Source organism: Stenotrophomonas sp. YAU14A_MKIMI4_1 (genome assembly GCF_003086855.1).
Classification (GTDB): domain Bacteria; phylum Pseudomonadota; class Gammaproteobacteria; order Xanthomonadales; family Xanthomonadaceae; genus Stenotrophomonas.
Genome location: NZ_CP025998.1, coordinates 627,978 through 743,320, shown reverse-complemented (window position 1 = coordinate 743,320; position 115,343 = coordinate 627,978). Strand labels below are relative to the sequence as shown.

Sequence of the window (115,343 nt, the reverse complement as noted above, 5' to 3'; positions counted from 1 at the left end):
GCTCAGGGGACGAACGAGCTGCCACGGTCATGGCAGCGTCGCAACGGTACCTGAGAAGCCCTTGGGCGGCAAATAGTTGTCCACGTCACACCGTGTTCGGGGCATGCCGCAGCCATAGCAGATGCGCTGCAGGCACCAGCAGCGGCGGCCCCAGCAGCAGGTAGCCCAGCACCTGCCAGGGGCTGCCGGTGGCCCAGGCGAAACCGATGTAGCCCACCACCCCCAGCGCCGCCAACCCGCCCAGCGCCAGCCCGATCCACGGCAGCGCGCGGGTGTGGCGCAAGGCCGCGCGGCCCTGCCGCAGGTAGCACACGCTCAGCCATAGCCAGCCGACCAGGCCCGCCAGGCCAGCGGCCGACCACAGGAACAGCACGGCGCCCTCGTCGCCGCGCATGAAGGCGCTGCGGGTGAGGAAGGTATAGACCCCGAAGCCGGCCACCAGGCCGCCGGCCAGCAGCGCGGGCAGCCCGAACAGCAGGCCATGTGCAATGTAGATGCGCCGATGCGTGCGCTCATCCATGCTCGCGGCCCTGCGCACCGGACGATGCCGGCCCCAGCCAGCGCAGCCAGAACAGCACGGTGGCGGGCACCAGCAGCGAGGGCCCGGCGAACAGACCGTTCAGTACTGTCAGGCCCAGTTCGGAGAAATAAGTCAGTGCCAGCACCAGCATCGGCAGCGTGGCCAGCATGCCCAGGGCCAGCTGCCACCACCAGCCCGACCAGGCCGCGCGCAGGCCGGCGAAGCCTTCGCGCAGCCAGAATGTACTGAGCATCACCCAGGCCAGCAGGCCCGACAGGCCGGCCAGCCCCCACAGCAGCAGGCCGCTGCCGAAGCGCAGGCTGTCTGCGTCGACGCGGATGAAGGCGAACACGCCCATCATGGCGGCGATGAAGGCGCCGACCGCGCCCAGCAGCAGGCTGGGCAGGCCGAACAACACCGCCAGGGCGATGTAGATGTGTTTGAGACGGCGCTCGTCCATGCGCGGGGTTCCTGCTGGCGGGGTAAGAGCCCTTCCCATGCGGGAAGGGATCCGACCCCGGGGTCGGCTGGTGGGGTCAGAGCCCTTTTCTTCGGAAAGGGATCCGACCCCGGCCCTTCCCTGCGGCAATCAGCCGTAGACCGGGTACTTGCGGCACTGCGCGCTGACGGCATCGCGCACGCGGGCGATGACGGCTTCATCGGCCGGGGCGTCGAGCACGTCGGCGATCCAGTTGGCCAGGTCCACGCAGTCCTGTTCGACATACCCGCGGGTGGTGACCGCCGGGGTGCCCAGGCGCAGGCCCGAGGTCACGAACGGCGAACGCGGGTCGTTCGGCACCGAGTTCTTGTTGACGGTGATGTGGGCCTTGCCCAGCGCGGCTTCCGCGTCCTTGCCGGACACGTCCTTGCCGATCATGTCCACCAGCATCAGGTGGTTCTGGGTGCCGCCGGAAACGATCTTGTAGCCACGCGCGATGAGCGTGGTGGCCATCGCCTGGGCGTTCTTCACCACCTGCTGCTGGTAGGCCTTGAAGCCCGGCTCCAGCGCTTCCTTGAAGGCCACGGCCTTGCCGGCGATGACGTGCATCAGCGGACCGCCCTGGATGCCCGGGAACACGATCGACTGCAGCTTCTTGACCAGGTCTTCGTCAGCACCCTTGGCCACGATGATGCCGCCGCGCGGGCCGCGCAGGGTCTTGTGGGTGGTGGAGGTGACCACGTGCGCGTGTTCCAGCGGGCTGGGGTACACGCCGGCGGCGACCAGGCCGGCCACGTGGGCCATGTCCACGAACAGGTAGGCACCAACCTTGTCGGCGATGGCGCGGAAGCGCGCCCAGTCGATCACCTGCGAGTAGGCCGAGAAACCGGCCACGACCATCTTCGGCTTGTGCTCCAACGCCAGGCGCTCGACTTCGTCGTAGTCGATCAGGCCCTGGTCGTTCACGCCGTACTGCACGGCATTGAACAGCTTGCCCGAGGCATTGACCTTGGCACCGTGGGTCAGGTGGCCGCCGTGGGCCAGGCTCATGCCCAGGATGGTGTCACCCGGCTGCAGCAGGGCGAAGTACACGGCCTGGTTGGCCTGCGAACCGCTGTGCGGCTGCACGTTGGCGTAGTCGGCGCCGAACAGCTGCTTCAGGCGGTCGATCGCCAGCTGCTCGGCGATATCCACGTATTCGCAGCCACCGTAGTAGCGCTTGCCCGGGTAGCCTTCGGCGTACTTGTTGGTCAGCTGGCTGCCCTGGGCTTCCATCACCGCCGGGCTGGTGTAGTTCTCGCTGGCGATCAGCTCGACGTGGTCTTCCTGGCGCTGGGTTTCGGCGGCGATGGCCTTGGCCAGTTCGGGATCGTAGGTTTCGATGCGGACGTCACGCGGGAACATCGGTCACTCCAGGCAGTAGGGGGACAGCGGGCCCGTAATTGTAAGCGCGCCGGGGGGCGGCGGCGACCGCGGCCAACGGGGCTTGGCGCGGCGTACATGGCATGATGTGCTGGCCCTGCTGCGTGCCGACGGGCGCCGGGGGCTCCGCGCGGCCCGACCACCCAATTCAAGGAAGCGTGACCGGCTTCCTTGCTATTTCATGATTTTTTGTTAAGCAACCTAAAGCCTGCCGATCTGCGGCCGATACGCCCTGTCCAAACAGGGGAAATCACGCGTGATCCATTCGTACCAGGCTTCGCCGGCAATGACGCTGGCTGTTCGTCGCACCACTGCTTCCACCCGCCGCCGTGCAGCCGGCGCCTCGCTGCTGGCGCTGGCCGTGGGTCTGGCCATGAGCGGCCAGGCGGCCGCGCAGGCCACGGTCATCACCGAGCGCGATCCTTCGGTACTGGACGGCACCTGGTTCGCGCCGGGCGGCTGGACCAACGGCACCCCGCAGCTGACCGTTGAAAACTACGCGTACATCGACAGCCCGATCCCGGTCGTGGTGGATGTACCCAACGCTGTGTCGTGGCGGATCGACGTCGGCCACGCCGGCAGCGGCGAACTGCTGATCCACGATGGCGGCATCCTGGAGAGCACGGCCATCTTCATCGCCACCCAGGCCGGCTCCACCGGCAAGGTGACCGTGACCGGTGCCGGATCGAAGTGGATCGGCAACAACAGCATTGGCGTGGGCCACTTCGGCAACGGCACGCTGGACGTGCTGGCCGGTGGTGAAGTGGACAATGCGCAGGGCACCTGGGTGGCCTCTGAACTGGGCAGCACCGGCGTACTAACCGTGGCCGATGCCGGTTCGCGCTTCGCGACCGATCTGATCCACGTGGGCGCACAGGGCGCGGGCACGGTGAACGTGCGCGCCGGCGGCAGCTTCGAGACCGGCGTGGCGCGCCTGGGCAGCTACGCCGCCGTGGCCCACGGCGAAGCACTGGTAACCGGTAGCGGTTCCAGCTGGTTGAACAACAGCGACCTGTTGATCGGCTTCACCGGCACCGGCCGCATGGTGGTTGAAGACGGCGCGACGCTGACCGTGCTGGGCAGCACCCAGCTGGCCCAGCAGCGCCACACCCCCGGCGTTTCCGATGCCGTGCTGGAACTGCGCGGCGCCGGCACGCACGCCAGCACCGGCTACATTGCCGTGGGCCAGAACGGCGTGGCCGAACTGAACGTGCTGGACGGCGCGCAGCTGACCGCCGGCGATGTGGGCGTGGGCGAAAACACGCTGGGCGACGGCACCTTCCGCCTGGCCGACGCAGGCAGTTCGGCCAGCATCGGCCGCCTGACCATTGGCAACTTCGGCACCGGCGCGGTGCAGGTGAGCGACGGTGCGGTACTGAACGTTGCCGGCGTGCTGGGCCTGGGCGGCGCCAGCGGCAGCAGCGGTTCGCTCACCGTTGGCCCGCAGGGCACGCTGAACCTTGCCGGCGGGCAGATCTACCGTGGCGGCGGCAGCGCCAGCGTGCTCATCGACGACGGCACCCTGCACTTCACCAACACCGCCTTCACCAGCAACGTGGACATGCAGTTGAACGGCATTGCCACGCTGGACACCGACCAGGTCGATGCACTGTTCAGCGGCACCCTGACCGGTGCCGGCACGCTGCGCAAGATCGGCAGCGGCACCCTGACCAGCTACGCCGACAACCGCTACAACGGCGGCACCCTGGTGGAACAGGGCACGCTGGTGCTGGCCGGCAACGGCGCGATCCGCGGTTCGGTGGACGTGGCCTCGGGCGCGACGCTGAAGCTGCAGCGCAACGGCCATACCGTGTTCGCCAATGTGCTGTCCGGCGCCGGCGATGTGGTCAAGCTGGACGCGGGCCTGCTGACCCTGCTGGGCGACAGCAGTGGCTTTACCGGCACCACCCGCGTGCAGGCCGGTGCCATGGAAGTGCGCGGCAGCATCGGTGGCCTGGTCGACATGGCCGCCGGCACCGAACTGACCGGTACCGGTGAACTGGGCAACGTGATCATCCGCAGCAATGCCAGCCTGGCCCCGGGCGTGACCGGCGCCTCGGGCAGCTACGACCTGCTGTCGATGACCGGCAACCTGCTGATGGAAAACGGCTCGCGCTACCTGCTGGATGTGGGCGCCGACGGCGGCAGTGACCGCGTACTGGTCGGTGGCACCGCCACCCTGCAGGGCGGCAACACGCTGGCCCTGGCCAGCAATGGCGAGTGGTCGCCGCGCACCCGCTACACGATCCTGAGCGCCGCACAGGGCGTGCAGGGCACGTTCTCGGGTGTCTCCACCACCCTCGCCTTCCTGAGCCCGACCCTGGACTACGACGCCAGCAACGTCTACCTGACCCTGGCCCGCAACGACATCGCGATGCCGGACATCGAACTGGCCTTCCCGGACGTTGTGGTGAATGACAACCAGAAGGCCGTGGCCGGCGCGGTGGAAGCGCTGGGCGATGGCAACGCGGTCTACGACGCGGTGGTGCGCCTGGACGTGGCCGACGTGGTGCCGGCGTTCGACAGCCTGTCCGGCGAGATCCATGCGGCCAACCGTGGCGCCCTGCTGCAGAACCGCTTCCTGCACGATGGCATTGACCGCCATCTGGATGGTGCGGCGATGGCCGGGCAGATCGCCCCGGGCGTGCGTGCGTGGGTGGCCGGCAGCAGCAGCCAGCGGCGCACCGATGCCAGCGCACAGAACGCCGGGCTGCGCAGCTCGCAGCACGGGCTGATGGCCGGTGCCGGCTGGATGTCCGGCGATGCACTGGAACTGGGCGTGGCCGCAGGCCAGCAGCAGCTGGTCAGCCGCCTGGCCCAGCGCGATGCACGCGCCGAGACCGACAGCACCGAGTACGGCGTGTACGGCCAGTACCGCTGGCAGGGCCTGAGCCTGCGTGCTGGCGTCAGCCGCGCCGACTACCGCACCGACAGCACCCGCACCGCGCAGGTGGGCAGCACGCTGTCCGAAGGCCTGGCCGCGCGCGAAGACGCCACCGGCACCACCGCCTTCCTGCGTGCTGGCTGGACCTTCGGTGGGCCGCGCCTGCAGCTGACCCCGGAACTGGAGCTGGCACAGGTGCGCCTGCGCAGCGACGGCAGCCAGGAACACGGCGGCCACAGCGCGCTGCAGCTGGATGGTGAAACCGCCCGCTACCGCACCGGCCTGGCTGCGCTGCGCGCGGACTGGGACATCAGCGGTGGCCAGCGTGACCGTGCGGCACTGACCGCACGCGTGGGCTGGCAGGTGGCCGGCGGTGATCGCCTGCCGCAGGTCGCGGCGCGCTTCGTGGAAGGTACGCAGGACTTCGGCATTGCCGCCGCACCGCTGGCCCGCCGCAGTGCGCTGGCCCAGCTGGGCGTGGCGGTCAGCCCGACCGACAACAGCCGCCTGTCGCTGCAGATGCAGGGGCAGCGCGGTGATGGCCAGCGCGATGTCGGCGCACAGCTGGATCTGTCGGTGGCGTTCTAAGTACTGAAAGGGGTCGGAGCCTTTTCCGCTGGAAAAGGGTCCGACCCCGTGATGGTGGGGTCTGAGCCCTTCCTTGCGGAAGGGATCCGACCCCTGGCTGGTGGGGTCGGACTCCTTCCCGCAGGGAAGGGCTCCGACCCCGTTGCTGCATCAGCGGTTGTTGATGATGTAGTCGGCGATGATGCCGGTGGCCACGGCCACCAGCAGCATGTTGCCGCGGTCGTCGCGGATCCAGTGGTGGCCGTACGGCGGGCGACGCAGGTGGTAACGCGGGTAATCGTTCACCACGTAGATCGGGCCACGGTAGTAATCGCGGTAGCGGTGCCCACGCTGCCAACCGTAGCCCGGGCCCGGGCCATAGCCGGGGCGGTAGACCACGCGCGGCGGCGGCGCCGGGTGGTAATAGCGGCGGTCGTGGTCGCGGTTCCAGTCGCGGCGGGCATCGCGGCGATCACGTTCGTAGTCGCGACGGGCCTCGCGGACGTCGCGGCGGTACTCGCGACGGTCGTCGCGGCGGTCTTCGCGCCACTCGCGGCTGTCACGGTGGTCGTTGTCGGCAAACGCCGGGGCGACCGCGCCAAGGGCCAGAACAGAGGCCACGGCTCCGGCCATGATTCGGTTGATGCGCATGAGAAACCTCTGCTCGGGTGGGTGGTGAGGCCAATCTTGCGCATTGCGTCTGAACCGATATTGGCTGGAAACGGTTCCGATTCGCAGGATGTGACGCAGTATTCAGGCAGCGGCCAGCCCCGGGGGCCAAGGGCGGCGCGGGGAACAGGCGGTTCCGGCTATAATTGGCGGTATTCCATTTCAGTCTGTGCCCGCTGTCGTCCGGGATCTTCCCGCTGACGGACGGGTGCAGGGCCGCGCCCCTACGGAGACCTCATGTCCTCGCAATACATCTACACCATGAACCGCGTGTCCAAGGTGGTCCCGCCCAAGCGGCAGATCATCAAGGACATCTCGCTGTCCTTCTTCCCGGGCGCGAAGATCGGCCTGCTGGGCCTGAACGGCGCCGGCAAGTCCACCGTGCTGAAGATCATGGCCGGCGTGGACACCGATTTCGAGGGCGAAGCCCGCCCGCAGCCGGGCATCAAGGTCGGCTACCTGGCGCAGGAACCGGAACTGGACCCGACCAAGACCGTGCGTGAAGCGGTGGAGGAAGGCGTGGGCGAAGTGCTGCAGGCCCAGGCCGCGCTGGAAGCGGTGTACGCCGCCTACGCCGAGGAAGGCGCCGACTTCGACGCATTGGCCAAGGAACAGGAGCGCCTGGAGGCGATCCTGGCCGCCGGCGACGCGCACACCCTGGAAAACCAGCTGGACGTGGCCGCCGATGCGCTGCGCCTGCCGCCGTGGGATGCCATCGTGGGCAAGCTGTCCGGTGGTGAAAAGCGCCGCGTGGCGCTGTGCCGCCTGCTGCTGCAGAAGCCGGACATGCTGCTGCTCGACGAACCGACCAACCACCTGGACGCCGAGTCGGTGGAATGGCTGGAACAGTTCCTGGCGCGCTACACCGGCACCGTGGTGGCCGTCACCCATGATCGCTACTTCCTGGACAACGCCGCCGAGTGGATCCTGGAACTGGACCGCGGCCGCGGCATTCCGTGGAAGGGCAACTACACCGACTGGCTGACCCAGAAGGATGAGCGCCTGAAGCAGGAAGACAACCAGGAAAAGGCTCGCCAGAAGGCGATCCAGAAGGAACTGGAGTGGTCGCGCCAGAATGCCAAGGGCGGCCGCACCAAGGGCAAGGCCCGTCTGGCCCGCCTGGAAGAGCTGCAGTCGGTCGATTACCAGAAGCGCAACGAGACCAATGAAATCTTCATCCCGCCGGGCGAGCGCCTGGGCAATGCGGTGATGGAGTTCAAGAACGTCTCCAAGAAGTTCGGCGACCGCCTGCTGTTCGACGACCTGAGCTTCCTGGTGCCGGCCGGCGCCATCGTCGGCATCATCGGCCCCAACGGTGCCGGTAAGTCGACCCTGTTCAAGATGATCACCGGCCAGGAAAAGCCGGATTCGGGCGAGATCGTGGTCGGCCCGACCGTGAAGCTGTCCTACGTGGACCAGAGCCGCGACGCGCTGGAAGGCAACCACAACGTCTTCCAGGAAATCGCTGGCGGCCTGGACATCCTCAACATCAACGGCATCGAGATCCAGTCGCGCGCCTACATCGGCCGCTTCAACTTCAAGGGCCAGGACCAGCAGAAGATGGTCGGTTCGCTGTCCGGTGGTGAGCGTGGCCGCCTGCACATGGCCAAGACCCTGCTGCAGGGTGGCAACGTGCTGCTGCTCGACGAACCGTCCAACGACCTGGACATCGAAACCCTGCGTGCGCTGGAAGATGCGCTGCTGGAATTCCCGGGCAACACCTTCGTCATTTCGCATGACCGCTGGTTCCTGGATCGCATCGCCACGCACATCCTGGCGTTCGAAGGCGATTCGCACGTGGAGTTCTTCCAGGGCAACTACCGCGAGTATGAAGAAGACAAGCGCCGCCGCATGGGCGACGACGCCGCGCCCAAGCGCCTGCGCTTCAAGGCGCTGAAGTAAGGCAACCGGAAAGGCCGCGCTCGCGCGGCCTTTCTGCATTCTGGTAGGTCACCACCGTTGGTGGTGACACCCAATTGTTGTGAGAACCCCCATGTCCCTGTTCGAACGCCTGTTCCAGCTGCAGCAGCACGGCACCACCGTGCGCACCGAGCTGCTGGCCGGTGTCACCACCTTCCTGACGATGTCCTACATCGTCTTCGTCAACCCGGAAATCCTGGGAACCACGGGCATGGATGCCGGCGCGGTGTTCGTTGCCACCTGCCTGGCGGCGGCGCTGGGTTCGGCAGTGATGGCGCTGGCCGCCAACTTCCCGGTGGGCATGGCGCCGGGCATGGGCCTGAACGCGTTCTTTGCCTTCACCGTGGTCGGTGCCGCCGGCCTGCCGTGGCAGCAGGCGCTGGCAGCGGTGTTCATTTCCGGGCTGGTGTTCCTGGTGTTGTCGCTGACCGGCGTGCGCGCTTGGCTGGTGGCCGGCATTCCGTCGTCGCTGCGCTCGGCCATCGTGGCCGGCATCGGTCTGTTCCTGGCGATCATCGCGCTGCAGAAATCGGGCGTGATCATTGCCAACGAAGACACCCTGGTGGCACTGGGCCCGCTGAACACCGCGCCGCCGTTGCTGGCCCTGGGCGGCTTCCTGTTGATTGCGATCCTGGAAGCACGCCGCGTGCGCGGTGCGATCCTGATCGGCATCCTGGCGGTGACCGCCGTGGCGTGGGCGCTGGGCGATGTGCAGTTCAAGGGGCTGGTGTCTTTGCCGCCCAGCCTGGCCCCCACCTTCCTGCAGCTGGATCTTCCCGGCCTGCTGCACCATGACGGCGGCGCCCCGATCGCGGTGCTGCTGCAGGTGGTGCTGGTGTTCGTGCTGGTGGAAGTGTTCGATGCCACCGGCACGCTGTACGGCGTGGTCGGGCGTGCGGGCCTGCTGAAGCTGCCGGGCGCGCAGAAGCGCTTCGGCCGCGCGTTGCTGGCCGACAGCACGGCAATCGTGGCGGGCTCGCTGCTGGGCACCAGCAGCACCACCGCCTTCGCCGAAAGCGCCTCAGGCGTGCAGGTGGGCGGCCGCACCGGCCTGACCGCGCTGGTGGTGTCGGCGCTGTTCCTGGCCGCGCTGCTGTTCTCGCCGTTGGCGGCGATGGTACCCGGCTATGCCACCGCACCCGCCCTGCTGTTCGTGGCCGGGCTGATGCTGCGCGAGCTGGTGGAAGTGGACTGGAGCGATCTGACCGAATCGGTGCCGGCGGCGTTGTGTGCGCTGGCCATGCCGTTTACCTACTCCATCGCCAATGGCCTGGCCTTTGGTTTCATTGCCTATGCCGCGCTGAAGGCCGGTACCGGGCGCTGGCGCGAGGTGCACCCGGCGGTGTGGCTGGTGGCGGTGCTGTTCGTGCTGCGCTACGCGTTGGAATGACCGTTGAATGGGGTCAGAGCCCGTTGCTGCGCAGCGGGATCCGACCCCGTCGGCTGTAGTTGGGGTCAGAGCCCGTTGCTGCGCAACGGGATCCGACCCCGTCGGTTGCGGCTGGGGTCAGATCCCTTTGCAGCGCAAAGGGCTCTGACCCCGCGTTTGAACCACTACCAACGCGGCTGCATGCGGCCGTCGGCGGCGAAGCGCCAGCGCCCTTCCATCCAGCCGCGGCCGAACAGGGTAAGCATCTGCGTGTAATAGGCAGGCTCGGCGCTGCGTTGCTGTTCCGCCGTTGGCAGGCTGGCCATCAACGCCTGCACCTGCTGCGTTTCGCCCTGCGCCTGCAGATACGGCAGCAGCGCGGCACGGAATCCGTAGTTGCCTGCGCCCTGCCCTTGCCCACTGCGGGTATCCACCTTTTCCCACATTGCGCCGCCGCTGCGCAGGCGCTGCAGCGGGCCAGACAGCGCCTGCAGCTGCGGCCGGAACAGCGGGTCGCGCGCCGCGGTCATGCCTGCCCAGGTGTAACAGCGGATGGCATCGTAGCCGCCCACCGCGCCCTTCACCGGGTCCACCACGAACGCGCCCTTGCGCCAGGCCGCCCAATCCGGCGCAAAGCCGTGCGGGCTGGTCTGCTGCAGCAAGGCCACCGTGTTGCGGGCGAGCGCCTGCCACGGGCCCTGCGTGTCCACGGCGGCGAAGCGCCGCAGCAGCGGCAACGGCAGATAGCTGGGATTGACCCGCGTGGCATCGTCTTCGATGAACCCCTGCGGGCCCGGCAGCAGCATCGGCCCCAGCCCGTCCAGTTCGACGATTTCGCGCGCACGCACCTGCGCCAGCATGCCGGCGCCGATCACCTGCAACGCCGGACGCCGCCACAGCCGCGCCCCTTCCAGCAGCGCGTAGGCCAGCCACAGATCGGAATCGGACGCGGGGTTGTCGTCCAGCACGCGCCAGCCGCCCTTGCCATCGCGCCCCCACAGCCAGGCCGGCAGGCGCGCGCCCATGTCACCGCCGGCCAGGTTGTCCTGGGTCCAGCCCAGCACCCGGTCGAACAAGGCCTGGTCGTTGTCCACCAGGGCAAAGAACAGTGCATAGGACTGCCCTTCGGACGTGGTGCGCTGGTCGTCCTGGCTGCGGTCGATCATGCGCCCGTCGCGGCTCAGGCTGCTGGCCTGCAGCACCTGCCAGGCCGGCCAGCGCGGCGCGGTCTGTGCCTGCGCGCCCACGTGGGCGAGCAGCGGCAGGGTCGCGGCCACCTGCAGCAGGCGGCGGCGCTGCGGATCAGCGGAATTCGCCATAGGGCACCAGCGGGGACACCGGCAACGGCAGGTTGCCCTGCCACGGCTCCAGCGTATAGCGCAGATAGAGCTGGAAGGTGTTCGGCGAGAAATCGCGGCTGCGCTGCAGCGTACCGGCCGCGCCCAGTACGAAGTGGTCGCCCAGGCGCCGTTCCACCGCCGCGTACAGGCGCGAGCCGGTACCGCTGCTGCGACCACTGCTGGTGTACAGGCCATCCGGGTCGAGCGTGAGCGGGCCGTACTGCGGCTCCAGCTGGGCGATCACCCGCTCGATCAGGGCCTGGTCGGGATAGCGGCTGATGGACGCGGTGCGCGCACTGGACACGCTGAAGGACGCATCTACGCGCAGCGACCAGTTGTCGCTGCGCCAGGCGAAGCTGGCGGGCAGGCTGAGCGAGGCGTAGCGCTGCGGGCTGTAGTAACCGCCCTGCCCCAGCGAATAACCGCCCAGGTCTTTCTGGTAACGCCAATACATGGCCGTGGTGCCCACGTCCAGGCGCATGTCCGGCCGCTGGATCAGCTTGTGGTACCACCCGGCCATCGCCCGCGCGCGGGTGTTGTCTTCCACGTTGCGGCCGGTCAGGCGGTGCCAGCTCCAGTTCGACCAGATGCCGTTGCGGCCACCTTCGTCGTAGCCCAGGCTGAAGGTCACGCCATTGGCGGTGACCCCGCCCCAGGCAATGCCACTGCGCGGATCCACCGCGCCGGCCTGGGACAGCAGTGAATTGGTCATCGGCCGGCGCGACACCGTGGCGCCCCAGCCCAGCCGGCCCAGGTCACCGTTCAAGGTGACTCCACCCAACCAGTTGCCCACCACGTAGTTGGACGGGGTGTGGCCCAGGTCGATGTTCCAGCGGTCGTCCAGCGTGCGCCAGCCCACCGCGAAACCGGCACCGGAATTGCGCCGCTGGTGCACGTAGCGGCTGCAACTTGGCGCGCGCAGCGCCGTGCCATCGGCCTGCAGCAGATCCAGATCGCAACTGCCGAAATCTTCGTCGAAGGTGCCATCGTCGCCAGTCTGGAACCGGCCCGCATCGAAGTGCACCTGCTCGATGCGCGCCCAACCCAGGCCACCGGCAAACGGTGCATCCAGATGGGCGATGCGGGTGTCACGCGAGAGCCGTGACAGGCCCGGCGTGCCGTCGCTGCGGCGGCCGGAATCCTGCATCACTGTCAGCGTCGGGTTCTGCTGCTGGTACAGCGTGTCCACATCGCTGCGCAGGCTGCTGCGCAGCCAATCATCGCCCTCGGTCTGGCGGCTGGCCAGGGTGAGCGCGCGGTTGTCGCGCGGCGCGGCCTGCGCCGGGGCCAGCAGGCCGTTGTCGGCCATCGCCTGGGCGTACATGTCCAGCGCCTGCTCGGGATCATCGGCGCGCACCAGCCGCGCCGCATCGCGCCAGGACTGCGCATCGGCTTCGGTCTTGCGCGCCAGCAGCCCGCGCAGGATCTGCAGCGCGCGCGCATTTTCATGCAGGTCGGTCCAGATGCCGGCCAACTGCCGCTGCTGGCCCAGTGCATCGTCGGCCACCTGCGGCGGCGCGTCGTGCATCTGCTGGCGCGCACGCGGCAGATCGCCCTGCGCGATCCACGCCTGCACCTGGCCCAACTGGGCATCCACGTTGTCCGGTTGCGCGGCCAGCACCTGCTGGTAGTAATGCAGTGCCTGTGCCGCATCGCCGCGCAGGCGCGCCCATTCGGCCAGCAGCAGGTCGTTGTCGGCGCTGGGGGGTTGCTGCTGCAGCAATGCGATGGCTTCCGGCTCGCGGCCCTGCGCGCGCAGCTCCCACAGGTGTTCCACCAGTTGCTGCCGCTGCAGGCGCTGCGACAGCGCATGCATGTCATCGTCCCAGCGCTCGCGCGGCACGCTGTCCAGCACCGCCAGCGCCTGCGGCAGGCGGTCGCTGCCGGACAGGTACAAGGCCTGCGCATAGCGCGCTTCGCTGCTGTCATTGCGCGCGGCCATGTCGGCCACCACCGCATCGGCGTCGTCGTCGCGACCGGCGCTGCGCAGTTCATTGCCCAATGCATAGGCCAGCCACGCATCGCCGGGCAGTTCCTGGCGCAACTGCTGGCCCAGGCTTATTGCAGTGACGGCATCGCCGGCGGCCAGCGCCTGTTCGCGGCGCTCGCGCAGCCGGCTGATCTGCAGTTGCCGCAGATCTTCGGCATACAGCTTCTGCTGCGCGGCCGGCAGCGAATGAATGAAGCTTTCCAGCCGCTGCGGATCGGTGCGCCCGTACAACTGCACCAGCTTGCGGATCACATTGGCATCGCGCGGGGCGCGGCGCTGCGCGGCCAGCAGCAGGCGTTCGGCGCCGGCGTCGTCGCCACGGGCCACGGCCACGTCCACCAGCCCCAGCTGTGCATTGATCTCACCGGGTTGCTGGCGGCGCGCACGCTCGTACAGCGCCTGCGCCTGGTCCACGTTGCCACTGGCCAGTGCCGCTTCGGCCTGGTCCAGCAGCAGCCAGTAACGCGTACTGGCCAGCAGGTCGGTCCACTTGTCGGTGCTGTCACCGGCCGGCGTGGCCTGCACCGCACGCTGGAAATAGCTGATAGCCTGTTCGCGGCGCCCCTGCCGCATTACCGCCATGCCCAGGCCGCCCAGGAAATCGGCTTCGCGCGGATAGCCACGCAAGGCCTGCAGGAAGGCCCGCTCGGCCTCGGCATTGCGCTCGCGATCCAGCAACTGCTGGCCGCGCAGGCCGGCACGCCAGGCCGGGTCGCTCACCCGCTTGTGCTGGTCGGCATAGCGCTCGCGCACCAGCGCGATGTCATTGAAATTCGGATTGCGGGTGATGAAGGCCTGCAGCCGGCGTACGTTGGCATCATCGGCCGGCTGGTCCTGCAGGAAGTCCCATTCGGCATCGGCGGCCAGCGTGCGCGCTTCGGGGTTGCGCCCCATGCGCTCGAGCGCGGCCAGCGCTTCGGCATCGCGGCCGGCGGCGAACAACAGCTGCGACAACGTCTGCAGCAGCGCGGTGTTGCCGGGGTAACTGCGATCCAGCGCGCTCAGCTCGCGGATCGCCAGCGCGCGGCCATCGGCCTGCGCGCCACGCAGGCGCCAGTACTCCAGGCCCAACTGCAGCCCGGGCGGATCGTCATTGAACAGGCGGCGATAGATCACCAGTGCTTCGTCGCTGCGGCCACCGGCGGCGAACAACCGCGCCTGCTGCAGGTCCTGCTGCAGATCGCCGCGGTAGGCCCGCCACAGGCGCTCGCCGGCGACCAGTTCGCGGCTGCCCGCCCCCAGCTGGCGCAGGCGCTGCAGGGTGGCATCGGCGTCGGCCATCTTCTGCTGCGACAGCTGCACTTCCAGGATCGCCAACAGCGTGCTGCGGTCATCCGGGGCCAGCATGCGCAGCCGCGCCAGTGCATCTTCGATCAGGCCCTGGCGGCCGCTGGCTTCGCCGATGCGCACCTGTTCCAACAGCCATTGCCGCTGCTCGGCCACCGTGCCGCCCGGCGTGGCCGGCAGCGCCTGCGCCTGGCACGCGCCAACCCCGGCCAGGCCCAGCAGGACCAGGCCGGAGGCGGCGACCAGCGGATGCCGCGCCCGTGCCATCAGTGGTCCGGGCCCAACCGCTTGGCAGCCACCCAGCGCAGCGTGCGCCACAGCAGGAAGGCGACCATCAGCACCACCACCGTGGCCAGCACCGCCAGCAACGCCGGGTGGTCGGCCAGGTGGTACCAGAGCAGCAACCACCACGGCAGCGAGCCGACGTAGTAGTGCTCGCCCACGAACTGGCTGTGGATGCCGGAGGTGCGCAGGATCGCCACCGAACCGGCGATGGCCTGGCGCTTGCCGGTGTCACTGAGCGCCTCGTCCAGCAGGCCGTAGTCGGCCGCGCCACTGGCCGCCAGCGAGACGATGCTGCGCTGCGCGTGGTGGGGCGACTGCAGGCCGACGATGGCGGCGAACGGTGCATCGGCGGTCACCGCCACTTCGGTCACCGCCGGGTCGCCCTGGCGGCTGCCACGGCGGGCCTGTTCCATCGCCTGCTGCGGCGACGGCGACTGGCCGTTCAACAGGCGCGTGCGCTGGGCGTCGATCAGCAGCGAAAGCTGGTCGCTGCCGCGCAGCTCATCGGGCAGTGCGCCCAGCATCAACAGGTCCGCATCCAACGTGCTGGCCTGCTTCCAATCGTTGGACAGGCGCAGCCCGTAGGCGGGGTAACCGGTCTGCACGCCCAGCCCGCCCACCAGGTTCAGCAGCAGGGTCGCCTGCGCTTCGCTGGTCTGCGCCGGCACCAGCACCACCGTTTCAGACAGATCGGCCATGCGGGTGAACGGGAAACCGCTGAGTGCGAACGCGGACAGGTCCGGCAGGCCCATGTAGTGGTGGAAGCCGGAGAAATCGATGGTCGAATCTTCTTCAATCGCCGCCTGCAGGTTCGGCGGCAGCACGGTCTGGCAATGGTCACGCTGGGCGCTGCCCATCACGCTGGCGAAGTTGAAATCGAAGCGCAGCTGGTTGCGGTCGCCCAGCTTCAACGACGGAATCAGCAGACGCCCCGCGTCGGCACCGGCGTCACCGGCCAGTACCGGCAGGCGGATTTCTTCCAGGCCCTGCTTGCCGTTGCGGCGCACCAGCGGGAAGCTGGAAATGAACTGATCGTTGATGGCCACGCCCAACCGCGATTCGTCGCTGCCGAACGGCGGCGTGTAGCGGTAGCGCAGGTTCAGCGGAATGCCCTGGTTGCGCCAGATGAACAGATCCGGCGGCAGGTTGAGGTTGACCGTGATCGGCTGCGGAGCCACGCCGTTGGCATGCAGCTGCTGCGGGTAATCCAGCAGTTCACCCAGGCGCACGGCACGGTCGGTGCGCACCCAGTTGGGCGCGTCGTACGGCTTGCGCGGGGCCAGTGGCTTGATCTGGTCGATCGCCACCCGCTTGCCGCGGAACAGCACGTTGCCCGCCGCCATCGCCGCCACGGCCTTCTGCAGATCCTCGTCGTTGCGGCCCAGCACCAGCAGCAGCTTGCGCTGCGGATCGTCCGGCAGCGCCATCAGTTCCACCACCGGCCCCTGCACCGGCGCGTGGTTGGCGATCACCGGCGGGAACTTGCCGTTCACTGCCAGCACCACGGCATGGCCCTTGTCCGGCAGCGCACCGAAGCTGACCGGGAAGCGCGCCTGCCGCCACCAGCCGGCCAGGCTGCCGAAGTAGGACGCCATGATGGCGCCGGCACGCTGCTGCGCCAGGGTCGGCGCGGTGCCGTAGACCACCGGCAGTTCCAGCCGCGCGGTGTCGCGCGGGTCGAAGAACGGCAGCGGGAAGTTGGCCAGGTCGTCCTGCATGGCCAGCGGCTGGCCGCCCAGGCGCAGCGTGCTGTTGCTCGATACATTCACCCACAGCGAGCTGTGCGTGGGCTCTTCGCAGATATCGGTGTAGTGGCCGACGAACTCCAGCCGCACCTGGTTGAAATCGGCGATCAGCCGCGCGTCCAGCGGCAGCTTGGCCTGCACCGGGCGCCCCAGCTGGTCGTTGCTGATCGGCACCACGCCCATCATCGCGTCATTCAGATACACCCGCAGGTGCGACAGCGTCGGCAGCAGCGACGGCGACGGGGTGAAGCTCAGGTCCAGCTCGGCTTCGCGTGCCAGGCGATCGCGGCGCACCTGGAATTCCAGTGTGGTGGTGTTGCGCACGCCCGACAGCAGCACATCCTGGCGGCGGCCCAGCTCGGCAAACGTGCTTTCGCGCTGCCACGGCCAGGCGCTGCCCGCCCAGGTTTCGGCCTGCGCCGGTTCCGGCCGCGGCGCGGGCACCACGGCGGCATTCACCGGAGTGGGCACGGCCACCTGCGCCGGTGCGGTGTCAGGCGTGGACCCGGTGGTCGCGGGCAGGCGGGCCGGCGCGGGGGCACTGTTGCCCGAAGCAACCGGCAGGGCCAGCAGCGGCAGCAGCAGCCAGCGCAGAGGAGAGGAAATGCTCATGGACGAAGCCCTGGGTCAGCGGCTGGGTCAGCCGGGTGGGAGGGAAGCGGACGTTGCGGAGCGAAGCTGGCCATCCAGCGCAGCAGGCGCCGGCTCCAGTGGACGGGCCGGTCGAGGTCGAACGGGGCGAAATCGCCCATCCGCCGGTAACCGCGCCAGCCCAGCACCAGCACGCTCCACAGGCTGCGCGGCAGGCTCTTGGGCTGGTAGCCGGCATGCCAGTCAAGCCAGGCATCGGCACGGGCGAAGGTGCATTGGGCGAATTCCACGCGCTGGCGTTCGCTGTCGAACTGCAGCAGCAGGCCCAGGCGGTGGCCCATGGTGCGCTGCACGCGTGCGGGGAACGCAAACTCGCGGCGGCCACGGCCCAGCAGCACGTGTACCCGCGCGCCTTCGGCCAGGCCGGGGTCGTTGCCCAGCTCCACGCCCACGCCGTCGTTGGAATAGTCCTGCAGCACGCCGCGCAGGCGGCGCCCATCGGGTACCTGTAGGGCCATCGGCAGGTGCGTGGTGACGCGGTGGGTGCGCCGCACCTGCTGCACTTCGGCGGCCACCGCCAGCGCACCGCCGATGATCAGCAGGTTGTACAGCACCCACAGCGAACTGACGATCACCGTGCCGCGCTCATCGGCCGGGCCGTGCATGAAGCGCCAGACCGCGAAGCACAGGCCGGCCACGTTCAGCAGCGCCAGCACCAGGTACGGCCGTGCCACGCGCCAGTCGAAGCGGTCACCATCCTGGGTGCCGCCCTTGTCGGTCACGTTGAACTTGCCGCGGCCGGGGCTGAACAAGGCCACCGTGGTGGGCCGCGCGATGTACCAGGCCAGCACGGTCTCGTACACCTCGCCCCAGAACGGGCGGCGGTATTTGCCCTGGATGCGCGCGTTGGTCAGGCTGGCATGGGCCATGTGCGGCACCACGAACAGCAGGATGGCCAGTGCCGGCGCATAGATGATGTAGACGTGCAGCAGCAGGAACGCCAGCGGCGCGGTCAGGAACACCAGGCGCGGAATGCCGGCCAGGAAGTGCAGCATGGCGTTGGCATAGCAGAACCGCTGGAACAGGCTCAGGCCCTTGCCGATCAGCGGATTGTCGATGCGGAAGATCTGCACCATGCCGCGTGCCCAGCGGATGCGCTGGTTCACGTGCGCGCCCAGGCTGTCGGTGGCCAGGCCCGCCGCCTGCGGAATGCGCAGGTAGGCCGAGTTCCAGCCATTGCGGTGCAGCCGCAGCGCGGTGTGCGCATCTTCGGTGACGGTTTCGGTGGCGAAGCCGCCAATGGCATCGATCGCCTCGCGGCGGATGACCGCGCACGAGCCGCAGAAGAAGGCGGCGTTCCACAGGTCGTTGCCGTCCTGCACCAGGCCGTAGAACAGCTCGCCTTCGTTGGGATCGCTGCGGAACACCTGCAGGTTGCGTTCGAACGGGTCGGCCGAGAAGAAGTGGTGCGGGGTCTGCACCAGCGCCAGTTTCGGGTCGCGACCGAACCAGCCGCAGGTGACCTGCAGGAACGAACGCACCGGCAGGTGGTCGCAGTCGAAGATGGCCACCAGCTCACCGTCGATCAGGGTCAGCGCATGGTTCAGGTTGCCGGCCTTGGCGTGGCGATTGTCGGTGCGGGTGATGTAGTTCACCCCGGTCTGTTCGGCAAATGCGCGGAATTCCTCGCGCTTGCCGTCGTCCAGGATATGGATGCGCAGCTTGTCGGCCGGCCAGTCCAGGCCCATGGCGGCGTAGACCGTATGCCGCACCAGCGACAGGTCTTCGTTGTAGGTGGGAATGAGCACATCGACGGTGGGCCACTGCCGCACGTCGGCCGGCAGCGGCGCCGGGCGCCGTCGCAGGGGCCAGGCCACCTGCACGTAGCCCAGCATCAGCACCAGCCAGGAATAGGTTTCGGCGGCCAGCAGGATCAGGCCACAGACCAGGTCGAAGGTGCTGTTCCAGTTCAACGTGGCGGTGTAGCGCCACCACAGGTAACGGCAGGACACGGTGATCGACAGCACCACCAGCACCAGGGTGGCGTAGCGCCCCTGCATGCGCCGCACCAGCAAGGCGATGGCCCACAGCAGCAGCACGAACACGAACTGCGCCAGGTAGCTGAAGGGCTGGGTGACGCACAGCAGCGCCAGGCCCAGGGTGGCAACACCGATGGCGGCCGTCGCCCAGCGCCGCGCGCGCGGCGACAGGGCGCGCACGCGCTCGCCGGCCCAGGCCATGAACCGGCTGTTCCACACATCCTTGGGGGCATCGCGCATGGTGCGCAGGTAGCGCACATGGCCGCGACCGGCCGCGCCGCGCAGTTCGGCGATGCGCTGCTGGCGTGCGCGCGCCAGCCGCTGCCGGCGCAGCGATCGGCGCGGCACCAGGCGCACCACCGACAGCCACAGCGCCTGCACCAGCAGACGGATCGGATCGCCCGGGCGCCAGCGGCGGTCACCCTGCAGCTGCGGGAACGCGGCACGCAGCCGCGGTGCCAGGCCCTGCCAGGCGGGTCCTTCCAGGCGCAGCAGCGCCCAGCCCAGGGCCTGCAGCAGCCACAGCACCGCGCGGGTCGGCCAGGCCGCATGCACGCGGTGGCGCAGCCGCCCCCAGTCCAGGTAATAGACCCGCTGGCTCATCATCGCCGGCCAGCCTCCGCCCGTTGCAGGCGCGCCGCTTCCGCCAGGCACCACAGGGCCAGCCCCTGCACATCGGCGGCGGCCAGCGAATCGGCTGCGTGCTGGCCCAACGGCTGCTTGCTGGCCAGCGCCGCCGGCACCTGCGCATCCTCGTGCAGCGGCTGCGGCAGCAGGCCGGCGCCATAGCTGTGCAGCCACAGCTGCATCAGGTCGCGCTGCACCTGCACGGCCGGGTCGTAGCGGTTCACCAGCAGGCGCCGGTCATCCTCGCGCTGGCGGTGCAGCTGCACGTGGCTGGCCGGGTCCACGCAGGCCAGCCGCAACGGCAGGCGGCACCCACCGTGGGAATTGATGGCCGCCACATGCGCGGGCAGGCGCTGCGGCAGATCAAACAGCACGCAGTCGAACTGTGCCGACAGTGTGGGCAGGCGCTCGGCCCAGGTCTGCGGCGCTGCCGCCAACGCGTGCTCCAGCTGCAGGGCTTCGCTGGCATCGACCTGGCCATAGGGCAGCACGGCCAGCCCGGGCGCGCAGGCAAATGCCGCCGCGCGCCAGTCGGCGCCGTCCAGCTGGGCGCGGGCCCAGCCGACGCGCTCGCCGGCGGCCAGGCCCAGGTGCAGGCCCAGCATCTGGTCCGGGCTCATTTCCACCAGCAGTACACGCTGGCCCTGCGCATGCAGGGCCTGGCCCAGTGCCGCCAGCACCGTGGTCACCCCGGTGCCGCCGCGCACGCCCTGCAGTGACAGGGTCAACGTCATGGCAGGCGCTCCAGCTCGGCCAGCAGCGGCCAGCGCGCCAGTGCCTGGGCGCGTTCGTTGTTCGCGGAAAAATCCACGTACCGCATGTCCGGCATCGCCAGGCTGCGGCGCAGCAGGTCGATGTCGTCCTCTTCCACCGACAGGGTGGCAGGCACCGCCAGGATGTCGGCCATCAGCGCTTGTCCTCCGGGTAGGGGCTCCAGGTCTGGCTGCCCTGCAGCTGCAGCCACGGCTTGCCGTCGTAATCGATGACCTTGGCGCCTTCGTTTTCCGAAACCGACGGGGTCTGCGGCAGGCCCTGCAGCAGGCTGTTCCAATCCCGATCGGCCGGCGGCGACTGCGCATTCAACGCGTACACGCGCGACACCAGTTCGGAAATGGCGAGGAAGCTGCTGGGTTCGGGCACGTGGCGCGGACCACCGGCGGCCGGCGCGCCCATGCCGACCAGCTTCACCCCCACCGGCACATGGGTGATGGACGGGCTGGGAATCTCGCGCATGCCCGGAATCTGCATGCGATCGCCGTGCAGGGCTGCGCCGTGCTCGGGCACGACCACGATCATCGCGCGGCGCCCGCTCTTTTCCACCGCATCGACGAAACCGGCCATGTCGCCCAGCACCATGTTCGCGCGCGCCTTGTAATCGGCGGCGGCGGCACGGCCATCGGCGCCGACGATGCGGTTGCCGTCGTGCAGCGAGATGGTGTTGTAGAACAGGGCCACCTGCGGGCTGGATTCGGCCTGGCGCTGTTTCAGCCAGCCCATCAGCACGTCGCCGTCGCGGCGCAGCGGCGACTTGTCGAACGCCACCAGCGCGCGCGGGAAGCCGCTGATATCCATCGGCTTGGCCTGCAGGCCACCGTAGCGCGACAGTTCACCGATGAAATCATCGAAGTGGCCGTCGTGGTTCATCGCCAGTTCGCTCTGGAAGCCCAGCCGCTGCAGGTTGGAGAACAACTGGCATTCGGCCGGCACCGGGTCGAACAGCGCGGTATGCGAGGTCTGGCCGCAGCTGGCGCGCAGCAGGCGGATCGCCGCCGGGCCGCTGTAGGCGGTGGCCGAATTGAAATCGTCGAACACCACGTCCATGTGGTCCAGCAGGTTGTTCTGGCGCAGGCCAACTTCATCCAGATCGCTCCAGGCCAGCGAGCAGATGTTGAGGATGATGACGTCGAACGGTGCACCGCTGGCCGGCGCCGGGAACGTGGTCTTCAGCGTGGCCTGCTGCTGGTAGAAGCTGGCCAGCCAGGCGTTGAGCGTATCGTTGCTGGCCGGTGCCAGCGCGCGCGTGGCTGCGCCGCCGGTGCCGGTGGCCGCCACGGCCTGCCCCTGCCCCCAACCCCAGCCCGCCGGCAATGGCAGGGCCAGCACGGCCATGCCGAGCATGCCCAGCACGCTCAGCGTGGTCACCCGCAGCCATGGTTTCAGCAGCACGTAGCCCACCACCAGCAGCGACAGCACCGCCACCATCTGCCAGTTGATGAAACGCTGCGCCAGTTCCAGCCAGTAGTCAGCGGAAAAATCGAGCACGCCCGGCTGCGCCAGCAGGCGCTGGAACGGCGGCCACCAGGTGTCCTGGTAATACAGGGCCACGCCCACCGGCACCGCCACCACCGTGCGCGCGATGCGCGCCCAGCGCCAGCGCAGCGGCACCAGCAGCGCGGCCAGGAACAGCAGGTTGGGCAGCAGCTTCAGGTTGAGTGCGCCCATCCAAGCCAGCGCCACCTTGGACAGGAAATACAGGTTCCAACCGCGCAGGTCGGCCCAGGCGAAGGGCGAAGCGGGCAACGGCTGTGGGCTCATGCAGGCCTCCGCGGTGCACGCTGGCGCACGCCCACACGGCGCAGCTGGCGCGGCGGCAGCAGGCGCTGCACGCCGCGGCGTGCCATGCGCCAGAGCGCGCCCAGCATGGCGCCAAAGGGAATCATCAGTACCGCGCAGGCAACGATCAACGTCCACAGCTGCTGGTCGGTGGTCATGCATCCTCTCCCAGCCGCAGTGGCTTCGGTTCAGCAAACGTCGCCACCTGCACCGGCGCCGCCTCGGGCGTGGTGTCAGGGGGCGGCAACGGTTCGGTCTCGGGGTCGCTGCCGGTGGCATTCATCGAGGCCAGGTCGTACTCGGCCAGGCGCTGGTAGCCGTCGAACAGTTCGCGCCACGGCAGTCGGAACAGATTGGACAGCGCCTGCTCGATGGCATCGCGGCGACAGCCGAACAGGAACAGGCGCACCTGGCCGCGGTACACGCAGACCACGTCGCCCTGGCGACGGATGCGCAGCTGCTGCAGGGTCTGTTCGGCGCGCAGGCCGGCCACCGGCTGCAGCGCCAGCACCGCACTTTCCACGGCGCTGCCATCCAGATCGATGCGCTCGCCGGCAATCTGGCGGAAGCGGGCAACGCTGACCAGGCCACTGATCGGCGGCGGCCGGTGCGAGCGGATCAGCGGTTCCGGGTCATCGGCCAGTTGCCCCTGCCAGCGCTGGCGCTGCACGGCATCGAGCAGGGTCAGCAGGCGCGGCAGCGGCGTGTGCGCCGGCACCACCAGGCTGCCGCCACACTGCAGCAGCAGGCGTTCGTCGGCATAGCGCAGGCAGGGCTGCAGCTCGCGCACCACCAGCTTCAGCGCATCGCCGCGCTCGCGGCGCAGGCGGTGCAGCAGACGCGCCAGTGCATCCACCTGCGCGTTTTCATTGATGGCCAGCACCACGGTGGCTTCGTTGGCGCGCAGCGCGGCCGGCATCAACCCCGCCCAGCCGTCGTACAGCTTCCACGCCGACGACAACGGCGGTGCGCCTTCCAGCACATCGGCCTGGGCCAGGAACAGATCACAGTCGCTGCCGCCATCGCCGGCCACGCTGAGCGCGTCGGTCTGGTCATCGGCGATCCGCTGCAACTGGTTGCCCACCGCTTCCACCGCGAATGCCCGCTGGGCCACCACGCCATGGCTGTTGGCCCAGTAGTGCAGCAGCAGCTGCAGTGCGCCCCGGTGCGGGTGCAACTGGGCCACGCCCGCGCAGCTGCGGTTCAACGGCAGCAGGCGCGGCGCCAGGGTGGCCACTTCGCCGTGGCACAACAGCAGCAGCACCTGGCCGGCGCGCTGCGCCCACTGCTGCAGTTGCTGGCACCAGCGCGCCAGGCGCGCATCGTCCCAGCCATCCAGCGCCGCCACCGGGAACTGCACGATGCTGAGCGCGGTAGCCGCCGACGAGGCGCGCGGCAGATCGCCTGGCAGGCTGCGCAGGGCCTGCTGCATGCCCGGATGTGAGCGTTGGAACAGGCGCACGCGTGTCGGCCCCTGATCGGGCTGCAACAAGGCCAGCAGGGGTTCGACGGTGCGCCCCAGAGTCACCAGCAGCGCCTCGTCCAGGTCGGTCGCGGCCGCCAGCGTGCCCGCCCCGAGCAGATCGGCCGGCGCACTGCCGGCGGCCACGGCCCAGTACACGCCGCCCGGGCGCATCTCCACGAACTCGGCCGCGACGTCCGCAACGGCGAGCCGCGGCGGCGTCATGCCGGCATCCTTTCGACAACGATCTGTAGGTTCATGGGCGAACAGGCAGGAAAGAACTGCAGCGGAAACGGTGCAATTGATGACGCACGTCACAATTGCGTGGCAAGGACGGCATGATACCGTCGATCTTCACGCTTGCGGCATCAACACACAGTCAACACATCAACCTGACGCGCGCACCCGAAGGCACGCGCTGTTGCCTTACGCCGGTTCTGCGGGGGGAAGCTCGAACACCTGGCGCAGGTAAGCCAGGTAGCCAGGGTCGTCGCACATGCTCTTGCCCGGCGAATCGCTGAGCTTGGCCACCGGCTGGCCGTTGCAGCGGACCATCTTGATGACGATGTTGAGCGGGGTCGGGCCCAGATCGTTGGTCAGGTGCGTACCCACGCCGAAGGCCACCTGGCAGCGGCCACGGAAGTAGTCGTACAGGCGCATGACCTTGGTGATGTCCAGGCCATCGCTGAACACCAGTACCTTGCTGCGGGCATCCACGCGGCGCTGCTGGAAGTGCGCCAGCATGCGGTCGCCCCAGTCGAACGGGTCGCCCGAATCATGGCGCACGCCGTCGAACAGCTTGCAGAAGTACATGTCGAAGTCGCGCAGGAAGGCATCCAGCCCGACCACGTCGGACAGTGCAATGCCCAGGTCGCCGCGGTACTCGCGCGCCCACGACTCCAGCGCCGCCACCTGCGAATCGCGCAGGCGCGGCCCCAGTGCCTGGAAGGCCTGCAGGTATTCGTGGGCCATGGTGCCGTGCGGGGTCATGCCGTACAGGCGGGCGAAATGCACGTTGCTGGTGCCCACCAGCTGCGGGCCCAGCGCATCGCGCAGCAGCGGCAGCAGGCGTGCATGCCAGTCGCGCGAATAACGCCGGCGGCTGCCATAGTCGGCAATGCGGCACTGTTCGAAACCGGGGGTATCGCGCAGCAGCGCGGCCTTGGCCTGCAGGCGGCGCTCGCCCTCGGCGAAATCGGCGGTGGTGGTGTTGCGGAACCAGACTTCGTTGATGATCGCCAGCAGCGGCACTTCAAACAGGATGGTGTGCAGCCACGGCCCGGTGATGTCCAGGTCGATCTCGCCGGGCACGGTCTGCGACGGACGCAGGCGGATGTATTTGCGGTCCAGGTGGAACAGGCCGAGGAAATCGGCGAAGTCCGGCTTCACGAAGCGCAGGCCACGCATGTAGTCCAGCTCGGCATCGGTGAAGCGCAGGCTGCACAGATGGTCGATTTCCTCATCGATCTGTTCGATGTAGCGCGCCAGGTCGATACCGGGGTTGCGGCACTTGAACCGGTACTGCACCTGGGCGCTGGGGTACTGGTGCAGCACCGCCTGCATCATGGTGAATTTGTACAGGTCGGTGTCGAGCAGGGACTGGATGATGGCCATGGCGCCATTATGCGCCCGATCAGGTGAATCGCGTTCCCGCAATCGGGCCAATACCCGGCCCTCCCCGGCGGTCAGAGCGCCTTGCGCAGCAATCGGGGGACCAGAAGCAGCGCATGCGCCCAGATCGCGCCCCACACCAGCCCCCGCACCGGCCACGAGCGCTGCTTCGCCTCGAACTTGCTGAAGTAGCGCCACAGGCCGCGATGCTTGTGCCATTCCACGAAGAACGGCCGCGAGCGGCTGGAGACCCCACGCACGTGGGTGACCTGCAGATCGTTGGCGATGGCCACCACCCCGCCGGCGTCGCGCACGCGGCGGCACAGGTCCAGGTCTTCGGCATGCAGCCGGTACCCCGCATCCCAGCCGCCGATGCGGTCGAACAAGGCGCGCGGCATCAGCAGCAGCGCGCCGGACAGGGCCGGCACCACCTGCAGCGTCTGCTGCGGATCACGCGGGATGGCCAGCCGGCCGCCACGGCCCGGCGAGCGCAGCATGGCCAGGAAATCCGGATCGCGGCGGCGCACGGCATCGTCGGCCTGGCCCTGCTCGTCCACCTGTTCCACCCCCAGCAGCGCATCCCCCAGGCCTTCGGCGTGCGCGCGCAGCGCGGCCAGGGTATCGGGCTCGACCATCAGGTCCGGATTGATGAAGGCCAGCCAGGGGCTGTGCGAATCGGCCACGCCCTGGTTGTTGGCCGCAGCGAAGCCGGGGTTGTCCGGATTGCCGATGAAGCGCACGCGCGCATCGTGGCTGGCATGGCGCTGGATGATGTCCAGCGTGTCGTCCAGCGAGCCGTTGTCGATGACGCGGATTTCGGCCACATCCTGCGACTGGCGCAGCCGCGACAGGCAGGCATCGATGGTGCTGCCGCTCTGGTAGGTCACAACGATGGCGGCGATGGCGGACTTCAAGCGGGCGACTCCGGCGGCGATGGCTGCGCGAACAGGTCGCCCTGCCCGCGCGGCATTATCGCCTGCTGCAGCTGCTGTTGCAGATCCTGGCGCAACCCGTGCAGCGGGTCGTGCATCAGGAAATCGGCCAGCCGCGGCATCCAGCCGGGCCAGCGCGCGGCCAGCGCTTCCAGGTCGCCTTCGCGGCTGGGGGCTTCGCCGGCGCGGCTGACGAAGGCGTTCTCGCACAGCACGTTGCGCCAGCCCAGACCGGCCATGCGCAGGCTCAGGTCGACCAGCGCGGCGTTCCAGCCCAGGTAACTGTCCACGTCCAGGCCACCCGCGCGGCGGCGCGCGTTACCGCGCACCAGCACCGCATGGGTCACCGCCGAGGGCAGTTCGGGGTGCAGGCTGGGCAAGGCGGCGCAGGTATGGGCCAGCAGGGCCGGGTCAGCAGGCTCCGGATTGATCTCGCCCAGCCGCGGCCAGGCGGCGGTTTCGCCGGCGTTGCACCAGGGTGTGGCGGTGGCAATGGCGGCATCGCGGGCGAAGCAGGCCTGCAGCTGTTGCAGCCAACCGGGCGCTGGCACGCAGTCGGGTGCGAGCACGGCCACATCCAGCCCTTCGCAGGCACGCAGCATTTCATCCAGGTGGGCCACTTCGCCCAGCGGTCGCGCGCGGCGGGTGTATTCGGCCTGCAGCGGTGTATGCGCCAGCCAGTGTTCAACCACGGCCTGCGCACGCGGCCCGGCCTGTGCATCGTCGGCCAACCAGACGGCGGTACCGGGTGCGGTACCGGCATCCAGCGCGGCCAGGCAGCGGTCCAGTACGGCATCGTCCACGCCCAGCGGCAACAACACGATCGCCCCCATCCCGCCTCCGTGGTTGTCGTTGGGCGAAGGGTAGCACTGGCCGGGTTGCACCCGGCACCCGCAGAAGCAAGAGCCGGAGCAACAGCAACAGCGGGCGATCCGTGGGTTGGCGGGGTGGGTCCGGTTGCGGGGGACGCCGCAAGTACGTCCCTGTAGGCTTGGCCGCGGCATCCATGCCGCGGACACCCCCGCAACCGGACCCACCCCGCCTTCGACAGTTTCCAGCGATCTGTTGGAACAGCTCGGGGTCGGATCCCGTTGCTGCGCAACGGGCTCTGACCCAGATGGTTTTGGATATCTGACAGATGTGTCGACCCAGGTCGACACCTACCAACCGCTGATGGTTTTGGATATCTGACAGATGTGTCGACCAAGGTCGACACCTACCAACAGCAGAGGAGAACTGTCAGAGGTGGGGCGGTGTCGGAGGGCGGGGTGTCAGCCGCATGGATGCGGCTGCCAAGCCTACAAGGACGTACTTGCGGCGTCCCCGCACTCCGACACCGGCCCGCCCCCCACGGAATGCCCGCTTTTGCCGTTGCCGTGGCCTTGAGGCAGGTGCAGGGCTGCAAGCCCTGCCGGCCTTACTTCTTGCGGGCGCCGGGGGCGATCGGCTCCATGGCGCGGAAGCGGCTGCTGTATTCGTCGGTCAGCGCGCGCGCTTCCTGGCCGTTGCGCACGATCGTCGGGGTCAGCAGCACGATCACTTCCGAACGGCGGCTGTTGCGCGTCTTGCTGCCAAACAGCGCACCCACCACCGGAATGCGGCTCAGGCCGGGAATACCGTTGTGCTCATCAGTGCCCGAATCGGTGATCAGGCCGGCCAGCATGATGGTGTCGCCACTCTGGATGGCCGCTTCGGTGGACAGCTTGCGGGTGGAAATGCGCGGGTTGCACTGGGTGCGGGTCGGGTCGCAGTTGGCCGCCACGTCGCCGGCGCTGCTCACTTCCTGCACGATGTCCATGAACACCGTGCCATCGCGGGTCACCCGCGGGCGCACCTTCAGGATCACGCCGGTGTCGATGTACTGCACCTGGCTGTAGGTGTTGTCGGTGCCCACGCCGGTGTTCACCGACACCGTGCTGATCGGCACCTTGTCGCCCACGTTCAAGGTGGCTTCGGCATTGTTGCGCACGAAGATCGACGGGGTCTGCAGCAGGCGCAGGTCGGTGACCTTGTCCAGTGCGCTGACCACCGCGGCGGCGTTCTTGCCCAGGAAGGTCCAGCCCAGCCCTTCGCTGCCGGTGATCGCGCCGGCGAAGGTGCCCCACACGTTGCGGCCCAGGGCGCTGGGCAGGGTGGCATCGCCGGTGGCGCCGGGGAAGGTCTGGCCCTGCACGGCATTCTCGAAGTACCAGTTCACGCCGTAGCTCAGTTCGCCCTGCAGCGAGACTTCGGCCACCTGCGCTTCGATATGCACCTGCAACGGCATGACGTCCAGCTTCTCGATCACTTCGCGGATCGACCGCCAGGCCTGCGGGGTGGCGCGTACCAGCAGCGCATTGGTTTCTTCCACCGCCGACACGCCAACGGTGTCGCCTTCCACGTCCAGGCTGACGCTGATGTTGCCTTCTTGGCGCTGCGGCAGGTTCATGGTGCTGGCCATGCCGCTGCTGCTGGAAACCGTGCTGCCCAGCGTGCTGCTGTCGGTGCGGGTGTCGGTCTGGCCGGTGCTGTCCAGCTGCATCGGCTGCGCGCCCGGGGCCAGCGTGGTGGCACTGCCGCGGTTGTTGCGGCTGTTGCTGCTGGCAAACGCTTCGGACAGGCGCTGGGCCAGGTCACGCGCCTTGATGTAGCGCAGTTCGTAGGAGAACAGGCGGGCGCTGCCACCGGCGGTGTCGATGCGGTCCAGCCACTGCTGGATCTGGTCCAGGTAGCGCGCCTGCGGGGTGATGACCAGCACGGCGTTGGCGTTTTCCAGCGGCAGGAAACGCAACATGCCGGCGCTGGGGGTCTTGCTGTCTTCGCCGAAGACTTTTTCCAGATCGGCAGCGACCTGTTCGGCCTTGCCCGACTGGATCGGGAACACGCCCACCGACATGCCCGACAGCCAGTCCACGTCGAAGATCTCGACGGTGTGCAGGTAGTTTTCCAGTTCGGCACGGGTGCCGCCCAGGGTGATCACGTTGCGCCCGGTATCGACATTGACGATGGCGTTGGGCCGCGCGTACGGCTCCAGCACCTTCTTCATTTCGCTGGCGGAGATGAACTGCAGCGGCACCACGCGCACCTCGAAGCCACGGGCGCTGGAGGCCGGTGCGGTACTGGGCGCGACGGTGCCGGCCAGGGCCTGGTCGGCGGCGACGATGTTGTAACGGCCGCCGCTGTAGACCATGCGCGCGTTGTTCCAGCCCAGCACCATCTCCAGCAGGTTCAGTGCCTGTGCCGGCGACACCGGCTTGGGCGTGGCCAGGGTGACCGTGCCCTGCACGCCCGGTGCGATCACGTAGTTCTGGCCCAGCATGTCGCCGAGGATGGCCTTGACCACCGCGTGTACCGATTCGCCCTCGAAATTGAAGGTGGCACTGCCGCTGCTGGCGGTATTCAGCGCCGGCGACGGTGCGCGCGCGGCCTCGCGGTTGATCATGGTGCCGCTCCCACGACGGATGACCGCCTGCGGCGCGCCGCTCTGGCCATCACCTTCGGCCACCTGCGCATCGGCGGCGGCCTGGCCGGCCGGCGGCGTGGGTTGCGGGTTGCCGTTGCGCTGCACGTGCGGGCCGGACACCGTGGTGCAGCCGACCAGCAGCGCAAGGAGGAACGAGGAAGAAAGGAAACGCAGGTTCATGCATTCACTCTATCGGTTGGTGCCATCGCCCGTGGGCGGCGACGGTTGTTGCTGCTGCTGTTGTTGCTGCTGCAGCTGACGGCGACGGGCCTGGATGCGTTCGCGGATGGCCTGCATCTGCGCTTCGCTGGGACCGTTGGCATTGGTGTTGGGGGCAGGCGTGCTCTGCGCCGCCGGACCGGCAGTCGCAGAGGCCGCAAGGTCGACCGGGCGCTGGGCGCTGCTGTTGCTGCCGCTGGCCGGGCTGGGTGGCGGTGGCGGCACCACCACGCCTGCCGGCGGCACCGCGCCATTGGCCCCGCGCAGCACGGTCGGCGGTTCGCCGCCCTGCCCGTTGAAGGTGGCCAGTTCCAGCACCTGGTTGCCCGACGGGCCGATGACCGTGGCCTGGCGCGGTTCCAGCGCGACCAGCTGCCAGCCGTCCACGGCCTCGCCGTTCAGGCGCAGGCGCAGTGAGCGGTTCTGTTCGGTGGTGAAGGTGGCCATGCTGAAACTGTCGGTCAGCAGCACGCCGGTCAGGCGCAGGGCCGCGCTGGCGGCCGGTTCGCTGCCGCCCAGCAGATACGGGCGCGGGCGCCGGTCTTCGGCGAACAACGGGCGTTCGCTGATGGCGCTGTAACTGTCGGCCGCAGCCATGCGTTCGGGCGCCAGTGGCGGCAGCGAGGGCAATGCTGCGGCACGGTCGGCATCGTCCGGGCCTGCTGGCAGGCGGCTGCCCAGGCCGAAGCCGGTGGCCAGCCACAGCGCGCCTGCCCAGCCGGCCACGGCCAGCAGCAGCCCCATGCGCAGCGGAAGCGCATCGAGTTTCATTCGGCGCCCTCCCCTGCATCGGAATCGGCGGCGGCATCGGCCGCGGCATCCGCAGCCGGCTCAGCCGGAGCGGCCGCTTCCGGTGCAACGCCCGCAGCGTTGGCAACCGCCGGTGCCGCGCTGTCGGCCGCCGCGCCGGGCAACAGGTAACCGGCCAGCTCGAAGGACACATCCAGGCCCAGGCCGGATTCATTGGCCGACTGCTGGAAGCGCTGCGCGATCAGGTTCAGGTTGTCCACGAACAGACGCGGGCTGCCGGTTTCCAGGCTGTGCAGCACGGTGGCCAGCTCGGCCACGCCACAGCGCAGCCGCACCTGCATGGCCACGCGCACGAATTCGGCATCGCGTCGGTTGTCGGTCAGCGGCGTGCGGTTGCTGATCGTGCAGCTGCGATTGCCGGGGCTGGCCATGGCCACCGCATCCTGCAGCCGTGCGCCCAGCGCGGCGGCAGCCGCTTCGGCGGTGGCTTCGCGCAGGAAGCCGGGGCGCTGTTCCAGCACCTGGCGGGTTTCCTTCAAGCGTTGTTCGATCTGCGGCTGCTGCTGCAGCTGCGCCTGCACGCGTTGCTGGCGTTCGCGCAGCGCGGCCACGTCTTCGTTGATGGCCAGCAGCGGCTGGGTGAACCAGGGGTGCACCAGCAGCAGGTAGGCCACGCCCAGCACGGCCAGCAGCAGGGCCAGCGCCAGCCAGCGGTCACGGCGTGGGTTGGGCATCGGCATCGGCCGCCTCCTTGCGTGCAGCGGGGGCGGCGGCGGCGGCCGGCAACGGCTGCAGTTCGGCGGTCAGGGTGAAGCGGTCGCGGCCACTGCTGGCGCCGTCGGCCTGCAGCACGCCGGTCAGGTTCACCTTGCGCCACTGCGGCGCATCCTGCAGCAGCGCGACCAGTTGCGATGCCTGCCCACTGAGCCCGATCAACTGCAGGCTGTTGTTCTCGATCGCCAGTTTTTCCAGATAGGTGCCGTCGGGCAGGCGCCGGGTCAGCTCGGTCCACAGTTCCACCGTGGTGGCACGCTGGCTGCGCTGCTTTTCCAGGAAGGCGGCGCCGTCGATCAGCGCCTGCAGCTGGCTGCGTTCACTGGCCACGCCGCGGGCACTGCGGGCGCTGCGCTCGACCTGTTCGCGCAGGGCGTCGGCGGCGTCGCGCCGGTTGTCCAGCAACTGCAGTGCAGCCAGCACCAGCATCAGCAGCGCCGCGGCCGCCAACACCAGGTTCCAGCGCCGGCTGGGATCCACGCGGCGCTGGCGTTGCGCCGGCGGCAGCAGGTTCACCTGCAGCGTGTGGCCGTGTTCGTCGATGGCATCCACGCCGGCCAGGGCATCGGCCCAGTCACCGGCCTGGCTGCGCCAGGTGTCCAGCTGGCGCAGCGGCCAGGCGACCAGCTCGACCTGCAGCAGGCCATCGCCGGCCGTGCCCAGGGCGCGCACGTCGTAGCTGACCTGGCTGGCCTCGAAGGGTGTCTGCCGGTCGATTTCATAGCCCACCACGGCGTGCAGGCGATCGGCGGCGGCGCTGGGCAGGCGCAGGCTGCGGCGCAGGACCTGTGCCACCGGCAGCAGCCAGACGCGCGGCAGGCGCCGCAGGCGCGGTTCCAGCACGCGGTCCAGATCGGCCGGCGCCAGCGGCCACGGCAGGCGCACCACGCGTTCGGGGCCGGCGCTGCCATCACGCCAGACCTGCACCTGGTCGCCGTCGCGCTGCAGCAGCAGACGCGCCTGCGACCAGCCCAGCGCCCACTGCCAGCGTGCCGGCACCCAGGCCAGCAACGATTGCCGCCACCAGCGCAGGAAATGGCCGACGCCAGGGCCGATCCGGCCCTGCACCTGCCGCACGCTGTCCTGCCATGCTGTCATCTTGCTGCCATTCCCTGCTCCCAGCGAAGCACTGTGTAGGTCTGGCCGGGCACTCCGCCCGAGCCGTTGCGTACCACCGCCTTCAGAACCGACTGGCGTCCACTGCCGTCGATGGCGCGGCACTCGATACTATAGGTGCCGCTGCCGCTGGCAAGGGTTGACGTGCCCGCACCTGAATCTTCGTCACGCTCCTGCTGGGCCCGTTGCGCCAATACCTGCTCGGCGTCCAGCCCCAGCGCCGCCAGCACCGGGGCGGTGGCGAAGCGCGGATCGGGCCGCGCCATGCGGCTGTACAGGGTGATGTGCGGCAGCATGGCCTGGTACAGCGCCGCGCGCATGCCCAGCACCCGCTGCAGCTCGCCCAGGGTTTCAAAGCGCTTGTTGCGCGGGCCATACGGCAGGCCGGCCGCTGCGTAGTCGGGCGCTTCGGCGCCACCGCCGGGCTGCTGCAGGCTGTCCTCGTCGCGCCAGTCGATGATGGCCCCGGCCAGCCGCTGCGCCTCGTCGGGACTTTCGCCCAATGCCTTCAGGAAGGCGGTGAGCAGCGCAGCGTCGGCGACATTCAGATTGATCTTGCCGTTCTCGTCCACCACGCGGATATCCACGCGGGCATCGTCGAACTGCCACCGGTAGGTGCGGCCGTCGGCCTGCCAGGCCGGGCGCTGCGGATCGGCGCGCAGTCGCATCAGCGCATATTCCAGGCCGGCACGCGCACGTTCCTGGCCGCGCCCGTCGTCATCCAGCACCCGCTGCTGCAGGTGCTCGACCCGGGCGGTCAGCGCGAATGCGCCCACCAGCGCGGTCATCAGTGCGATCAGCCACAGCACCAGCACCAGCGCGGCCCCGCGCCTGGTCCTCATCGGATGCCTCCGGCGGCACCACCGGCACGCAGGGCAACCACCAGCGGCGGCCAGGCCGGGCCGCGCGCGGGTCGCACCTGCACTTCCACCAGCAACGGCAGGCGGCGGGTATCGTCCCAGCGTGGCAACCAGTCGGTCATCTGGCCGCTGGCGGCATCCACGCCGCGGTAGCGCAGCTGCACATCACGCAGGTGCTCAGCCAGCACTTCCGGCGCACGCGGCGGGGTTTCCGGCAGCTGTTCGCCTTCCTGCAGCAGCACCAGGCCCAGCAACAGGCGGCGCTCGCCGGCCTGGCCCTCCACCTGCAGCGCGTGCAGGTAGGGGCCGCCGCGGCCCAGGTAGCCCGGCAGATCGGCCACGAACTGCATGCCGCTTTCATCGCCACTGAAGTACATCGGCTCGCGGGTGGGGTCCGGTACTTCCATCGGACTGCGCAGCGCTGCACTCAACTGCCGCCGCAGCAGCCCCTGCACCGCGCGCATGCGCTCGCTGTCGGCGGCGATCTGTTCACCACGTTGGCTGACCGCCATGGCCGAACGCACGCTGGCAAAGGCCAGCGCCAGGCCACCTGCCAGCAGCACGGTGGCCAGCATCACTTCCACCAGGGTGAAGCCGCGCGCCTGCCGTTTCACCGTGCACGCTCCAGGTCCGGCGGCAGCAGGCGCAGACTGCGCCAACGCAATTGTTCGCGCGCGCCATCGCCCCAGCGCACCTGCAACTGCAGTTCGGCCAGCCAGGGCGCGCCGGGGGAATCGGCGACAGGTACGTTGCCCGCGCGCGGCTCCACCCAGGGCTGCACCTGCAGCTCCCACTGGAAGCGCCCCTGCTCCCACTCGCCCTGCTGGCGCCCTGGCTGCAGCGGCTCTTCAACCCCGGCGGCGGCCAGCAATGACTGCGCATGCAGCACCGCGCGGGTGCGCAGCTCGGCGTCCTTCACCTGCCGCGCACCGCCGGACAGGCTGCCCAGCAGCAAGGTCAGCGCCAGGCCCAGCAGGGCGAAGGCCACGATCACTTCCAGCAGGGTGAAGCCACGCGCGCGCCGCTTCATTGCGCCTGCCACGGGCCGGAACGTACTTCGCCGGTCAGCCAGCCCACGTCGATGCGCCATTCGGCGCTGTCGCGCTGCAGGCGGATGCGGCCACCGCTGGCGCCGCCGTCCGGATGGAACTCGATCACGCCCTGTCCCGGCCCCGTGGACAACTGAGCGGCGCCTTCGAACTGCACCTGCAGCGTTTCCGGCAGCGTGCCCTGGCGCTGGTTGGCGCCGGTCCAGCGGTGCTGCGCCGGTTCGATAACGAACCGCTGCGGTTCGCCCCGCGCGATGGCCTGGGCGCGCACCATGCGCAGCTGGTTGGCGATGTCCTTGCCGGCGCTGCGCAGCTGCATGCCGGCAAAGCCGCGCGACAGGCCCGCGGCGGTGATCAGGCCGATGGCGGCGATCAGCGCGATCACCAGCAGCATTTCCAGCAGCGACAGGCCCGCTGCACGCCTGCCGTGCAGGCGCGGGCGGGGCAACCGGCGCGGCAGGATGCGGATCATGCAGGCTTACGGCTCGTAGCGGATATCGGCATCGACGCTGCTGCCGCCCTGCTTGCCATCCTTGCCCAGGCTGATCAGATCGTAGGGCTGGCCTTCACCCGGTGCGCGGTATTCCAGCGCATGCCCCCACGGGTCGTTCAGATCGGCCGCCTTGGCGTACGGGCCCAGCCAGCCACCGGTGCCTGCCGGGGCGTTGATCAGGTCTTCCAGCGTGCCCGGCAGCTTGCCGGTATCGAGCTGGTAGTTGTCGATCTTCGATGCCACGGTCTGCACCTGCGCCTTGGCGATGTTGGCCTTGCCGCGGTCGGCGCCGCCCAGCACGCGGCTGGCGACCAGGGTCAGCACCGCGCCGATCAGCACGATGACGATGATGATTTCCAGCAGGCTCATGCCCGACTGGTGGCGGGCGCCGGTGAAGGAAAGGCGGATCGGTCGACGGGAAGCAATCATGGTCGGTCCTTTCAGGTACGGAACAGCGGGAGTGTGGGAAGGGCCATCATCAACCGATGGCATTGGTCAGGTCGTACAGCGGCACCAGCACGGCCACGATCACCGCGCCGACCACCGAGGCCAGCACCAGGGTGATGGCCGGCACCATGGCCGCCAGCAGGCGATCGATGCGACGGGCACTGTCCTGTTCGAAGGTGTCGGCCGCCTTCAGCAGCATGGTGTCCAGCGCGCCGGATTCTTCGCCCACCTGGATCATCTGCAGGGCCAGGCGCGGGAAGCGCTTGCCGCGCGACAATGCCAGCGACAGGCCGGCACCGTTCTTCACTTCGTCTGCGGCGCTGTCCACATCGGTGGCCAGCGCGCGGTTGCCCAGCACGTTGCGGGCGATGCCCAGCGCGCCCAGCAGCGGCACGCCGTTGCGCAGCAGGGTGCCCAGGGTACGCGCCAGGCGTGCGGTTTCCAGTTCGCCCAGCAGGCGGCCGATGCCACGGCGCTGCAGCAGCCAGCCATCCAGTGCCAGGCGGAACGCGGGCTGGCGCAGCTTGCGTTCCAGCAGCAGCACCAGCACCGCCGGCACCACCAGCAGCAGGATCCACCAGTCGCGCACGAACAGGCCGATCTGCAGCACGATGTTGGTGAACCATGGCAACGCCACGTCCAGGCTTTCGTACATCTGCGCGAACTGCGGCACCACGTAGCCCAGCAGGAACAGCAGCGCACCGCCCACCACCACCAGCAGGATGGCCGGGTAGACCAGGGCGTTGACCACCTTGCCCTGCAGCGCGCGGCTGCGTTCCAGGTAATCGGCCAGGCGCTGCAGCGTGTCGTGCAGGCTGCCACCGGCTTCGCCGGCACGCACCATGTTCACGTACAGGCGCGAGAACAGACCGTGCTGCCGTTCCAGTGCCGTGGACAGCGGCGCGCCGCCACGCACCACGTCGCGGATGTCGGTGATCGCCCGGCGCGAGCGCTCGTCTTCGGGCAGGCCGAGCAGGATCGACAGTGCGCGATCCAGCGGCTGCCCAGCGGCCAGCAAGGTGGCCAGCTGCTGGGTGAACTGCAGCAACGCCGCGCCCTGCAGCGGCCGCGGCCGGAACAGGCCACGCAGGCTGCTGCCGCCCACGGCGCCGCCATCGGCCAGCCGGGTTTCCATGGGCAGATGCCCCTGGTCCTGCAGGCGCGCGATCAGCTCGGCTTCGCTGGCCGCTTCCATCTGGCCATCGAAGACTTCGCCATGCGGGTTCAGCGCCTTGTAGCGGTAGTTCGGCATGTCAGCAGCAGGCTCCGGCGCGCATCAACCCTCCTCGGTCACGCGCAGCACTTCTTCGATGGTGGTCTGCCCGCTCAACGCCTTGGCCAGGCCATCTTCGTACATGGTGCGCATGCCGGCCTCGCGGGCGATGCGTTCGATCTCGCCCATGCCATCGCGGCGCATCACCGCGCGCCGCAGCGCATCGTTCATCACCAGGAATTCCATGATGGTGGTTCGCCCCAGGTAACCGGTAGGCGCCAGCGCCGACGGCTTCGGTCGGAACAGATGGATGGTGCCCTGCGGCTGCAGGCGGCGCAGTTCGAAACGTTCGATTTCCTCCGGCGAGGCCTCGTAGCGCTCGGCGTGGGTGGGCTCCAGGCGGCGCACCAGGCGCTGGGCCAGGATGCCGTTGATGGTGGACGTCAGCAGATAGTCTTCCACGCCCATGTCGAGCAGGCGGGTGATGCCACCGGCGGCGTTGTTGGTATGCAGGGTGGACAGCACCAGGTGACCGGTCAGCGCCGACTGGATCGCGATGCGCGCGGTTTCCAGATCGCGCATTTCGCCGATCATGATGATGTCCGGATCCTGGCGCACGATGCTGCGCAGCGCGTTGGCGAAATCCAGGCCGATCTGCGGCTTGGCCTGGATCTGGTTGATGCCTTCGATCTGGTATTCGACCGGGTCTTCGACGGTGATGATCTTGACGTCGGCGGTATTGAGCTGGCTGAGCGCGGTGTACAGCGTGGTGGTCTTGCCCGACCCAGTGGGACCAGTGACCAGCAGGATGCCGTGCGGTTGTTCCAGCACCTTGCGGAACTGCGGCAGGAAGGCATCGGTGAAACCGAGACGGTGGAAGTCGAACACCACGGTTTCGCGGTCGAGCAGGCGCATGACCACGCTTTCGCCGTGCGCGGTGGGAACGGTGCTGACACGCAGGTCGAGTTCCTTGCCCTGCACGCGCAGCATGATGCGGCCATCCTGCGGCAGGCGGCGCTCGGCGATGTTCAAGCGCGCCATGATCTTGATGCGGCTGATCACCGCCGCGGTCAGGTTGGCCGGCGGGCTTTCGCCCTCCACCAGCACGCCGTCCACGCGGTAACGCACCTTCAGCCGGCTTTCAAACGGTTCAACGTGGATATCGGAGGCGCGCAGTTCCACCGCCCGCTGGATGACCAGGTTGACCAGGCGGATGACCGGTGCTTCCGAGGCCAGGTCGCGCAGGTGTTCGATATCGTCCACCGCGCCGCCTTCACCATCGGCGGTTTCCACGATGGCGCCCATCGCGCTGCGGCCCTGGCCGAACCAGCGTTCAACCAGATCGTCGATTTCCGCGCGCATGCCCAGCACCGGAGTGACCGGTACGCCCAGCGCCAGCTGCACGGCCTGCTGCGGGTAGGGATCGTGCGCATCGGCCAGCCACAGGCGTACCCCGTGTTCGTCCAGCGCCAACGGGCAGACATGGAACTGCTTGAGGAACCTCTGCGACAGCGGCAGCCCTTCGGCCAGCGACTGCGGCGGGGCCTCGGGCAACTGCTTGCCTTCCAGCAGCGGCAGACCGAGCACGTCGGCGCTGGCCTGCGCCTGGTCACGTTCGGAGACCAGGCCCAGCCGCACCAGCAGCGCCAGCAGGCTGCCGCCGGCTTCGGCATGCAGTGGCCGCGCGCGCGCCAGGTCAGCATCCTTCAACCGGCCACGCGACAGCAGGGCATCCAGGATGCGGCCTTCGGCGTCGTCGTGGGCGGTAGCAGCGAGCGCGTTCACATGACTCTCCTGTCGATCGCCCTGACTTTAGCAGTTTGGCCGGGGTTTCCGCCGTCCTGCACGCGCAGGACAACAAAAGACGACGCCCGTCACCTTCCGGTAACGGGCGCCGCCAATTCACTTACGACAACATGTGCAACCGCTGGGCCGTTACTGGGTGGCCAGGATGGTCACGCCGCCGAATGCCGCCTCGCCCACCACCTTCACGTAGTAGGTGCCGGCAACCGGCTTGGCCACGCGCACGGTTTCGGTGTTGCCCGGGCGGGTCGACTTGGCATCGTTGTCGGTGGCGGTGGGCACGCGGCCCTGCGCCAGGTAGACCGACACATTGCCGGTGCCGCCATAGGTCAGCACGCTCAGCTGCTTGCCGGCTTCAGCCTGGAAGGTGTAGACGGTTTCGCTGCCAGCAGCGCCGGCCACGCCACTGACGGCGACCTTGTTGGTCAGCGGAATGCCTTCCGGTTCGCAGTTCTCGGTGCACGGTTCCTTCAGCGCGGCATCCAGTGCGGCCTTGGCATCGACGATGCCGGTGCCGATCGGGGTGGCGGCCGGAATGGTGACCGGGAAGCGACGTGCCGACTGCTTCAGCAGCGTTTCCAGCGCAGCCGGGCTGAGCGGATCCTTGCCATTGGCAGCCAGTGCGCTCTGCACCAGCGCGGCCACGGCAGCCACGTGCGGCGAGGACATGGAGGTACCGCCCTTGCCCATCAGCACCCACTCACCGGCATCGGGCGTGGTGTCGGAGCTGGAGCCGACCTGCCAGATGTAGCCGTTCGGGTTGCCGTCCACGCTGCCGCCGCCACCCGGTGCGGCCAGATCGACCACCGCGCCGTAGTTGGAGTAGTAGGTGATGCCGCCGGTGACGCGGGTGGCGCCGACCGAGACCACGTTGGCGCAGCTGGACGGACGGTAGTTGGCGGCGTTGTCGGTGTCATTGCCGGCCGCCACCACCACCAGGGTGCCGCGCGAGACGGCGCCATTGATTGCATCCTGGTAGGCCGCGTCGCACGCGCCACCGCCGCCCAGGCTCATGTTGATGATTTCAGCCGGCGTGGTGTTGGCCGGAATGCCGGCCACGGTGCCACCGGAGGCCCAGGTGATGGCGTCGCTGATGTCGGCCAGGGTGCCGCCGCACTTGCCGAGCACGCGCACCGGCAGCACCTTGGCCTTGTAGGCCAGGCCCGCCAGCGCGCTGCCGTTGTTGGTCACTTCGGCGATGGTGCCGGCCACGTGGGTGCCGTGCCAGGAGCTGCCTTCCGGCTGCGAGCCGTTGTAGCACTCGTTGGCCGTTTCCACCCAGTCACCGTAGTCGGTGGCGCCCGGGGCGCGACCGTCGGTCGGGCGGCGCGAGGATTCCTTGTCGCTGATGAAGTCGTAGCCCGGCAGCAGGTTGTCGCCGAAGTCCGGCACGCCCGGCAGGATGCCGGTGTCGAGCACAGCCACGACCACGCCTTCGCCCTGCGAGACATCCCACGCCGCCGGCGCGTTCACGCCGCTGGTGGCGTTGTAGAAGTTCCACTGGTACTGGGTGTAGTTCGGATCGTTGGGCACCAGTGCCGGCTGCGCGTTGCTGGCGCGCAGGTCCGAACGCTGCAGGCGCACGTTGGCCACGGCGTACTGCACCGACGGATCGGCGTTCAGCTCGGCCAGCACCTTCTTCATTTCCGCGCCGGCCAGGCGCGACTTCAGGCGGATCAGATCGCTACCGGTGCCGAGCTTGCGCTCGACCTGCGGCGACAGCGACAGCGCGCGGCTGCTGGTGCCGCTGCTGACAATCGCGCGCGACAGCGCCGACTGCACGACGGTGAGCTTGCTCGAACGGTCACTGGCGGCGGCGGTACCGGTGCGGTACTTGACGATGATGCCGTCCACGGCCTGCTGGTCGGCGCTGGCCACACGGGCCGGTGCGCTGGGCGTGCCCGGATTGATCGCATGGGCGGCACCGACGCCGACCGTCAGCGACAGCACGGCGGCAGCCAGTACGTTGATGCGAAGGTTCTGCTTCTTGGTCACGTTCGAAATCCTCTTCAAGGTCATGGTTGAGCTTTCCTTCTCCACCCATTGCACGGGCGGAGCTCACTACGGCCATCATTCCCTGCGACTGCCCTGGCTGGCCCACCAGGGTTGCCGTGCCTCGCCCCCTCAGGCCTTCACTGCATGACGCGCCGGTGGCACGTGGCCACCGGCACGCGCTTCCCGCTTACCAGCCGAAGCCGGCACCGACGCCGACCGAGGCGTCATCACTGCTGAACGCACCGCCCAGGGTGACCGTGGCGCGATCGCTGATCGCACGCTGGTAGCCCAGCGACATCGCCGATTCGCCGCCCTGGAAACCGATGCCGACGCCGACCCGGTTCTGGGTGCGGATGCCGGCGGCACTGGTGGCCATGTTCAGCATGGCCGCACTCATCGCGCCCTGGCGGTCGATGCGGCGATCCATGTGGCGCAGGCGTCCATCGACTTCGCCCTTGAACACGTCGAAGCTGTCGGCGACGGCCTGCACGCGGCTGTCGGTGTAGCTGTTGGCGGTGGTGATGCCGCGGTCCAGCTGGCTCTTGTTCACCGCATCGGTGGCGGCCGTACCGGCGGCCACGTTGGTGACCTGGCGTTCGTTGCCCTCGCTGCCCACCGACACGGTGTTGGCACGATCGGCGATCGAACCCTGGCCCAGGGCCACCGCGTTGGCGGCCGAGGCCGTCGCGCCCTGGCCGATGGCAGTGGACGAGGCCGCACTGGCGACTGCGCCCTCACCCACGCTGACCGCACCGACGGCGGCAGCCGGCTGTGCGGCGCTGGTGCCACCCACGCTGGGCTTGGCCGGAATGTCGGTGCGCGATGCCACCGGATCCGACTCGGCCGCGGTGGACAGTTCGGCCACCGACGCCTGCGCGGTGGTGCTGGCGCTGCGCAGGCTGGCCGTGGCGGTGCTGGCGCGGCTGGCGCGGCTGGAACCACCGGCGGTGCGCTGGTCGAGCTCGGTCACCTTGCGATCCAGCGCGCCCAGTGCGTCGCCCACGTTGCTGTAGGTGCTCCCTTGGATCACGTAGTTCGGTGCCACGAACACACCCTGCAGGCCGACGCTGGCGCCACCGCCGAGGAAGCTGGCGGCATCGCTGAGCGACTGGAACAGCTGGCCACCGGTGACCGCCTGGCGGCTGCCGGCGGCGATGCTGCCGGCGCCCACGTTGTCGATCGTGGTGCCATCCATGCCGGACAGGGTCAGGCGATCGCGGCTGGCATCGTCGTAACCGACGGCATTGGCCGTGCTGGTTTCCATGGTGGCGATGCGCGAGTCGAAATCACCCACGCGGGTTTCCACCGCCCCCACGCGCTGGTTGGTCACGTTCAACTGCGAACCGGTGACCGCATCGGTGCTGCCGGCGGCGATGCGGCCATCGGCCACGTTGACGATGCGGCGGGTGGCCGGACCGGCGGTGCCATTGCCACCACCGACCGACACCACGTTGGCTTCCACGGCGCGCGAACCGGCACCCAGGGCCACCGAGTTGTTGCCGGTGACGCCACTGTTGGCACCCAGGGCCAGTGCGGCGTTGCCGATGGCGGTGGCACCGCTGCCGACCGCATTGCTGCGGCTGCCGCTGGCCGTGGCGTTGGCGCCGATGGCCACCGCGTCGGTACCCGACGCCGTTGCCGTGCCGGTGCCGCTGGCCTGGAAGCGCTGGCCGACCGCATCGGCGGTGGCGGCAACCGCATCCAGCTGGCCCTTGTTCACTGCATCACTGGCTTCGGTACCGGCGGCGACGTTGGTGATCTGCCGCTGCGCGGTGGCCGTGCCGACCGACACCGTGTTGGCACGGGTGGCCTGCGAACCGCTGCCCAGCGCGACGCTGTTGGCTGCACTGGCGCTGGCGTTGGCACCCAGTGCGGTGGCGTCGGCTGCATCGGCCCAGGCGTTCCAGCCGATGGCGGTGGCGTAGTCGTCGGTGGCCCAGGCACCGGCGCCGAACGCGGCCGAGCCGGTACCACTGGCACGGGCCGGGATCAGGCCGAAGTAGGTGCTGCCACCGATGGCCACGCTTTCATCGCCGGTGGCCTCGCTGGCATTACCCACGGCCACCGAACCGGCACCGCTGGCGGTGGCGAACACGCCGGCCGCAGTGCTGTTGGCGCCGCTGGCCAGGGTGCCGTAGCCCAGTGCCGAGCCGAGGCGACCGCTGGCTTCACTGTAGCCACCCACGGCGGTGGTGCCATCGGCCGAGGCCGAGGCGCGGAAGCCGCTGGACAGCGACTGTGCGCCGCTGGCGATGGCTTCGGCACCATTGGCGGTGCTGTACACGCCGGTGGCCTGTGCGCCGGCACCGGTCGCGGTGCTGCTCACTTCACTGGCGACCGCGCCACTGCCCAGGGCGGCACTGTCTTCACCGCTGGCCTGAGCGTTAGTGCCGACCGCGGCCGCATTGCCGCCGGTGGCCAGGCTGTTGAAGCCGACCGCAGTAGCGTTGGCCGCAACCGCCGTGGCGCCACTGCCCAGGGCAGTGCTGCCATCGCCGATCGCGTTGGCCGCTTCACCGGCCGCCAGCGCGTTCTCGCCTTCCACGTAGGCACCGGCATCGCTGTCTTCGCTGCCGCTGGCCTGGAAGTACTTGCTGGTGGCTTCGGCGGCGGCGGCCACGGCGTCCAGCTGGTCCTTGTTCACCGCGTCGGTGCCCTCGGTACCGGCGGCCACGTTGGTGATCTGGCGCGTATTGCCCGCACCACCCACCGACACCGTGTTGTCACGGTCGGCAATGGAGTCGGCACCCAGGGCGACGCTGTTGGCGCCCTGCGATTCGGCTGCGTTGCCCAGTGCGGTGCTGTTGGTACCCGGTGCCCAGGCGCCGCCACCGACGGCGGTGGAGTAATCACCCGATGCTTCGGTAGCCAGCAGGCCGAACAACGAACCACCTACGGCCACCGCATTGGTGCCGGTGGCCAGGCTGCCCTGGCCGGTGGCGGTGCTGTAGGCACCCGAGGCTTCGGCATCGCCACCCAGGGCGACGCTGTTGGAACCGGAGGCGTTGGCGAAGTTGCCCAGTGCGGTGGCGTTGAACGCCGATGCGCTGGAATAACCGCCGATGGCCGTGCTGTAACCGCCAGTGGCTTCGGCGCCGATGCCGAACGCCGCCGAGGCGGTGCCGCTGGCCACGCTTTCGCTGCCCACCGCGGTGGATGCCTCGCCGCTGGCGGTGCTGAAGTAGCCCACGGCCACCGCTTCTTCGCCACTGGCTTCGGACAGCACGCCGCTGGCGGTGCTGCCGGCACCACTGGCCACGGCGGCCGCACCGAAGGCGGCACTCTGTTCGCCGCTGGCTTCACTTTCGGCACCGTGCGCAGTGGCGTACTCGCCGGTGGCCTGTGCATTGGCACCGACCGCGCTGGCGTTGGCGGCGGTGGCCAGGGCGTTGAAGCCGATGGCCTGCGCATTGCTGCCGATGGCGTTGGCACCGGCGCCCAGCGCGCTGGCACCGTCACCGATGGCATTGGCCGCTTCACCAGCCGCCAGCGCGTTGTCACCTTCCACATAGGCGCCGGCATCGCTGTCGTCGCTGCCACTGGCCTGGAAGTACTTGCTGGTCGCTTCACCAGCAGCGGCCACTGCATCGAGCTGCGACTTGTTCACCGCATCGGTGGCCTGGGTACCGGCGGCCACGTTGGTGACCTGGCGTTCGTTGCCGGCACTGCCCACCGACACGCTGCCATCGCGGTCAGCGACCGACCCGGCACCCAGCGCGACCGCATTGCTGCCGCTGGCCGTGCTGCCAGCCCCCAATGCGATGGCGCTTTCACCGCCGGCCACCGTGTTGGTGCCGATGGCGATGCTGTTGATGCTGTTGCCCAGTGCCTGGAAGCCCAGCGCCACGCTGTTGGCGCCGTAGCTGAAAGCACCGCGGCCGACCGCCGTGGAACTGGTGCCGTTGGCCCAGCTGTTGTAGCCGATGGCGGTGGCGCCATTGGCACTGGCCCATGCGGCCGGGCCGAATGCCGAGGCGTTGCTGCCGGTAGCCCAGGCGCCGGAACCGAACGCCGTGGCGCCGGCTTCGCTGGCGGTGCTGTAGCCACCCACGGCGGTGCTGTCATCGGCCTTGGCAAACGCGCTGTCGCCGATGGCGACGGCATAGCTGCCGGTGGCGCGCGACTTGCTGCCCGCCGCGAAGCTGTTGTCACCGGTGGCCTGCGCGCCACTGCCGAAGGCGTTGCTGGTCAGCCCAGTGGCCTGCGCCGCGTTGCCCACTGCAGTGGAGCCGGCCGACGCGGTGGTACCCACCTGCACCGGGTTGCCTTCGTCGTCCAGCAGCGGCTGGTTGTACTCGTCGTAGGCCTGGCCCAGGCCACCCACGGCCACCGCGCCATCGCCGTCGGCGAAGGTGTTGCGGCCCAATGCCACGGCATCGGCGCCCAGCGCGCCGGCACCGGCACCCTGCGCCAGTGCACCGGCACCGATGGCATTGCTGGCCGAACCGGCCGCGACCGCACCTGCGCCCTCGGCATAGGCACCGGCATCGGTGCCCTCTTCGGCCTGCGCCTGGAAGAAGTGCGCGGTGGTATCGGCGGTGTCGGCCACCGCGTCGAGCTGCGCCTTGTTCACCGCATCGGTGGCTTCGGTACCGGCGGCCACGCTGGTGATCTGCCGTTCGTTGCCGCTGCTGCCCACGGCCACGCTGTTGTCGCGCACCGCTTCGGAGTTCGCGCCCAGGGCCACGCTGTTGGCGCCACGCGCAGTGGCGTAGAAGCCGACCGCCGTGCTCTGCGCGCCACTGGCCCAGGTCTGTGCGCCCAGCGCGCTGGACTGCTCGCCCGGTGCGTAGGCGAAGTAGCCCACCGCCGTCGCCTCGGCACCCGACGCTTCGGTGAGCGTGCCGTTGGCCGTGGCGTAGTCGCCGCTGGCAATGGCACCGGCGCCGACCGCCGTGGCGGCTTCGCCGCTGGCCTGGGTCTGCACGAAGAAGCCCAGGCCGGGAATCAGGTCGGCCGGGCCACCGATGGCCACGCTGCTGGTGCCGGTGGCCACGCTGCTGGTGCCCAGCGCGGTGGAGTAGTCGCCAATGGCGTTGGACACGGCGCCGAACGCCGCCGACTGCGCACCGCCGGCATAGGCACCCACGCCGTAGGCGCTGGAGGCGAAGCCACCGGCTTCGGCGCTGGCACCGACGGCGGTGCCGCCCACGCCGGCGCTGGTCGCACCGGTATCCACCGGCACGCCGCCGTTGGTGATCAACGGGTTGCCCTGCTCATCCACGGCGGCACCACCGACGGCCACGCTGCCCGGGCCGACGGCCTGCGCGTTGTTGCCGAAGGCGGCACTGTTCTGGCCGCTGGCCAATGCGTTGAAGCCGACCGCGGTGGCGTTGCTGTTGACCGCGGTGGCGCCGCTGCCGAGTGCAGTGGTGCCATTGCCCAGGGCATTGGCGGCCTCACCGGCGGCGGTGGCATTGCTGCCATCGGCGAACGCACCGGCGCTGCTGTCATCGCTGCCGGTGGCCTTGAAGTAGGTGCTGGTGTTTTCGGCCACGCTGGCCACTGCATCCAGCTGGCCCTTGTTCACCGCATCGGTGGCTTCGGTACCGTCGGCCACGTGGGTGATCTGGCGTTCGTTGCCGTCGGCGCCGACGGCCACCGTGTTGTCACGGTCGGCCTGCGAGGCCGCACCGATGGCCACGCTGTTGCTGCCATTGGCGGTGGCGCTGGCGCCCAGTGCGGTGGACTGCGCACCATCGGCCCAGGCGTTCCAGCCGATGGCCGTTGCATAGTCTTCCGTGGCCCAGGCGCCGGCACCGTAGGCCGCCGCACCGTAGCCGCTGGCGCGCGCCGGAATCAGGCCGAAATAGGTGCTGCCGCCGATCGCCACGCTCTCATCGCCGCTGGCTTCGCTGGCCTCACCCACGGCCACCGAACCGGCGCCCGTGGCGGTGGCAAACACGCCGGCCGCGGTGCTGTTGGCGCCGCTGGCCACGGTGCCGTAGCCCAGCGCCGACCCGAGGCGACCGCTGGCTTCGCTGTAACCACCTACCGCGGTGGTGCCATCGGCCGAAGCCGAGGCGCGGAAGCCGCTGGACAGCGACTGCGCGCCACTGGCGATGGCTTCGGCACCGTTGGCGGTGCTGTACACGCCGGTGGCCTGCGCGCCGGTACCGGTCGCGGTGCTGCTCACTTCGCTGGCCACCGCGCCGCTGCCAAGGGCGGCACTGTCGCTGCCGCTGGCCTGCGCGTTGCTGCCCACGGCCGCAGCATTTTCACCGGTGGCCGAGCTGTTGTAGCCCACGGCGGTCGCGTTGGCCGCAATGGCCAGTGCGCCGCCGCCCAGTGCGGTGGTGCCATCGCCGATGGCGTTGGCTGCTTCACCGGCAGCCAGTGCGCTGTCGCCCTCGGCCAGTGCGCCGGCGTCGCTGTCGTCGCTGCCGCTGGCCTGGAAATACTTGCTGGTTGCTTCGGCGGCGGCGGCCACTTCGTCCAGCTGGTTCTTGTTCACCGCATCGGTGCCTTCAGTGCCGGCGGCCACGTTGGTGATCTGGCGCGTGTTGCCTGCGCCACCCACCGACACGGTGTTGTCACGGTCGGCGATGGAATCGGCACCCAGGGCGACGCTGTTGTCGCCCTGCGCTTCGGCGGCATTGCCCAGTGCCGTGCTGTTGGTACCCGGTGCCCACGCGCCGCCACCGACGGCGGTGGAGTAATCGCCCGATGCTTCGGTTGCGAGCAGGCCGAACAGAGCACCACCGACGGCCACGCTGTTGGTGCCGCTGGCAATGCTCGCCTGGCCGGTGGCGGTGCTGTTGGCACCGCTGGCCTGTGCATCACCGCCGACCGCGACGCTGCTGGAGCCGGTGGCGTTGGCGGCATTGCCGACCGCCGTGGCGTTGAATGCAGATGCGTTGGACAGGCCGCCCAGCGCAGTGCTGTAACCGCCCGTGGCTTCGGCGCCGACGCCGAAGCTGGCCGCTGCGGTGCCACTGGCGATGCTGCCGGCACCGATGCTGGTGCTGCCGCTGCCGCTGGCCTGGGCCTGCGCACCGACGGCCGTCGCGCTGTCGGCGCTGGCCTGCGCGGCGCTGCCCAGCGCAGTGGTGTCGTCGCCGCTGGCACTGGCATCGGCGCCGGCGGCCAATGCGCCCTCGCCGTCGATCTGCGCCGCGTCGCTGTCATCGCCAGCACCGTCGGCCTTGAAGTAGCGGCTGCCTTCGGCGGCGGCCGCGGCCAGTGCGGCCTGGGTGGCCTGCGCCTGTGCCTGTGCCTGCGCATCCAGCTGCGCGCGATTCACTGCATCGGTGGCCGCCGTGCCCGCGGCCACGTTGGTGATCTGCCGTTCGTTGCCGCTGGCGCCGACCGACACCGTGTTGGCGCGGTTGGCCGTCGAGCCGGCGCCCAGCGCCACGCTGTTGGCCGCGCTGGCGGTGCTGCCGGTGCCGACCGCAACCGCGTTGCGGCCACTGGCGTTGGCGCTGCCATCAACCACGCACTGGTCGATCACGCTGCTGCTGATCGTTACGCAATTGGCGTTGCCGCCCACTTCCACCGACTGCGCCTGCGCCAGGCTTGTCCAGCCCAGGGCCATCAGCAGGCCCGCGGCAAGCACCGTTGGCGCGCTGCCGCCCTGCTTCTGCCGCTTGTCGACAACCGTACCGGCCTGGTCCGAGGTTGCCAGTTCCGAGGCAACGACCAACTGACCCAATGCTTTGTTCCAGACCTTGCGATAAATCCGATTCATCGATACGGCTCCTGAGTGGACTGGTTTTTAGGCAAAGCAACGCCATCGCTGGGCCATCCGGCCCAACGTCCCCTGGGGGCGTCTATTCGCGTGATTTACGACGGTGTTCGCGCAGAACGCGCAGAGAGGCAAGAGCGCCTTCCGTTGCGCAATGCGTTACTACGAAATGAATGAATTCAAAACGGACTGGCAGTGTTAACGTGAAGATTATCTTCCGTCAAGAGTTTGACGGAACAAAACCTACTGTCGTGAACCAGTTCACCGTTTTATGCGTTTATGCGGTTATTTCGTTAGAACCACGTGAACATGCCATAGAACGTGTAACGCGCTGTAACTCGTGGACAGCACACGATATTCACGCAATACAAACAAAAACCCGCCGGGGTTGCCGGCGGGTTTCCATACGTCATCGAATTGGCGCGTGCGCGGGGCGGACGATCAGCCGCACCAGACGCGTGCGTTGCGGAACATGCGCATCCACGGCGAATCACCCTGCCATTCAGCCGGGGCCCAGCTCAGGTTGAGTGCGCGCGGGGTGCGTTCCGGATGCGGCATCATGATGGTGACGCGGCCATCGGTGCTGGTCAGGCCGGTGATACCGTCCGGCGAACCGTTGGGGTTCAGCGGGTACTGGCTGGCCACGTTGCCGTTGCCATCGATGTAGCGCAGCGACACGCGCGCGGCCGCCTGGTCCACCGCATTGGCGAACACCGCACGGCCTTCGCCGTGGGCCACGGCCACCGGCAGGCGCGAGCCGGCCATGCCACGCAGCAGGATCGACGGCGATTCCACCACCTCCAGCAGCGCGGTGCGGGCTTCGAACTGCTCGCTGGCGTTGCGGCGGAACTGCGGCCAGTGCTCGGCACCGGGAATGATGTCCTTCAGCTGGCTCATCATCTGGCAGCCGTTGCACACGCCCAGCGCGAAGCTGTCTTCGCGGGCGAAGAACGCGGCGAAGGCATCGCGCAGCGCGCTGCGTTCCAGCACCGAGGTGGCCCAGCCACGGCCCGCACCCAGCACGTCGCCGTAGCTGAAGCCGCCGCAGGCGACCAGGCCGGTGAAGTCCTGCAGGGCCACGCGACCTTCGATCAGATCGCTCATGTGCACGTCGAATGCGCTGAAGCCGGCACGTTCGAAGGCGTTGGCCATTTCAATCTGGCCATTCACGCCCTGCTCGCGCAGCACCGCCACGCGCGGGCGCGCACCGGTATTGATGAAGGGAGCAGCCACGTCCTCGGCGAGGTCGAAGCTGAGCTTCGGCTTCAGGCCCGGGGCGTTGAAGGCACGGGCGATCTCGCGCTCGGCGTCGGCGTTTTCCGGGTTGTCGCGGCGCTTCTGCATGGCGTGGGTGACCGACCACCAGGCGTCGAACAGCGCTTCCCAGCGCCACTCGGCCAGGTTTTCGCCGCCCAGCGACACGCGCACCACCGGTGCGGTGGTCGGCTTGGCGATGCGCTGTGCGCACTCGATCAACGCATGGCGCTCGACCAGATCGGCGAACGCGGCGCGGTCTTCGCGGGCGATCTGCACCACCGCACCCAGTTCTTCGTTGAACAGGCTGCGGAACGGATCATCGCCCCAGGCATCGAGGGTGATGTCCAGGCCCAGGCGCGAGGTGAAGGCCATTTCGCACAGCGCGGCGAAGGCACCGCCATCGCTGCGGTCGTGGTACGCACGCAGCAGGCCGGCCTGGCGCGCATCGCGGATCAGTTCGAAGAAGCCACGCAGGCGCTGCGGGTCGTCCAGGTCCGGGGCGGCGCCGGCGAAGGCCGGCAGGTCGCCGTGGTCGGCATGCACCTGGGCCAGGATCGAACCGCCCAGGCGCTGCTTGCCGGCACCGAGGCCGATCAGCCACAACTCGCTGTCCACCTCGCGGTCGAGCAGCGGGGTCAGCTGCTGGCGCACATCGGCCACCGGCGCGAACGCGGAGATGACCAGCGACACCGGCGACACGCTCTTGTGCGCTTCGCCCTGGTCGTGCCACTGCGCCTGCATCGACAGCGAGTCCTTGCCCACCGGAATGCTGATGTCCAGCTGCGGGCACAGTTCCATGCCCACCGCCTTCACCGCGTCGTACAGCAGCGCGTCTTCGCCCGGGTGGCCGGCGGCGGCCATCCAGTTCGCCGACAGCTTGATCTCATCCAGCGCGTCGACCGGGGCCGCGCACAGGTTGGTCAGCGCTTCGCCCACGGCCATGCGCGCCGAAGCGGCGGCATCGAGCAGGGCCAGCGGCGTGCGCTCGCCCAGCGACATCGCTTCGCCGGCCACGCCGTCGAAGTCGGCCAGGGTGATGGCCACGTCGGCCACCGGCAGCTGCCACGGGCCGACCATCTGTTCGCGCGCGGTCAGGCCGCCTACGCTGCGGTCACCAATGGTGACCAGGAAGTTCTTCGACGCCACGGTGGGGTGCGCCAACACGCGCAGACCGGCTTCCTGCAGATCCAGCCCGCCGGTCTTCAGCGCCGGCCAGCGCGGGGCCGGCGGGTGCGCGGTGTCGCGGTGCATCTTCGGCGGCTTGCCGAACAGCACGTCCATCGGCAGATCGATCGGCGCATCGGCCGGGGTGTGGCCCGGCACGGCGCCATAGGCCACCACCAGGTGCTCTTCGGCGGTGGCCACGCCCACCGCAGCGAACGGGCAGCGCTCGCGCGCGCACAGCGCGGCGAACTCGGCCAGGCGCTCCTGGGCCACGCCCAGCACGTAGCGTTCCTGCGATTCGTTGCACCACAGCTGCATCGGCGACAGCGACGGGTCATCGGTGGGCACCTTGCCCAGGTCGATCACGCCGCCCACGTTCGAATCGTGCAGCAGCTCGGGGATGGCGTTGGACAGGCCACCGGCGCCGACGTCGTGGAAGAACTTGATCGGGTTGTTGGCGCCCATCGCTACGCAGCGGTCGATGACCTCCTGGCAGCGGCGTTCCATTTCCGGGTTGTCGCGCTGCACGCTGGCGAAGTCCAGGTCTTCGGCGCTTTCGCCGGAAGCCACCGAACTGGCGGCACCGCCGCCCAGGCCGATCAGCATGGCCGGGCCACCCAGCACGATGACGGCATCACCGGCCTGCAGCTTGATCTTGTCGACCTGGATGCGATCGATCGCGCCCAGGCCACCGGCCAGCATGATCGGCTTGTCGTAGGCGCGGACCAGATCGGCGCCTTCGGGCAGCTCGAAGCTGCGGAAGTAACCAAGCAGGTTCGGGCGGCCGAACTCGTTGTTGAACGCGGCGCCGCCAAGCGGGCCATCGGTCATGATTTCCAGTGCCGGTGCCATGCGCGGGTTCAGCGCGCGCGGCGCTTCCCACGGCTGCGGCAGCTCGGGAATGCGCAGGTGCGAGACCGAGAAGCCGGACAGGCCGGCCTTCGGCTTGCCGCCACGGCCGGTAGCGCCTTCATCGCGGATCTCGCCGCCGTTGCCGGTCGAGGCACCCGGGAACGGCGCGATCGCGGTCGGGTGGTTATGCGTTTCCACCTTGATCTGGAACGCGCTGGGCACCTGCGGCTCGCGGCGGTATTCGCCGGTGGCCGGATCAGGGCGGTAGCGCGAGGCCGGATGGCCTTCGATCACCGCGGCATTGTCGCTGTACGCGCTGAGCGTGTGCTGCGGGGTCTGCTGGTGGGTGTTCTTGATCATGCGGAACAGCGAACGGTCCTGTTCCTGGCCGTCGATGGTCCAGCTGGCGTTGAAGATCTTGTGCCGGCAGTGCTCGGAATTGGCCTGCGCGAACATCATCAGTTCCACGTCCGAGGGCGAGCGGCCCAGCGCGGTGAAGCGTTCGCGCAGGTAGTCGATCTCGTCCTGGGCCATGGCCAGGCCGAGGCGCTGGTTGGCGGCCTCCAGCTGGTCCACCGGCACGCGTTCCAGTTCGCCGCGCGTCGGGCTGCTGAACAGCGCCTGGCCCTGCTCGGCCGATTCCAGCACCGACTGCGTCATCGGGTCATGCAGGGCCTTCACCAGCGCCTGCTGGGCGGCGGCATCGGCCGGCCAGCCCAGCACGTCGATGCGCAGGCCGCGTTCCACCCGGCTGACCGGCTGGCCGGCACCGCGCACCAGTTCGGTGGCCTTGCTGGACCACGGCGACAGCGTGCCCAGGCGGGGCACCACGACGCGGCTTACCGCACCGTCGGCCACGGCCTGCGCCTGCGGCTGGGCTTCCAGGATGCGGCACAGGGTGGCCACGTCGGGCGCGGCCGCGCCTTCGGGCTGCACGAAGTAGACGTGCCAGGCACCACTGATGCGCAGGGAGGGAGCGATGGACTGCAGGCGGGATTCAAGACGTTCGCGGCGGAACGGCGACAGGGCGGGCGCGCCCTCGAGGACCATCATGTCCGGGGAACCGTAGTTGGGAAACGGGCCCGACATTGTACCGGAACCAGGGGGTGGGCTTCGGCCGGGCGGCGCCCGGCACCCGCCGAACCCAGGGCGACAGCCAGAGCCGAAGCAAGAGCCAGAGCAACAGCCGGTTATCCGAGGGTTGGGTGGGGCGGTGTGGGCTTGCAGGACACGCCGTAAATCCATCCATGGAGGCTCGTAGGCGCCATCCATGGCGCCTGCGGTCCTGCAAGCCCACACCGCCCCACCCCTGACAGGTTCCTGCGATCTGCCGGAACTGCACGGGGTCGGATCCCGTTGCTTCGCAACGGGCTCTGACCCCGGATGTGTTGCGATATCTGATCGATCCATCCACGCATGGCGTGGATCTACTGGTCCCGAGAACTTGTCTTTCGTGGCTGGCACGCGCAGGAACCTGTCCAGGGCCGGGCGGGTGGGGTCAGGCGGGGTATCCGCGGCATGGATGCCGCGGCTAAGCCCCCATGGACGGGTTTACGGCGTCCCCGCCTGACCCCACCCGCCCGGCCCTCCCCCAGAAATCCGCTGTTCGCGGCAATCCCCAGCCACGAGGAGGCCCCGCCGATGGCAGCCAACCGCGCGCCAGCGCCGCTCTTCGCGGGAATCCCGGAACCCCGGAATCGCGGAACCATGCGCTGGCTCACGGATTGCCCGGGCAATTGATGACAACGTTGTCCCTACCCGGCCAGCCGGACTCTCTCCCCGGCCCGGCCAGGTACCCCGTCCGCTCCCACCGTCGCCTTCCCCGGCGACGCCCGGACCTGCGTTACGCGCGGTGCCATCGGGGCCCGCGCGCCTCTTGGTCGATCGGAGAAACACCATGTACGACACGTTTGTGCAGAGTGCCGATGTACGCAGTGCCGAACATTCCCGCCGCCGCTGTCGCCCGCGCCGCCTGGCCTGGCTGCTGGCCCTGGCCGCCGGGGCCGCCGCCCTGCCCGGCCTGGCCCAGGCCGCCAGCTGTGCCGGCGTGGCCGAATGGGACCAGGCCAAGATCTACCGGGCCGGCGACACCCTGCAGAAGGCCGGCGTGCTCTACCGGGCCAACCAGGACATCTGGAACGCCCCACCGGACCACCCGGCCGGGGCGCCCTACTACACCAACCTGGGCGCCTGTGATGGCAGCGGCGCCAACCAGCCGCCGGTCGTCAGCCTGACCTCCCCGACCAATGGCGCCAGCTTCAGCGCGGGCAGCACGATCACGGTCAGCGCTACCGCCAGCGACGCCGACGGCAGTGTCAGCAAGGTCGAGTTCTTCCGCGATGGCAGCTCGATCGGTGTGGATACCAGCGCGCCGTACAGCGCCAGCTGGGCCAACGCCAGCGCCGGCAGCCATACCCTGCGCGCGGTCGCCACCGACAACAACAACGCCACCACCAGCACCCCCACCATCACCATCACGGTGAACGCGGCCAGCGGCGATACCACTGCGCCCAGCGTGCCCGGCGGCCTGGCGGTGGGAACGCGCACGTCCAGCAGCATCGCGCTCAGCTGGAGCCCGTCCACCGACAACACCGGCGGCAGCGGTGTGGCCGGCTACGACGTGTACCGCAACGGCAGCCTGGTCGGCTCGCCGTCCAGCGCCAGCTATGTCGACGGCGGCCTGACGGCCTCCACCACCTACAGCTACCGCGTGCGCGCCCGCGACAACGCCGGCAATGCCTCGGCGCAGGGCACCGCGACCAGCGCCACCACCCTGGCCGACAGCGGCGGCGGTACCGGCAAGCGGGTCATCGGCTACTTCACCCAGTGGGGCATCTATGGCCGCAACTACCGGGTGAAGAACATCGACAGCAGCGGCTCGGCCGCCCGTCTCACCCACATCAACTACGCCTTCGGCAACGTGCGCAACAACCGCTGCGAAGTGGGCGTCACCCAGGCCTCCGATCCGAACACCGGCGTGGGCGGCGATGCCTTCGCCGACTACACCAAGGCCTTCGGTGCCGGCGAAAGCGTGAGCGGCAGCGCCGATACCTGGGACCAGCCGCTGCGCGGCAACTGGAACCAGTTGAAGCAGCTGAAGGCGAAGTACCCCAACGTGAAGGTGCTGATCTCACTGGGCGGCTGGACGTGGTCGCGTGGGTTCTCCAGCGCCGCACAGCCGGCCAACCGGCAGGCGTTCGTGGCCTCGTGCATCGATGCCTACATCAAGGGCAACCTGCCGGTGACCGACGGCGCCGGCGGCACCGGTGCGGCGCTGGGCGTGTTCGACGGCATCGACATCGACTGGGAATACCCGGTGGCCTGTGGCCTGGCCTGCGGCACGCCGGAGGACAACGCCAACTTCACCGCGCTGCTGGCCGAGTTCCGCCGCCAGCTGGATGCGGTGCGCCCCGGGCTGCTGTTGACCGTGGCGGTGGGTGCCGGCATCGACAAGGTGCGGGTGACCGACCCGGCCGCGTACCACCCGTACCTGGACTACATCAACGTGATGACCTACGACTTCCACGGCGCGTGGGATGCGAAGACCAACCACCACTCGGCGCTGTTCGATTCGCCCAATGATCCGTCCACCGGTGATACCGCGCTGTACAACAGCAACGATGCGATCGAGGCGTTCATCAGCCGCGGCGTGCCGGCAGCCAAGTTGAACCTGGGCATCGGCTACTACGGGCGTGGCTGGACCGGCGTGGCCAATGCCAACAACGGGCTGTACCAGACCGCCAGCGGTGCGGCACCGGGCACCTACGAGGCCGGCATCGAAGACTGGAAGGTGCTGAAGAACCTGGCGTGGTCCAGTTACACCGACAACACCGCCGGTGCCACCTGGATCTACAACGGCAGCACGCTGTGGAGCTTCGACACCCCGGCCAACATCACCCGCAAGATGGGGTACGTGAAGACCCAGGGCCTGGGCGGCGCGTTCGTCTGGGAATTCAGCGGCGACGATGCGCAGGGCACGCTGACCAAGGCGGTCAGTGATGGCTTGAAATAAGGAAAACGTGTGACATCCGCCGGGCATTGCCCGGCGCTACCAACGCGATCCACGGTAGCGCCGGGTCACGCCCGGCGGCTTTGCAATCAACGCTTGGCCGACAGCTTTTCCAGCGCGGCGCGCAGCTGTGCCGGCGGCAGGTAGCCGCCCAGCTGGGTGCCGTCGGGCGCGAAGATGGCCGGCGTGCCATTCACGCCCAGCTGCTGGCCCAGTGCGTACTGCATGGCCACCGGGTTGGTGCAGTTCTTGGCCGGCACACTGCCGCCGCGCTTGGCATTGGTCAGCGCCTGGCGGCGATCAGCCGCGCACCAGACCGAGATCATGTCGGTGTAGTCCTTGCTGCCCAGCCCCATGCGCGGGAACGCCAGGTATTCGACGGTGATGCCGTTGCGGTTGAGCTCGGCGATGTCCTGGTGCAGCTTGCGGCAGTACCCGCACTCAATGTCGGTGAACACGCTGATGGTGTACTTGGCATTCGGCGCGGCGAACACGATGCGGTCGCCATGGTTGGCCTTGGCCAGCAGGCCACGCCGGTAATCCAGCAGCCCCGCGCTGTTGGCCGGCCCGCGCGCCTGGGTGTCATACGGCTGCGACTGGAACAGATAGCGGCCATCGTCGGAGACGTACAGCAGCTGGCCCGACACCAGCACTTCGCGGAAGCCGGGGAACGGCGCGGCGCCGATGTAGTCGATGGTGAAGCCCGGGTTCAGCGCCGACAGCGCGGTACGCACTGCCTGTTCGGCGGCAGGGTTGGCCGCCGCCGGCCGGGGGGCCGCAGCAGCTGGTGCCTTGGCGGCAGGCGGCGCCGGCTGTGCACAGGCGGTCAGGCTGAGCGCGCCGAACACAGCGGCAATGGCGAATCGGAGCATGGAGCAACCTGCTGGGAAGATGACTTGCGATTCTGACACAGGCCCGGCAGCGGCACCGCGAACGCGAGCACACACCCGCGCGCGGGTTCAGCCGCCCGCTCAGCCGCGTGGGTGGTGGCGGGCGTGCAGCTGCTGCAGGTGCTCGCGCGCCACCAGCGTGTAGATCTGGGTGGTGGACAGCGAGCTGTGGCCCAGCAGCATCTGCAGCGCGCGCAGGTCTGCACCGCGGTTCAGCAGGTGGGTGGCGAAGCTGTGGCGCAGGCCATGCGGGCTGATCCGCGCCGGATCGATGCCGGCCACCTGCGCGTGCCGCTTGACCAGGTGCCAGAACGCCTGCCGGGTGAGTGCGTGCAGGCTGGGTTCGATGAACAACGGCGTCTGCCCATCGGCAAGCGCCTGCACTCTGCCCTTGCCCACCATCAGCGGGCGCGCGTCGTGCAGGTAACGTTCCAGCCAGTGCTGCGACTCTTCGCCCAGCGGCACCAAGCGTTCCTTGCTGCCCTTGCCGGTCACCCGCAGCACGCCCTGGCGCAGGTTCACGGCCGTGGCCGGCAGCAGCACCAGTTCGCTCACGCGCAGGCCCGCGGCGTACATCAGTTCCAGCATGGCGCGGTCGCGCAGGCCCAGTGGGCTGTCGATATCCGGTGCCGCCAGCAGCGCATCGATCTGGCTCTCGGCCAGGGCCTTGGGCAGCAGGCGCGGCAGCTTCGGCGGATCCAGCAGCGCACTGGGGTCCTCGCTGCGCTCGCCGCGGCGCACCGCATCGGCGAAGAAGGCGCGCAGCGCCGACAGCAGACGGGCGTTGCTGCGCGGCGACCAGCCATGACGCGTGCGCCAGGCCAGGTAATCGAACAGGCCCGGGCGCTCTACCCCGGCCAAGCCGCCATCGCGACCGTCCAGCCAGCGCGCCAGGCCTTCCAGATCGCGCCGGTAGCTGTCCAGGGTGGCGCGGGCCAGGCCGTTCTCGGCCCAGGCCGCGTCCAGGAAACGCTGGATGCGCGCACTGTCTTCGCCGCGCGGCTCGGGCAGTTGCTGGACCAGTTGGCGACGCTCGGCGGGGGTGGAAACAACGGCCATGCACGCAGGATACGTGGGCCGCTGCGGGCAGGGCCAGCTTTGCGTATGCTCGGCGCATGTCCAGCCCCGCCAGTGAAACGGCCCCCGTGGCCGCGCCCGGTTCCGATCGCCCACGCACATTGCTGCTGTGGCGCCTGCTGGCCCTGTTCTACGACCTGTGGCCGGTGCTGGCGCTGTGGATGCTGGCCGGCACGGTGTTCACCGTGGCCTATACGGTCAGCGGCCACGCGCAGCGCGACAACATCGCACCGTTCAGCGCCTGGCAGTGGCTGCTGTGGGCGGTGTGCTGGGTCATCACCGGTGCCTATGCCACGGCCAGCTGGCGGCGCGGCGGGCAGACGCTGGGCATGCGTCCGTGGCGGCTGAAGCTGGAAACGCGCGATGGCACGGCGCTGCGGCGCGGCCAGTTGTGGCGGCGTTTCGCCATGGGCACGCTGTCGCTGCTGCTGGGCGGGCTGGGGTTCTGGTGGGCGTGGCTGGATCGCGAACGCCTGACCTGGCACGACCGCGCCAGTGGCACCCGCATGGTGCGGGTGCCCAAGCGCTGAAGGAATCCGCCGGGCATGGCCCGGCGCTACCACCGCACGCGGGTCAGGCGTCGGGCAGGATCACCGCCGGCTGTGCCCACAGCTCGAAGAACTGCGACGAGAACGCGGTGGCCTTGACGTCATCGGGCACCGGAATCTTGCCGTTGAGCTTGCCCTGGGCCTTGGCGAATTCCTGCCACAGCTTCAGGCTGGCCTTCTTCAGGCGCTTCTGCTCACCGGCATCGCTGGCGGCCAGGTACTGCGCGTACAGATCGCGCATCGGCTTGCCCTGTTCCTCGAACGCGGCCGGCAGCTCGGGCAGGCTGGTTTCGGTGAACTCAACGGTTGCCTGCGGCGGCTGGTAGCCCGCGGGCCCGAAGGCGGCCCGCAGATCGTCCTCGGCGTCCAGGTATTCGAAGAAACCGGGCACGTTGAAGAGCTTGGTGCGGTAGTCCGACGACGTGTCCGGGCTGTTGGAGACCACCGTGGTCGGCAGTTCACCCAACAGGCCCACATCCCAGCTGCGCGGAATGAACAGGCCGGTCGCCTTCACGTACGGGCCGTCGATCACCACGTCATTGAGCTCGACCTTCGACGCCAGCCCGCCGGAATCGGTCTTGCGGGTGACGTACTGCTCGGTGACGATCACGTACTCGCCCAGCGTCGGGTTGATCAGGCCACCGATGCCATCGGCATAGACCACCATGCGCACCGTGCCGATCTTCTCGCTCTGCAGCCGGTGCTGGCCGGGCTCCAGGCTGACCGGTACCGTGGTGTGCGCCGGAATGACGTGCGGCTGCGCGTCGATGGTCAGGGTGACCGGCGTGTCGGTGGGGTTGTCGATCTCGAAATCGACCGGACCAGAACAGCCCACCAGCAACAGCAGGGCGGCAAGCGAGGGAAACAGACGTGCGCGGATCATGTTCATCCTTGAAGTGAAGCGAGATGCGCAACGCGCGCGCTCGCGGTGAAGGCAGGGCCCGCGCGGAAAGGCGCGGACCTGCCGGGTCCATTGAAACGGGGTGAGGGCGGCCTGCGGCCGCGCCGACGCTACCGGCGCCTGAACAGCCAGCCGGACACGGCCAGCATGACGATGGGCGGCAATGCGTAGGCAATGCGGTAATCGAACTTCAACGCACCGGCCATGCGGCCGAAGAACAACTGCAGCAGCCAGAAGCCCAGCGCGAACAGGATGCCCAGGAACAGGCGCTTGCCCATGCCGCCGCTGCGCAGCGAACCGAAGGCGAACGGCACGGCGGCCAGGCACAGCGCCAGCACGTTCACCGGGTAGAACCAGCGGCTCCAGTACACATCCTCGAAATCACGCGCATCCAGGCCGTTGCGTTCGCGGTAGGCAATGCTGGTGCTCAGCTCGGACACGCTCAGGTTGCGCGGCTTGGCGATGCCGGTGGCCAGCGCGCCGGCATCCAGCTTCGAATTCCAGGGTTCGCGGGCCACTTCCTGGCGGGTGGCCGAGCGTTCGCCGAAGGTATCGCGGCGCACGCCGGTCAGCACCCAGCCGTCCTTGTCGTGCTCGGCAGTGGCGGCATGGGTGAGCGTGGCGATGCGGCCGTCGTCGGCAATCTGGTACAGGCGTACATCGCGCAGGATCAGCCGCGTGCCCTTCTCGCCCACCAGCTGCTCTTCGCCGCTGGCCGCGTTCAGGAAGGTGTCGCCCTCGCGCGCCCACATGCCCGAATAGCGGGCCACGGCGATGTCGGTGCCCCACTTGGCACTCATCTTCAGCGCATCGGCACGGTTCTGGCCCCACGGGCCCAGGGTCTCGGCGCTGATCACCATCAGCCCGGTCAGCAGCGACAGGGCGATGGCCACCGACACGCTCAGGCGCTTGCGCGACAGCCCCAGCGCGCGCAGCGCGGTCAGCTCGGAGGTGGCCGCCAGCTGGCCCAGGCCCATCAGGGCACCGATTACCGCGGCGGTGGGGAAGAAGGTGTAGGCGCGGCGGGGCACGGTGTACAGCACCCATGCCGCGGCGTGGCCCAGCGAATAGCCGTTCTTGCCGATGTCCTTGAACTCACCGGAGAAGGCCATCACCACGTCCAGGCCGGTCAGCACCGCCCAGGTGAGCAGCACGGTGGTGAACACCGCACGGCCCAGGTAGAAATCGAAACGCATCGGGCGCAGCTTCATGCGCGGCCTCCCTTCGGGCGGGCCAGGCGGCCATCGCGCGCGTACATCCAGATGGCGAACGCCAGCAGCGGCAGGGTCAGCCACCACAGGCCCAGCGCGCCGGGAATCCTGCCGTCGGCGATCCAGCCGGCGCCGATGAAGGTCAGGTTGGTGCCCACCATGTAGGCCAGCAGGGCCAGCATCATGCGCCCGTAGCGCTGCTGGCGCGGCGAGCTGCGCCCCAGCGGCACGGTCAGCAGGGCGAAGGCCAGCGCGATCAGCGGCGGTGCCAGGCGGCGGTGCAGCTGGGCCTGGGCCTCGGGGCGGTCATCGCCAATCAACTTCGTGGTCGCCATCAGCTCCGGATCATCGTCCTTGCGCGCCTCGGTACCGTCGGGCAAGGCCACGTCATTGCGGGCGAAGGTGGCCAGCCGGTAATCCAGCGCGCCGGCCAGCGGGCCCTCCAGCTGGTGGCCGTCGTCCAGTTCCAGGAAGCGCTGGCGCGCCCCTTCGAAGTACATGCGGCCGCTGGCGGCGGACACCACTTCCAGGCGGTCGTCCTTCTGCCGCTGCAGGAACACCTTGCCCAGCTGGGTGCCATCGGGCGAGATCGAGGACAGGTAGACCACCCCGCCATTGGGCAGCGGGGTGAACCGCCCGGGCTCCAGGCCGGCCATCAGCACGCTGCGGTTGGCGTCCTGGATCATCTGTTCGGCGGTGCGCCCGGCCCAGGGGCCCAGCCACAGCGAACAGGCGCCCACCACCAGCACCACCGGCACCACCAGCATCAGCAGAGGGCGCAGCAGGCGCTTGGGGCCCACGCCAATGGCGGTGATCACCGCCATTTCCGAATCGCGGTAGAGCCGGGCGATGGCCAGCAGCAGGCCCAGCATCAGCGCCAGCGGCAGGATCAGCGGCATGTAGGCGATGAACTGCAGGCCCAGCTGTGAGAACAGCAGCTTGGCCGGCAGGCGTCCGTCGGCGATGTTGCCGAGGATGTCCACCAGCACGCCGCCCACGCTGACCACCAGCAGGACGATCAGGGTAGCCAGGAAACTCTGGACGAAATCGCCCAGCAGGTATCGGTCGAGCTTCAGCATGGGGCGGTGGTTTAAACTCTGGGGTTCGTTCGCGGTGCCGCCCAGTCTACTGTCTGGGCGTAAACGGCCTGCGATTGTACGGACTCGCCAATGGAATCTGCTCAATGGCCCTCGAATTCACCCTGAACCACCTCGCTCCGGCTGCCGCCACCGTTGACTGCCTGGTGGTCGGCGCCTATGCCGACCACAGCCTGACCCCGGCCGCGCAGGCGCTGGACGCCGCCAGTGGCGGCCGCCTGGCCGCCCTGGCCCAGCGCGGCGACCTGTCCGGCAAGACCGGCGCCACCACCCTGCTGCACGACCTGCCGGGCGTGACCGCCCCCCGCGTACTGGTGGTCGGCCTGGGCGATGCCGCCCGTTTCGGCGTGCCGCAGTACCTGAAGGCCATTGGCGACGCCGTGCGCGCGCTGAAGGCCGGCGCCGCCCGCAGCGCGCTGTTCACCCTGTCCGAAGTGGCCATCAAGGACCGCGACGCGGCCTGGGCGATCCGCCAGGCGGTCATTGCTGCCGATCACGCCGCCTACCGCTACACCGCCACCCTGGGCAAGAAGAAGGCCGATGACGCCGGTCTGGCCCAGCTGGCCATCGCCGGTGATGACGCCCAGGCCCTGGCCCAGGGCCAGGCCATCGCCGCCGGCGTGGAGTTCGCCCGCGAGCTGGGCAACCTGCCGCCGAACTACTGCACTCCGGCCTACCTGGCTGAAGTGGGCGTGAAGTTCGCCGGTGAGCACGAGGGTGCCGAAGCCGACATCCTCGACGAGACCCAGATGGAAGCGCTGGGCATGGGCTCGCTGCTGGCCGTGGCCCGTGGCTCGGCCAACCGCCCGCGCCTGGTCGTGCTCAAGTGGTCCGGCGGCGGTGACGCCAAGCCGTACGTGCTGGTCGGCAAGGGCATCACCTTCGATACCGGTGGCGTGAACCTGAAGACCCAGGGCGGCATCGAGGAAATGAAGTACGACATGTGCGGTGGCGCCAACGTCATCGGCACCTTCGTCGCGGCCGTGAAGGCCAAGCTGCCGCTGAACCTGGTGGTGGTGGTGCCGGCCGTGGAAAACGCCATTGACGGCAATGCCTACCGCCCGTCCGACGTGATCACCTCGATGTCGGGCAAGACCATCGAAGTCGGTAACACCGACGCCGAAGGCCGCCTGATCCTGTGCGATGCGCTGACCTACGCACAGCGCTTCGAACCGCAGGCCCTGGTGGACGTGGCCACCCTGACCGGCGCCTGCATGGTCGCCCTGGGCCACCAGACCGCCGGCCTGATGAGCAAGCACGACGACCTGGCCAACGAACTGCTGGCCGCTGGCGAGCATGTGTTCGACCGCGCCTGGCGCCTGCCGCTGTGGGACGAGTACCAGCCGATGCTGGATTCGACCTTCGCCGACGTCTACAACATCGGCGGCCGCTGGGCCGGCGCCATCACCGCCGGCTGCTTCCTGTCGCGCTTTGCCGAAGGGCAGCGCTGGGCGCACCTGGACATCGCCGGCGTGGCCAGCGATGAAGGCAAGCGTGGCATGGCCACCGGCCGCCCGGTGGGCCTGCTCAGCCAGTGGCTGCTGGACCAGGTCGCCCGCGCCTGATGCCGTACCTGCCCCTGGCCGGCGCCCGCCGGCCGGGGCATCCTCCGGCCTGCCCCCGCCCGGCACGCCGGGCCCCTGCCCGACCCGGACCCTGCCATGCCCCGCGCTGATTTCTACCTGATCGCCAAGCCCCGTTTCCTGACCGAGCCGCTGCGCCTGGTCTGCGAACTGGCGCGCAAGGCCAACGACGCCGGGCTGCCCGCCCTGGTGCTGGCCCGCGACCAGGCCCAGGCCGAAGAACTGGACGAACTGCTCTGGTCCTTCGACGAGGACGCCTATATCCCGCACCAGATCGTGGGCGAGGACGTGGACGAGGAAGAGGCCGTGGTGCTCATTTCCATCCCCGGCGACGAAGCGCCGATGCGCCCGCTGGTGATCAACCTGCGCGACGAGCCCTGGCTGGGTCAGTGCGAGCGCGTGCTGGAAGTGGTACCGGCCGACCCGGAAGCGCGCGAACCGCTGCGCGAGCGCTGGCGCCAGTACAAGACCGCCGGCTACGACCTGAACAAGCACGACATGTAAGGCCGCGCCGGCCCCCTTGATGGGCCGCTGCCGCGCCCTGATCCTTCAACGATTACCTCCTGGTTCCCCCGCATGACCCAACTCGCCTCCAGCTACGACCCGACGTCCTTCGAGACCGACCTCTACAAGGCCTGGGAAGACGCCGGCCACTTCAAGCCGTCCGGCCAGGGTGAGCCCTACACCATCCTGCTGCCGCCGCCGAACGTGACCGGCACCCTGCACATGGGCCATGCTTTCCAGCAGACCCTGATGGATGCGCTGGTGCGCTACCACCGCATGCGCGGCTACGACACGCTGTGGCAGGTCGGTACCGACCACGCCGGCATCGCCACCGAAATGGTGGTCAGCCGCAACCTGGCGCTGGAAGGCAAGGGCGAGACCCGCGATTCGCTGGGCCGCGAAGGCTTCATCGGCAAGGTGTGGGAGTGGAAGCAGCAGTCCGGTGACACCATCGAGCGGCAGATGCGCCGGCTGGGCACCTCGGCCGACTGGTCGCGCAGCACCTTCACCATGGACCCGCAGCCGTCTGCAGCGGTGGTCGAGGCCTTTGTGCGCTGGCACGAACAGGGCCTGATCTACCGCGGCCAGCGTCTGGTGAACTGGGACCCGGTGCTGAAGACCGCCATTTCCGACCTGGAAGTGGAGAGCGCCGAGGAAGACGGCTTCCTGTGGTCGATCGCCTACACGCTGGACGAGGGCCTGAGCTACGAGCACGTCGAGCGCGATGCCGACGGCGCGGAAACGCTGCGCGAAACCCGCGATTACCTGGTCGTGGCCACCACCCGCCCGGAAACCCTGCTGGGCGACACCGCGGTGATGGTGCACCCGGAAGACGAGCGCTATGCGCACCTGATCGGCAAGCAGGTGGTGCTGCCGCTGACCGGCCGCCGTGTGCCGGTGATCGCCGATGACTACGTGGACCGCGCGTTCGGTACCGGCGTGGTCAAGGTCACCCCGGCGCACGATTTCAACGATTACCAGGTGGGCGTGCGCCACAGCCTGCCGATGATCAACCTGTTCACCCCGGTGGCGGCGCTGAATGAAAACGCGCCCGAACGCTTCCAGGGCCTGGACCGCTACGAAGCGCGCAAGGCCGTGCTGGCCGAACTGGAAGACCTTGGCATCCTGGTGGAAACCAAGGCGCACAAGCTGCAGGTGCCGCGCGGCGACCGCACCGGCCAGGTGATCGAGCCCTACCTGACCGACCAGTGGTTCGTGAAGATGGACGAACTGGCGCGTCGTGGCCTGGAACTGGTCGAGAACGGCAGCATCGCGTTCGTGCCGCCGAACTGGATCAACACCTACCGCCACTGGATGACCAACATCCAGGATTGGTGCATCAGCCGCCAGCTGTGGTGGGGCCACCGCATTCCGGCCTGGTTCGATGCCGCCACCGGCAGCTGCTACGTGGGCCGCAGCGAAGACGAAGTGCGCGCGAAGAACAATCTCGGCAGCGACGTGCTGCTGAGCCAGGAAAGCGACGTGCTGGAAACCTGGTTCTCCTCGCAGATCTGGCCGTTCTCGACCCTGGGCTGGCCGAACGAGCAGGCCATGGCCGAGCGTGGTTTCGACCGCTACCTGCCGTCGTCGGTGCTGGTCACCGGCTTCGACATCATCTTCTTCTGGGTGGCGCGCATGATCATGGCCACCGACAACCTGACCGGGAAGATCCCGTTCAAGGACGTCTACTTCACCGGCCTGATCCGCGACGGCCAGGGCCAGAAGATGTCCAAGAGCAAGGGCAACGTGCTCGACCCGCTGGACATCATCGACGGCATCAGCATCGACGACCTGGTGGCCAAGCGCACCGGCGGCCTGATGCAGCCGAAGATGGTGGAGAAGATCGAGAAGGCCACCCGCAAGGAGTTCCCGGACGGCATTGCCGCCCACGGTGCCGACGCGCTGCGCTTCACCATCGCCGCGCTGGCCACCCACGGCCGCGACATCAAGTTCGACATGAACCGCGCCGAGGGCTACAAGAACTTCTGCAACAAGCTGTGGAACGCCAGCCGCTTCACCCTGATGAACACCGAGGGTGCTGCGTTCACCGGCGTGCCGACCCCGCGCACCGATGCCGAGCGCTGGATCCTGGCGCGCCTGGCCGCGGTGTCGGCCGAGGCGCAGGGCCATTACGCCAATTACCGCTTCGACCTGCTGGCGCAGTGCCTGTATGAGTTCGCCTGGAACGAGTTCTGCGACTGGTTCCTGGAACTGAGCAAGCCGGCGCTGAACGGTGCCGACGCCGCCGATGCCGACAGCACCCGCCACACCCTGCTGTACGTGCTGGAAGCGCTGCTGCGCCTGCTGCACCCGCTCACCCCGTTCATTACCGAACAGCTGTGGCAGCAGCTGGCCCCGCGCCTGGGCCTGGCCGAAACCACGCTGTCGCTGCGCCCGTACCCCACCGCCGACGAATTCGCCGGAGACTTCGCCCAGGCCGAGGCCGACGTGGAATGGCTGAAGGCGGTGATCAGCGCGGTGCGCCGTGTGCGCAGCGAACTGAACGTGGCCCCGTCCAAGCTGGTGCCGCTGCGCCTGCAGGCCGGCCTCGAACAGGATCGCGTGCGCATCGAACGCTTCAGTGCCTCGCTGTCGTTCCTGCTGAAGCTGGACAGCATCCAGTGGCTGGCCGAAGGCGAAAGCGCACCGCCGGCCGCCGCCGCGATTGTGGGCGAGCTGAAGCTGCTGGTGCCGCTGGAAGGCCTGGTCGACCTGGATGCCGAGCGTGCGCGCCTGGACAAGGAGATCAAGCGCGTGGAAGGCGAGAAGGAAAAGAGCGAGACCAAGCTGGCCAAGTTCACCGACAAGGTGCCGGCGGCCGTGGTCGAGCAGGAGCGCGTGCGCCTGGTCGACTGGAACACCCAGTTGGCGGGCCTGCAGGAACAGCGCGCGAAGCTGTAACGCTGCACGGGTGGGATGTGCCAACCAAGGTTGGCACCTACCTCACCGGGTTCTGGTAGGTGCGGACCTTGGTCCGCACTGAGCGACGTGCCAACCAAGGTTGGCACCTACCCTACCATCGCTGATGTGCCAACCAAGGTTGGCACCTACCCTCCTCTGCTGAGGTTGGCACCCGCCATCACATGGCATCATCGGGTGATGCCACCTTCCATCTTCCTGCTGGTGCTGGCCGCTGCTGCGCTGCATGCCAGCTGGAACGCAATCGTCAAACGCGGGCCGGACAAATTCCTCGGCACGGTGCTGGTCACCGGCAGCGCCGCGTTGCTGTCAGCGGTCGCCCTGCCCTTGCTGCCGTTTCCCGCAGCCGACAGCTGGCCCTGGCTGGCGGCCTCGGTGGTACTGCAGGTGATCTACTACGCGCGGGTGGCGCGCTGCTACCAGCAGGTGGACATGAGCCTGGCCTACCCGCTGATGCGCGGTTGCGCGCCGATCCTGGTCGCACTGGCCGGCAGTCTGCTCGGCCAGTCGCTGCCGCCTGCCGCCTGGCTGGGCGTGGTGCTGGTCAGCACCGGCATCCTGTGCATGGCGCTGGGCGCACGCGGCGGCCAGCTCGGCCTGCCCCTGCTGACCGCGCTGATGATCGCCACCTATACGCTGGTCGATGCACATGGCGCGCGGCAGTCAGGCAATGCGTTGGCCTACACCCTCTGGCTGTTCCTGCTGTCGGGCATCCCGCTGCCGGCGTGGGCGCTGTACACCCGCCGCCGCGCCGTGCTGGCCTACGCGCGCCAGCATTGGCCGCTGGGTCTGGCCGGTGGCATCGGCACCACCGCCTCCTACGCGATGGCGCTGTGGGCGATGACCCAGGTGCCGGTGGCGATGGTGTCCGCGCTGCGCGAATCGTCCATCGTCTTCGCGCTGCTGATCTCCGTGTTCCTGCTGCGCGAACGCGTGCCGCGCGCACGCTGGCTGGCGGCCGGGTTGATCGTGGGCGGGGTGCTGGCACTGCGGTTGGCGTGACGGTAGCGCCGGGCCACGCCCGGCGAGCGCAGCGGCTATTACAGCGGCGGCATCACCTGCACGTCGTCAGCGACCAGCTCGATGGCCATCACCAGCGCATCTTCGCGGCCCTGTGCGGCCGGGTAGTAACGCGGGCGCCGGCCAATCTCGTTGAAGCCTTCGCTATGGTACAGCCGCAGCGCCGGCGTGTTCGACGGCCGCACTTCCAGGAACACGCGCTGCGCGCCACGGTTGCGGGCCATCTCGACCAGCGCGCGCAGCAGCTGCCGGCCCAGGCCGCGCGACTGCACCAGCGGATCGATGCAGATGTTGAGCACGTGCGCTTCGTCAGCGGCCAGGCTCAACACGCCATAGCCGATCAGCAGGCCGTCCTGTTCCATCGCCAGCCCGGGGTACCCCGCGCGCAGGCAGTCCAGGAAAATGCCACGGGTCCAGGGGTACGGGTAGCCACGCACCTCGATGGCCATGACCGCGTTGAGATCATTCTCGCGCAGCGCGCGCAGGCTGACCGGCCCCGGCTGGGCGACCGCGCTCATGGCGTACCCCGCTTGCGCAGCGCGCGCAGCTGCGGCCACAGCGCACGCTTGGCGGCCGGGTCACGGCGCAACGTTTCCAGCGGCCAGCTGTCCATCAATGCCTGCGTGGCCGGGTCATTCGGATTGCAGCCCGATGCGCGCAGCAGGGCGATCTGCAGACGGTCGGGCAGTCGCACCGCCGGCTGCCGCGCATTGCCCGAAGGCAGCGGCCGCGTCGCCGCCGGCGCGGTGTCCGGTGCCGCCACCGGTGGCGGCCGCCGCGGCGCAGTTGCGCGCTCGGCACGCGGCTCGAACGGAACATCGGCGCTGTCGGCAGGCGCCATGTGCGGTGCGGATCGCGGCGGTTCCGGGGCAGGCGTCGACGCCGCCTCGGCTTCGGCCACGCTCAACTGCAGCGCCGCGTCCAGCTCGGCGGCCAGCTGGCCGTCGTGGAACACGGTGTAGCCCATGGCCTGCAGCCAGGCCTGCTGGGCCGGTGACCACAACACGGGCAGGTCCTGGCTCACGCGACCTCGGGCTTCTTGCGCAGGCGTTGCAGCGCCCACATCACCGGGCCGGACAAGGCGTACAACACGCCCACGGCCAACAGCACGCGCGGCAGGTCAATGACCGCAATGGCGATGGCGATCGGGACCAGGGCCAGCACCAGGAACGGCACGCGGTCAGAGCGGGTGCCCTTGGCTGCGCCGCCCTTGAAGCTCCAGAAGCGCACCCGGCTGACCATCAACAGGGCCGCCACCACGGTGACTGCCAGCGCCACGTAGCGCAGCTGGTCACCGCTCCAGCCCAGGGTGCCATCGGCGAAGGCCCAGACGAAGGACATCATCAAGCCGGCCGCGGCCGGGCTGGCCAGGCCGACAAACCAGCGCTTGTCGACCACCGCCACCTGGGTGTTGAAGCGGGCCAGGCGCAGCGCCGCGCAGGCGGCGTACAGGAAGGCGACGGCCCAGCCGAGGCGGCCAGCCAGTTCACCGTCCAGCTTCAGCTCGGACAGCGACCAGTGGTACATCACCAGCGCCGGGGCCATGCCGAAGCTGACCAGGTCGGCCAGCGAGTCGTACTGCACGCCGAATTCGCTGCTGGTACCGGTCAGGCGCGCCACGCGCCCGTCCAGGCCATCCATCACCGCCGCCACGAACACGGCGATGGCCGCATTGACGAACTGGTCGTTGGCCGCGGCGATGATCGCGTAGAAGCCGGAGAACAGACCGGCAGTGGTGAACAGGTTGGGCAGCAGGTAAATCGTGCGCGAACGCGGCGGCGGTGTGATCGGGTCCATGGAATCCAGTTTAATCGACTTGCCAGCGGTCGGCGGCAATGCTGCAATCGGCGTTCTACGCCCATTCTGTGGAGTTTGCCATGCGTGCCCTGCCCTGCCTTGGTTTCCTGCTGCTGTTGGCCACGGCCACGGCCCAGGCCGGCCCGGTCTACAAGTGGAAGGACGCCAAGGGCGTGACCCAGTATTCGGAAACGCCGCCAGCCAGTGCGAAATACGAAACCCGCGAGCAGGCACGCAGCCCGCAGGCGCCGGCGGCGCCCGCTGCGGAAGCGGCCCCGGTGCCGGAACAGTGCAGCACGGCGCGTGCCAACGTGACCCTGCTGGAGGGCAGCGGTCCGGTGATGCAGGACACCGATGGCGATGGCAAGGCCGACACGGCCCTGACCCCGGAACAGCGCAGCGCGCAGAAGGGTCTGGCCGAAGCCGCCATCAAAGCCTACTGCCCCCCGGCCAGCTAATGGGGGGTTCGGCAGGGCTGCGCCCTGCACCCGCTTAAGGCCGGAGCAACGGCAACGGCAACGTCAAAGGCGGGCATTCAGTGGGATGGCGGGGCGGTGTCGGACTGCGGGGACGCCGCAAGTACGTCCCTGTAGGCTTGGCAGCCGCATCCATGCGGCTGACACCCCGCATTCCGACACCGCCCCGCCTCTGACAGTTGGCCGGCGTCTGTTGGTAGGTGTCGACCTTGGTCGACACATCTGTCAGAAATCGAATGAATTCAGCCGTGTCGACCAAGGTCGACACCTACCAGAGCGGGATGCCGTTCTGGCAGATCGCGGAAGTCTGTCGAAGGCGGGGTGGGTCCGGTTGCGGGGGTGTCCGCGGCATGGATGCCGCGGCCAAGCCTCCATGGACGGATTTACGGCGTCCCCCGCAACCGGACCCACCCCGCCATCCCACGAGTAGCCCGCTTTTGACGTTGACGTTGACGTTGCCGTCGCTCCAAGCGGGTGCAGGGCTGCAAGCCCTGCCAGTACCCCACCCCCCGGCCGGGCTGGCAGAATAGGCGTCTCTGCCGTTATCCCGAAGCCGACGATGCGCCTTTCCCAGTTCCACCTGCACACCACCAAGGAAACCCCCAGCGACGCCGAGCTGACCAGCCACCGGCTGATGCTGCGCGCCGGCATGATCCGCAAGCTCGCCTCGGGCCTGTACACCTGGTCGCCGCTGGGCCTGCGCGTGCTGCGCAAGGTGGAACGCATCGTGCGTGAGGAAATGGACCGCGCCGGCGCCGTGGAATTCCAGATTCCCACCATCCAGCCCAAGGAACTGTGGGAACAGACCGGGCGCTGGGAAAAGTTCGGCCCACAGCTGCTGAAGATCAAGGACCGCAAGGAACAGACCTTCTGCTACAGCCCCACCGCCGAAGAAGCGGCGTGCGATTTCGCCCGTAGCGAACTGTCCAGCTACAAGCAGTTGCCGGTGAATTTCTACCAGATCCAGACCAAATTCCGCGACGAGATCCGCCCGCGTTTCGGCGTGATGCGTGCGCGCGAATTCCTGATGAAGGATGCGTACTCGTTCCACCTGCACGATGAAGACCTGGTGCGCGAATACGAAAACATGAAGGCGGCCTACAGCCGCATCTTCACCCGCCTGGGCCTGGATTTCCGCATGGTGCAGGCCGACTCCGGCGCCATCGGCGGCGATGCGTCGCAGGAATTCCACGTGATCGCCGATTCCGGCGAAGACGCGCTGGTATTCTCCACCGGCTCCGATTATGCGGCCAACATGGAAGCGGCCGTTGCCGCCGATCCGGCGCCGCGCGCGGCCGCCGCTGAAACCCTGCGCAAGGTGGACACGCCCACCCAGAAGACCTGCGAAGACGTGGCCGCCCTGCTCGGCATCGACCTGCAGCGCACGGTGAAGTCGGTGGCGCTGATGACCGAAGCCGGCTTCGTGCTGGCGCTGGTGCGCGGCGACCACGAAGTAAATGAGATCAAGCTGGCCAAGGTGGCTGGTCTGGAAGACCAGCGTTTTGCCAGCGAAGCGGAAATCGCCGAACACCTGGGCAGCGTGCCCGGCTTCCTGGGCCCGGTCGGCCCGGCCAAGGCGATCCGCGTGCTGGCCGACCGCGAAGTGGCGGCCATGGCCGATTTTGTCGTCGGTGCCAACGAGGCCGGTTTCCACTTGGCTGGGGTGAACTGGGGCCGCGACCTGCCGGAACCGGAAGTGGTGGATATCCGCAACGTGCGTGCCGGTGACCGCGCCCGCGACGGCGGCGAACTGAAGATCGCCCGCGGCATCGAGGTCGGCCACGTGTTCCAGCTCGGCCGCAAGTACGCCGAAGCGCTGCAGGCCACCGTGCTGGACGAGAACGGCAAGGCCGCGGTGATGACCATGGGCTGCTACGGCATCGGCATCTCGCGCGTGGTGGCTGCCGCCATCGAACAGAACCACGACGACGCCGGCATCATCTGGCCCGAGGCGATGGCGCCCTGGCAGGTGGTGGTCTGCGTGATCAACCCGAAGGGCGATGCGGGCGTGGCCGAGGCCGCCGCTGCACTGCTGCAGGAACTGCGCGACGCCGGCCTGGATGCAGCGCTGGACGACCGCGGCCTGCGCCCGGGCGCCATGTTCGCCGACATGGAGCTGATCGGTGTGCCGCACCGCGTGGTGGTGAGCGAGCGCGGCCTGGCCGCCGGTACGTACGAGTACCGCTCGCGCAAGGCCAGCGAGGCCGAGAGCCTGGACAAGGCCACCCTGCTGCAGCGACTGCAAGGCTGATGGAAAGACCGGGGTCCGCCCCGGTCTTTTTTTTTGCGTCCACCGGTGGCATCAGCGTCTGAATATGTCGGCAGTCGCAATTCGTAATATCAGTAACCAATAAATGTTTGTGCTGGCAGTAAATCGACATTACCCTGTCCAGCGACCGCCATGGACCGGCTCGTCCCTGTCCATCACCGTATTTCCCGGAGTATTTGCATGAGCATCGACCTGAGCGGCCTGTCGGCACGTGAGCTGGGCGCCCTGATCCGTACCGCCAAGAAGCAGCAGACCATCGTCGCCAAGCGCCGCCCGATCACCAAGGTGCGCGCCCAGCTGACCAAGCTGGCCAAGACCGAGGGTTACACCATCGACGAACTGTTCGGTGGCGCTGCTGCCCCGGCACCGCGTGCACGCAAGGCGGCCAAGGCTCCGGCCAAGACCGCCGGCCGCAAGCTGGGCAAGGTGGCACCGAAGTACCGCAACCCGGCCAACCCGAAGGAAACCTGGACCGGCCGCGGCAAGCAGCCGCGCTGGATGGCCGAGCTGACCGCCAAGGGCAACAAGAAGCCGGAAGATTTCCTGATCAAGAAGGCCTGAGTCCTGCCCGGGCTTGAATGAGAAAACGCCGGCGAAAGCCGGCGTTTTTTTTGTGGGTAGCGCCGGGCCATGCCCGGCGAGCGCAGCGGTGGCGTTCCGATCCGCCGGGCACGGCCCGGCGCTACCGATCACAGCGTCTTGCGCGCCGGCATCAGCAGGTTGCCGAACAGCAGACCGGCCACCAGCGCCATCACCACGTTCAGCACGGTCAGGAACACGCTCTGGCCAGCGCCCACATCCTGCTGCTGCACCAGGGTCAGTACGCCGCGCAGGCTGGTGCTGCCAGGCACCATCATGATGATGCCGGGCAGGCGGATGATCGCGCCCGGGCGACCCACCAGTCGGCCAAACAGATTGCCGCCGGCGGTCAGCAGCATGGCTGACAGGAAAATGCCCGCCGGTGCGCCCCAGGCGTGGCCGCCGAATTTGGAAATGGCATAGCCGGCCACCGACGCGGCAATCACCCACGGGTAATCGCGCCGGTTGGCCTTGAACAACATGGCAAACGCGAATGCCGCGGTCAGCAGCGAGCCCCATTCCACCCACGGTCCCTGCGGGCGCGAGGCACGGATCACCGGGTCCAGGCCCAGCACATCGGCCAGGGTGACCGCGATCATCGCGCCCACGCTCAGTTTCATGATGGTGGTGAGCGCACCGGCAAAACGCGCCGTGCCCGAAACCCAGTGCTGGCTGGCCAGCTCGTTCACCGCATTGGTCAACGACATGCCCGGCAGCAGCACCACCAGCGAGGCAATGATGACGGTGTTGAGATTCAGCGCGCCCACGAACGCCGCTACCAGGGTGGCGACCATGCCGGCCAGCAGCGCGGCCAGCGCTTCGCCGGCTTCGCGGGTGGCCGGGCGACGATCGGTCAGCATGCCCAGCAGGCCGATCATCAAGCCGATTACGCCGGCCGTGGCGATGTCCAGCCAGGGCAGCTTCCACATGCCGGCCACGCCGGCCGCGCCCAGGCTGAAGGACAGGATCGTGCGCAGCTTGCCGCGGCGGCCCGGATCCTTGTCCAGTTGGCGCAGCGCGGTATGGCCCTGGGCAAGGCTCATGCGGCCGTTGGCCACTTCTTCGGCAATGCGGTCGGCCACGCTCAGCTTGTGCAGGTCGTTCTCGCCCGGCGCCAGGCGGATCACCCGGGTAATGTCACTGGAACCGATGGCGCGCGCGGGATCGCTGAAGCTGAGGATGATGCCGGTGGGGTTCGACCACGGCTCACAATCCAGGTCCAGTTGCCGCGCCAGCGCCACCACGGCGGCCTCCAGGCGCTGGGCCGTGGTGCCATAGCTGTGCAGGCGACCGGCGATCTCGGAAACAAAGGCCACGCGCTGCGCATAGGTGGCCTGGGGCGTGGGGATGGCGTGAGCATCGGCGGACATGCGCCGTAGTATTACCTACAGCGGGCCCGGCAGGAGAAATTCATCCCGGTTCGACGCGACGTGCAATTCAGAACGGTTATGCTGCGACCCGAATGGCCCCCATGACCCCGAACCACAGCCCCCGGCTGGAACAGGATGCCCACGATCCCGGGCTGATCCATCTGTCCGGCCACTGGACCTTGAAGACCGCACTGGCGGCGGCCGAGGTGCTGCGCGACGTTCCCGAGAAACTGACCGGCATCGACGCCACCGCCATCGAACAGCTGGATTCGGCCGGCGTGCTGCAGCTGCTGCGTGTGGCCCATCGTGCCGACCTGGGCGAACACGCCCTGCACTTCCGCCCCGACCACCAGGCACTGGTGTGCACCATCGAAGAAGTGGCCGACGACCGGCCCAAGCCCAAGCGCGACTTCGGCGTGCTGGCCGCGCTGGAGCGCTTGGGTGTCAGCGTCCACACCACCGGCCACAACATCAAGGCGCTGTGCAGTTTCCTGGGCGAGAACCTGGTCAAGGCCGCGCGCCTGTTCAAGGAGCCGCGCCGCTTCCGCCTGACCGCCACCGTGCACCAGATGGAACAGGTGGGCCTGGACGCGGTACCGCTGGTGGCGTTGCTGTCCTACCTGGTGGGCGCGGTGATCGCCTTCCTCGGCTCCACCATCCTGCGCGACTTCGGCGCGGAGATCTACGTGGTGGAACTGGTGAACATCGCCTTCCTGCGCGAATTCGCCGTGCTGCTGACCGCCATCGTGCTGGCCGGCCGCACCGCCAGCGCGTTCACCGCGCAGATCGGCGCGATGAAGGCACGCGAAGAGATCGATGCGATGCGCACCCTGGGCCTGGACCCGATCGATCTGCTGGTGCTGCCGCGCCTGCTGGCGCTGCTGGTCACCCTGCCACTGCTGACCTTCATTGCGATGGCGGCCGGTCTGGCCGGCGGCATCACCGTGGGCGCGTTCGACCTGGACATTCCGCCGCAGATGTACATCGCGCGCATGCACGAAACCATGGAAGTGCGGCACATGCTGGTGGGGCTGTCCAAGGCGCCGGTATTTGCCCTGGTGATCGGCCTGATCGGCTGCCTGGAAGGGCTGAAGGTGGAAGGCACGGCGCAGTCGGTGGGCGAACGCACCACCTCCAGCGTGGTGCAGACCATCTCGCTGGTGATCATCATCGACGCCTTCGCGGCGTTGTGGTTCATGCACATGGACTGGTGAGATGACCACACACCCACACCCCGATGACACCCCGATGCGCGATGACCAGGGCCACGACCTGGCCATCCGCGTGCGTGGGCTGACCAACCGCTTCGGCAGCCAGACCGTGCACGAAGGGCTGGACCTGGACGTGCGCCGCGGCGAGATCCTCGGCGTGGTCGGCGGGTCGGGCACCGGCAAATCGGTGCTGATGCGGTCGATTTTGGGCCTGCGCGTGCCCGACGCCGGGCAGATTGAAGTGCTGGGCCGCGATGCGCGCGCCGACGATGCGGAAAGCCGCCTGCATATCGAGCGCAACACCGGCGTGCTGTTCCAGGATGGCGCCCTGTTCTCTTCGCTCAGCGTGGGCGAGAACGTGCAGGTGCCGCTGAAGGAACACCACCGCGAACTGCCCGAACGCTGGCATTACGAACTGGCCCTGCTGAAGGTGAAGCTGGCCGGCCTGCCCGCCGATGCCATCAACAAGCTGCCGTCGCAGCTGTCCGGCGGCATGCGCAAGCGCGCCGGCCTGGCCCGTGCGCTGGCACTGGACCCGCCGCTGCTGTTCCTGGACGAGCCCACCGCCGGCCTGGACCCGATCGGCGCGGCCGCGTTCGACCGCCTGATCAAGACCCTGCAGGAAGCGCTGGGGTTGACCGTGTTCCTGATCACCCACGATCTGGACACGCTGTACGCCATCTGCGACCGGGTGGCGGTGATCGCCGACCACAAGGTGGTGGCCAACGCGCCGCTGCCGGACATCGAGAAACTGGATCATCCGTGGATCCAGGAATACTTCCACGGACCCCGCGCGCGCGCCGCGCGTGGCGAACAGATCGAGAGTGCCTGAGCCATGGAAACCAAAGCCAACTACGTGCTGATCGGCGCGTTCACCCTGATCACCGGCCTGGCCCTGCTGGCCTTCGGCCTGTGGGCGGCCAAGTACTCCTCCGACCGCACCTGGCAGGAATACCGCGTGGTGTTCCGCGAAGCGGTCACCGGCCTGTCGGTCGGCAGCCCGGTGCAGTACAACGGCATCGCGGTGGGGTCGATCACCGAACTGAACCTGGTGCCCGACGACCCGCGCCAGGTGGTCGCGCGCATCCGCTTGAATTCCAACACGCCGGTCAAGACCGATACCCGCGCCAAGCTGGCCATCACCAGCCTGACCGGCCCGTCGATCATCCAGCTCAGTGGCGGCACGCCGCAGGCGCCCACCCTGACCACGGTGAACAAGGACCCGGCGCCGATCATTCCGACCACGCCGTCGGCGCTGCAGAACATCACCGACGTGGCCAACCGCATCGTCGAACGCATGGACCAGATCCTGAGCGACCGCAACGTCGCCTCGATCAATGCCACCCTGGCCAACCTGGAAACGATCAGCGGCGGCCTGGCCGACCGTGACCAGGGCACCCAGGCCCTGCTGCTGAGCGCGCGCGACGCGGCGCGCAGCCTGGATACCACGCTGAAGACCACCAACGGCACCATCGAACGCCTGGACAAGAACCTGGTGCAGCAGCTGCCGGGCATCATCGACAAGCTCGATGCCACCCTGGGCAAGCTGGATTCGGCCGCCGGCAATGCCGATTCGATCCTGGGCGAGAACCGCGCGGCCATCAACAGCTTCGCCAACGACGGCCTGGGCCAGCTGGGCCCGACGCTGACCGAACTGCGCGGCCTGATCCGCGACCTGCGCCGGGTCAGCGACCGCCTGGAAAACAACCCCGCGCGCTACCTGCTGGGCCGCGATGCACCGAAGGAGTTCGAACCCAAATGAGCCCGATGACCCTTCCGCGCCTGCTGCTGGCCGCCTCGGCGGCTGCCCTGCTGGGTGGCTGCTCGATCCTCGGCAGCGGCGACAAGAATCCGGTCACCCTGTATTCGCCTGCGGTGCAGGTGAAGGTGGACCCGGCCTGGCCGCAGGGTGACTGGCAGCTGGTACTGGCCAAGCCCAGCGCCGCGCGCATGGTCGACAGCCCGCGCATCAACGTGCGGCCCACGCCGTCGGAACTGGAAATCTACCGCGGTGCCAGCTGGGCACAGCCGGCCACCGACATGATCGAAGACACCCTGCTGCGCGGCTTCGAAGATTCCGGCCGCCTGCCCGGCGTGGCCCGCGTGGCCGCCGGCATCCGCGCCGACTACAAGTTGACCACCGACGTGCGCCGCTTCGAGTCCGACTACCAGGGCCAGGCCACGCCGACGGTGGTGATTGAACTGAACGCCAAACTCATCCACGTGGCCGACCAGCGCGTGGTGGCCGACCGCACGTTCCGCCAGCAACAACCGGTGGGCAGCACCGACGTGCCGGCCGTGGCCGCCGCGTTCGAGCGCGGCCTGCAGCAGATCGCGCAGGACGTGGTGGGCTGGACGCTGGTGAGCGGGCAGCGCGACCGCCAGGCGTTGCCGCGCTGAGGTTGCAGGGGTCGGATCCCTTCCCGCAGGGAAAGGGCTCTGACCCCGCCCTCACCCGCGCGGGGTGATCCACCGGAATGTCAAGTTGATGCGCTCGGACACCGGCCGCGCCGTCCGTGGCAGTGCGTGCTGGTAATGCGTCTGGGTGGCGCCGCCCATCACCAACAGATCTCCATGCCCCAGCGCAACTTCAGCCTTTCGGCCATGGTCATCACGGCGGCGCAGCAGGAACCGGCGTTCGGCGCCCAGACTGAGCGAGGCGATCAACGGCGCCGGTCCCAGCTCGGGTTCGTTGTCACGGTGCCACCCCATCGCATCCTCGCCATCGCGGTAGCGGTTCAACAGCACGCTGTTGAACGTGGCCCCACAGAACTCCGCCAACCGGTCGCGCAGCGGCAGCAGGGCCGGATGCCAGGGCACCGGCACGAAGTCTGCGCCGGAATAGCGGTAGCTGGCACCGGCGTCACCCATCCAGCAGCTCAATCGCGGTGAGTCCACTTGGCGGCCGAACATGCGGATGCGGTGAACCTCCCAGGCGACATCGGCGCGCAGGGCGCTGAGCAGTACATCGGCCGCGCTGCGCTCGAGCCAGCGGCGGTGCCAGTGCACATGGGCATCGGCGAGGTGCAGGTCCATGATCGTCCAGCCAGGACCGGGCACCGAAGGCGGTGCCCGGTGATGGTTCAGGCGCGCGCGAACGCGACGCCGGTCTTTTCCTTCAGTTCGTCATCACCCACGCCCGGCGCGGCTTCCACCAGCCGCAGGCCGTCGTCGGTCACGTCGAACACGGCCAGGTCGGTGATGATGCGATCGACCACGCCCACGCCGGTCAGCGGCAGCGAGCATTCGGCCAGGATCTTGTGCTCGCCGTTCTTGGCGGTGTGCTCCATCAGCACCACCACGCGCTGCACGCCGGCCACCAGGTCCATTGCACCGCCCATGCCCTTGACCATCTTGCCCGGCACCATCCAGTTGGCCAGGTCACCCTTGTCGGTCACCTGCATGGCGCCCAGGATGGCCAGGTTCACGTGGCCACCGCGGATCATCGCGAAGCTGTCGTGGCTGCCGAAGTAGCTGGCACCAGCGCGCGCGGTCACGGTCTGCTTGCCGGCGTTGATCAGGTCGGCGTCCACTTCACTGTCGGTCGGGAACGGGCCGATGCCCAGCAGGCCGTTTTCCGACTGCAGCCACACGTCTACGCCTTCGGGAATATGGTTGGCCACCAGGGTCGGCAGGCCGATGCCCAGGTTCACGTAGGCGCCATCGGTCAGTTCACGGGCAGCGCGGGCCGCCATCTCGTCACGGGTCCACGCCATCTCAGTTGCCCTCCGCGCGGATCGTGCGCTGTTCAATGCGTTTTTCGGGATGCGGGTTGTGCACGATGCGGTGCACGTAGATGCCCGGCAGGTGCACCTGGTCCGGATCGATCGCGCCCACCGGCACCACCTCCTCCACTTCCACGATGCACACCTTGCCGGCCATCGCGCAGGCCGGGTTGAAGTTGCGCGCGGTCTTGCGGAACACCAGGTTGCCGGCCTCGTCGGCCTTCCACGCCTTCACCAGGGCCACGTCGGCACGCAGCGCGGTTTCCATCACGTAGTGCTTGCCATCGAATTCACGGGTTTCCTTGCCCTCGGCCACCACGGTGCCGTAGCCGGTGGCGGTGAAGAACGCCGGAATGCCCGCACCGCCGGCGCGCAGGCGCTCGGCCAGGGTGCCCTGCGGGTTGAATTCCAGTTCCAGCTCGCCGGCCAGGAACTGGCGTTCGAATTCCTTGTTCTCGCCCACGTAGGACGAGATCATCTTCTTGATCTGCCGCGTTTCCAGCAGCTGGCCCAGGCCGAAGCCATCCACGCCCGCATTGTTGGAAATGACCGTCAGGCCCTTGGCGCCACTGTCGCGCAGCGCCGCGATCAGCGCTTCGGGAATGCCACACAGGCCGAAGCCACCCACGGCCAGGATCTGGCCATCGGCGACCACGCCCTGCAGCGCCTGCGCCGCCGAGGCGAAGCGCTTGCTGCGCTTGCTGCTGGAAGTCGATTGCTGCATTGCTGTACTGCCCTGCACGGTAAGAATGAGGGCATTCTAGCCGCAGGCCCGCCCGGGCCCTGGATGCGCCGCAGCATTGTCGGGGCGTTGCAGGGGCTTTGGGTAGAATGCCGCACCCTCCACGCAGCGTGGTTCGCCCCACGCCGCCGCCCCCGCAGGTAGCGATGGCCCTGACCTATACCGACGAAGATCTTCTGCGCTGGATCGACGAACGCACGCTGCAGAAGACCGCGCACTACCTGTCCAGCGTGCGCAACCTGCAGTTGCAGGGCGACACGCTGAGTGCCGACGTCCAGGGCAGCGCGCGCCAGCCCTACCACGTGGAAATCGACCTGGCCGCCAGCACGCGCACCGCGCGCAGCCGCCTGCACAGCCACTGCACCTGCCCGGTGGGGCAGAACTGCAAGCACGTGGCCACGGTGCTGGTCATCCAGCTGCTGGAACCCGAGCTGGCGCAGGACCCGGCCCCCCTGAGCGCGCAGGACCTGGCCATGCCGCCGCGTGCCGAACTGCTGGACGAACTGTCGCGCTGGCAGGCCGCGCGAAGCACGCCGGCGCGCGCGCACCCCCGTGGCATTGCCTTCGACGTGGGCACCTTCCAGAACCGGCCCGCGATCCTGCCGCGCCGCACCCACCAGCCCGCCGGCGGGCCACTCTCCTTCGAAAAGCTGCTCGACATCACCCCTGAACTGCTGCTGGAGCCGCCCGGCTACCTCAGCCAGGACGACGTGGCCGTGCTGGCGCAGCTGTGGGCGCTGCGCCAGGGCCGCATGAAGGGTCGTCAGTTCGATATCAATGCGACCCTGCAGCTGATCGTGGCCAGCGGCCATGGCTGGATCCATGGCGACGGCCCGGGCCAGCGCGTGCCCGCGCGCAGCGGTGCACCGCGCCGTGGCACCCTGGGCTGGCGCGCCCTGCCGCAGCAGGGCACGACCCTGCCCACCCCCTGGCTGGAGGTGGAAGGCGGTGCGCAGGGCATGGTGCTGGGCCAGTCGGCCTGCTACCTGGACCCGGCCACCGGCGAGGTCGGGCCGCTGCTGCTGGACGTGGCCGTGGCCGACGCCGATGAGTTCCTGGAGCTGCCACCGCTGCTGCCCAACGAAGAACCCATCGTGGCCCAGCTGCTGATGCAGATCGACCCGGCCCTGCCGCGCCCCGGCGGTAACGCCGCGCTTGCGACGCTGAAGGTGCAGGCCATGACCCCGGTGCTGCGCCTGCATACGGTCGAGTTCCGGCCCGCTTGGCTGGGTTACCGCGCGCCGTCGCAGTGGGCCGACGTGGCCACCGTGGCGTTCGAGTACGACGAACACGTGCGCTTCCTGGATGACCCCACCCTGTTCGCGCACGATGCCGAGGGCCGCCTGGCCCTGCTGCCACGCGACCTGGCCGAAGAAGCCCGGCGCGAAAAAGAACTGCGCAGCGCGCAGCTGTACCGCGACCAGAACCCGCGCGCGGTGCTGGACGGCGCCGGCCCGCAGTTCGACCTGCGCACCCACGACTGGACCCATTTCCTGCTGGACGAAGTGCCGCGGCTGGAAGCACTGGGCTGGAAGATCGAGCCGGCCGACGATTTCCGCCACCGCATCACCCGGGTGGACGATATCCAGCTGGACATCCAGGCCGACCCGAAGGACGAAGGCTGGTTCACGCTGGCGCTGGACATCCAGGTCGACGACCGCAGCGTGGCCCTGGCGCCGCTGCTGCAGCAGGTGCTGCAGACCGATCCGCGCTGGCTGCGCGGGCAGATCGACAGCATTGGCGATGACGAAAACATCCTGCTGTCGGCCGGCGACAACACGCGCATTGCGCTGCGCGCCGGCCGGCTGAAGCCGGTCATCGCCCTGCTGGCCGACCTGTTCACCCAGCGCGGCGGCGCCCTGCGCCTGTCCGCGCGCGACCGTGGCCGCCTGCGTGCATTGCAGGACGATGCCCGCCTGCAGTTCAAGAGCCGCAAGGACACCCGCGCGCTGGTGCAGCGGCTGATGCAGGCGCCGGCACTGGGCGAGGTGGAACCGCCCGCCGGCCTGGCCGCGACCCTGCGCCCGTACCAGCGCGAGGGCCTGGCCTGGCTGCAGTACCTGCGCCAACAGGACCTGGGCGGCGTGCTGGCCGACGACATGGGCCTGGGCAAGACCCTGCAGACGCTGGCGCACATCCTGCTGGAAAAAGAGGCCGGGCGCCTGCAGCAGCCGGCCCTGGTGGTGGTGCCCACCTCGCTGCTGCACAACTGGCAGAGCGAAGCCGCGCGCTTCACCCCCGACCTGCGCGTGCTGGTCCTGCACGGCAACGACCGCACCGATGACTTCGCCCGCATCGGCGAACACGACCTGGTGCTGACCACCTACCCGCTGTTGTGGCGCGATGAAGCGGCGCTGCAGGCCCACGATTACCACCTGTTGATCCTGGACGAGGCGCAGCAGGTGAAGAACCCGAAGTCGCGCGCGGCGGTCACCCTGCGCACGTTGCATGCACGGCACCGGCTGTGCCTGACCGGCACGCCGCTGGAAAACCATCTGGGCGAACTCTGGACCCAGTTCGATTTCCTGCTGCCCGGCCTGCTGGGCAGCGAGAAGCTGTTCAACCAGCACTGGCGGCACCCGATCGAGCGCGGCACCGACCCGCAGCGCGCGCACCTGCTGGCGCAGCGGCTGCGTCCGTTCATGCTGCGCCGGCGCAAGGACCAGGTGGCCACCGAACTGCCGGCCAAGACCCTGATCACCCGCAACGTGGCGCTGGAAGGCGCGCAGCGCGATCTGTACGAAACCGTGCGCGCGTCGATGGAAGCCAAGGTGCGCGAAGCGGTGGCCAGCCAGGGGCTGGGCCGCAGCCACATCGTGGTGCTCGATGCGCTGCTGAAGCTGCGCCAGGTCTGTTGCGACCCGCGCCTGCTGCCCGGTGAAGCGCCGGCCCGGCAGGCGCCATCGGCGAAACTGGAGCTGCTGCGCGACATGCTGCCGGAGATGGTGGAAGAAGGCCGCCGCATCCTGCTGTTCTCGCAGTTCACCAGCATGCTGGCGCTGATCGGCCAGACCCTGGACGAGCTGGGGCTGGGCTACGTGCAGCTGACCGGCGACACCCAGGACCGGGCCACCCCGGTGCAGCGTTTCATGCAGGGCGAGGTGCCGATTTTCCTGATCAGCCTGAAGGCCGGCGGCGTCGGCCTGAACCTGACCGCGGCCGACACGGTCATCCATTTCGACCCTTGGTGGAACCCCGCAGCGGAAAACCAGGCCACCGACCGTGCGCACCGCATCGGCCAGCAGCAACCGGTATTCGTGTACCGGCTGATTGCCGCTGGCAGCATCGAAGAACGCATTGCCGAGCTGCAGCAGCGCAAGGCCGCACTGGCCGATACCCTGCTGGAAGGCGCCGATTCGGCCGCACCGCGCTTCAACGACGAGGATCTGGAGGCGCTGCTGGCCCCGCTGCCGGGGGTGGCACCGAAGGCGCGGCGGCGGCGTAAGGCCAGCACCACCTGAGACATGCGCCGGTCAGCTGTCATTGGGGCAATGGAAACGATTCCCACACAGGGCTGCGATTACACTAGCCAGCTGATCTCACCAAGGACTCGCTCGATGCCCCTGCCCGCCTTCAAGGCCTATGACATCCGCGGCCGCGTGCCGGAAGAACTGAACGAAGACCTGGCCCGCCGTATCGGCGTGGCCCTGGCCGCGCAGCTCGCCCCCGGACCGGTGGTGCTGGGCCACGACGTGCGCCTGACCAGCCCGGCCCTGCAGGATGCGCTGGCCGCGGGCCTGCGCGGGGTGGGCCGCGAAGTGATCGACATCGGTCTGTGCGGCACCGAGGAAGTCTATTTCCAGACCGACCACCTGGGTGCGGCCGGCGGCGTGATGGTGACCGCCAGCCACAACCCGATGGACTACAACGGCATGAAGCTGGTGAAGGAAAACGCGCGGCCGATCAGTTCCGATACCGGCCTGTTCGCCATTTCCGATGCCGTGGCCGCCGATACCGGCAGCGAACAGCCGCCGAGTGCCGCGCAGACCGCGCAGCACGACAAGAGCGCCTACATCCAGCACCTGCTGAGCTACGTGGATGCCAGCAAGCTGAAGCCGCTGAAGCTGGTGGTCAACGCCGGCAACGGTGGCGCCGGCGCCATCGTCGACCTGCTGGCACCGCACCTGCCGTTCGAGTTCATCCGCATCTGCCATGAACCCGATGGCAACTTCCCCAATGGCATTCCCAACCCGCTGCTGCCGGAAAACCGCGCGGCAACGGCCGAGGCCGTGCGCGAACACGGCGCCGATTTCGGCATTGCCTGGGATGGTGACTTCGACCGCTGCTTCTTCTTCGACCACAGCGGCCGTTTCATCGAGGGCTACTACCTGGTCGGCCTGCTGGCCAAGGCAATCCTGGCGCGCAACCCGGGTGGCAAGATCGTGCATGATCCCCGCCTGGTCTGGAACACCACCGACATGGTGGAACAGGCCGGCGGCGTGCCGGTGCTGTGCAAGAGTGGCCATGCCTTCATCAAGGAAAAGATGCGCGCCGAAGATGCCGTGTATGGCGGCGAGATGAGCGCGCACCATTACTTCCGCGAATTCGCCTATGCCGACTCGGGCATGATTCCGTGGCTGCTGATCGCGCAGCTGGTCTCTGAAAGTGGGCGTTCGCTGGCCGATTGGGTGGAAGACCGCATGGCGGCCTACCCGTGCAGCGGCGAAATCAACTTCAAGGTGGCCGATGCCAAGGCCGCCGTGGCCCGGGTGATGGCGCACTTCGCGGACCAGGCACCGGCGCTGGACCATACCGATGGCATCAGCGCCGATTTCGGCCAGTGGCGCTTCAACCTGCGCAGTTCCAATACCGAGCCGCTGCTGCGCCTGAACGTGGAAGCCCGTGGCGATGCAGCGCTGATGCAGGCGCGCACCGATGAAATTGCAGCCTTGCTGAAGGCCTGAGCGGAATCCTGCCGATGAGCATCGTTCAACCCGTCATCCTGTCCGGTGGTTCCGGCACGCGCCTGTGGCCGTTGTCGCGCGAAGCCTATCCGAAGCAGTTCCTGCCCCTGGCCGGCGACAGCACCATGCTGCAGGCCACCTGGCAGCGCGTGGCGCCGATCGCCAGCGGCGGCCCGCTGGTGATCGCCAACGAAGAACACCGCTTCGTGGCGGCCGAACAACTGCAGCAGGTCGGTGCCGAACCGGCCGCGATCATTCTGGAACCGATGGGCCGCAACACTGCCCCGGCCATCGCCGTGGCCGCGCTGGAAGCCACCCGTGACGGCGCCGATGCGCTGCTGCTGGTGCTGCCCTCGGACCACGTGATCACCAACGAAGCCGCGTTCCGCAGCGCCGTGCAGGCAGCGGCGGGTGCGGCAGAGGCCGGCAAGCTGGTCACCTTCGGCATCGTGCCGACCGGCCCGGAAACCGGCTATGGCTACATCAAGGCCGCCGACGGACAGGGCGTGCGTGCAGTTGAGCGCTTCGTCGAAAAGCCCGACCTGGAAACCGCCAGCGGCTACGTGGCCAGCGGCCAGTACTACTGGAACAGCGGCATGTTCCTGTTCAAGGCCTCGCGCTACCTGCAGGAACTGGAGCGCTTCCAGCCGCAGATGCTGGCCGGCAGCCGCAGCGCCTGGCAGCAGGCCCGCCGCGATGCCGACTTCACCCGCCTGGACAAGGATGCCTTCGCCGCTGTGCCGTCGGATTCGATCGACTACGCGGTGATGGAAAAGACCGCCGATGCCGTGGTCGTGCCGCTGGATGCCGGCTGGAACGATGTGGGATCGTGGACGGCGCTGCGCGATGTGTCGCAGCAGGATGGCAACGGCAACGCCCACCAGGGCGATGTGATCGCCATCGACTGCCGCAACACCTACGCCTACGGCCAGCGCCTGGTGGCCATGGTCGGCCTGGATGATGTGATCGTGGTCGAGACCGACGACGCGGTGCTGGTCGGCAAGGCCGACCGCATGCAGGAGGTCAAGACCGTGGTGGCGCAGTTGAAGGCCGACGGCCGCAGCGAAGCCACCTGGCACCGCAAGGTCTACCGCCCGTGGGGCGCCTACGATTCCATCGACAACGGCGAGCGGTTCCAGGTCAAGCGCATCACCGTCAAGCCCGGCGGCACGCTCAGCCTGCAGATGCACCACCACCGTGCCGAGCACTGGATCGTGGTAAGCGGCACGGCCGAGGTCACCCGTGGCGATGAAGTGATCCTGCTGAGCGAGAACCAGAGCACCTACATCCCGCTGGGCGTGACCCACCGCCTGCGCAATCCGGGCAAGCTGCCGCTGGAACTGATCGAAGTGCAGTCGGGCAGCTACCTGGGCGAAGACGATATCGTGCGCTTCGAAGACACCTACGGGCGCAGCTGAGATGGATCGCTGGGGTCGGATCCCGTTGACCCCTTCTCTGACCAGTAGATCCACGCCATGCGTGGATGCTTTTCGATTCCGTACAGCCCCATCCACGCATGGCGTGGATCTACCAAGGCAGAGAAGCGCGTATGCCGCGACCGCATCGTGCGCTTCGAGGACACCTACGGGCGCAGCTGAGATGGACCGCTGGGGTCGGATCCCGTTGCTGCGCAACGGGCTCTGACCCCTCCCTGACCAGTAGATCCACGCCATGCGTGGATGCTTCTCGATTCCGTCTGGCCCCATCCACGCATGGCGTGGATCTACAAGCGACGCGGCGCGTATGCCGCGACCGCATCGTGCGCTTCGAGGATACCTACGGGCGCAGCTGAGATGGACCGCTGGGGTCGGATCCCGCTGCTGCGCAACGGGCTCTGCCCCCTTCTCTGACCAGTAGATCCACGCCATGCGTGGATGCTTTTCGATTCCGTCTGGCCCCATCCACGCATGGCGTGGATCTACCAAGGCAGGGAAGCGCGTATGCCGCGACCGCATCGTGCGCTGCGAGGACACCTGCGGACGCAGCTGAGCTGGGCCGCTGGGGTCGGATCCTGTTGCTGCGCAACGGGCTCTGACCCCCTCTCTGACCAGTAGATCCACGCCATGCGTGGACGCTTTTCGATTCCGTCTGGCCCCATCCACGCATGGCGTGGATCCACCAAGGCAGAGAAGCGCGTATGCCGCGACCGCATCGTGCGCTTCGAGGACACCTACGGGCGCAGCTGAGCTGGGCCGCTGGGGTCGGATCCTGTTGCTGCGCAACGGGCTCTGACCCCTTCTCTGACCAGTAGATCCACGCCATGCGTGGATCCACAAGCGGAGCCGCGCATATGCCGCGACCGCCCGCAGTCGAGCAAGCTCGACTCTACGAGGTGGCAATCTCCGCCATCACCCGCTTCAGGCCGTCCTGCCATGCCGGCAGTTCGATGCCGAAGTCCTGCTGCAGCTTGCGGTTGTCCAGCACCGACCAGGCCGGACGCTTGGCCGGGGTCGGGTACTCGGAACTGGCAATGGCTTCCACCGCCGGCACTCTCGCCAGCACGCCACTCGCCCGTGCCTGCGCAAAGATCGCCACGGCAAAGCCATACCAGCTGGTCTGGCCACTGGCAGTCAGGTGCCAGGTGCCCGACAGCTGCCCCGGATGCTGCAGTGCCTGCGCGGTCACGTCGGCAATCAGCGCGGCCGGGGTCGGCGTGCCGATCTGGTCAGCCACCACCCGCAGCTGGTCACGCTCGGCGCCCACGCGCAGCATGGTGCGCAGGAAGTTCGCGCCATGCGAGGCATACACCCACGCGGTGCGGAAGATCAGGTGGCGCCCACCTGCGGCACGCACGGCATCCTCGCCGTCGCGCTTGCTGGTGCCGTACACGCCCAGCGGTGCAGTCGGCTCGTCTTCGCGATACGGCGCGCTGCCCTGGCCATCGAACACGTAGTCGGTCGAGTAATGCACGAACGGCACGCCATGGGCCGCGCACCAGCGCGCGATCACGCCCGGCGCCTGCGCGTTGGCCGCGAAGGCGGCCTCCGCGTCCTGTTCAGCACGATCCACCGCCGTGTAGGCGGCGGCATTCACCACCACCGACGGCTGCAGGCGGTCCAGCAGCGTCGGCAGGCTGTCAGGCTGGCCGAAGTCGGCCACTTCACAGGCACGGCCATCGGGCAACTGGCCACTGCGCGTGGTCGCCACCACCGGCCCCAGCGGGGCCAGTGCGCGCAGCAGCTCCTGTCCGACCTGGCCGTTGCCGCCAAACACCAGCACGGTCATGCGGTGTAGACCGGCAGGCGGTCCTCGGCAATGTCCTTCAGGAAGGGCGCGGCCTCATCCTTGGCCGACAGCGTCGGCGCACTGATCGGCCAGTCCACGGCGATATCGGCATCGTTCCAGCGCACGCCGGCATCGAAGTCCTTCAGGTAGACCTCGGTGCACAGGTAGCTGAAGACTGCGCGTTCGGACAGCACCGCAAAGCCATGGGCGAAGCCTTCTGGAATCCAGAACTGCTTCTTGTTCTCCGCGCTGAGTACCACCGCTTCCCACTGGCCAAAGGTGGGCGAGCCGCGACGGATGTCGACGGCCACGTCGTACACCTCGCCTTCCAGCACGCTGACCAGCTTGCCCTGCGGGCGCGGCCACTGGTAATGCAGGCCGCGCAGCACGCCCTGCGCCGAAGTCGAGACGTTGCTCTGCACGAACCGGTCCGGCAGGCCCAGCGCAGCGAAGCGCTCGGCATTCCAGGTTTCGAAGAAATAGCCGCGGGCATCGCCGAACACGGCCGGTTCGATCACCACGCAGCCGGGCAACTTGGTTTCAATCACTTTCACGGAACAACTCCACGCAGTGCGAGCTTGTGCAGGTACTGGCCGTAGCCATTCTTGATCAGCGGTGCAGCCAGTGCTTCCAGCTGCTCGGCGCTGATCCAGCCCTTGCCGAAGGCGATTTCCTCGGGGCAGCAGACCTGCAGGCCCTGGCGGGTCTGGATGGTCTCGATGAAGTTGGACGCTTCCAGCAGCGACTGGTGGGTGCCGGTATCGAGCCAGGCGTAGCCACGGCCCAGCGCTTCCAGGTGCAGGTTGCCCTCGCGCAGGTAGCGCTGGTTCAGATCGGTGATCTCCAGCTCGCCGCGCGGCGAAGGCTTCAGCTCGGCGGCGTAGTCGCTGGCGTTGCCATCGTAGAAGTACAGGCCGGTCACCGCATAGTTGGAGCGCGGTTTCTCGGGCTTTTCCACCAGATCGATGACCTTGCCGTTCTTGTCGAACTCGGCCACGCCATAGCGTTCCGGGTCATTCACCCAGTAGCCGAACACGGTGGCGCCCTGGTCGCGCTGGTCGGCGTTGCGCAACACTTCGCGCAGGCCGTGGCCGTGGAAGATGTTGTCGCCCAGCACCAGGCAGCTCGGCTTGCCGCCCACGAAGTCCTTGCCGATCAGGTAGGCCTGGGCCAGGCCATCGGGGCTGGGCTGCACGGCGTACTGGATATCCATGCCCCACTGCGAACCATCACCCAGCAGATGCTGGAACAGGGCCTGTTCGTGGGGGGTGTTGATGATCAGCACTTCACGGATGCCCGCCAGCATCAGCACGCTCAGCGGGTAGTAGATCATCGGCTTGTCGTACACCGGCAGCAGCTGCTTGCTGACGCCCTTGGTGATCGGATACAGCCGCGTGCCGGAACCACCGGCCAGGATGATGCCTCTGCGTTGGGTCATGTCGTCTCCCGGGTTCAGGCCGAAGTGCCGATGCGCTGCAGGCGGTAGCTGCCATCCAGCACGCCGTTCACCCATTCCTGGTTGTCCAGGTACCAGTCAACGGTGAAGGCGATGCCCTGTTCGAAGGTGTACGCCGGCTCCCAGCCCAGATCGTTCTTCAGCTTGGACGCATCGATCGCGTAGCGGCGGTCATGGCCGGGGCGGTCGGTCACGTAGGTGATCTGGCTGCTGCGCGGCTGGCCATCGTCGCGCGGGCGGCGTGCATCGAGCAGCGCGCAGATCGCGTGCACCACTTCAATGTTCTGCTTTTCCGAATTGCCGCCCACGTTGTAGGTCTCGCCCACCTGGCCCTTGGCCAGCACGGTGCGGATCGCTTCGCAGTGGTCGGTCACGAACAGCCAGTCGCGCACCTGCTTGCCGTCGCCGTACACCGGCAGCGGCTCGCCGGCCAGCGCCTTGGCGATCACCAGCGGAATGAGCTTTTCCGGGAAGTGGTACGGGCCGTAGTTGTTCGAGCAGTTGGTGGTCAGCACCGGCAGCCCGTAGGTGTGGTGGAACGCGCGCACCAAGTGGTCCGACGCCGCCTTGGACGCCGAGTACGGCGAATTGGGCGCATACGGGGTGGTTTCGCTGAACTTGCCGGTCTCACCCAGGGTGCCGTACACCTCGTCGGTGGACACGTGCAGGAAGCGGAAGGCCGCGCCCTTGTCGGCCGGCAGGCCCTTCCAGTGGTCGCGCACCGCTTCCAGCAGGCCCAGGGTGCCGACCACGTTGGTCTGGATGAAGGCGCCCGGGCCGTCGATGGAACGGTCCACGTGGCTTTCGGCGGCGAAGTTCAGCACCGCATCGGGCTGGTGTTCGGCCAGCAGGCGCGCCACCAGGGCACGATCGCCAATGTCGCCCTGCACGAACACGTGGTTCGGGTTGCCGTCCAGGCTGGACAGGGTCTTCAGGTTGCCGGCGTAGGTAAGCGCATCCAGGTTCACGACCTTGATGCCGCGGGCAACGGCTTCGAGAACGAAGTTACCGCCAATGAAGCCGGCGCCGCCGGTGACAAGCCAAGTGGGCACTACCTGTTCTCCTGTTAGTGAATTCATCCTGGGAGCACCCGCAGGTGCTCCGACACAGCGCCACAGCATACAGCGCGGCGTTCTTCACGACTGCTTGCACGAGGTGAACGCCGCAGGCGGATTCAGTGTTTTTTGACGCAACGCAACAAAACCATACGCATTCGCATGGTCACGCAAGGCCAGTTAGAATCCAGATCCCACCCCCGAACCGGTTGCTGTGCGAGGACCGGACGTTTCCCGTTACTGTGAGCCGGCCAACGGCCGGCACTACAAGGATCGAGTACCAGATGAAAATCCTCGTCGCGTACAAGCGCGTGGTGGACTACAACGTCCGCATTCAGGTCAAGCCGGACGGTTCCGGCGTGGTCACCGACGGCGTCAAGCTGTCCCCCAATCCCTTCGATGAAATCGCGCTGGAAGAAGCGCTGCGTCTGCGCGACAAGGGCATCGCCACGGAAGTGGTGGTCGCCACCATCGCCCCGGCCGACGCCCAGGCGCACCTGCGCAACGGCCTGGCCATGGGCGCCAACCGCGCCATCCACGTGGTGACCGACCAGGCCATCCAGCCGCTGACCGCCTCGCGCACCCTGCTCAAGCTGATCGAAAAGGAACAGCCGGACCTGGTGATTCTGGGCAAGCAGGCCATCGACGACGATGCCAACCAGACCGGTCAGATGCTGGCCACGCTGTGGGGCCGCCCGCAGGCGACCTTCGCCAGCAAGCTGGACATTGCCGACGGCAAGGCCACGGTCACCCGCGAAGTCGACGCCGGCCTGGAAACGCTGGAAGTGGACCTGCCGGCCGTGGTCACCACCGACCTGCGCCTGAACGAACCGCGCTTCATCAAGCTGCCGGACATCATGAAGGCCAAGGCCAAGCCGCTGGAAACCCTGCAGCTGGCCGATCTGGGCGTTGAAGCCGCCGACACGTTCAAGACCACCCAGTACGCCGCGCCTTCCAAGCGCAGCAAGGGTGTGATGGTCAAGGACGCGGCCGAACTGGTTGCCGCACTCAAGCAGAAGGGGCTGCTGTAATGAGCAAGATTCTCGTCATCGCCGAGCACCACGACGGCAAGCTCAACGCCGCCACCGCCAAGACCGTCAGCGCCGCCGCCGCCATCAGCGGTGCCAGCATCGACGTGCTGGTGCTGGCTGCCGACCCGGCCGCCGTTGCTGCGGAAGCGGCGAAGATCGCCGGTGTGGCCAAGGTCCTGACCGTGGCCAACGCCGCCAATGCGCAGGCCATTGCCCAGGTGCTGGCCCCGCAGATCGCGCAGCTGGCCAAGGGCTACAGCCACGTGTTCGGCCCGTCCACCACCTTCGGCAAGGACCTGATGCCCTGCGTGGCCGCCCTGCTGGGCGTCAACCAGGTGTCCGACCTGATGAGCGTGGAAGGCAGCCACACCTTCAAGCGCCCGATCTACGCCGGCAACGCCATCATCACCGTGGAAGCCCCGGCCGACCAGATCGTGGTCGCCACCGTGCGCGCCGCCTCCTGGCCGGAAGCGGCCCAGGGCGGCAATGCCACCGTTGAAGCAGCCACCGTGGACGCGGCCCTGCCGACCCACACCCGCTTCGTCGGCCTGGCCGCCGGCGCCAGCGACCGCCCGGACCTGCAGGCCGCCAAGCGCGTGGTCTCCGGTGGCCGCGGCGTCGGTTCGGAAGAGAACTTCAAGGTCATCTTCCAGCTGGCCGACAAGCTCGGTGCCGCCGTCGGCGCCTCGCGTGCCGCGGTCGACGCCGGCTACGTGCCCAGCGATCTGCAGGTGGGCCAGACCGGCAAGATCATCGCGCCGGAACTGTACGTGGCCGTGGGCATCAGCGGCGCCATCCAGCACCTGACCGGCATCAAGGATGCCGGCACGATCGTGGCGATCAACAAGGACGGCGATGCGCCGATCTTCGAGATTGCCGACATCGGCCTGGTGGGGGATCTGTTTGCGATCCTGCCGGAGCTGGAAAAGGCATTGGGCTGAGTTGCTGATGCCGGGACCGGACCATGGCGCCGCTGCGCTTGGTCCGGCTCCCCTGCTGGTCTATTCTGCTTTTCATTGAGAGGGGACCGGCCTGGTCTCTATTGCAGGGATGTAGCGTGGTCATGACTATGAAGAGTTTGTCGCCCTCCTTCGCGGACATCGCTGCATGATCCTGGGTAGCGGCTTGATCGCGCGTGCCTTCCATGGCTTTGCCGATGATCCAGACACCCTTGTCTTTGCGTCTGGCGTGTCCAACTCCGGCGAGCGCGACGCGGCTGTTTTTCTACGTGAACGCACCCTGCTGGAGACCGCGCTTGACCAGTCAAGCAAGCGCCTGGTGTATTTCGGCAGCTGCAATGTCGTCAATCCCGAACAGAATTCCCCCTACTTCCAGCACAAGCGTGACATGGAAAAGCGGGTTCTCGACTCGGGCAAGGGCGTGGTGTTCCGGCTACCCCAGGTAGTGGGCCGCACCCGCAACCCCAATACACTCACCAATTATCTGCGCGACTGCATCGTGCAGGCTCGGCCATTGACGTTGTGGACGCGCGCCCAGCGCAACCTGATCGACATCGATGACGTGGCCGCCATCGCCACACGTCTGCTCGCTTCAAGCGACGCCCCTGCGCTGGCCTCCATCGCCTCGCCATGGTCGCTGGCCATGCCGCACCTGGTGGAGCTGTTTGAACAGGTACTGGAAAAGAAGGCGATCGTGCAGCTGGTCGAACGTGGTGAGCACATGCATGTGGACAGCTCGCTGGCCGAGGCCGTTGCGCGCGACATTGGACTGGATCTTGGTCCAGACTATCCCCTTCGCGTGATCCAGAAGTACTACGGCACCCCTCATGAATCCTGAAATTTCCGTTGTCATTCCTGTCTATGGCAGTGCTTCGATCCTGCCCTCGCTTGTGCAGAAGCTCGAGCAATCGCTAAGTGCCGTCGCCGGCCCTGGCGGATTTGAGGCGGTGCTGGTACATGATCACGGCCCCGACAATTCATGGGAGGTACTGAAGGCACTCGCCGCCGACCGCCCTTGGCTGAAGGGAATCAACCTGCGCCGCAACGCCGGCCAGCACAATGCCGTGATGGCAGGGTTTGCCCATGCACGGGGGCGCTACATCATCACCATGGATGATGACCTGCAGCACGATCCGAACGACATTCCGCGGATCGTCGAAGCGCTGGAAGCCGGCGCGGATCTTGTCTATGTGCGCTTCGAAGCGCGCCAGCATGCATTGTGGAAGCGCCTGGGCAGCCGCTTCAACGACTGGGTCGCCAGCCGTCTGCTGAACAAACCCACCGGGCTGTACCTGTCGCCTTTCCGTGGCATTCGCCGCGAGGTTTGCCAGACCGCGCTGGGTTACAGAGGCCCGTTCGTGTACGTGGATGGATTGCTGCTGCAGTCTACCAGCAACTTCAGCTCAATCACCGCGCGTCACCACCTCAGGCAAGACGGCAAGTCCGGCTACAGCCTGCGCAAGTCGATTGCGCTGTGGATGCAGATGGCTACCAGCTTCTCGATCGTGCCACTGCGCTTCGTGTCGCTGGCCGGCATCGCCGCCTCAGGCGCCGCCTTCCTGTTCGCCCTGATCGTTGTGGCCCGCAAGCTGATGAATCCGGACCTGGCCGTGGGCTGGTCTTCCTTGATCGTCGCCATCCTTTTCATGGGCGGCCTGCAGTTGCTGGCCCTGGGGGCGATCGGCGAATACACCGGCCGGATCCTGCTCAACGTCAACAACCGCCCGCAATTCGTGGTGGGTGAGCGTTGCAACCTGGACGCCGACCCCACCATCGATAGCTGAGTTACATGCGCCGCCGCAGCCACATGTAGGCAAGGCGGCGAGCCCATGCCATCACGCGCGCTTTGAGGTTGCCACGCCGCAACTGTGCCGACGTAGCCAGGCCAGGATGTTCGCGCGCAAAGGACTCATGGAAAGCGATAGCCTGCTCGGACTGCTGGCGCATCAAGCGCACGCTCCATTGGCTGGCACTGATCCGGAAGCTGGCCAGCACTTCCGGTAGCGCGACCATGTCCCCCTGGATCATCACGTTGCTGTAGCTGGCCTGGTCGATCAAGTACGGGAAACGCGCATCCCACCAACCGGCCTGCTCCAACGCGTCCCGGCGCAGCATCACACAGCAGGGTTCGCCGAAGATGTTGGTGCCAGCCAGAATGGACGCCAATGCGGCCTCTCGCCCGGGAATGCAACCGGATAGGCCCGCCAGCCCGCGCGCCTTGAGTAGTTGCTTGCCCCCTGCATCGACCAGATCACGACGGGAAGCAACGAACACCGCGCTCGGGTTCGCATCGAAGGCCGCCACCTGCATGCGCAACGCATGCGGCGCCAGCAGATCGTCACCGCACACCAGCTTGATCAACTCGCCACGTGCATGCTGGCTGACCCGATTCCAGTTGGCCTGCGCCCCACCTCCGGCCGGGGTAGGCTCCAGAACCCGCACGCGCGGGTCGTCCGCGAACGAGGCGATGACTGCAGCGGTATCGTCGGCCGAAGAATGATCAGCAATGACCAGCTCGAAATCGAGGTAATCCTGGGCCAGGATCGAGCGCACGGTCGCGGCGATATCACGCCCGTTGTTGTAGGCCGGGATAACCACCGACACGCGCGGCACCCGCCCCAGTTCAGCCTGCATGATCACGTCCTTCTGAAAGAAAAATACTTGTGGCCGACGTAGTTGAACACCACAACCACGACGGTAATACAGATCTGCGTCGGAATGGCTAGCAGACCAGCCCCTTCCACCAGCAGCGTCAGAGCCCCTGCGTTGAACAGGAAACTGAGCGTATTGACCCCGACAAATCGCAGAAAGTCACGCAGCACATGGCCACTGACCCGGAACACCAGGTGCCGGTATACGTTGAACACCAACACCAGGGACACGACCCAAGCGATGAACAGGCTGACCGCCGAGGGCACGCTGGGCCCCAGCAACCAGCTCAGCGCTGCAAACAGCGCAGTACTGAAGGCGGTATTGGCACCGCCGACCAGCAGGAACAGCACGCGCTGATCCCTGATCAACCGCTGCAGCGGGCCAGCCTCCCCACTGAACAACGGCGCATCAGGCTTCTTCGGGCTGGCCATGTTCAGGGCACCGCGCAGCGCACCGAGAAGCCGGTCAGCAGCGCGCCCAGTTCCGGCTCGTCTGCAGTACCGGCCTCGGCAGGGGTGTGGTCCGGCGCAGGTGCGGCGTGAAGCACAACCCTTGCCTCGGTACCGGCCTTGCCCAGTTCAACACTGCTGGTCTGTCCGGGCAGCAGTATCGACACGCTCTGCATCTGGCCGGCGCGACGAACTTCGACGCGGCGCGCGTGGAAGACCATGGGCACGTAGAAATCGGCTACAACTTCGCATGCACATGACTTCGGCAGCGTAAGCTCGCCATCGGTCTTCAACCAGCGCCCCTGCGTTTCCGGTTTGCGCCAGCCCTGCGCAAACGCAACATCGGCACCGGAACAACGCAGTTCCGGATGACCTTCGAAGATCGACAACTGTCGCTCGCGCATGATTTCCACGCCCTGCCTCGCATGCGACAACGGAGACTGCAAGAGCGCTGCGGCATTGTCATCAGGCACGGAATTCAACAACGCCCGGTTCATGTCTGCGAAGGCCAGCGCCCGATAGGGAGCAGCGCGCCATTCGTAGTAATAGGTACCCAGATGCATCACGCCAATCGCAGCCAGCATGCCCCAGACCAGCACTGCTGCATTCCGCGTGCTTCCCAGCGCGCGCAGTTCACGCACGATGATCCAGACCACACCGATCAGCCCCAACACCAGATCCATGTAGTACCGCGATGCCATCACCCCCCCTGGACCGTCGGCACCGCGCGCGAGGGTGACCGAGAAGGCCACCAGCGCGCCGTAAGCGATCAGGTAGATCGGCAGGCGCGAGCCAGGCGCACCGCGGCGCAACCAGGCCAGCACGGCAATGAGTCCGGTCAGCAGAATGCCCGCGCCGGCGACCGCAATCACCCAGACCGGCAACCGCTGCGTGATGGCCGCAGGATTGCCAATGGTGGAGCCCAGCGCATACAGGGTGATCAAGGGTGTATCGCCACTGATCGCCAAGGTGTTGGCTTGCACGGCGGCGTCAGTCACCGTGCCCGACGCCAGGTACAGCGCGAACGCTGCCAGCATCGACACGCAGGGAAGCAGGCCGTACCAGCGCCCCGGCGCGCGCCATGCCGGCAGCATGGACAGCACCTGCAAGGCCAGCACCGCGCCGATGAAGGCATAGTTCCAGCCCATGCCGACCACCAGCACCACCACCACCGCCAGCACGGCCAGCAACGCGCTCAACAGGTGTGGATGCCGCGAGGCCCCTGACAGCAGGCGCGCATGCAGGCTGAAGAATCCGACGAAACACAGATTCTTTACCCACAGAGGCAAGCCAAGGTCCAGCGTGAAGAGCTCGAAGCCGGCCCAGCTGTGACACAGCCCTGCGATGGTGATCGACACCGCCATGACCACCAGCGCATCGGAACGCGTACGAAGCGCCGCACTGCTGTCCCGGCACCACGCAAGCACCAGTATCAAGGCTACGGTGGCGGTAACCAGACCCGTGATCCGATTGATCAACAGCACGTCAAGGTGGAACAGATTGACATTGATCAGCAGGAACAGCTGGTTGACAAACCCGCGATGGGACGAACCCTGGCCCCAGAAGTCAAGCGTCGACAGGGTGCCGGCTTCCCACTGGTCCAGCTGGAACAGCAGCCGCAGCGAGTCCATGTACAGCGCGTCCGGGTGCGCCCTGCCTAGATAGACCTGGTGGACAATGGCAAAGAACAGCACGGCCATCGCGCCGACAATTATCTGAACGCGGGGCCGCACCCAATAGTCGGACAGATGCATGGTCATCGATGACTTTTCCAAGGTGCAGCTCCATGGCAGCGCGGGCGCGTACCGTCTGAACGCGCGGGCCCCTATGGTAGATAATAGAGCCGCCCGCAGCCAGCCGCCGCGTGTACGGACGCCCATGCGCAAAGACCCGGGAAAATTCACCGGAAGGCCCACCTTGCAATTGCGCCATCTCTTTCCACACGCGTAGTGCTGTTGATGTTTTCGGTTCCAGCATAGAGTCCAAATGACGGACCCGCTTGGTGCACCAAGACAATAATCCAAGGCTGCAATGTATCCCCTGCGCCGCCTCACTTCATCAGTGACTGCAGGAAATTATGCAGGTGCGGTGCTCCCGGTCGAATCGACCACAAGTTCCCCCAGGGAATGGCGTGGCGCGGGCGGAACTGGACTTCGCCCCCCCCATTCGCCCGATCCCCAAACTCTGCAAGCAGCGTGAGGGGCTGGTCCTACACCAGAATTCAGGTCGCGGCCTGGGGCTCTGCAGCTGCGCCAGAGGCAGCCCAAGGCCAATGCAATACCCGCCGGGAACGCGAGGTTCAGGGCATTAGAGGCAGGACGCCCAAACCAAGCACATGGGCGATCATCGCGGGCGGTTACTCCGCAGACACCCTTAGTTGGCTTTGCTGACATGCACCTGAAGTCGCTCGATATGAAGCCGGAGGTACAAGTAGTGAGTATTGCGACTCGTCACCGGCAACACTGGGGCATGACGTGCAACCGGGTCGACCTACGATCCGCGCCGAATAGACATTCTTATGATTGGCAAAGAAATCAGGATTAAGACGGCTCTACCATGCAGGACGGTGCGCTGAGCACCGCCGACCCCAGCTCGCCACCACCGGCATCTTCAAACCAAAGCTTCAGATTTTCCGTCGCCCATGGCCCCGTCGTAGACTCGCCCCCCGGACCACTGGCGCTCCAGAGCTGGCGCACGCCCCCTTCCTGCTCGATCAGGACACGCATGCCGCTGTCACCGGCAACCGGCGTACGCGACCACTGGACGCGCACCACACCCTGCTGCATGCCCTGCGCCGTGCACTGGCCGGATACCGCAGTGGCTGAGACCGAGGCCATGCCCTGCCCCTCCAGCACCACCTTCAAAGGCCCAGTAACAGTGGCTGGCATCGCCCTGGCCGCGCTCGGGGCTGGGCGCACTTGCATGTCACCCAATACGTTGACCACCTTGCCGCCGCAGATCACCTGGACTGGCTGGCTTCCTGCCTGGTTGATCACGCTGGGCGCCGGCCACAAGCCCGCCAGGATGTCGCCGGAACCCACCACCGGGGTGGTCACCGCGCCAATGCGCAGCTGCGGGCTGCCCTGGATACGCGCCACCTTCATCCAGGTCGCGCTCAGGCCACTTTCCTTCTGCTTGTTGAACGGCGCCCCGGCGACGGCATCCTTCGGGCCCCAATCACTGACCTCCAGCAGGCATTCACCGCTGCCGAACTGCATCGGCGTAGCCATGTTCAACCATGCCCCACCCAACGCATTGAAGTTCGCGCGCGACTCGGCGAGCAGCACATTGCGCAACGCCCGCTTGCGATCATAGAGCTGCACCGCCTCGGCGCAGGCCGTGCCCTTGGCCGGTGCCTCGCGGCACAGCTGCCATTGGCCGTTGTCGCGGGTCAGGACGTTACCCAGGAAGCGGGTACTGTCATGGGCCCGCTGGCTCACCATGTCGTCGGTCAGATAGGGCAGCCGCCCCGGAACCACACCCAGCGCACGGGTGATGGCCACCGGAAGGAATTCCAAGGGCATGGTGCCGACATCCACCGCGCCCTTGCGGCCGTCGATGAAAAGCAGAGGCGTACGCGACATGGCCACCAGCGTGTCGGCACCGTCGAAGGGCCGGCTGCTGGTATTGATGCCGGACATTGCATACGGCGCCTGGTCCGGCGGCATGGCCGGGGCGTGGTCGCCAAATGCCACGATCAGCGCATCAGGATCGTCCGCGCGCACCGCCTCGACCCAATCCATGAAGGCCTTGCTTGAGTAGGCCAGTGCATCGGCGTAGTTCTGCACCACGGCATTGGCCGGCGTGACCTGTACCAGAGGCGGCCGCCGCTCGTGGTTGAGCTGATAGGGATAGTGAGAACTGATGGTGACCAGATAGTTGAAATGGGGGGTGGAGCGATCCGTCCGCGCCAGCACTTCGCGGTTCTGCCTGAAGAAGCTGGCATCGTTCAGGAACACGCCGTCCAGATCGTCGCGCACGAACGCCTGATAGGCATTGAACTGTGCAAAGCCCATGTACTTATAGGCGGTATCACGGCCCCAGGAATCCTGGTGGTTGGTATGCGAGGCCAAGGTCTCATAGCCCAGCTCGCGCAGCAGGCGCGGCAGGCATGGCAACACATCCTTCATGCGGCTCTGGAAGACCGCATCCTCGGTGGCCGGCAGCCCACACAGCGCTTCAAATTCGGCATTGGCGGTAAGGTGGCCGAAGTGCGGCGTCATCACCGCCGAATTGCCCCCCTGCTCCAGCATCGCGCGGAACCGAGGATCGAAGGGATCCCGGTCGAACTGGAAGGCCTTCAATGCCATGGGGTCCCAGAAGGTTTCCAGCAGCACAAGGTGCACATTCCGTCGCGCTGCCAACTGCGGGCGCTCATCCAGGCGCAGCCCTGCCAGCACGTTGCGGCCCTTGAGCGCGAGCTCATATTTGCGCGCCCGCTGGTCCAACAGGAACTGCATGCCACCACGTCGTTGCAGATGGGTGACGTAGTCGCTGGCCGGCGCCGGCAGCACGGCATCGACGATGCGCGCTTCCCAGGGGGCACCGAAGTACAGCGCTAAAGGCAGCAGCAATGCGGCGATCGACCATGGCAAGCGGCGCAGGCGGGTCGGCCACACGCCGTACAGCAGCACGCCGGCCAACAGCAGCACCGTCACGGCAGCGAGCACGACTTGCCACGTCTTGAGCACGCTGGCGAGCACGCCCAAGGTAAAGATGTCGCTGAAGAAGACCGGCGAGCCCAGTGCGGACAACTTGAGGATGTGCGCCATCTGGAAAAGCAGCAGCCAGATTGCCACCGCCGCCACTGCCTGCGCACGACTGGCCCCAGCGCCACGCACCAGCAACACGAACAACCCCGCAAACACTGCATCCAGCAGGATGCCCGCAGGCCCCGGAGCGCCGTCTATCACCAGCCAGCGCAGCGCGCCGATGAGCAACGTTCCGAAAACTGCCAGGCCGAGTGCGAACGAGACCGTACAACGTGGCGCGGATGAGGGATCCTGCTTGACTGCGTGATTCAACTTTTCACATTCCGGTCACAAAATTTTCACGCCGGATGATAGCAGACCGCCTCTCGGCGCCGCTGTGCGCTATTCATCGAATCAGAATGTCAACGGCGACCACGATGACACGGTCGGAGCAGGATCCCTCAGGAATAGGCGCGCGCGCTTTCCCTGCCTAGGATATGCATCAGTTCCCCGGTCTGCGGGGAAACCAGGATGTCCACGTTCTCCGGTTCAGGTGTCCAGATGCGATCACCCATGGAAATTGCCGTGCGTGCCGATGGCCCCGGCATTTCCACGATGAATGCCCAGCTCTTCCCAGGCAACGGGTGGACCTGGAAGCCGACAGGTTCAAAGATCCGGCGCGCGGCGGTTACCGACCAGCATGTGACATGGCCACGGAAGTACGGGTCCAGATAGCCGGGGTCCTCGTTGCGCACATAGTCGGTGAGGCCCGTATTGAACAGGAACAACGACCCAGGCCCGGAGACGTTGGCCATCGCCGCAGCCACGCCCCTGGCCATCGCCGGGGTGAGATGCTCCAGGACTTCCACGCAGATTCCGCATTGGAACGTCATCTGGACATCAGCGAGGTCGGCACAGAGATAATTGGCATTGCCGGTGCGATACTGCTGCGCCGGCGGGTACTTTTCCACCCCATAGAAACGCTGTGCGGAGTGCGGAAGATAATGGGAAACCGCATCCAGGAGATATCCGGGACCAGTACCGATATCGATGAATCGCTCAACCGGAACAGTGCAGTAGAGCAGCGCCTCTGCCAGCCGGGCCATGGATGATCCATATGAGCGCTGGCGTGCCGATGCCAGTTCAGCTGCCCAGTACTGGGCATCGTATTCGCGGGCGGCCAAGCCCTGGTCGATGCGGCCGAGCAGTACTGGATCAGCAAAAATGAAATCGCAGGTCGCGCAGGCGTGATACGCCACCGCATCGATCGTTGTGTATAACGGTGCAGCCTCTTGGCAGAGCGGACAAGGCGCCTGAATCAACGGCGGATCCGGCTCCCTGTCTTCTTGGAGATCGTCATCTGCCTGCGATGCGTGATGCGCGCTTGGCGCCCCCTCCGTGCCAGCGATGTCAGCGGCTTCACCGCTGCTGTCCGCTGGCGAAAGCTCCCCCGCCTCCGCAGACGGATTGAGGGTATGCCCTGGCTCGGGCACGTCTTGGCGATCCTGGTTCATGCTGCGTCTCCCTGGTGATACCGCGACACCGAGTCCCACACTGCACACTTCGCCACACTAGCATCATCAAGCGCCCAGCAGGACCTCGCGCGCCTGGCTGAGATCGCGTACATAAGCCACCCCGGGCAGACGCGCATCCAATGGATCATCAATTTGGATGCAGCGCCCCACACCGGCGGCCAGCGCCGCCTGCATGTCCGACGCTTTATCGCCCATCATCACCGAGCCGGCCAGATCGATGCCCAGATCCCGTGCGGCGGCCAGGATCATCCCCGGCGCTGGCTTGCGGCACGCACACTGCGCCCGGTAAATGCCCTGGCCGGCGGTGGGATGGTGCGGACAATAGTACACACGCAGGATATCGATGCCTCGCGCGGACAACTGCCGCAACATCCACGCGGTGTAGTCAGCAAACTGCGATTCGGTGTAGAGCCCACGCCCGATCCCCGCCTGGTTCGTCACCACCACCAGGCCGAAGCCGGCACTCTGGGCTGCCACACACAAGGCATCAATGCCCTCCACCCATTCAGTGGTTTCAGGCGTATGCACGTAGCCGAAGTTGACGTTGATCACGCCGTCGCGGTCAAGCAGCAAGGCGCGCCGCGAAGGAGGCAGACCGCCGGCACTACACGGGTTGAGGATCGGCGTCGGCATCGCGGCGTTCATCGCTGTACGCGAGCGAAGAGATGCTGCGCCCGGGCAAAATCTTCGGGCACCCCGATATCGATGAACCCGGAGGTCTCAGCCATCATCCCCACACACCCCCGCACCACCCACGGTTCAAGCACATCCTGCTCGAAAGAGTAGCGATCCTGCACAGGCAATGCTTCCAGCCCTTGGCGGGTAAGGAAGTAGCTGCCCGCATTGATCAGGCCCGGACCGCCACCGCCTTTCTCACGGAACCTGCGCACCCGACCGTCTTCGACATCAACTGCGCCATAGCGCGCTACGTCGGGAACCGATGCCAGTGCAATGGCAATCGGAAGGCCTGCGGCGGCGCTCTCCAGCGCAGCCGGCTCGTACTCCAGATAGGTATCACCGTTGCACACATGCAGGCCATTGCCCGATGAGAGCCGCGCGGCCTGGGCGATCGCACCGCCTGTACCCAGCGGTTCCGACTCACGCGAGTACACGACATCCATGGCTCCCCACCGGGCGCCCACCGCCTGCTCCACGTGCTGCCCGAGATAGCCGATGGCGAGGATTACCCGCCGCATGCCTGCCGCCTCGTAGCGGTCCAGCAGATAGGCCAGGAAAGGCCGACCGGCCACGGGTGCCAATGGCTTCGGCAGATCGGGCACCGCCGCCCGCAGGCGCGTGCCCAATCCTCCGGCCAGAATCAGTACTTCGTCAGCGGCCATGTCAGCGCGGGAACATTTCGCTTTCGATCAACGCACACAGCAGATGGCCGATGAACTCGTGCCCCTCCTGGATGCGCGGCGTCTCGTTGGAAGGCACCCGGAAACAGATATCGCAGCGGTCCTTCATATCGCCACCGTGCTCACCCGTGAATCCAATAACGCGCACGCCCTTGGCTTCACAGGCTTCGAGCGCGCGCATGATGTTCTTCGAACGGCCCGAGGTCGAGATCGCGACGAACACATCCCCTTCCTGGCCAAGTGCTTCGATCTGGCGGGCGAACGTGTAGTCGTAGCCGTAGTCGTTACCGATGGCGGTGAGGATGGACGTGTCGGTGGTCAGGGCGATGGCCGGCAGACCCGGGCGATCGTAGTAGAAACGACTGACCAGCTCGCCCGCCCAGTGCTGGGCATCGGCAGCGCTGCCGCCGTTACCCGCGAACAGGATCTTCCGACCGTTCTTGAGCGCATGCACACACAGCGCCACCGCCTGCTCGATCTGCGCGGCCAGCGCGCTATCGGCGGACATGCGCTGGAAGTTTTCAAGCGTCTTGCCGAATTCAGCCTTGATGAAGTCGTTCATCCGATTTTCCATGCCGTTGCCCCTTGGTGGGTGAAGTGAGTATCGAATACGGTGCCGCCGGCACCCGCCAGTGCACGCACCAGGTCGACCCGGTGTGCCGGGTCGCAGAGGAACATCATGAAGCCACCACCACCAGCACCAGAGACCTTGGTCGCGCGCGCGCCGTGGCGCATTGCCAGCGCTTCGATCTCATCGATCATCGGGTTGGAAATACTGCTGGCACTGAGCTTCTTGGCCTCCCAGCCAGACTGCATCACCTGCGCCAGCCGCTCGAAATCACCGCGCAGCAGCGCCTCCTTCATCTGGCTGGCCTCGACCTTCAGCCGATGCATCGCATCGAGCGAGCTGGCCTTGCCTTCCTTGATGTTGCGGGACTGCTCATCGATGATCTTGGCCGATGCACGCGAGACACCCGTGAAGTAAAGCACCAGGCCTGCTTCAAGTTCGGACCAGATCCAGTCCTTGATGCGAAGCGGGTTCACGATGACCCGGTCGGCGTCGTAGAACTCCATGAAGTTGAAGCCACCGAATGCCGCGGCGTACTGATCCTGCTTGCCGCCGGACAGTTGCAGGTCGACGCGCTCGATGCGGTACGCCAACTGCGCAATTTCGTATTCGCCGAGCGGCAACGCGAAGTACTCGGCGAAGGCGGTAACCAAGGCAACGACCATCGTCGAGGACGAGCCCAGGCCTGAACCGGGCGGCGCATCGGAATGGGCACGGATGCGGATGGCAGGACGTTCGCCCTGCAGGAAGTCATTGCAGACACGCAGGTAGACGCCCTTCATCAACTGCAGTGGCCCCGGACCGGCATCGACCGCCTGCGGGTCGACGCGTTCGCAGACGCCTGCATCCTGTGCGTGGAATTCCACCAGGCCGTCAGGCGAGACATCAAGGGTCGCGTAGGCAAACTTGTCGATGGTCACGTTCATGACGAAGCCACCAAACTGGTCGCAGAACGGCGAGACGTCGGTGCCGCCTCCTGCCAATCCCAAGCGCAGCGGGGCGCGTGAACGAACGATCATGCTTTCTTCTCCATGGCAAATGCGGATTCCAATGCGCGTCCAAGCGCATCACGCGAGAACTGCTGACGACAGTAGCTGGCCGCATCGCGCGAACGCTGCAGCCACAGGGCGTCATCTTCCAGCAAGGACAGCACACCCGCGGCAAGGTGGTCGGCCCCGTCCGCTACCGTGGCCACCGCGTCAAGGCCAATGAGGCCCTGCGCGCCCACGCCGGTGGTGACCAGCGGCAGGCCATGCTGCATCGCTTCGACAACCTTGCCCTTGACACCGGCGCCGAACCGCAGCGGCACGATGGCCACGCGCGCGGCGCCGTAGCGCTGGGCCAGTTCCTCGTCACTGACGAAACCGGTCACCTCGACATGGTCGCCAGCCAGCGCACGAACGGCGTCGGTCGGATTGGAACCGACCAGCGACAGCTTCACGCCAGGATGGCGCGCCCAGACCTGCGGCATCACCGACTCGACCAACCATTTGGCGGCATCGACGTTCGGGCCGTGGGCGAAACCGGCAACGAACAGGATGCCGGCACGTTGCGTCGGCACGGCGGTGTCGTTGAAGTGGTCAAAGGCGTACGGCAGGATCGCGCGTGCATCGACAGACGGCTCCAGCATGCAAACGTCCTGCGCCTCTTCGGCCGATGGATAGAGCACGCGGTCGACGGCCTTCCAGATGCGCCGTTCCAGCATCTCCATGGAACGCGCATCACCATCGCTGCCACCGTTACGCTGCGCTTCCATGTCCATGCGGCGGAAATGCAGGTCGTGGCCGTAGTAGACGGTACGCACACCCGGATGCTTCTGCAGAGCATCAATGTAGTGCTCGGCAATATGCGGGCGCGACAGCATCACCGTGCGCACGTGCGGATTTTCCTGCAGGTACCGGGCAAAGCCCCCAACCCACTGGCCGCCGTACATCACTTCCACGCCACGGGCCTGCAGCGGCGGAGTGTAGATCGGATCGAAGTACAGGTTGTCGGCCCAGAACTTGACCACACAGCCACGGGCCAGCAGCGCATCGATGAAGGCGACCATGGTCCGAGAGCCGGCATCGCGATCGGGCTGCGGCACGTAGTGATCGACGATCAGCACCGTTTCCTTCTGCCAGGCACGGTCCCGCGCCAGCACCACGTGCTCGCCGTTGGGTTCGTGCCGTGCCAGTTCATCCTGCCAGCGTTCGCGCAGCTTCTTCTGGTTGGCAACCTGGTAGGCCTTGATGCCGCTGCCGGTATCGGTGCCGTGGGAGATGCCCTCGTAGTGCACGACTTCCGAGGTCGGGCAGTAATAGAGCTGGTAACCCGCCTTGCGCACGCGGAAGGCAAGATCGGAATCCTCGCAGTAGGCCGGCACGAACTCGGGATCGAAGCCACCCAGCTCACGCAGCAGCGCAGTTGGAATCAGGAGGCTGGCGCCGCTGCAGTAGTCCACCGGGCGCAGGTAGTTGTACTGGCTGCTGGCCGGGTTATCCAGGCGCCCATAGTTCCAGGCCGAGCCGTCGCGCCAGATGATGCCACCGGCTTCCTGCAGTCGTCCGTCGGGGTAAACCAGCTTGGAACCGACCATGCCGCAGTCGGGCATGCGCTGGAACACGTCCAGCATCTGGTCCATCCAGCCCGCACGCACTTCGGTGTCGTTGTTGAGGAAGTAGGTGTAGCGACCGCGAACCAGTTCCAGTGCCTGGTTGCAGGACAGCAGGAAACCAAGGTTCTGCGGATTGTGATGGAAGCGCAGGCCCGGGACCGGCACCAGCTTCTCGATTTCCGGGTCGCCAGACGCATCCTCCAGCACCAGCACCTCATAGGTCGCCGCCGGCGGGTGAGCCGCGATCGAGGCCAGGCAGGCCAGCGTATGCGGCAGGTTGCCGTACGTGGGAATGACAATGCTGACTTCCGGTGCGTCGTGCACCGGGAAAGACAGGGTCTTCAGGACTTCGTCGGGATCTTCCACGACCGACTGCAGTTCCAGCCCCGCGGGGGGGGCGATCTGCCCCTTGTCGTGGCGCAGCAGCCACGCACGCACGGGCCGCGCCAACGGTGCCAGCAGCGGGTGCCGGGCCAGGCCGCTGGCACGCAGCGATGCAATGATGGCCGGCACGTCACCACGCGCCAGACGCGAGGCGAAACGCATCGGGCGGGTGATACGCCAGGACTTGGAGGCCAGCACCTTGGCAAATGCTTCGTTGAGGCTTGCCAGCTGCTCGTCGTACTCGCGGATGACCCGCTGCACCGCAAGCTCGGATGTGTCTTCCTGACCGGGCAGGACCGCAAGACCGGAGCGCCGTTGCAGTTCACGGCTGACCTCGGAACGGCCGGCAACGGCCTCCTGCGCCGTCTGCAGCAAGCGACGCAACTCGGCCGCTTCGTGTTCCGCAGCTTCCCGGTGGCGCTGCAAGTCAGCTTCAACACCCGCCTTGTCGCTCTGCGAGCGCTCCAGCTGGTCCTGCGACTGTTTCAGCTGAGTCTGCGATTGTTCCAGCTGCACCTGCGAGTGTTTCAGCTGAGTCTGCGACTGTTCCAGCTGCGCCTGCAACGCGTCGTGGCGTGCTCGCAGCTCGGCAGCGCCGTTGTTGCCGCCACGGCCCTGGACGACCTGGTCCAGCTCCAGCGCCCAGCGCGTGCGCTCCTCGAACTCGCCTTCCAGGCGCTGGTAATCGGCGCGGGATTTCTCCAACTCAGACTCCAGCGAACGCGCCCATCGAACGGTAACCTCGCGCTCGGTGTCCAACCCCTGCGCCCACCGGGCGATGTCATGGTGCTGCGCGTACAGATCCTCATCCTCAGCGTAGAGCACTGAAGCGGGTGTATCAGGTAGCAGAGACGCGTCTGCTGCGGCAACAACCACGAAGTACACCGCATCGGGGACGCTGGCGACACGCGCTTCGACACCCGAGCCGGTATCTGTCAGCGCCTGATAGCTGTCCTTGCGTTCCACCTGCGACAGCGGCGTGATCGTCGAGCACACGGCCATGCGGTGACCGCACAGACGCACGGCCGGAAAATGCTGCCCGACCAGTTCCAGCAACTCATTCTGGTAGAGCTCTTTCACGTGGAAGTCGTTGTGATAACCGGCCCGATCAGAGTAGACCTCCTTATTGGGCGAGGACATGACCAGCACGCCATCTGGCCGCAACACACGACGAATTTCGGCCATCATCTCCTTCTGCTCCATCAGATGCTCGATGGTCTCGAAGGACACAACAACGTCAACACAATCGTCAGGCAAGGGGATGGCGGCAGCCGAGCCCTGCACGTACCCCAGATTGGACAGTGCAGCATAGCGCTCGGTCGCGTGATCCACCGCCTCCGGGGAGATATCTACGCCGCGCACGGAGCGGGCGCGGGAAGCGAGCATCGCGCTACCATAGCCTTCACCACTGGCGACATCCAGAACGTCCTTGCCTTCCACGATCGGCAGACACCACGCGTAACGATGCAGGTGCTCCTGCCGGATCACGCCATGTTCGGTCGGCACGAAACGCTCACCGGTGAATTCGATCATTGCAACTCCTTGGAAACTTGGATCGACAGCATCGGCAGGCCAACCAAGCCAAAGCGCATTGTTTCATCCATGGCGCGGAACTCCAGTGCGTCGTGGATCCAGTGCTGCTGTGTATGGTCATGCTGGTCACCGGAAGCGACCGCCGCATCGACCATGTAGGAACCGGAAGGCATGATCGGCATGCGGAACACGAAGGTACCGACAACCTGTTCGCCTGCCTTGCCGGAAACGGGCGTGTCGCGGCAAGCGAAGTAGCTGTTGTCGCCAAACAGACGCTGCCCCAACCGATCCTTCACGTAGAACCCGACGATCAGGTTGTCCAACGCTTGCTGCAGCTCAACACGCACCTGCAGGCGGACCAGTTCGCCCCCCTCAAGCACGCCAACACGCTGCCCTTGGCTGTCGGTCATGCTGACGTCAATGATGCGTGCGCCGCGGGCACCAAACTCCTGCCCCACGTTGTCCGGGTCGAACTGGAACAGCGCGATGCGATTGGAAACACCTGCTTCCAGCAACGCTTCATGACGGAAATCCGGTGCATCGGAAGCGAGCCTGCGCTGCTTTTTCTCCACGACGATCTCGGCATCGCCCACCTCCCGCCGCCCCACCACATGCTGTTCGGTCATGTAGGCCTCGACCACCTCCTGCGAGGTTCCGGACAGGCGCATGCGACCGTTCTGCAGCCACACGGCGTTCTCGCACAGGTTGGTCACGGCGGCGGCATCGTGGCTGACGAACAGCAGCGTGCCATTCTTCTGGAATTCACGCAGGAAGCGCATGCACTTCTGCGAGAAGAACGCATCGCCCACGGCAAGCGCTTCATCGATGATCAGGATATCGGCGTCGACATGGGCGATGACGGCGAAGGCCAAGCGCACCGACATACCGCTGGAATAGCTGCGCACCGGCTGATCGATGAACTCACCGATGTCCGCGAACGCCAGGATGCTGTCCAGGCGCTGGTCGATCTGCGCCCGGCTCAACCCGAGAATGGTGGCATTGAGATAGACGTTCTCGCGCCCGGTGAACTCCGGATTGAAACCGCTGCCCAGCTCCAGCAGCGCGGCTACGCGCCCCTTCACCTTGATGCTGCCTTCGGTAGGGTTCAAGGTGCCGGCAATCATCTGCAGCAGGGTCGACTTGCCCGAACCGTTACGACCGACGATGCCTACGGTCTGACCGCGGCGGATGGAGAAGCTCACGTCACGCAGCGCCCAGAAATCCTTGTAGAAGGACTTGCGCTTTCCGGCAAGCGCCTGCCACAGGCGGTGCGAGGGACGTTCGTACATGTGGTAGGACTTGCCGACCCCGGTGACCTCGATGACGGTCTCGGCCATGGCGACTTCAGAGGACATCGGCGAACCCCACGCGCAGCTTGTTGAACATGCGATGGCCAATGAAGGCCACGACACAGGCGATGGCGGTATACAGGCCCAGGCCAGCCCAGTCAGGCAACCGGCCCCAGATCACCACTTCGCGCACCTGGTTGATGATGAACGTCAACGGGTTGAGCTCGAACACGATGCGATAGCTGGCCGGTACCGATTCAACCGGGATGATGGCCGAGGACAGGAACAGCATGGCCGCTGCGATGACGCCGGCGATCTGGCCGATGTCGCGCAGGTAGACGCCCAGCGCCGAGGTGATCCAACCGATGCCGACCGTCAGGATGACCAGCGGCAAAACCACCACAGGCAACAACACGGCCGTGGGGTGGATGCTGCCCTTTACGCACAGGTACAGCAGCAGCAGCACGACCATGTTCATCAACAGATGGAACAACGCCGACAGCGTCATGCTCCACACCAGGATATCCAGCGGAAACACAACGCGCTTGACGTAGCTGGTGTTGCTCACAATCAACTGCGGCGCACGGGTGAAGCACTCAGCGAAGAAGCCATGTACCGTGAGCCCCGCGAACAGGATCAGGGCGAAATCGGTGGTGGACCCGGTCGATCCTGGCCAGCGCCCTTTCATGATGAAACCGAAGGCCATGGTGTAGACCAGCAACATCAGGAACGGACTGATCAGCGACCAGAGCAGGCCGAAGCTGGCGCCGCGATAGCGCCCCAGAACTTCTCGCTGGGTCAGTTCGAAGGTGAGCGAACGATGTTTACCGAAGACCGACAGAATGCTCATGCTCAGCTGTTCTCGCCCAATGCGCGCTCCAGATCCACCTGCAGATCCCCCAACTCCTCCACGCCCACGCTCAGCCGCACCAGCGCATCGCTGATCCCCAGCTGCTCGCGGCGCGCCACCGGAATCGAGGCATGGGTCATCACCGCCGGGTGGTTCACCAGGCTTTCTACGCCACCCAGCGATTCGGCCAGGGTGAACAGCTCGGTCTTTTCGCAGAAGCGCTTGGCCGCCTCGAAACCGCCCTTCAGCACGATCGAGACAATGCCGCCGAAGCCGGCCATCTGCTTGCCCGCCAGCTCGTGCTGCGGGTGCGAAGGCAGGCCCGGGTAGATCACTTTTTCCACCGCCGGGTGCTTTTCCAGCCACTGCGCCAGCGCGAGTGCATTGGCGCAATGCGCCTTCATGCGCAGCGGCAGGGTCTTCAGGCCGCGCAGGGCCAGGAAGCTGTCGAACGGGCCCTGCACGCCACCAATGGAGTTCTGCAGGAAGGCCATCTGCTCGGCCAGCTCGGCATCGTCACCGACCACCACCAAGCCGCCGACCATGTCCGAATGGCCGTTGAGGTACTTGGTGGCCGAATGCAGCACCAGGTCGGCGCCCAGTTCCAGCGGCCGCTGCAGCATCGGCGAGGCGAAGGTGTTGTCCACCACCACGATCAGGCCATGGCGCTTGGCGATGGCAGCCACCGCGGCGATGTCCACGATCTTCAGCATCGGGTTGGTCGGGGTTTCAATCCAGACCATCTTCGTCTGCGGGGTGATCGCCGCTTCGAAGGCGGCCAGATCGGTCAGGTCGACGAAGCTGAAATCCAGGCCGGCGGTGCGGCGGCGCACGCGCTCGAACAGGCGGAAGGTGCCGCCGTAGATGTCATCCATCGCCACCACGTGGCTGCCGGCGTCCAGCAGTTCCATCACGGTGCTGCTGGCGGCCATGCCCGAAGCGAAGGCAAAGCCACGGGTGCCGCCTTCCAGCGAGGCCACGCAGCGCTCGTAGGCGAAGCGGGTCGGGTTGTGCGTACGCGAGTACTCAAAGCCCTGGTGCTCGCCCGGGCTGGACTGTGCGTAGGTGGAGGTGGCGTAGATGGGCGGCATCACCGCGCCGGTGCTCGGATCGGGCGACTGGCCGCCGTGGATGGCCAGCGTGGCCAGGGCCAGCGCGCGATCGGGCTTGGAAGCGTTGGACATTTCGTTTCCTGAATGGCGCCGGTGTTCGGCGCCGTCGAAGGAGCGGGAGTCTATCAGCGCGCCCTTAACGAGCTTTGACGCGGATAAACCGGGATTCAGCAGCGAACGCGCGTGATCGTGCGCTTACTGCACGCGGCGGCGCAGGAAGTTCAGCAGGTCGATGCGGGTGATCAGGCCCAGGAAGGCGTTGCCGTCCATGACGATGGCCACCTGGCCGCGGTCGAACACCGGCAGCAGGGCCTCGATGGGCGACTTCACGTCCAGCCGGTCCAGCTTGCTGACCATGGCCGTGCCCACCGGGTCGCGGAAGCGTGCTTCGTCGCCATAGACGTGCAGCAGCACGTCACTTTCATCGACGATGCCGACCAGCTGGTCGCCGTCCATCACCGGCAGCTGCGACACGTCGTACAGCTTCATGCGCTGGTAGGCGGTGGTCAGCAGATCGTTCGGGCCGATTACCACGGTGTCGCGCTGGCCGTACGGGCGCAGGATCAGGTCGCGCAGGTCGCCGTGCTGCGGGCGCTGCAGGAAGCCGTTGTCCAGCATCCAATAGTCGTTGTACATCTTCGACAGGTACTTGTTGCCGGTGTCGGGCACCAGCACCAGCACCTTCTTCGGCGTGGTCTGTTCCTGGCAGTACTTCAGGCCGGCGGCCAGCAGCGTGCCGGTGGACGAACCGCCCAGAATGCCTTCCTTGCCCAGCAGCTCGCGCGCGGTGTGGAAGCTTTCCGCGTCGGTGATCGGGTAGGCCTTGGTGACGCGGCTGAAATCGGAGATCGAGGGCAGGAAGTCCTCGCCGATGCCTTCCACCAGCCAGCTGCCCGACTTGTCGTTCAGGTTGCCGTCGTTGATGTACTCGGCAAGGATGGACCCTACCGGGTCAGCCAGCACCAGTTCGGTCTTCGGCGACAGCTTGGCGAAGGCGCGCGACAGGCCGGTCATGGTGCCCGAGCTGCCGCAACCGAACACGATCGCGTCTAGGTCGCCGCCCATCTGCTCCAGGATTTCCGGGCCGGTGCCGAATTCGTGCGCGGCCGGGTTGTCCGGATTGCCGAACTGGTTGATGAAGTAGGCGCCGGGGGTCTGCTCGGCGATGGTCTGGGCCAGGTCCTGGTAGTACTCGGGGTGGCCCTTGGCCACGTCCGAACGGGTCAGGCGCACTTCGGCGCCCATGGCCTTCAGGTTGAAGATCTTTTCCCGGCTCATCTTGTCGGGAACCACCAGGATGAGCTTGTAGCCCTTCTGCTGCGCGACCAGGGCCAGGCCCAGGCCGGTGTTGCCTGCGGTGCCTTCCACCAGGGTGGCGCCGGGCTTCAGATCGCCGCGCTTTTCAGCGGCCTCGATCATCGACAGGCCGATGCGGTCCTTGATCGATCCGCCCGGGTTGGCGCTTTCGAGCTTCAGGTAGAGCTCGCAGACACCGGTATCCAGGCGCTGGGCCTTGACGATCGGGGTCTTGCCGATGAGTTCGAGGACGGAAGAATGGATGGGCATTCGGGGACTTTCGTTTCGCGCCGCGCAGGGCCGGACCATGGATTATCCGACGGATGGCGCCGAAAGTCAGGCACCGCGATGCGCATGCGTTTGTGGCGGCCAGGGCGGGCCAACCAAGGTTGGCCCCTACCAAAGCAGGGTCAGGCGGACCAGGAAAGGAGGATGCGGACGGCCCCGGATCGACGAGGAGACCGGTACCGCCCGCATCGGTGGACTCAGGCTGATGGGATGTCCGCAGGCCGGGGCCTGCGGGCCAAGGCACCACCGCCTGTGGTGCCTTGGCGCGGCCGCCGTTGCCGGCGATACCGCGGGGCCAGGTCACGTGCCTGGCCGGGCCTTCTTTGGCCGGATCACGCCGTTCCGGGCGTGAGCGCGTGCGTCAGTGCGTGGGGGACGTCGTGGGAAGCGGGGTTTCGTACATACGCAGAAGGCGTTGCTTGGCCAGCAGCTTCTCGCGCTTCATTCGACCCAGGGTGACATCATCGATCGGGAGGACACCCAACTCCGCGTCCATGCACTTCTTGTTCAATTTACGGTGCTGGTCATGGAGTGCCCGGAACTCCGGATCACACGCGCGACGGGCGTCGATCTCGCTCTGGGGCTGATCTTCAAACATGATGGACCTCCTTCGACAGATACACGAACGCCCCGGCCGCAAGGCACGGGGCGTTGTTCATGGAGGAGCGCCGGGAGATGGCCACATGGGTGCGCACCACGACCCGCGGCACTGGCCTGCGCACGTCGGTCTGCTGCGGTTCGCGCCCTGCTTGCATCGGCCCGGCCCTCCCATCGTCCGGTCCGCGGCATTGCGTCCCGGACGATTGACCCTACGCTTGCTGCAGGCCGGGTTCAAGCCCCTGCGACAAAAAGACCGAACCCCGCCGTGGCGGGGTTCAGGCTGAATACTCAAAGCAACGAAAAACAAACAAATTCAAGCAATTACGGTGCCACGATGACCTCGGCCGAGCGGGCCTTGGTGGACGCGGCCTTCTTGCCGGCCACCTGGATGCGGTTGCCTGCGACACCGGCCGCCACCAGCGCGTCACGCAGGGCTTCGGCACGCTTCTGGCCCACGCCAGTGGCGCTGTCATAGGCCTCGATGCGCACCCGGCCCTTCTTGCCGATGTTCAGGTACTCGGCCAGGGCCTTGGCCTGGTTCTTCGCCCCGCCGGACAGGCCGGCCGCACCGGCGGCAAAGGCGTCACCGCCCAGGGTGAAGACTTCGCCACGACCGTCAAACTTCGAGCCCGGCAGCTTCTGCCCGGACACCAGCTCGGCCTCTTCACGGGCCAGCTTGGCCGCGTTCTGCTGGGCCGCGCTCAGGCGCTGCTGCTGCTTGCCAGCCACGCTGGTCAGGGCGTTTTCGGCGTCCTGGCGGGCCAGGGTCTCGGCCTCGGCGGCCAGGCGCAGGCGCTCGGACTCCTCGGCCTGCATCTGCGCCTGCATGCGCAGCTGTTCGGCTTCCTGGCGGGCACGGGCCGCGTCGCGGCGGCTGGCTTCGATCAGCAGATCGCTGCGGGTGCGCTCCAGGCGGTCCACCTCGCGGGCGGCCAGGGCGGCGCGCACGCTGGTTTCGGCGATATCCACACGGCGCTCGGCCAGGTAGGTGGCCAGCTCCTGGTCGCGGCGCTTGGCCTTTTCCAGGGTAGCGATGGCCTGCTGGGCCTGCATGCGCTCGAAAGCGCCCAGTTCAGCGGTGTCCGGGTTGGCCTGGATCGCCATCAGGCGCTGGGTCAGCTGCCCCACCATGGGGTTGTCGGCGGCCAGGGCCAGGCCCGGCAGGGCCAGCGCGGTGGCCAGTGCAAGGGTGGAAAGCGTCTTCATCGACGGTCCTCCCCGGTCGACAGCTGGCGCTGCAGCTGGTTCACCTCGTTGCGGCGCAGCTGCAGCTGGGCGGTGGCGGTGGCCTCCTCGCTGCGGGCGCGGGCCAGGTCGGCGTCGGCGGCCGCGCGCAGGGCCAGGGCCGGGGCGTTCTTGCGCTCGCGGCGGTCGCCGGCGGCGCGCTGGGCCTGTTCCAGCCCCTGTCGGGCCAGGCCGATCAGGTCTGGCGCATATTGGTCGGCATCGGCCCGGGTGGCCTTTTCCACGGCCTGCTGGGCCTGGGCCAGTTCCAGCGCGGCTTCCTGCGCCCCAACGGGGGCAGACACCGCGAATGCCAACGCCATCACATACAGGCCCTGGCGCATTTGTGCGAAGCTAAGTCGTTTCATTGGGGAGGCCCGTGCCCGGTTGTCGGTACGTGGCCATTGTCGTCAAGCCGACGCCGTGCTTGCAACGGTCGCTGGCGGTTTCGTTGGGGAAAATTCGCGATGGATATCGGCTACTTCCTGAAGCTGATGACCGAAAAGAACGCCTCGGACATGTTCTTGACCACCGGTGCGCCGGTGTACATCAAGATCGAAGGCAAGCTGTACCCGCTGGGAAATACCGGCCTGCCGCCGGGCATGGTGAAGAAGATCGCCTACTCGCTGATGGACGAAGGCCAGGTGCCGCAGTTCGAGCGCGAGCTGGAGCTCAACATGGCCATTGCCCTGCCCGACGCCGGTCGCTTCCGCGTCAACGTGTTCAAGCAGCGCGGCGAGGTGGGCATGGTCATCCGTGCCATCCGCAGCCGCATTCCCAGCATCGAAGAGCTCAATCTTCCGCAGGTGCTGAAGGATGTGATCATGACCCCGCGAGGGCTGGTGCTGGTGGTGGGGTCCACCGGCTCGGGCAAGTCCACCTCGCTGGCGTCGATGATCGACCACCGCAACAGCACCACCACCGGGCACATCCTCACCATCGAGGACCCGATCGAATACCTGCACAAGCACAAGATGTCGATCGTGA

Annotated in this window: 87 protein-coding genes (1 of these 87 only partly in view); 24 read left to right on the top strand and 63 right to left on the bottom strand. The window is 67.5% G+C overall.

Annotated elements, in window-relative coordinates; translation table 11 throughout:
- Window positions 1-85 precede the first annotated feature (85 nt).
- The 3 genes from C1931_RS03210 to glyA form a co-directional block, all read right to left on the bottom strand.
- Window positions 86-520 (bottom strand): hypothetical protein, encoded by a 435-nt coding sequence (locus C1931_RS03210; RefSeq protein WP_108755393.1) that lies wholly within the window; start codon window positions 518-520, stop codon window positions 86-88.
- Complete coding sequence (locus tag C1931_RS03205; protein ID WP_108755392.1) at window positions 513-980, bottom strand: hypothetical protein; 468 nt, start codon at window positions 978-980, stop codon at window positions 513-515. The genes C1931_RS03210 and C1931_RS03205 overlap by 8 nt, the downstream gene beginning before the upstream one ends.
- A 129-nt stretch (window positions 981-1,109) precedes the next feature.
- Window positions 1,110-2,363, bottom strand: coding sequence for a serine hydroxymethyltransferase (glyA, locus tag C1931_RS03200; RefSeq protein WP_108748496.1), 1,254 nt, complete (start codon window positions 2,361-2,363; stop codon window positions 1,110-1,112).
- Window positions 2,364-2,667: 304 nt separating this feature from the next.
- Between glyA and C1931_RS03195 the strand changes: the two genes are divergently transcribed.
- On the top strand, window positions 2,668-5,853 hold the full coding sequence (locus tag C1931_RS03195; protein ID WP_108755391.1) for an autotransporter domain-containing protein: 3,186 nt from the start codon (window positions 2,668-2,670) through the stop codon (window positions 5,851-5,853).
- Window positions 5,854-6,003: 150 nt separating this feature from the next.
- Here C1931_RS03195 and C1931_RS03190 read toward each other — a convergent pair whose 3' ends face one another.
- On the bottom strand, window positions 6,004-6,483 hold the full coding sequence (locus tag C1931_RS03190; protein ID WP_108755390.1) for an RcnB family protein: 480 nt from the start codon (window positions 6,481-6,483) through the stop codon (window positions 6,004-6,006).
- Between the two features lie 255 nt (window positions 6,484-6,738).
- On the opposite strand from C1931_RS03190, the gene ettA reads away from it, so the two are divergent.
- On the top strand, window positions 6,739-8,403 hold the full coding sequence (gene ettA, locus C1931_RS03185) for an energy-dependent translational throttle protein EttA (RefSeq protein WP_108748493.1): 1,665 nt from the start codon (window positions 6,739-6,741) through the stop codon (window positions 8,401-8,403).
- 91 nt (window positions 8,404-8,494) lie between these two features.
- Window positions 8,495-9,811, top strand: coding sequence for an NCS2 family permease (locus C1931_RS03180; RefSeq protein ID WP_108755389.1), 1,317 nt, complete (start codon window positions 8,495-8,497; stop codon window positions 9,809-9,811).
- Between the two features lie 164 nt (window positions 9,812-9,975).
- Here C1931_RS03180 and bcsZ read toward each other — a convergent pair whose 3' ends face one another.
- The 26 genes from bcsZ to purL all read right to left on the bottom strand — a co-directional run bounded on the left by bcsZ (window position 9,976) and on the right by purL (window position 52,426).
- Window positions 9,976-11,109, bottom strand: a complete 1,134-nt coding sequence (gene bcsZ / locus C1931_RS03175; RefSeq protein ID WP_108755388.1) for a cellulose synthase complex periplasmic endoglucanase BcsZ — start codon at window positions 11,107-11,109, stop codon at window positions 9,976-9,978.
- Window positions 11,093-14,674: a cellulose synthase complex outer membrane protein BcsC gene (bcsC, locus tag C1931_RS03170; RefSeq protein WP_108755387.1), complete on the bottom strand. Its 3,582-nt coding sequence runs from the start codon at window positions 14,672-14,674 to the stop codon at window positions 11,093-11,095. The genes bcsZ and bcsC overlap by 17 nt, the downstream gene beginning before the upstream one ends.
- Window positions 14,674-17,049 carry a cellulose biosynthesis cyclic di-GMP-binding regulatory protein BcsB gene (gene bcsB / locus C1931_RS03165; RefSeq protein ID WP_108755386.1) on the bottom strand — a complete coding sequence of 792 codons (2,376 nt, stop codon included), beginning with the start codon at window positions 17,047-17,049 and terminating at the stop codon, window positions 14,674-14,676. The genes bcsC and bcsB overlap by 1 nt, the downstream gene beginning before the upstream one ends.
- A complete protein-coding gene (bcsA, locus tag C1931_RS03160; protein ID WP_108752144.1) occupies window positions 17,046-19,670 on the bottom strand; it encodes a UDP-forming cellulose synthase catalytic subunit in 2,625 nt (874 codons plus the stop codon). The genes bcsB and bcsA overlap by 4 nt, the downstream gene beginning before the upstream one ends.
- A complete protein-coding gene (bcsQ, locus tag C1931_RS03155; protein ID WP_108755385.1) occupies window positions 19,670-20,428 on the bottom strand; it encodes a cellulose biosynthesis protein BcsQ in 759 nt (252 codons plus the stop codon). The genes bcsA and bcsQ overlap by 1 nt, the downstream gene beginning before the upstream one ends.
- Window positions 20,425-20,601 carry a cellulose biosynthesis protein BcsR gene (gene bcsR, locus C1931_RS03150; protein WP_108748486.1) on the bottom strand — a complete coding sequence of 59 codons (177 nt, stop codon included), beginning with the start codon at window positions 20,599-20,601 and terminating at the stop codon, window positions 20,425-20,427. The genes bcsQ and bcsR overlap by 4 nt, the downstream gene beginning before the upstream one ends.
- Window positions 20,601-22,229, bottom strand: coding sequence for a cellulose biosynthesis protein BcsG (bcsG, locus tag C1931_RS03145; protein WP_108755384.1), 1,629 nt, complete (start codon window positions 22,227-22,229; stop codon window positions 20,601-20,603). Before bcsG ends, bcsR begins: the two co-directional genes overlap by 1 nt.
- Window positions 22,226-22,405, bottom strand: a complete 180-nt coding sequence (bcsF, locus tag C1931_RS03140; RefSeq protein ID WP_108755383.1) for a cellulose biosynthesis protein BcsF — start codon at window positions 22,403-22,405, stop codon at window positions 22,226-22,228. Before bcsF ends, bcsG begins: the two co-directional genes overlap by 4 nt.
- The gene (locus C1931_RS03135) at window positions 22,402-23,934 is read right to left on the bottom strand and encodes a BcsE family c-di-GMP-binding protein (protein WP_108755382.1); all 1,533 of its coding nucleotides are present in this window, start codon (window positions 23,932-23,934) and stop codon (window positions 22,402-22,404) included. The genes bcsF and C1931_RS03135 overlap by 4 nt, the downstream gene beginning before the upstream one ends.
- 201 nt (window positions 23,935-24,135) lie before the next feature.
- The gene (pncB, locus tag C1931_RS03130) at window positions 24,136-25,323 is read right to left on the bottom strand and encodes a nicotinate phosphoribosyltransferase (protein WP_108748482.1); all 1,188 of its coding nucleotides are present in this window, start codon (window positions 25,321-25,323) and stop codon (window positions 24,136-24,138) included.
- Window positions 25,324-25,394: 71 nt separating this feature from the next.
- Complete coding sequence (locus tag C1931_RS03125) at window positions 25,395-26,234, bottom strand: glycosyltransferase family 2 protein (protein WP_108755381.1); 840 nt, start codon at window positions 26,232-26,234, stop codon at window positions 25,395-25,397.
- The gene (locus C1931_RS03120; protein WP_108755380.1) at window positions 26,231-27,085 is read right to left on the bottom strand and encodes a glycosyltransferase; all 855 of its coding nucleotides are present in this window, start codon (window positions 27,083-27,085) and stop codon (window positions 26,231-26,233) included. Before C1931_RS03120 ends, C1931_RS03125 begins: the two co-directional genes overlap by 4 nt.
- Window positions 27,086-27,669: 584 nt before the next feature.
- The gene (gene gspD, locus C1931_RS03115; protein ID WP_108755379.1) at window positions 27,670-29,874 is read right to left on the bottom strand and encodes a type II secretion system secretin GspD; all 2,205 of its coding nucleotides are present in this window, start codon (window positions 29,872-29,874) and stop codon (window positions 27,670-27,672) included.
- 9 nt (window positions 29,875-29,883) lie between these two features.
- A complete protein-coding gene (locus C1931_RS03110; RefSeq protein ID WP_108755378.1) occupies window positions 29,884-30,684 on the bottom strand; it encodes a general secretion pathway protein GspN in 801 nt (266 codons plus the stop codon).
- The gene (gspM, locus tag C1931_RS03105; RefSeq protein ID WP_108757634.1) at window positions 30,681-31,397 is read right to left on the bottom strand and encodes a type II secretion system protein GspM; all 717 of its coding nucleotides are present in this window, start codon (window positions 31,395-31,397) and stop codon (window positions 30,681-30,683) included. Before gspM ends, C1931_RS03110 begins: the two co-directional genes overlap by 4 nt.
- The gene (locus C1931_RS03100) at window positions 31,378-32,535 is read right to left on the bottom strand and encodes a PilN domain-containing protein (protein ID WP_108755377.1); all 1,158 of its coding nucleotides are present in this window, start codon (window positions 32,533-32,535) and stop codon (window positions 31,378-31,380) included. Before C1931_RS03100 ends, gspM begins: the two co-directional genes overlap by 20 nt.
- Window positions 32,532-33,395, bottom strand: a complete 864-nt coding sequence (locus tag C1931_RS03095; protein ID WP_108755376.1) for a general secretion pathway protein GspK — start codon at window positions 33,393-33,395, stop codon at window positions 32,532-32,534. The genes C1931_RS03100 and C1931_RS03095 overlap by 4 nt, the downstream gene beginning before the upstream one ends.
- Window positions 33,392-34,027: a type II secretion system protein J gene (locus C1931_RS03090; protein WP_108755375.1), complete on the bottom strand. Its 636-nt coding sequence runs from the start codon at window positions 34,025-34,027 to the stop codon at window positions 33,392-33,394. The genes C1931_RS03095 and C1931_RS03090 overlap by 4 nt, the downstream gene beginning before the upstream one ends.
- The gene (locus C1931_RS03085; protein WP_108755374.1) at window positions 34,024-34,443 is read right to left on the bottom strand and encodes a prepilin-type N-terminal cleavage/methylation domain-containing protein; all 420 of its coding nucleotides are present in this window, start codon (window positions 34,441-34,443) and stop codon (window positions 34,024-34,026) included. The genes C1931_RS03090 and C1931_RS03085 overlap by 4 nt, the downstream gene beginning before the upstream one ends.
- Complete coding sequence (locus C1931_RS03080) at window positions 34,440-34,934, bottom strand: GspH/FimT family pseudopilin (protein WP_108755373.1); 495 nt, start codon at window positions 34,932-34,934, stop codon at window positions 34,440-34,442. The genes C1931_RS03085 and C1931_RS03080 overlap by 4 nt, the downstream gene beginning before the upstream one ends.
- A 6-nt stretch (window positions 34,935-34,940) precedes the next feature.
- Window positions 34,941-35,384 carry a type II secretion system major pseudopilin GspG gene (gene gspG / locus C1931_RS03075; protein WP_108755372.1) on the bottom strand — a complete coding sequence of 148 codons (444 nt, stop codon included), beginning with the start codon at window positions 35,382-35,384 and terminating at the stop codon, window positions 34,941-34,943.
- A gap of 49 nt (window positions 35,385-35,433) precedes the next feature.
- Window positions 35,434-36,654: a type II secretion system F family protein gene (locus C1931_RS03070; RefSeq protein ID WP_108748471.1), complete on the bottom strand. Its 1,221-nt coding sequence runs from the start codon at window positions 36,652-36,654 to the stop codon at window positions 35,434-35,436.
- Between the two features lie 24 nt (window positions 36,655-36,678).
- Window positions 36,679-38,400, bottom strand: a complete 1,722-nt coding sequence (gene gspE / locus C1931_RS03065; protein WP_108752131.1) for a type II secretion system ATPase GspE — start codon at window positions 38,398-38,400, stop codon at window positions 36,679-36,681.
- Window positions 38,401-38,550: 150 nt separating this feature from the next.
- Window positions 38,551-40,413 carry a S8 family peptidase gene (locus C1931_RS03060; RefSeq protein WP_108757633.1) on the bottom strand — a complete coding sequence of 621 codons (1,863 nt, stop codon included), beginning with the start codon at window positions 40,411-40,413 and terminating at the stop codon, window positions 38,551-38,553.
- A gap of 187 nt (window positions 40,414-40,600) precedes the next feature.
- Window positions 40,601-48,103, bottom strand: a complete 7,503-nt coding sequence (locus C1931_RS03055; RefSeq protein WP_108755371.1) for an ESPR-type extended signal peptide-containing protein — start codon at window positions 48,101-48,103, stop codon at window positions 40,601-40,603.
- A 438-nt stretch (window positions 48,104-48,541) separates the two neighbouring features.
- Window positions 48,542-52,426: a phosphoribosylformylglycinamidine synthase gene (gene purL, locus C1931_RS03050; RefSeq protein ID WP_108755370.1), complete on the bottom strand. Its 3,885-nt coding sequence runs from the start codon at window positions 52,424-52,426 to the stop codon at window positions 48,542-48,544.
- 844 nt (window positions 52,427-53,270) lie between these two features.
- Here purL and C1931_RS03045 point away from each other — a divergent pair.
- Window positions 53,271-55,385 (top strand): glycosyl hydrolase family 18 protein, encoded by a 2,115-nt coding sequence (locus C1931_RS03045; protein ID WP_108755369.1) that lies wholly within the window; start codon window positions 53,271-53,273, stop codon window positions 55,383-55,385.
- A gap of 86 nt (window positions 55,386-55,471) precedes the next feature.
- Here C1931_RS03045 and C1931_RS03040 read toward each other — a convergent pair whose 3' ends face one another.
- A complete protein-coding gene (locus C1931_RS03040) occupies window positions 55,472-56,254 on the bottom strand; it encodes a DsbC family protein (RefSeq protein ID WP_108748466.1) in 783 nt (260 codons plus the stop codon).
- Between the two features lie 99 nt (window positions 56,255-56,353).
- Window positions 56,354-57,331, bottom strand: coding sequence for a site-specific tyrosine recombinase XerD (gene xerD, locus C1931_RS03035; protein ID WP_108752128.1), 978 nt, complete (start codon window positions 57,329-57,331; stop codon window positions 56,354-56,356).
- A gap of 56 nt (window positions 57,332-57,387) precedes the next feature.
- Here xerD and C1931_RS03030 point away from each other — a divergent pair, with 56 nt between their 5' ends.
- Window positions 57,388-57,879 (top strand): RDD family protein, encoded by a 492-nt coding sequence (locus tag C1931_RS03030; RefSeq protein ID WP_108755368.1) that lies wholly within the window; start codon window positions 57,388-57,390, stop codon window positions 57,877-57,879.
- Between the two features lie 43 nt (window positions 57,880-57,922).
- Here the strand turns inward: C1931_RS03030 and C1931_RS03025 are convergent, their stop codons facing one another.
- The 3 genes from C1931_RS03025 to lptF all read right to left on the bottom strand — a co-directional run bounded on the left by C1931_RS03025 (window position 57,923) and on the right by lptF (window position 61,088).
- A complete protein-coding gene (locus C1931_RS03025) occupies window positions 57,923-58,780 on the bottom strand; it encodes a hypothetical protein (protein ID WP_108757632.1) in 858 nt (285 codons plus the stop codon).
- Between the two features lie 128 nt (window positions 58,781-58,908).
- The gene (gene lptG / locus C1931_RS03020) at window positions 58,909-60,009 is read right to left on the bottom strand and encodes an LPS export ABC transporter permease LptG (RefSeq protein ID WP_108755367.1); all 1,101 of its coding nucleotides are present in this window, start codon (window positions 60,007-60,009) and stop codon (window positions 58,909-58,911) included.
- Window positions 60,006-61,088 carry an LPS export ABC transporter permease LptF gene (gene lptF / locus C1931_RS03015; RefSeq protein WP_108755366.1) on the bottom strand — a complete coding sequence of 361 codons (1,083 nt, stop codon included), beginning with the start codon at window positions 61,086-61,088 and terminating at the stop codon, window positions 60,006-60,008. Before lptF ends, lptG begins: the two co-directional genes overlap by 4 nt.
- A gap of 104 nt (window positions 61,089-61,192) precedes the next feature.
- Between lptF and C1931_RS03010 the strand changes: the two genes are divergently transcribed.
- The 4 genes from C1931_RS03010 (at window position 61,193) to C1931_RS02995 (ending at window position 67,114) form a co-directional block, all read left to right on the top strand.
- Complete coding sequence (locus tag C1931_RS03010) at window positions 61,193-62,671, top strand: leucyl aminopeptidase (protein ID WP_108755365.1); 1,479 nt, start codon at window positions 61,193-61,195, stop codon at window positions 62,669-62,671.
- Window positions 62,672-62,767: 96 nt separating this feature from the next.
- Window positions 62,768-63,193 carry a DNA polymerase III subunit chi gene (locus C1931_RS03005; protein ID WP_108745936.1) on the top strand — a complete coding sequence of 142 codons (426 nt, stop codon included), beginning with the start codon at window positions 62,768-62,770 and terminating at the stop codon, window positions 63,191-63,193.
- A gap of 72 nt (window positions 63,194-63,265) precedes the next feature.
- On the top strand, window positions 63,266-66,094 hold the full coding sequence (locus tag C1931_RS03000) for a valine--tRNA ligase (protein ID WP_108755364.1): 2,829 nt from the start codon (window positions 63,266-63,268) through the stop codon (window positions 66,092-66,094).
- Between the two features lie 198 nt (window positions 66,095-66,292).
- Window positions 66,293-67,114: an EamA family transporter gene (locus tag C1931_RS02995; RefSeq protein ID WP_108755363.1), complete on the top strand. Its 822-nt coding sequence runs from the start codon at window positions 66,293-66,295 to the stop codon at window positions 67,112-67,114.
- A gap of 38 nt (window positions 67,115-67,152) precedes the next feature.
- Here the strand turns inward: C1931_RS02995 and rimI are convergent, their stop codons facing one another.
- Genes rimI through pssA form a run of 3 tightly spaced genes read right to left on the bottom strand, consistent with a single transcriptional unit; the run spans window position 67,153 to window position 68,929 of the window.
- On the bottom strand, window positions 67,153-67,650 hold the full coding sequence (gene rimI, locus C1931_RS02990) for a ribosomal protein S18-alanine N-acetyltransferase (protein ID WP_108752121.1): 498 nt from the start codon (window positions 67,648-67,650) through the stop codon (window positions 67,153-67,155).
- Window positions 67,647-68,099 carry a hypothetical protein gene (locus C1931_RS02985; protein ID WP_199912429.1) on the bottom strand — a complete coding sequence of 151 codons (453 nt, stop codon included), beginning with the start codon at window positions 68,097-68,099 and terminating at the stop codon, window positions 67,647-67,649. The genes rimI and C1931_RS02985 overlap by 4 nt, the downstream gene beginning before the upstream one ends.
- Before the next feature lie 53 nt (window positions 68,100-68,152).
- Entirely contained in the window at window positions 68,153-68,929 is a 777-nt protein-coding gene (pssA, locus tag C1931_RS02980) for a CDP-diacylglycerol--serine O-phosphatidyltransferase (RefSeq protein WP_108748455.1), read from the bottom strand.
- An 80-nt stretch (window positions 68,930-69,009) separates the two neighbouring features.
- Between pssA and C1931_RS02975 the strand changes: the two genes are divergently transcribed.
- The 3 genes from C1931_RS02975 to C1931_RS02955 all read left to right on the top strand — a co-directional run bounded on the left by C1931_RS02975 (window position 69,010) and on the right by C1931_RS02955 (window position 72,235).
- Window positions 69,010-69,387 carry a DUF4124 domain-containing protein gene (locus C1931_RS02975; RefSeq protein ID WP_108757631.1) on the top strand — a complete coding sequence of 126 codons (378 nt, stop codon included), beginning with the start codon at window positions 69,010-69,012 and terminating at the stop codon, window positions 69,385-69,387.
- Window positions 69,388-69,964: 577 nt separating this feature from the next.
- Window positions 69,965-71,656: a proline--tRNA ligase gene (locus C1931_RS02960; RefSeq protein WP_108752117.1), complete on the top strand. Its 1,692-nt coding sequence runs from the start codon at window positions 69,965-69,967 to the stop codon at window positions 71,654-71,656.
- A gap of 198 nt (window positions 71,657-71,854) precedes the next feature.
- Window positions 71,855-72,235 carry an H-NS histone family protein gene (locus tag C1931_RS02955; protein WP_108748452.1) on the top strand — a complete coding sequence of 127 codons (381 nt, stop codon included), beginning with the start codon at window positions 71,855-71,857 and terminating at the stop codon, window positions 72,233-72,235.
- Between the two features lie 128 nt (window positions 72,236-72,363).
- Here C1931_RS02955 and C1931_RS02950 read toward each other — a convergent pair whose 3' ends face one another.
- A complete protein-coding gene (locus C1931_RS02950) occupies window positions 72,364-73,623 on the bottom strand; it encodes a threonine/serine exporter family protein (protein ID WP_108748451.1) in 1,260 nt (419 codons plus the stop codon).
- Between the two features lie 92 nt (window positions 73,624-73,715).
- Between C1931_RS02950 and C1931_RS02945 the strand changes: the two genes are divergently transcribed.
- The 4 genes from C1931_RS02945 to C1931_RS02930 are packed head-to-tail and all read left to right on the top strand — an operon-like array spanning window position 73,716 to window position 77,234.
- On the top strand, window positions 73,716-74,837 hold the full coding sequence (locus C1931_RS02945; protein ID WP_199913905.1) for an ABC transporter permease: 1,122 nt from the start codon (window positions 73,716-73,718) through the stop codon (window positions 74,835-74,837).
- A gap of 1 nt (window position 74,838) precedes the next feature.
- A complete protein-coding gene (locus C1931_RS02940; protein WP_108755360.1) occupies window positions 74,839-75,666 on the top strand; it encodes an ABC transporter ATP-binding protein in 828 nt (275 codons plus the stop codon).
- A gap of 3 nt (window positions 75,667-75,669) precedes the next feature.
- Window positions 75,670-76,596, top strand: coding sequence for an MlaD family protein (locus tag C1931_RS02935; protein ID WP_108752114.1), 927 nt, complete (start codon window positions 75,670-75,672; stop codon window positions 76,594-76,596).
- The gene (locus tag C1931_RS02930; RefSeq protein WP_108755359.1) at window positions 76,593-77,234 is read left to right on the top strand and encodes an ABC-type transport auxiliary lipoprotein family protein; all 642 of its coding nucleotides are present in this window, start codon (window positions 76,593-76,595) and stop codon (window positions 77,232-77,234) included. The genes C1931_RS02935 and C1931_RS02930 overlap by 4 nt, the downstream gene beginning before the upstream one ends.
- 51 nt (window positions 77,235-77,285) lie before the next feature.
- Here C1931_RS02930 and C1931_RS02925 read toward each other — a convergent pair whose 3' ends face one another.
- From C1931_RS02925 to C1931_RS02915, 3 genes are read right to left on the bottom strand one after another with little or no spacing between them, the layout of a single operon-like run.
- Window positions 77,286-77,870: an alpha-ketoglutarate-dependent dioxygenase AlkB gene (locus C1931_RS02925; protein ID WP_108755358.1), complete on the bottom strand. Its 585-nt coding sequence runs from the start codon at window positions 77,868-77,870 to the stop codon at window positions 77,286-77,288.
- Between the two features lie 47 nt (window positions 77,871-77,917).
- A complete protein-coding gene (locus C1931_RS02920; protein ID WP_108755357.1) occupies window positions 77,918-78,550 on the bottom strand; it encodes a CoA transferase subunit B in 633 nt (210 codons plus the stop codon).
- Window position 78,551: 1 nt separating this feature from the next.
- Complete coding sequence (locus tag C1931_RS02915) at window positions 78,552-79,283, bottom strand: CoA transferase subunit A (protein WP_108748443.1); 732 nt, start codon at window positions 79,281-79,283, stop codon at window positions 78,552-78,554.
- A 164-nt stretch (window positions 79,284-79,447) separates the two neighbouring features.
- On the opposite strand from C1931_RS02915, the gene C1931_RS02910 reads away from it, so the two are divergent.
- The 3 genes from C1931_RS02910 (at window position 79,448) to C1931_RS02900 (ending at window position 85,623) form a co-directional block, all read left to right on the top strand.
- Entirely contained in the window at window positions 79,448-82,762 is a 3,315-nt protein-coding gene (locus C1931_RS02910; RefSeq protein ID WP_108755356.1) for a DEAD/DEAH box helicase, read from the top strand.
- Window positions 82,763-82,858: 96 nt separating this feature from the next.
- Window positions 82,859-84,205, top strand: coding sequence for a phosphomannomutase (locus C1931_RS02905; protein ID WP_108755355.1), 1,347 nt, complete (start codon window positions 82,859-82,861; stop codon window positions 84,203-84,205).
- Window positions 84,206-84,219: 14 nt separating this feature from the next.
- Window positions 84,220-85,623, top strand: coding sequence for a mannose-1-phosphate guanylyltransferase/mannose-6-phosphate isomerase (locus C1931_RS02900; protein ID WP_108755354.1), 1,404 nt, complete (start codon window positions 84,220-84,222; stop codon window positions 85,621-85,623).
- A 907-nt stretch (window positions 85,624-86,530) separates the two neighbouring features.
- Here the strand turns inward: C1931_RS02900 and rfbD are convergent.
- Genes rfbD through rfbB form a run of 4 tightly spaced genes read right to left on the bottom strand, consistent with a single transcriptional unit; the run spans window position 86,531 to window position 89,938 of the window.
- A complete protein-coding gene (gene rfbD / locus C1931_RS02895) occupies window positions 86,531-87,430 on the bottom strand; it encodes a dTDP-4-dehydrorhamnose reductase (protein ID WP_108755353.1) in 900 nt (299 codons plus the stop codon).
- Window positions 87,427-87,984 (bottom strand): dTDP-4-dehydrorhamnose 3,5-epimerase, encoded by a 558-nt coding sequence (rfbC, locus tag C1931_RS02890; protein WP_108755352.1) that lies wholly within the window; start codon window positions 87,982-87,984, stop codon window positions 87,427-87,429. The genes rfbD and rfbC overlap by 4 nt, the downstream gene beginning before the upstream one ends.
- The gene (rfbA, locus tag C1931_RS02885) at window positions 87,981-88,868 is read right to left on the bottom strand and encodes a glucose-1-phosphate thymidylyltransferase RfbA (protein ID WP_108755351.1); all 888 of its coding nucleotides are present in this window, start codon (window positions 88,866-88,868) and stop codon (window positions 87,981-87,983) included. Before rfbA ends, rfbC begins: the two co-directional genes overlap by 4 nt.
- 14 nt (window positions 88,869-88,882) lie before the next feature.
- Window positions 88,883-89,938, bottom strand: coding sequence for a dTDP-glucose 4,6-dehydratase (rfbB, locus tag C1931_RS02880; protein WP_108752105.1), 1,056 nt, complete (start codon window positions 89,936-89,938; stop codon window positions 88,883-88,885).
- A 287-nt stretch (window positions 89,939-90,225) separates the two neighbouring features.
- Here rfbB and C1931_RS02875 point away from each other — a divergent pair, with 287 nt between their 5' ends.
- The 4 genes from C1931_RS02875 (at window position 90,226) to C1931_RS02860 (ending at window position 93,715) form a co-directional block, all read left to right on the top strand.
- Window positions 90,226-90,972 (top strand): electron transfer flavoprotein subunit beta/FixA family protein, encoded by a 747-nt coding sequence (locus C1931_RS02875; protein WP_060380126.1) that lies wholly within the window; start codon window positions 90,226-90,228, stop codon window positions 90,970-90,972.
- Window positions 90,972-91,913, top strand: a complete 942-nt coding sequence (locus C1931_RS02870) for an electron transfer flavoprotein subunit alpha/FixB family protein (protein WP_108755350.1) — start codon at window positions 90,972-90,974, stop codon at window positions 91,911-91,913. The genes C1931_RS02875 and C1931_RS02870 overlap by 1 nt, the downstream gene beginning before the upstream one ends.
- A 166-nt stretch (window positions 91,914-92,079) precedes the next feature.
- Complete coding sequence (locus C1931_RS02865) at window positions 92,080-92,769, top strand: NAD-dependent epimerase/dehydratase family protein (RefSeq protein ID WP_108755349.1); 690 nt, start codon at window positions 92,080-92,082, stop codon at window positions 92,767-92,769.
- Window positions 92,759-93,715: a glycosyltransferase family 2 protein gene (locus C1931_RS02860; protein ID WP_108755348.1), complete on the top strand. Its 957-nt coding sequence runs from the start codon at window positions 92,759-92,761 to the stop codon at window positions 93,713-93,715. Before C1931_RS02865 ends, C1931_RS02860 begins: the two co-directional genes overlap by 11 nt.
- Window position 93,716: 1 nt before the next feature.
- Here the strand turns inward: C1931_RS02860 and C1931_RS02855 are convergent, their stop codons facing one another.
- The 17 genes from C1931_RS02855 to C1931_RS02775 all read right to left on the bottom strand — a co-directional run bounded on the left by C1931_RS02855 (window position 93,717) and on the right by C1931_RS02775 (window position 114,700).
- Complete coding sequence (locus C1931_RS02855; protein ID WP_108755347.1) at window positions 93,717-94,565, bottom strand: glycosyltransferase family A protein; 849 nt, start codon at window positions 94,563-94,565, stop codon at window positions 93,717-93,719.
- A gap of 2 nt (window positions 94,566-94,567) precedes the next feature.
- The gene (locus C1931_RS02850) at window positions 94,568-95,014 is read right to left on the bottom strand and encodes a GtrA family protein (protein WP_108755346.1); all 447 of its coding nucleotides are present in this window, start codon (window positions 95,012-95,014) and stop codon (window positions 94,568-94,570) included.
- Between the two features lie 2 nt (window positions 95,015-95,016).
- Window positions 95,017-96,792, bottom strand: a complete 1,776-nt coding sequence (locus C1931_RS02845) for a hypothetical protein (protein WP_159095444.1) — start codon at window positions 96,790-96,792, stop codon at window positions 95,017-95,019.
- Window positions 96,793-97,572: 780 nt separating this feature from the next.
- Window positions 97,573-100,056, bottom strand: coding sequence for an LTA synthase family protein (locus tag C1931_RS02840; protein ID WP_159095443.1), 2,484 nt, complete (start codon window positions 100,054-100,056; stop codon window positions 97,573-97,575).
- Window positions 100,057-100,184: 128 nt separating this feature from the next.
- Complete coding sequence (locus tag C1931_RS02835) at window positions 100,185-101,237, bottom strand: methyltransferase domain-containing protein (RefSeq protein ID WP_108755343.1); 1,053 nt, start codon at window positions 101,235-101,237, stop codon at window positions 100,185-100,187.
- Window positions 101,238-101,303: 66 nt separating this feature from the next.
- Window positions 101,304-101,903 carry an HAD family hydrolase gene (locus C1931_RS02830; protein ID WP_199913904.1) on the bottom strand — a complete coding sequence of 200 codons (600 nt, stop codon included), beginning with the start codon at window positions 101,901-101,903 and terminating at the stop codon, window positions 101,304-101,306.
- Window positions 101,900-102,598 carry a sugar phosphate nucleotidyltransferase gene (locus tag C1931_RS02825; protein ID WP_108755342.1) on the bottom strand — a complete coding sequence of 233 codons (699 nt, stop codon included), beginning with the start codon at window positions 102,596-102,598 and terminating at the stop codon, window positions 101,900-101,902. Before C1931_RS02825 ends, C1931_RS02830 begins: the two co-directional genes overlap by 4 nt.
- 1 nt (window position 102,599) lies before the next feature.
- Window positions 102,600-103,178 carry a D-sedoheptulose 7-phosphate isomerase gene (locus tag C1931_RS02820; protein WP_108755341.1) on the bottom strand — a complete coding sequence of 193 codons (579 nt, stop codon included), beginning with the start codon at window positions 103,176-103,178 and terminating at the stop codon, window positions 102,600-102,602.
- A complete protein-coding gene (locus C1931_RS02815) occupies window positions 103,175-104,203 on the bottom strand; it encodes a dehydrogenase (RefSeq protein WP_108755340.1) in 1,029 nt (342 codons plus the stop codon). Before C1931_RS02815 ends, C1931_RS02820 begins: the two co-directional genes overlap by 4 nt.
- Window positions 104,200-107,697 (bottom strand): glycosyltransferase, encoded by a 3,498-nt coding sequence (locus C1931_RS02810; RefSeq protein ID WP_108755339.1) that lies wholly within the window; start codon window positions 107,695-107,697, stop codon window positions 104,200-104,202. The genes C1931_RS02815 and C1931_RS02810 overlap by 4 nt, the downstream gene beginning before the upstream one ends.
- Window positions 107,694-109,052 (bottom strand): ABC transporter ATP-binding protein, encoded by a 1,359-nt coding sequence (locus C1931_RS02805; protein ID WP_108755338.1) that lies wholly within the window; start codon window positions 109,050-109,052, stop codon window positions 107,694-107,696. The genes C1931_RS02810 and C1931_RS02805 overlap by 4 nt, the downstream gene beginning before the upstream one ends.
- Window positions 109,042-109,836: an ABC transporter permease gene (locus C1931_RS02800; RefSeq protein WP_108755337.1), complete on the bottom strand. Its 795-nt coding sequence runs from the start codon at window positions 109,834-109,836 to the stop codon at window positions 109,042-109,044. Before C1931_RS02800 ends, C1931_RS02805 begins: the two co-directional genes overlap by 11 nt.
- Before the next feature lie 2 nt (window positions 109,837-109,838).
- Entirely contained in the window at window positions 109,839-111,020 is a 1,182-nt protein-coding gene (locus C1931_RS02795) for a cystathionine gamma-synthase (RefSeq protein WP_108755336.1), read from the bottom strand.
- A gap of 123 nt (window positions 111,021-111,143) precedes the next feature.
- Window positions 111,144-112,514, bottom strand: a complete 1,371-nt coding sequence (locus C1931_RS02790; RefSeq protein WP_108755335.1) for a pyridoxal-phosphate dependent enzyme — start codon at window positions 112,512-112,514, stop codon at window positions 111,144-111,146.
- Window positions 112,515-112,893: 379 nt separating this feature from the next.
- Window positions 112,894-113,130: a YdcH family protein gene (locus C1931_RS02785; protein WP_108748418.1), complete on the bottom strand. Its 237-nt coding sequence runs from the start codon at window positions 113,128-113,130 to the stop codon at window positions 112,894-112,896.
- Between the two features lie 323 nt (window positions 113,131-113,453).
- A complete protein-coding gene (locus C1931_RS02780) occupies window positions 113,454-114,338 on the bottom strand; it encodes an OmpA family protein (RefSeq protein WP_108752087.1) in 885 nt (294 codons plus the stop codon).
- Window positions 114,335-114,700: a DUF4398 domain-containing protein gene (locus tag C1931_RS02775; RefSeq protein ID WP_108755334.1), complete on the bottom strand. Its 366-nt coding sequence runs from the start codon at window positions 114,698-114,700 to the stop codon at window positions 114,335-114,337. Before C1931_RS02775 ends, C1931_RS02780 begins: the two co-directional genes overlap by 4 nt.
- Window positions 114,701-114,823: 123 nt before the next feature.
- Here C1931_RS02775 and C1931_RS02770 point away from each other — a divergent pair, with 123 nt between their 5' ends.
- Window positions 114,824-115,343, top strand: the 5' portion of a protein-coding gene (locus tag C1931_RS02770; protein ID WP_108748415.1) for a PilT/PilU family type 4a pilus ATPase. It continues 611 nt past the right edge of the window; 520 of the gene's 1,131 nt are visible here — the first part of the coding sequence; the start codon lies at window positions 114,824-114,826; its stop codon lies off the right edge, out of view.

Coding starts and splice junctions, on each gene's coding strand:
- bcsB (WP_108755386.1), bottom strand. CDS start 17,049: ATGAGCATTTCCTCTCCTCTGCGCTGGCTGCTGCTGCCGCTGCTGGCC.
- bcsC (WP_108755387.1), bottom strand. CDS start 14,674: ATGGCACGGGCGCGGCATCCGCTGGTCGCCGCCTCCGGCCTGGTCCTG.
- C1931_RS02900 (WP_108755354.1), top strand. CDS start 84,220: ATGAGCATCGTTCAACCCGTCATCCTGTCCGGTGGTTCCGGCACGCGC.
- C1931_RS03210 (WP_108755393.1), bottom strand. CDS start 520: ATGGATGAGCGCACGCATCGGCGCATCTACATTGCACATGGCCTGCTG.
- C1931_RS03005 (WP_108745936.1), top strand. CDS start 62,768: ATGCCCCGCGCTGATTTCTACCTGATCGCCAAGCCCCGTTTCCTGACC.
- C1931_RS02810 (WP_108755339.1), bottom strand. CDS start 107,697: ATGATCGAATTCACCGGTGAGCGTTTCGTGCCGACCGAACATGGCGTG.
- C1931_RS02775 (WP_108755334.1), bottom strand. CDS start 114,700: ATGCGCCAGGGCCTGTATGTGATGGCGTTGGCATTCGCGGTGTCTGCC.
- C1931_RS02850 (WP_108755346.1), bottom strand. CDS start 95,014: ATGGCCAGCCCGAAGAAGCCTGATGCGCCGTTGTTCAGTGGGGAGGCT.
- lptG (WP_108755367.1), bottom strand. CDS start 60,009: ATGAAGCTGCGCCCGATGCGTTTCGATTTCTACCTGGGCCGTGCGGTG.
- pssA (WP_108748455.1), bottom strand. CDS start 68,929: ATGGACCCGATCACACCGCCGCCGCGTTCGCGCACGATTTACCTGCTG.
- purL (WP_108755370.1), bottom strand. CDS start 52,426: ATGATGGTCCTCGAGGGCGCGCCCGCCCTGTCGCCGTTCCGCCGCGAA.
- bcsA (WP_108752144.1), bottom strand. CDS start 19,670: ATGAGCCAGCGGGTCTATTACCTGGACTGGGGGCGGCTGCGCCACCGC.
- C1931_RS02795 (WP_108755336.1), bottom strand. CDS start 111,020: ATGTCCAACGCTTCCAAGCCCGATCGCGCGCTGGCCCTGGCCACGCTG.
- C1931_RS02915 (WP_108748443.1), bottom strand. CDS start 79,283: ATGCAGCAATCGACTTCCAGCAGCAAGCGCAGCAAGCGCTTCGCCTCG.
- bcsF (WP_108755383.1), bottom strand. CDS start 22,405: ATGACCACCGACCAGCAGCTGTGGACGTTGATCGTTGCCTGCGCGGTA.
- glyA (WP_108748496.1), bottom strand. CDS start 2,363: ATGTTCCCGCGTGACGTCCGCATCGAAACCTACGATCCCGAACTGGCC.
- C1931_RS03095 (WP_108755376.1), bottom strand. CDS start 33,395: ATGAGGACCAGGCGCGGGGCCGCGCTGGTGCTGGTGCTGTGGCTGATC.
- C1931_RS02815 (WP_108755340.1), bottom strand. CDS start 104,203: ATGATCGTTCGTTCACGCGCCCCGCTGCGCTTGGGATTGGCAGGAGGC.
- lptF (WP_108755366.1), bottom strand. CDS start 61,088: ATGCTGAAGCTCGACCGATACCTGCTGGGCGATTTCGTCCAGAGTTTC.
- C1931_RS03010 (WP_108755365.1), top strand. CDS start 61,193: ATGGCCCTCGAATTCACCCTGAACCACCTCGCTCCGGCTGCCGCCACC.
- C1931_RS03205 (WP_108755392.1), bottom strand. CDS start 980: ATGGACGAGCGCCGTCTCAAACACATCTACATCGCCCTGGCGGTGTTG.
- C1931_RS02910 (WP_108755356.1), top strand. CDS start 79,448: ATGGCCCTGACCTATACCGACGAAGATCTTCTGCGCTGGATCGACGAA.
- C1931_RS03085 (WP_108755374.1), bottom strand. CDS start 34,443: ATGAAGCGGCGCGCGCGTGGCTTCACCCTGCTGGAAGTGATCGTGGCC.
- rimI (WP_108752121.1), bottom strand. CDS start 67,650: ATGAGCGCGGTCGCCCAGCCGGGGCCGGTCAGCCTGCGCGCGCTGCGC.
- C1931_RS03070 (WP_108748471.1), bottom strand. CDS start 36,654: ATGCCGAACTACCGCTACAAGGCGCTGAACCCGCATGGCGAAGTCTTC.
- C1931_RS02925 (WP_108755358.1), bottom strand. CDS start 77,870: ATGGACCTGCACCTCGCCGATGCCCATGTGCACTGGCACCGCCGCTGG.
- bcsQ (WP_108755385.1), bottom strand. CDS start 20,428: ATGACGTTGACCCTGTCACTGCAGGGCGTGCGCGGCGGCACCGGGGTG.
- C1931_RS02945 (WP_199913905.1), top strand. CDS start 73,716: ATGGCCCCCATGACCCCGAACCACAGCCCCCGGCTGGAACAGGATGCC.
- C1931_RS02845 (WP_159095444.1), bottom strand. CDS start 96,792: ATGACCATGCATCTGTCCGACTATTGGGTGCGGCCCCGCGTTCAGATA.
- C1931_RS02820 (WP_108755341.1), bottom strand. CDS start 103,178: ATGAACGACTTCATCAAGGCTGAATTCGGCAAGACGCTTGAAAACTTC.
- C1931_RS02805 (WP_108755338.1), bottom strand. CDS start 109,052: ATGTCCTCTGAAGTCGCCATGGCCGAGACCGTCATCGAGGTCACCGGG.
- C1931_RS02930 (WP_108755359.1), top strand. CDS start 76,593: ATGAGCCCGATGACCCTTCCGCGCCTGCTGCTGGCCGCCTCGGCGGCT.
- C1931_RS02800 (WP_108755337.1), bottom strand. CDS start 109,836: ATGAGCATTCTGTCGGTCTTCGGTAAACATCGTTCGCTCACCTTCGAA.
- bcsR (WP_108748486.1), bottom strand. CDS start 20,601: ATGGCCGACATCCTGGCGGTGCCTGCCACCCTGTCGGTGGAAGAGGAC.
- gspG (WP_108755372.1), bottom strand. CDS start 35,384: ATGATTGCTTCCCGTCGACCGATCCGCCTTTCCTTCACCGGCGCCCGC.
- C1931_RS03100 (WP_108755377.1), bottom strand. CDS start 32,535: ATGACAGCATGGCAGGACAGCGTGCGGCAGGTGCAGGGCCGGATCGGC.
- bcsZ (WP_108755388.1), bottom strand. CDS start 11,109: ATGGCGAATTCCGCTGATCCGCAGCGCCGCCGCCTGCTGCAGGTGGCC.
- C1931_RS03195 (WP_108755391.1), top strand. CDS start 2,668: ATGACGCTGGCTGTTCGTCGCACCACTGCTTCCACCCGCCGCCGTGCA.
- rfbD (WP_108755353.1), bottom strand. CDS start 87,430: ATGACCGTGCTGGTGTTTGGCGGCAACGGCCAGGTCGGACAGGAGCTG.
- ettA (WP_108748493.1), top strand. CDS start 6,739: ATGTCCTCGCAATACATCTACACCATGAACCGCGTGTCCAAGGTGGTC.
- C1931_RS02940 (WP_108755360.1), top strand. CDS start 74,839: ATGACCACACACCCACACCCCGATGACACCCCGATGCGCGATGACCAG.
- C1931_RS03025 (WP_108757632.1), bottom strand. CDS start 58,780: ATGATCCGCGCACGTCTGTTTCCCTCGCTTGCCGCCCTGCTGTTGCTG.
- C1931_RS03040 (WP_108748466.1), bottom strand. CDS start 56,254: ATGCTCCGATTCGCCATTGCCGCTGTGTTCGGCGCGCTCAGCCTGACC.
- C1931_RS03135 (WP_108755382.1), bottom strand. CDS start 23,934: ATGACGCCGCCGCGGCTCGCCGTTGCGGACGTCGCGGCCGAGTTCGTG.
- pncB (WP_108748482.1), bottom strand. CDS start 25,323: ATGGCCATCATCCAGTCCCTGCTCGACACCGACCTGTACAAATTCACC.
- rfbA (WP_108755351.1), bottom strand. CDS start 88,868: ATGACCCAACGCAGAGGCATCATCCTGGCCGGTGGTTCCGGCACGCGG.
- C1931_RS03190 (WP_108755390.1), bottom strand. CDS start 6,483: ATGCGCATCAACCGAATCATGGCCGGAGCCGTGGCCTCTGTTCTGGCC.
- C1931_RS02785 (WP_108748418.1), bottom strand. CDS start 113,130: ATGTTTGAAGATCAGCCCCAGAGCGAGATCGACGCCCGTCGCGCGTGT.
- C1931_RS02835 (WP_108755343.1), bottom strand. CDS start 101,237: ATGAACCAGGATCGCCAAGACGTGCCCGAGCCAGGGCATACCCTCAAT.
- C1931_RS02830 (WP_199913904.1), bottom strand. CDS start 101,903: ATGAACGCCGCGATGCCGACGCCGATCCTCAACCCGTGTAGTGCCGGC.
- C1931_RS03045 (WP_108755369.1), top strand. CDS start 53,271: ATGTACGACACGTTTGTGCAGAGTGCCGATGTACGCAGTGCCGAACAT.
- C1931_RS03110 (WP_108755378.1), bottom strand. CDS start 30,684: ATGAAACTCGATGCGCTTCCGCTGCGCATGGGGCTGCTGCTGGCCGTG.
- C1931_RS03180 (WP_108755389.1), top strand. CDS start 8,495: ATGTCCCTGTTCGAACGCCTGTTCCAGCTGCAGCAGCACGGCACCACC.
- C1931_RS02780 (WP_108752087.1), bottom strand. CDS start 114,338: ATGAAGACGCTTTCCACCCTTGCACTGGCCACCGCGCTGGCCCTGCCG.
- gspM (WP_108757634.1), bottom strand. CDS start 31,397: ATGCCCAACCCACGCCGTGACCGCTGGCTGGCGCTGGCCCTGCTGCTG.
- C1931_RS02865 (WP_108755349.1), top strand. CDS start 92,080: ATGATCCTGGGTAGCGGCTTGATCGCGCGTGCCTTCCATGGCTTTGCC.
- C1931_RS02955 (WP_108748452.1), top strand. CDS start 71,855: ATGAGCATCGACCTGAGCGGCCTGTCGGCACGTGAGCTGGGCGCCCTG.
- C1931_RS02905 (WP_108755355.1), top strand. CDS start 82,859: ATGCCCCTGCCCGCCTTCAAGGCCTATGACATCCGCGGCCGCGTGCCG.
- C1931_RS02985 (WP_199912429.1), bottom strand. CDS start 68,099: ATGGGCTACACCGTGTTCCACGACGGCCAGCTGGCCGCCGAGCTGGAC.
- C1931_RS03000 (WP_108755364.1), top strand. CDS start 63,266: ATGACCCAACTCGCCTCCAGCTACGACCCGACGTCCTTCGAGACCGAC.
- C1931_RS02870 (WP_108755350.1), top strand. CDS start 90,972: ATGAGCAAGATTCTCGTCATCGCCGAGCACCACGACGGCAAGCTCAAC.
- C1931_RS02950 (WP_108748451.1), bottom strand. CDS start 73,623: ATGTCCGCCGATGCTCACGCCATCCCCACGCCCCAGGCCACCTATGCG.
- C1931_RS02935 (WP_108752114.1), top strand. CDS start 75,670: ATGGAAACCAAAGCCAACTACGTGCTGATCGGCGCGTTCACCCTGATC.
- gspD (WP_108755379.1), bottom strand. CDS start 29,874: ATGAACCTGCGTTTCCTTTCTTCCTCGTTCCTCCTTGCGCTGCTGGTC.
- C1931_RS03080 (WP_108755373.1), bottom strand. CDS start 34,934: ATGATCCGCATCCTGCCGCGCCGGTTGCCCCGCCCGCGCCTGCACGGC.
- C1931_RS03030 (WP_108755368.1), top strand. CDS start 57,388: ATGTCCAGCCCCGCCAGTGAAACGGCCCCCGTGGCCGCGCCCGGTTCC.
- C1931_RS02825 (WP_108755342.1), bottom strand. CDS start 102,598: ATGGCCGCTGACGAAGTACTGATTCTGGCCGGAGGATTGGGCACGCGC.
- C1931_RS02995 (WP_108755363.1), top strand. CDS start 66,293: ATGCCACCTTCCATCTTCCTGCTGGTGCTGGCCGCTGCTGCGCTGCAT.
- C1931_RS02860 (WP_108755348.1), top strand. CDS start 92,759: ATGAATCCTGAAATTTCCGTTGTCATTCCTGTCTATGGCAGTGCTTCG.
- C1931_RS02790 (WP_108755335.1), bottom strand. CDS start 112,514: ATGCCCATCCATTCTTCCGTCCTCGAACTCATCGGCAAGACCCCGATC.
- C1931_RS02875 (WP_060380126.1), top strand. CDS start 90,226: ATGAAAATCCTCGTCGCGTACAAGCGCGTGGTGGACTACAACGTCCGC.
- C1931_RS02855 (WP_108755347.1), bottom strand. CDS start 94,565: ATGCAGGCTGAACTGGGGCGGGTGCCGCGCGTGTCGGTGGTTATCCCG.
- bcsG (WP_108755384.1), bottom strand. CDS start 22,229: ATGAGCCCACAGCCGTTGCCCGCTTCGCCCTTCGCCTGGGCCGACCTG.
- xerD (WP_108752128.1), bottom strand. CDS start 57,331: ATGGCCGTTGTTTCCACCCCCGCCGAGCGTCGCCAACTGGTCCAGCAA.
- C1931_RS03120 (WP_108755380.1), bottom strand. CDS start 27,085: ATGGGGGCGATCGTGTTGTTGCCGCTGGGCGTGGACGATGCCGTACTG.
- C1931_RS03055 (WP_108755371.1), bottom strand. CDS start 48,103: ATGAATCGGATTTATCGCAAGGTCTGGAACAAAGCATTGGGTCAGTTG.
- C1931_RS02960 (WP_108752117.1), top strand. CDS start 69,965: ATGCGCCTTTCCCAGTTCCACCTGCACACCACCAAGGAAACCCCCAGC.
- C1931_RS02920 (WP_108755357.1), bottom strand. CDS start 78,550: ATGGCGTGGACCCGTGACGAGATGGCGGCCCGCGCTGCCCGTGAACTG.
- C1931_RS02975 (WP_108757631.1), top strand. CDS start 69,010: ATGCGTGCCCTGCCCTGCCTTGGTTTCCTGCTGCTGTTGGCCACGGCC.